Below are 93,268 nucleotides of genomic sequence, written 5' to 3'. Positions count from 1 at the left end.
CCGTATACTCTTCATAATATTGAGTAAGGATCATCAAAAAGTAGTGACTCGTCATATTTGGCAAGAGTACCTTGAGGAAGCAGATCATCTTCGTCATCACAAAGAGGTAAAAACGATATATGCGAAACGCAAAGAAACGATTGAGCGTGTATTTGCAGACGCAAAAGAAAAGCATGGTATGCGTTGGACAACGTTAAGGGGACTTAAAAAATTGTCGATGCAGGCGATGCTTACTTTCGCTGCCATGAATTTGAAGAAAATGGCCAACTGGATATGGAAAGGTCCGGAAATGGCCTAGTAGATGAGGATGAGAGAGGTCAGCATACACCCAAAAAGGTAAAAAAGTAAGAACAAAATCAAAAGGGGTTCGGAATGTGACCATTCCGAACCCCTTTTGTCTACAATCTGAACACACATGTATAAAAACATGTGTGTTGAGCTTAAAATAGCAATCAGCTTAATAAATAATAACCGGCTCGTTTTGTTCAAGATTGTCATAGACCGTTTTCATGACGCTTGGCGGTGTGTTAACGCAACCGCCTGATCCATAATGAAGGTAGGCATCACTAGCCCAATTTGTCCGCCAGTACGCATCGTGGAATCCGCAGCCGCTATTGGTAAAAGGTGCCCAATAGTTGACTTTAATAGAATAATTCGGATTACCTACTTCACTTCCTCTAAGTACGGATGGAGATTTTTTATACATAATATACCATACACCTTTTGGTGTATCTTCATTGGTATCATGTCTACCAGTGACAACGTGGGTAGTGACCTTAAGCTTTCCATCTTTATAAATCCAAATACGTTGATCTTTTATCGAAACTTCAGCATAGGTGTTGCCTATCCCATTGTTTGCTGTCGTATGATAGCCTACGCCATATGTGTTCCAACCAATTCCATAAACATTATATGCAAGAATCGACTTTTTCCCTTTTTCAAGTGCAGCTTGAATGCGTTTCGATTCTTCGACAACATTGATGGACCATCCATAGGATTCCCCTTTTACCGATATCACTTTCCCTGAATGAGTTTTAAAAGTGTAATTTTTATGTAGAGTTGATTGAGTACGATTAATTTCAGCTATTTTATTTTGAATATCACTTGGATCGATCGTAACCTTCAAATCCTTTGATATCGTTGCATTTTTAATTACATCTTGACCATTAAAGGAATATATTTTGTTCTGAACCTTATAGTCGACGTTTCGCTGCATGAGTTCCTGCAGCTTTTTCTTTTGCTCTTTTACAATCGCACTGTCCGCTTTGATAGGCTGCAAATATGCGACTTTTAAATGGATTACACTACTATATTCATGCTTACTGTAGTCCTTTAATAATGTTGCAACGTCATACTGATTACCAGCTTCGCTTTTGGAGACAATCATTTTCCCTTGCTTCAATTGGACTTGAGCGTCTTTCGGTGCTTTTAAGCTTTTATTCATCGAAACAAGCTTTTCTTCTACCTTCTGTTTCATCGTTTGGTTGCGATATTGATCCAAGTTTATTGGTAACAGCGAATAATTTTTTTCCCGTGACGAAGGAAAAAACGTTTGCTGCGTCTTTAATATTTTCTTGAGTTCCGGCAAATTTTCATCTGTAAAACCAGTCTTCGTGTTTTTTCCATTAAAAATAAGCTTATTACCAACATAGACATCATTTTTCATGACAGTTGTTTTCAATTTTTTTATTGCTTTTTCAGCTGTCAATCCACCAACTTTTGTATTATTAATCGTGATGTTTGCATTGAAATGCGTTGACTGATAATAGTAAATGCCACCTAATGCGACAATGATTACCATCACAATAATACTAATAATAATAGGTAATTTTCGCACAGCTCTTCACCTCTCACATAATTGAAATCATTGTTTAATAGATTAAAAGCCAGTAGAGCAAAGCATTTCTGACCTGGGCGAAGGGATACTTAAACAAGTTATCATATGAATCTTATGTTTAACTTAATCTCTCCTCCACTATACCAAAATCATTGAATTTTATCCAACAATTGGTAACTACCTTTACAAGGGTAAAAAGCTGTACAAAATTTCATATAACGTATTTAAACCTTATCATCTATACATCTGTGCCATTTTGTCCAGCAACACGGCAATCAAAATTCCTTCTGAATACCGAATTAAATCCATTATTAGAAACCCTTTGCCTAAAATTAATGCTCCGAGTATGGTATTACGGATTTGATTAATCCAGTCTGCCTGGTATAGCTGGCTAAACTCGATTCCGAAACTAAAAAAAATACTGAGACAAAATGCTAGGAACAAGCTCTTCCGCACAAGTAATAAACGGAAGCCGAAATAGACCATCATTGCCCAAAGCGCGTCCCCTGCGTTACGTGCAACAAATAACGGAAGAAGATAACTGAATTTCCTAGAGGCAAGACCCAATACAATGGTGATGCCGACAGCTACTAAATACACTATTCGCATATTACGGTATTGTAAGCTTGATTTGCTTTTTAATATTTTGTTAGAGATCAAACGGATCACTCTTTTTCTTAGATTTATTCAATAACCTACATTATAAAGAAATGACTTGGATTTGAGGAGAAAGAACCTTTTTTCCTATATAAAACTGAATTTATGAATTATCTCAAAATATATGCTACTCTTAAAATATCTTAGAAAGGAGTGATTTTCATGGGTATAGAAATTCCGGAAATAACGCTTCATGACGGATTGAGAATACCGGCTATTGGTTTTGGTACATATAGTCTAAAGGGAAATGAAGGTGCCAACGCGATAAAAAGCGCCATTGATTTAGGTTATAGACTCATTGATACTGCTTATAATTATGAAAATGAAGGAGCCGTCGGAGAAGCCATTAGAAGGAGTACGGTTCCAAGAAAAGATTTACTCATTACGTCAAAATTGCCCGGTCGCTACCATACATATGACAAAGCGGTCGTGACTATTCAAGAATCGTTATATCGCGCGAATCTTGATTATTATGATCTATATCTGATTCACTGGCCAAATCCCCAACAGGATCACTATGTAGAAGCTTGGCAAGCTTTAATCGACGCAAAAAAATGGGGGTTAATCCGTTCAATCGGGGTTTGCAACTTTTTACCGGAACATTTGGAACGGTTAAAAAAGGAAACTGGTGTTTTGCCAAGTATTAATCAGATAGAATTACACCCATTTTTTAACCAGGAAGAGCAAAGAAAATGGCATGAAGAGAATGATATTGCGACAGAGTCTTGGAGTCCATTAGCCCGTGCAAATGAAGTCTTAAAAAACGACACTCTGCAAAAAATTGCGGAGCATCACAACAAATCAATCTCACAAATTATTTTACGCTGGCATTACCAGCTCGGTGCCATTGCCATTCCGAAATCAGCATCTCCTGTTCGTCAGCTTGAAAATATTTCAATATTTGATTTTGCCTTAGATGCAGCAGAAATGGCGGAGATTTCAGGAATAACACGCCCTGATGGAAGAATGAGGGATCAGGATCCAGCCACTTATGAGGAATTTTAATTGGATATCAGGGACAGGTCCCTTGACCCATTAAAAAACTGTGCCCCCTTTCCCTGCATGGAAAGGGGTGGACATATTAAAATGACAAAATGTTTCTCACAACTCGTTTAGCCAGCATTTTTTGTGGAATGCAGTTCCTCCGAAATATCTACAGCATCATCATCGAATACCGCCTTTGGAAGACCTGTTCGACTTCCCCAGTAATATGTAATGATAGAAATTACGACTACTATAAGCAGATCCCAAGGATGTTTTATAGCTTCCGTGCCTCCGAAAAGTCCAAAATAGGAAATAACAATGATGGATGCATAGTAAAAGACCAGCCACATGGATGATTTGACTTGTTGTTTGAAGCTAACAGTCTTAGTAGGTACCCATTTTTTAAAGAATAAATAGATAATGAACATAACAATTTGTGAACCAAGGAGCCAGGAAATCGTTTTCCAACCGGACCAGTACACGATTAAGGTTGCAATAATAAACGAAAGGGGACCAAGAATAACCATACCCTTTAAATAAAATGGACGTGGTAAATCAGGTGCATTACGACGGAAAGATGCAGCCGCAATAGGAGCGATCGCATAGCTTAAGACGAGAGCTGCTGAAACAACACTGATTAAGGCCTCCCAAGACGGAAATGGCAATGTCCAGAAGACGGACAAAATAAAGGATAACCAAACTGCTGGACGCGGAATTCCTGATTTTTCATCAACTTTAGTAAAAATTTTAAACAAAGTTCCACTGCGGGCCCATCCGTACACTACACGTGGGGTCGTAGACATATAAATGTTTCCTGTCCCGCTGGGAGAAATAATGGCATCTGATACAATAAAGTACACGAGCCATCCAAGTCCTAATACAGCTGCTATATCCTTGAATGGAAGACTAAATTCCTTCCCAACTCCTGACCAGCCGCCTGTTAGCATATTTGTAGGAATACTTCCTAAAAAGGCTACCTGCAACAGTACATAGACGATTGTCGAGAGAACTACAGACAATATCAAAGCGATTGGAATGGTTCGCTGTGGATTTTTTGCTTCACTTGCAACCGAAACAATAGGGGTTAATCCTAAATAAGCAAAAATTACTCCTCCAGTAGAGATGGCAGATTCGATACCAAAGAAACCTGATGGTGCAAATCCATGAATAGTAAAGTTCGCTGATTTCAATTGTGTTAACAAAACAACAATGGTTAGTGCTGGAACTAAAAATTTAAAGATAGTGACAATTGTATTGGACTTCGCAAAGGTTTTTATACTCCAATAATTAAGAAGAAAGAAAATACATAATAACGCAAATTGTACAATCCAACCGGACATCGTTGGTAAGCTTGATCCCGTTTTTGTTAAACTTGGCCACCAGGCTGCCGCATATTGTCGTGCCGCCTCTACTTCAATCGCTATAAGACTTGAATAAGCAATCAAAGTAATAAACCCGATAAGATACCCCATAAGCGGACCGTGGGAATAGACAGGATAACGAACCACGCCACCAGCTCTAGGTATGGCAGCGCCAAGCTCACAATAAACTAGTCCCAATAATAGAATGGCTATTCCACCGATAACCCATGAAAGGATTCCCGAAGGTCCCGCAAGTGCTCCGACATGACTGGCGGAAAAAAGCCACCCTGAACCAAAGATCGCTCCAAACCCTATAAAAGTAAGATCTGACAGAGAAAGCTGTCGTTTAAATTTCCCTTGTGTTGACATGTTCATCGCCCCTTTAATAATGAAATGGATTGGTGATTATAAATGGCAATCAGTGGAAGATCCTTTCTATCCTCCACCATATAGTCAAACTCTAGCTTATTAAAGACAGTTATCCCGTATACTCTTCATAATATTTCAAAGTCTTGTCCATTGCAGGTGTAGCAACAAAAGCGTAAAGCCCTTGTTCATGCTATGACAAAAAATGATGCAATAAAGTGGAAGTTTAACTTTAACTTCCACTTTGGACGTCATTTGACCTAAAGCAGACAAAAATCTTCTGTCAAAAGAGAAGAAGCTTCGACACCTTCTCTATAAAATGGCTTTATTTTTGTATGACGAATAAACTTTCTAATATACCTTGTAGTTTTGCATCTTCTTCAGGTGTTAATGGCAAACGTGGTTTGCGCGAAGGTCCTCCAGCTAAGCCTTTCAAATCCATTACGCGTTTAATGATTTGCACGTACTTTCCGGACTCTTCGATAAAACGGCAAAGAGGCAGAATTTTATCGTACAACTCCCAGGCTTTCTCTAGCTCCTTGTTTTCTACTGCATCAAAAAGATTAGTAACTAATTTTGGTGCTGCATTTCCAGCTACTGATATCCATCCTGTCGCACCAACTAAGAAGGATTCTAATACTAAATCATCGGAGCCGCAGAATGTTTTGATGAAGCCCTTTCCTTGTCTGGAAATATCCCGGACTTTACGGATGTCACCGCTAGATTCTTTCACATGAGTGATATTATGAATGTCACGGCCAACGCGGAGAATTGTTTCTGTACTAATGTCCACACCCGATGTAAATGGGTTGTTATAAATCATAATGGGAAAATTAACTGCCCCTGCTACTGCTTTGAAATGTTCATAGATTTCTTCTTCCTTTGGGTGAGCATAATAAGAATTTATTAATAGGGCACCGCTTGCTCCTGCAGCTTCGGCTTGCTGTGTATATTCGATGGCTTCTTTCGTCGTTTCTGCAGCTGTGCCTACAAGCAGCGGAATACGACCTTTGATTTGAGCAACGGCCGTTTCAACAACTTTAAAACGTTCTGATTTTGATAAGCTCACAAATTCACCTGTGCTTCCATTAATAACAAGCCCAGCGACACCTTCACTGATGAAATGCTCAATATTCCTTTTTAAACCTTCCCAATCGATTTCCTCCTGACTATTCATTGGGGTAATAATGACAGGATAAGCTCCTTTAAATTCCTTAAACATGTTGATCTTCCTCCTTATTTTTAATGGTTATTTATTTTAATAGAAACCCGTCGGCAAGCGGATCACTCGGGTCTACAAAAAACTGATGAAGCCCCGTAACGAAAGCCCTTCCATTAATTTCTGTAATAATAGCTTGATAGTCTTTTATCATTGTTTTTCCTACACATTTACCACTTAATTGACTTCCAACAATGCTTTCATTTACAAATAAATCATTTTCTGCTAATCTTCCACTTTCATAAAGACTGGCCAATAGGGCAGATGTTCCTGTCCCGCACGGTGAACGATCAATTTGCTGGTCGGCAAATACAGTTACACTTCGTAAATCTGAATTTGGGCGATGAGCTTTATCTGTAAAAATCACACCGTATATTCCTGAAATTCCGTCTTCTAGTGGATGCTGTACCATAAGCTTGTCTTCAATGGCCTCTTTAATCTGTTTTGCTGTCTTTTGAATCATGGGCAATTGTTCAATATTTAATGAGAGGGAAAAATCACTAGCTGTGACAATCGCATAGAATGCTCCTCCGTATGCGACGTCAATTTGACATTCTCTATTCCCAACAGTAAGGACTAAATTTTTTTTATATACAAAAGAAGGCACATTCAAAAATGCTACTGACTGAACCTCATTATTTTCAAAATAGACCTTTGCTGTAATTAAGCCGGCAGGAGAATCTATCAAAATAGTCTCTTTTTCCGGTGATATGTGAAGTCTCCCTGTTTCAACTAAAGCCGTAACCACCGCTATAATTCCATGTCCACACATCGTACTTAAACCCTCATTATGCATAAAAAGAACACCAAACTCAGCTTTCTCACTAACGGGTGGTGTAACAATACACCCATACATTCCATGATGTCCCCGTGGTTCATACATAAGGATCTGCCGGATATGATCAAGATTTTCCGTAAAATATTGTCTCTTTTCTAACATGGTATTTCCTTTAATATCGGGAACCCCACTGATTATTATCCTTAACGGTTCTCCTGCAGTATGGGTATCGATCGTTGAAAAGTGTTGATGAAACTCCATCTTTTATCCCTCCTTCTAAACAGAGTTTTTACATTTAATGCCCCTTCATTGGCGGAATTAATAGAAATCCATCATTTAATTCATCCTTTGGCTGATAAAAAAATTGATGCATTCCCATCACCCAGGCAGAACCGGTGATTTCCGCCACAACCGCATCTAGCTCGCCAACTTTGGCAAGTTTGACAATCTTTCCTTTAAATAACGACCCGACAATACTCTCATGAACAAATTCTTGCCCTACCTCGAGCTTTTTATAGTGGAAAAGAGTTGCCATTTTAGCACATGTTCCAGTTCCGCATGGAGAACGGTCGATACCGCCAGGAGGTACAACAACAGTATTTTTTACATCTGCCTTTTTGTCAGTTGGATCGGTAAAAAACTCAACATGGGTTAAACCGTGAATAAACGGTGACTCCGGATGAATCACTTCCACAGACGCATTAATCGCATCCCGAATTTGAATCGCTGTTGATATAATCGTTGACCCATTTTCCGGAGAGAGATCAAGACCTAGTTTTCGTGCATCTGTTATCGCATAAAAATTACCGCCATATGCTATATCACATGTCACAACACCTAAACCAGTAACTTCAACCTCTACCGTTTTAAGTAAAAACGCTGGGATATTGCAAAATGTCACCTCTTTTGCCTTGCCATTTTCAACCGTTATTGCTACTTCCACAAGTCCCGCAGGTGTATCTAAAGTAAGATGGGTTTGGGGCTCCTTAATTTCTATTAATCCCGCTTCCACTAATGCCGTACAAAAACCAATTGTGTCATGCCCGCACATCGGGAGATATCCGCCGGTCTCAATATAAATCACACCAAAGTCAGCTTCAGGATGACAAGGCTCCACCATTAAAGCTCCGGACATTACTTCATGTCCACGAGGTTCATACATTAAAAAGGTGCGAATCCAATCATAATGCTCTTTCATATACAGCATCTTTTCTGCCATCGTATGACCTTTTAATGGAGGTATCCCTCTTAAAACTGTACGTGTTGGATTCCCGCCAGTATGGGTATCAATTGTGTAAAATACTTTTTCTGCTTTCAATGAACACTCACCCTTTCTATAAATCGATCATGGCGGAGCGGTTCATAAGGAATAATAGTATTTGATTGCTCACGAATTAGTTCATCTATTAATTTACCTGTAACAGCCGCTAGACTAATACCATCTCCTTCATGCCCTGCTGCAATATAATATCCCGGTACTTTTTCTACATGGGAAACAATTGGTAAATGATCCTCTGTCCACGGTCGCAATCCGGCATAGCTGCGAATTACCATCATATCAGCCATCTGCGGATAAAAACGAATCGCCCTTCTGGCAATACATCTGACCACATTCATATCGACTTTCGTATTGTAACCTGCAAACTGACGACTGCTTCCAATAAGGAAATTCTGGCTTTCCGTTGGTTCAAAAACCAACGCCACTCCATATTTTTCCGTTTCTTTATCCACTTGTCTTTTGCCGCCAAATTTCGAAATCAAATAGCCAAATTCCATCACCTTACGCAGTCCGACTGGCTGTTGCCGTGAAGCAACAATGATATGCCCTTTTCTCGGCTTTATCGGTACTTGAACTCCTACCATTTCACCAATATAAGGTGCCCACACTCCCGCTGCATTCACTACCTTTTTAGCGGTGAAAGTGCCGTTAGTCGTTTCAATCGTAAAAAACTCCCTCTTTATAATGTTTTTCACTTCTGTCTGTATAAAAATTCTTGCCCCTTGTTTTTGTGCTTTATCAAAAAGAGAGTAGGTAAGTAAATACGGATTCACCGTAGAATCTGTCGCACACTCTAGGCCACCCAATAAATCCTCCGCAAAATAGGGAGACTCTTGCCTAATATCTGAGCGGTCCAACATCCTAAATGGCAATCCTGCTTCTTTTTGACGGTCCACCCATTTCTTAGCAGCAATCATTTCATCCTCTGATTCGCATACTAAAATACTTCCCGGTGCACGGTATTCAAAAGGCAAATCCAACTCCCTGCTCAAGTCATCTACTAACTGCTGACTTTTTAAAGACATTTGGCTGTCGAAGCCTGGGTCTTTATCAATCGCCAAAATATTTCCATCACATCTTGATGACGTGCCACTTACAAGTTCCCCTTTCTCAAGGACAATGCAATCTAGGCCGGATTTCGAAACATAGTAAGCAATCGCACTTCCTATAATCCCGCCACCAATAATAATGACTTCCGCATGTTTGCTTTCCTCCATTATGTACCTCCTCCCAAGAGAGTCTGAAATTATAGATTGCAAGATTCGTGCCAATCACCACTATTATTTCCTTTAATATATTTATCTAAATTATTTGTATCTTCAGGTCATTCGTGTAAAATATTTTATATACTGTCTTAATTCTTATACAGTTTTAAAAGGAGGGATTGGGATGAATGAATTTTTACCTTCAATAACAGAATTCATTAGAAATGATTTTCTCATTTTCGAGGAGAATCAAGATATTCAACTTCTGAATAATTACGACTGTGTTATCCAACGTAAAGAAGATCACTTTTTTTACTTAACCTCACTTCAAGAATGGAAGCCATGCCTTGTAATAAAAGAGCAGGTGCTTCCAGACATCTCTAAACTTATAAAACTGTTGCATAAAGATAGCATGATTATTATTGAAAATGAGAATCAAAGTGTAGTAGGCTACATTTCACTTTACTCATTTTGTACAAAGCTTCTTTATAAATATCAACATTTAGCAGCCTATTTTCATACGATTTTACAAACCATCGACACCTCCGTAACAGCTATTGATGAAAACGAGATTGTAAAAGTTTGGACAAAACAAGCGGAAGAAATTTTTTCGTATTCACAAGAAGAAGTAATCGGGAACCCCATCACTAAATTTTTCAAATTAGAACATTTACAAATTATCGATACCTTAAGGACAGGACGAACGATATCAAAACATTAACATCAGGCACGTGAAGATTTAATTGTCCTAATAAACGCGGCACCAGTATATCTAGATAAAAAAATTATTGGAGCCGTTGTTTCCGAAACAGATATTACAAGACATGTTCGTCTAAATCAGGAATTGTTCTATATGTCAGAAAAAATGCATGATCTTGAGAAAAAATATCGTAAACTGGCACCTTCGAATGATCCTTTTCAAGCAATAAAAGGAAATAGCCGCGGTTTAGAAAAAACGATTGATCGGGCGAAAAAAGTGTGCACTACGAAGGCACCTGTTCTATTACTTGGTGAAAGCGGCGTTGGAAAGGAAGTGTTCGCAAAGGCCATCCACGAAGTGAGAGAAGGTAAAGATGCACCTTTTATCGCAATTAATTGCGGAGCCATCCCTGCCTCGTTATTTGAAAGTGAATTATTCGGCTATGAAAAAGGGGCATTTTCAGGTGCTGATTTGCGTGGAAAAAAAGGAAAAATCGAAATGGCACGCGGTGGGACTCTATTTTTAGATGAAATCGGTGAAATGCCTTTAGATCTGCAAGTGAAGTTATTAAGGGTATTACAAGAGAAACGTTTCTTCCCTATTGGAGGAACAAAGGAAGTATTAGCTGATTTTCGTATTATTGCGGCCACCAACCGAGATTTACAAGCGATGATCCATGAAAGCAAATTTCGAGAAGATTTATATTATCGCTTAAATGTCGTAAATATTAATATCCCTCCGTTACGAGAACGAAGAGAAGACGTAATCGAACTTAGTCACCACTTTTTTCATGAGTTTTCCCTTCGATATGAGCGACCTATTCATAGCATTCCTCAACAAGTTATGCAAGATTTGCTCCAGCATGATTGGCCGGGGAATGTTCGTGAGCTTCGAAATGTCGTGGAAAGATTAGTTGTCTTTTCAAGTAACGGTGAAATTAAACGGGAAGATCTTCCTTTCCATAATGATACAAGTAAACAAACAGGAATTCCTTTTCATAAAGAAAATCCCTTTTCTAACCATTACCAAGGAATACCTTTAGCAGACCAGCTTGAGCAATATGAACGGAACATTATTTTAGAAACATTAAAACAAGAAAACAATAATAAGCAAGCTACCGCGCAAACGTTAGGTGTATCACGAGCAACCTTGTATAATCGTATGAAAAAGTTGAACATTTAATCTAAAACAAAAATTCTCGAAAAATATTAACCTTTCTATATGAATCCTTTTCATTTTTGGAACAATTCTTGCATGTATATCAAAAGAATGAAAAGGAGGAATAGCGAATGGACTCATCGTTGATTATTTGCAGATGTGAAGAGGTGACTCTCGGGGAATTAACAGACACAGCTAAACAATATCATTGTTCTGCAAGGGAGCTAAAATTAAGAACAAGAGCAGGAATGGGATTTTGCGGTGGTCGTACATGTCGTTTTGCTATTGATGCCATTATGAAAGAAATAAGTGGACAAGAAAATCAAGATTCTATTCCCTTAAAATATCAGCCGCCTGTTAGACCAGTATCCTTTGGTGAATTAGGGGGCGAATGAAAAATGATGAATGAATATCGAATTATCGAGCATCCTGTACTTGGCTCTTTAACGGACCGAAAAAAAGTAACTTTCCAATTTGATGGTACAACTTATGAAGGGTATGAAGGCGAGACGATTGCTGCAGCTCTTTTGGCAAATGGGATTCGAACTCTTCGCGTCCATGAGGAAAAAGGAACCCCAAGGGGAATTTATTGCAATATTGGACATTGTTTCGAATGTCGGGTTAGTGTAAACGGTGTTCCAAGCAAGCGTGCATGTTTAACTGTAATTGAGCAAGGGATGGATATTGAAAGCGGCAAACAACTACCTTCACCTGTCAAGGAGCTTTCCAAGCATCTTGAAAAGGAAGGAGGAAAATTTCATGTTTGATGTTGTTATTATCGGAGCTGGACCTGCCGGATTATCCGCTGCTAATATTTGTCGTGAGTATCAATTGAAAGTCGTGGTTGTGGATGAATTTATCAAACCCGGTGGGCGACTTCTTGGTCAACTTCATCAAGAACCGGATGGAACCTGGTGGAATGGAATCGAGGAAGCAAAAAAGCTGTCTTCCCGTGCCGAACAACTTGGAGTTGATATTCGTTGCGGGGTTTCCGTACATGATATTAATAACCAAGATGGTATATGGTCTATTCATACAAATCAAGAAACCTTTAGAGCTGCTAATCTATTATTGGCAACTGGAGCAGCGGAAACCCCAGTACCCATCCCTGGTTGGACACTGCCGGGAGTAATGTCCATCGGTGCGGCTCAAGTCATGGCAAATGTCCATCGCGTACGAGTCGGTAAAAAAGGAGTGGTTGTAGGAATTAATGTGTTATCTGCTGCTATCACTCGCGAATTGCAGCTTGCGGGAATCGATATTGCATGTATGGCGCTCCCTGCTGTTAATCACATTACAAAAGATGCTGGGCATCCAGAAAAAGTGATGGAATCCCTTCTTCGTATCTCTCATCTTGCTCCTTCCGCTTTTATTCGTATGGGGAGTAAATTGGTAAAATCCAGTTGGATGCAGGGTCTTGCCTTGAAATTTCTTCCGAAAAAAGGGATTAAAATGTGGGATATGCCCATTCATTTGAAAAAATGCGTAACTCAAATTAATGGGAAGAATCAAGTAGAATCTGTGACCATATGTGATGTACGACCGGATGGGACCATAATAGAAGAAAGTGCTCAACAAATGGAGGTAGACTTTGTCTGTATTGCTGGAGGTCTTTACCCGCTTGTTGAACTTGCGGCTATTGCCGGCTGTCCATTTCAATTCATTCCTGAATTAGGCGGACATGTACCAGTGCATAATGAAAAAATGGAAACGATGTTAGACGGACTTTATGTTGCAGGGAACATAACAGGAATTGAGAGTGCAAAAGTGGCAATAACACAAGGAAATGTGGCCGGTTTCTCCATCGTAAACCGTGCTTTCCCAAACAATAAAGAAACCACCGAACATTTGCGTGAAGCAATTCTAAACGTACATACAACCAGAAACAACGCGAGCATTCAATTTCATCCGGGAATAACGGATGGACGCGAAAGGTTAGAAAAAGTTTATCAAGAAATTTCCTAATCAAAAACATGGGGACGATTCTTCTTTCCTTAAAGGAAACAAAAGAACCGTCCCTCTGTTTTCAGTCATATAAATGACATGCGACCCAATGATCATTCCGTACTTCTTGCCATTGCGGTCTAACTTTAGAGCATATATCCATAGCAAGTGGACACCTTGTTCTAAACCTGCACCCACTCGGCGGATCTATTGGACTCGGCAATTCCCCTTTAAGTACAATCCGCTCTCTCTTTCGTTCTGTTATTGGATCAGGATGTGAAATGGCTGATAAAAGCGCCTGTGTATATGGATGTAGTGGCTCTTTATACAATTCTTTACTTGAAGCAATCTCTACCATATTGCCAAGATACATTACACCAACTCGATCACTTATATGTTTAACCATAGATAAATCATGAGCTATGAATAGATAGGTCAATCCTCGTTCTCTCTGAAGCTTTTTCATTAAATTTACAACTTGTGCTTGTATGGAAACATCTAAGGCAGAGATTGGCTCATCGGCAATAATAAGTTCAGGATCGACAGCCAATGCCCGTGCAATTCCTATCCGTTGGCGTTGCCCCCCACTAAATTCATGTGCATAGCGATTCCCATGTTCTTCATTTAATCCAACCACTCTTAATAATTCATTCACTCGTTCTGTTCTTTCTTTGTTACTATTAAATAATCCATGAATGTCCATTCCCTCTGCGATAATGTCTTTAACCGTCATCCGTGGATTTAATGATGCATAAGGATCTTGAAAAATCATTTGCATGCTGCGTTTAAATTGTTTGATGTCTTGCTTCGATTTATTTTCATTCACCTTTTTTCCTTTAAAAACTACTTCTCCTCCAGTTGCCTTATAATAATTGATAATCGTTCTCCCAACCGTTGATTTTCCGCACCCTGATTCTCCTACAAGACCAAACGTTTCTCCTTTATAAATATCAAAGGAAATTCCATCCACTGCCTTTAAACTGACCTTTCTTCCTTCTTTAAAGTGTTTCTTTAAATCTTTTATTTCAAGTAATTTTTCTTTATTCACTTATGCTCCCTCCTGCCATGACAGTTTCAGATTGTTTGATACTTTGTGCTTCTTTAGTAAGCAGCCAACAAGCTGTTTTTTGTGTATCAGAGAGAGTCGTATATTTCGGCATTTCATCCGCACATATATTCATTGCGTGAGAGCAGCGAGCAGCAAAGGGACATCCCTTAGGTGGATCTAATAAGTCTGGAGGAGATCCAGGTATTGCCAACAGTTCTTCATCATTATCGGCATCTATTTTAGGCATAGATGATAACAATCCCCATGTATAAGGATGTTTGGATTGATAAAATATTTCATCCACTGTACCCGTTTCAACTACAATTCCACCATACATGACAACCACACGTTGTGAAGTTCTTGCCACTACCCCCAAATCATGGGTAATTAAGATGATGGACATGCCCATATCCTCTTGCAAATCTTTCATTAAATCAAGAATCTGTGCCTGAATGGTAACATCCAGTGCGGTTGTCGGCTCATCCGCTATTAACACCTTTGGATTACACGCAAGTGCAATGGCAATCATGACACGTTGACGCATCCCCCCAGAAAATTGATGGGGATACTGATTAATTCGTTTTTCTGGATTCGGAATTCCAACCAATCTTAATAATTCAATACTTTTTTCATAAGCTCTTTTTTTATTAAGTTTTTGGTGCTTGATTAATCCTTCTGAAATTTGACGCCCCACCTTCATTGTTGGATTTAACGATGTCATCGGATCCTGGAAAATCACTCCAATATCCTTACCACGAATTTTTTCCATCTCCATTTCCGATTTTTGAATGAGATCTTCTCCGTTAAAGATGATGGATCCACTCTCGAATTTTCCAGGCGGCATCGGTATCAATTGAACAATGGATTGTGATGTGACACTTTTCCCCGATCCAGATTCACCCACAATAGCCAATGTCTCTCCTTTATATAAATCAAAGCTTACTCCTCTGACGGCCTGAACTTTTCCACCATACGTTTCAAAGGATACAGCTAAGTCTCTCACTTCTAGAATTTTATCCATAATCTTCTCCCCTTTATTTTTTCAAATGAGAACTATTTACGTTCTTTGGGATCGAGTGCATCTCTCAATCCATCACCAATCGAATTAAAAGCTAACATTGTGATACAAATAAAGAAGGATGGGATAAATAATTGCCATGGATAACTCTCCATAGCTGGCAGACCCTCATTAGACATCGTTCCCCAGCTGGCTAAAGGTGCAGGTACCCCTAAACCTATGTAGCTTAAAAAGGCTTCCGTAAAAATAGCAGATGGAATGGTTAATGTTAATGTAACAAGAATCGGTCCCAATGTATTTGGAACTAAATGACGAAACAATATTCGAAAACGACTAGCACCTAACGTCTGTGCAGCCATCACATATTCCTCTGACCTTAACCTCAATACTTCTCCACGAACAATTCGCGCCATATTGACCCAACCGGTGATAGTCATTGCTAGAATAATAGTGTGCAATCCTTGAGGTAATACTACTAATAGTAAAATAACGACTAATAAGTAAGGAACTCCATATAAAATATCTGCTATACGCATGATTACTTCATCTACTTTTCCTCCAAAATATCCAGCAGCGGAACCTAATAGTACGCCTATTATTAAGTCAATAATGGCTGCAGCCAAACCAATAAATAACGAGATTCTAGCACCAAACCATACCCTGGAAAATACGTCACGACCTAATTGATCCGTTCCAAACCAATGCTGTGCTGAAGGTGGTTTATTGGCACTCATTAAATCATTGGAATAATAGTTGTGACCAGAAATAACGGATCCAAAAATCGCCATTATGGCTAATAGCGAGATGGTTATAACCCCAAAAAGGGCTAACTTATTCTTTTTAAACCTGCGCCATACATCTTTCCAATATGAAATACTAGGTCTAGCTATTTTTTCAGCTACTGCATTATCTCTTGAAAGCGGCTCATACCTTCGATTTATTTGCATGATTTTTCCTTGTTCCTGCATGATCAATTCCCTCTTCCTGATATTTTAATTCTTGGATCAATAAACCCATAAACTAAATCAAGAGTAAATACACATGCCAATAACAAAACACTATAAAAAACCGTCATCCCCATGATTAATGTGTAATCCCGATTGGTGATACTCGTTACAAACTCACTGCCTAATCCAGGAATAGCAAAGATTTTTTCAATAATAAAACTACCAGTTATGATGGAAGCTAATAGTGGTCCTATAAAAGTAACGACAGGCATAATGGCATTTCTAATCGCATGACGATAAGTCACTGCATAACTTTTCAACCCTTTTGATTTTGCTGTACGAATGTAATCTGCCTTGAGTACTTCAAGCATGCTTGTTCGCATTAAGCGCGCAATGAAGGCTAATGCGATCATGCCAAGTGAAATGGCTGGTAGGATGGAATGTGCAAAGGTATCGAAACGGGCAACAGGTAAAATCCCTAATTTCATTGAAAAGATATATTGCAGAAAGGATGCAAGTAAGAAGCTTGGTACGGAAATTCCAAGTACGGCAATCACCATCGCTGCATAATCAGCTATTTTATTATGGCGAAGCGCGGCTATGACTCCTAACAGTACTCCAATACTTACAGCAAAAAGAATGGCTTCTATTCCGAGCATAAAAGAGGTGGGAAATCCACGGTTAATAATATCGTTCACACTTTGCCCTTTATAATAAAACGAAGGGCCAAAGTCCCACTTCACTACATGTAATAAATAAGATCCATATTGTGCATACCACGGGTCATTTAAACCATAAGTTTCATTAAGCTTGGCTTCAATTTCCGGTTGCAATTTTTTCTCAGCGGCAAATGGTCCACCTGGCGCCGCTTTCATTAAGAAAAAGGTGACAGATACTATAACGAATAGTGAAACAAGAATAAAGAATACACGTTTTAGCAGGTACTTAATCAAATGAAAACACCTCCAAATAACTTATAACCCATAAAAGGCTGACCAAAAGGATGATCCTATGAAACAACGTAAAAGTTTTATACAGAAAGTTGTTCGTTAGGAAAACATCCTTTTTTTTGGTCTGCTATCTTGTCTTTAAAGATTTATCACTTAATATACGCCCACTTTAATTGAATGAAACCATTGCGAACGACAATATCATGAACATAATTTTGTTGGACATATGCACTCATATAGTAATAGATTGGTAATATTGGCATTTCATCCATTAAGATCCCTTCGGCCTGTTTTAAAAGTTCTTTGCGTTTAACCGCATCTGTCTCTGTAGTAGAGGCCTTCATGTATTTATTAAATTCCGGATTGGTCCAGTTCGTATAATTATCGCCACTTAGCACTTGATAGGTTTCTAAAATACTATAGGCATCCGCAACCGTAACACTATTTCCCAAGCGCCCAACTTGATAGTTTCCAGCTGCAAGCTTATCTAAATAAACGCCCCATTCATTATTTTCAAGTTTTACATTGACACCAAGATTCTTTTTCCACATATCTTGGATAGCTTGAGCAATTGCTGCATGTTCATCAGATGTATTATAAGACAAGGTAATGGCAGGGAAATCTTTCACACTGCTATATCCAAGTTCTTCTAAACCCTCTTGTAATAATTCTTTTGCTTTTTTAATATCATTGTCTTTAAAATATGGTTTTGCATCATCCCAAATGGTAGGAGATACATACGTCATTGCTGGTACTTCACCGGCTTTTGTTATGTTTTCAACAATAGCTTTTCGATTGATGGCATAAGTAAATGCTTTTCGAATATTGGCATTGTTGAAAGGCTTCTTTTTGGTATTAAAGGTATAATAATAAGTACCTCCCATATATTCCGCCTTCAACTCACCTTTTTGCTTAAGTGCCGGAATGGCAGTAAGAGGAAGTTTACCACTTGGATTACCTGCAAAATCTACCTCACCTTGCTGATACATCTTATATTCGGTATTTGGATCATTGATAATTGGCATATTAATCGTTTTTAATTTAACAGAATTAGCATCCCAATAACTTTCATTTTTCTTAAAGACAATCTTGTTCTTATGGTCTCATTCCGTCATTTTAAATGGTCCATTTGTTACATAATTATCGCCAGCTTCCAAAGCCCACTTAGGATTTGTTTTTGCTATCTTTTCATTAACCGGATAGAAGTAGGCGTTCGCTATTAATTTAGTAAAATAAGGTACAGGATATTTTAATTGTACTTCTAATGTTTTATCATTGATTGCCTTAATTCCCACTTGATCTAAAGAAGCCTTTCCTTTTTTCGCTTCTTCCGCATTTTTAATGATATAAAACAGGTAGGCATTAGGTGTATTTGCGTTATTGGGATCAATTTGATATTTCCATGCGTATTCAAAATCCCCCGCAGTAACTGGATCCCCATTCGTCCATTTAGCACCATCACGGATGGTAAAGGTATACTTGGTTTGGTCCTTCGATACTTGAATATCAGATGCCATTGCTAGTTCTGGTTCGCCTTTAGGATTCAATCGAGTTAAACCATCAAAAATTTGATCCAGTACAATGATAGATGTCACATTGTTTACCTCTGCAGGATTCAGTGTTGGCGGCTCGTCAAAAAGGCCAATATTTAACACTTGGTCACGTGAATGCCCGCCATTATTATTTCCTGAAACACTTTGTTTTCCTGACGATGAACATGCTGCCAGTAACATACTTGGTATGGATACTAACAATAATAAACTCACTAACCATTTTTTCATTCATTTATCCCCCCGAATTGTGGGACGTTTCTTCTGTTTACTTTAAGAAACAAAAGAAACGTCCCTCTGTTCTCCCCCGCTTTACTTTGACATCAGTTGAAAACTCTCTTCCAATTCATCCACTATGGATCCAACTTTAGCAATGGCTTTTCTTAGACTTTCAGTGGTAGACATGTCAATACCCGCCATTTTATATAAGTCGAAACCATTCATATTTCCACCTTGCTTCAATACTTCAGTCCATTGTTTCCCTGCACTTTGTCCTTCTTTTTGAATCCGTTCTGCCATGATGGTGGAAGCAGAAATACCGACGGAGTAGGTAAAAGGATAAAGACCCATATAATAATGAGGTTGGCGCATCCAAGTCAGTTTTGCCCCTTCATCCATTTCTACCGTATCACCCCAGAACTCGGACAATATGGAACCCTTTGTTTCACTTATGATGAATGTAGAAAGTGGTTGCTTGTTTTCAGCTAAATCATACAGCCTTCTTAATAACTCCGCTTCAAGCACATGGGTAACACAATTGTGGTGATAACTCATCATTAAATACATATTTAACCATCGTTTTAGTCTAGGATCATCTCGGTTTTCTTTTAAATAATTGACAACAAGTTGTTCTACCAATGTGGATGGTGCTTCAACAAATAATTGTGATTGTGTATTATTAATAAAACGTTGATTTTTCATGGATAGGGAATAGTGCAAGGTATGGCCGAGCTCATGTCCTAAAAGGAGCATGTCAAATAGGTTTCCGCCCCAAGGGTAAAATGAATATCCATGTACTCCATGAACTCCTCCTCCAAATGCAATCATTCGTCGACCTACGTTATCACCTCGATAGACCCATCTTTCGGAAAAAACACGTGCCATTTCATTTTGATATTCAGGACCTAACACTCCAACTGCATCTGTTATAATTTCTCCTGCTTCTTTATAGCTAATAGGAGGATCAAATTCCGGATCTAATGGTGCTTTTACATCTGAAAATAGTAGTTTGTCTAATCCCAATTGTTTTTTCCTTAATTTTGCATAACGTTGCATGTGCGGGGATAGTTCATTTCGAAATGTATCTAAAATATCTCCAAAAAATTGAGATGAGACACCATCCCCAGAATAGAAATTGTCCGCTAATGAAAATTGAAGTAGCATATCTTTGGCAGATTCATAGCCTCGGAGTTTTGCTAAAGAAATATTTTTATTTACTTCACTTATTAATGATTTTGCCAAGGTATGTTGATATGTTTTCAAACCGTTTGATAAGGAGCGATAAGCATTACGACGTAGGACAGTATCTGGAGAAGTTTCGATTTGAGTGAAATACATGTGTATAGAAACAGAGAATTCCTTCCCATTTCGATCTTTGACTGGCTCAAATTTCATATCAGAAGAGGTAACAGCGTGATATATTACTTCTGGTGTACGCAATGTTTCTGACATTGTCGCTAATGCCATTTCTATATCCGGAGATAGTACTTTGTCACGAACTTGATCAAAACGGTCTAGAAATCGGCTAAATTCATTTAGCCCATTCTCCTCTTTCTTCCATTGATCAATTTTGGCTATGTCGAGTTGAGATAATATGTCATTGGAGAAATTTGTTGCTACCTGTCTTCCTTTTGCCACTAGGGATAATGAACGTCCCATCATTGCCTGATTTTCAGCATCCGATTCATCCTCCGAGAATTTATACATTGCATAGCTTGATACCCGATTTAATTTTTCTTGTAATTCATCATATCGTTTCAAACTATTAAGTAAGTTTCTTGCACTAGAAAGAGTTAACGTATCATTGCCTAATAACAAATCGTCTATTTTCTTTTCAAGTGCTAAGAAAGACTGTTCCCATTCATCCACTGATGCAAATATTGGAGTGAGATCCCAAGTTTCTTCTTCTGGAACATCTTTTCTCAAAATTTGGCCCATAGATAAAACTCCCCTTTAATGTTTTTTTACTTCTTCATTCATTATCAATGCAATATATATGCCAACTTTCTATCAGAACAATAAAAAGGTATGTTTTTTCCCGCCTTTTCCTAGTCCCGTTAACCATTTATAAAAAAAGAACAAGTTTTTTAAAGTAAGATAACTTGTTCTTAGATGAAACAATAAATATAAATACTCTTTTAAACGACGCTGTAAAAGTCTGATTTGTAATAAAGGAGGAATTGGGCTACTTCTAAACAGCTATGATGAACAATAAATTAATTGTAAATTTTGTTATACATTAGTTATGTGTTTTCTAACTTTTTAGAATTTTATGTCTAATTTTATAAACAAGCAATAATGTCATCATGTTTAGACAAATATCTTTAAAACATATTGGTATGGAAATTGCACATAAATAATAGCGACAGAGAATAGTTTCAACATGTTTATTCCAATTAGATCGAGGGAGGAGAAACTTATGAAGAAATTGGAAAACCTTCGGGGAACTATTAAGAAATTAGATATTGATGGTTTAATAGTAACAAATCCATTTAATCGTCAATATTTAACGGGTTTTACGGGAACAGCCGGAATGGTTTTAATAAGTCAAACGGAAGCTAAATTTTTAACAGATTTCAGGTATAATGACCAGGCAAAAGAAGAAGTAAAAGATTATGAAGTGATTATTTGCAAAGGCTCTGAAACTTTACTAAAAAGTGTTTTTGATCAAATTAATAGAATGGACCTTTGTACGGTGGGATTTGAATCTACCGATGTTAGTTTTGATCTATACTCACAATTCGAGAAGAACTTAGAGATAAGGATGAAACCGACAAAAAGTATTATTGAAGAAATGAGAATGATTAAAACAGATGAAGAAATTCAAAAGATTAAAACAGCTGCGGAAATTACGGATAAAACATTTAAGCATATCCTAACATTTATTAAACCCGGCATAACAGAGCTCGATTTATCTCATGAAATAGAGTATTTTATGAGAAAACAAGGAGCAACTACCAATGCCTCGGCAAGGATCATTGTTGCATCTGGTTATCGTTCGGCTTACCCACATGGTGGAGCAAGTAGTAAAGTGATTGAAAATGGCGATATAATTACTTTTGATTTTGGTGCTCAATATCAAGGATATGCTTCTGATATGACAAGAACTGTTGCTGTTGGTGAACCTAATTCCAAGTTAAAAGAAATCTATCAAATTGTATACGATGCTTTAGAACTAAGCCTTAACACACTACAACCAGGTATGAGTTGCCGTGAAGGGGATGCAATTGCAAGGGATTATATTACTGCTAAGGGCTATGGAGAGTATTTTGGTCATGGAGGTGGCCATGGTATTGGATTGGAAATACATGAGGATCCATATTTCTCTAAATCTTCAAAACAAGTATTAGCACCTGGAATGGTTGTAACAGTGGAACCAGGTATATATATACCTGGACTTGGAGGTGTACGGATTGAAGATGATGTGTTAATAAAATCAGATGGAATAGAAATATTAACACATTCGCCTAAAGATCTAATCATCATTTAAAACGGTAACATAATTTGGCCGTAAACCTACACAATATAGGTTTACAGCCTTTTTTATTTTCAATAGAATCAGTGTTTTTTACTGTTTTGGGAGATTTAGATTCCCGCCTGTTCCCCAGGTTAAAAGACGCAACTTTTTATTTCAATGTAACCCAAATACTCTTCACTTCCGTATAGTTTTGCAATGCATATGACCCCATTTCTCTACCGACTCCAGACTGTTTAAACCCACCAAATGGCGAAGCAGGGTTTTCAATATTATAATCGTTAATCCAAACAGTACCAGCCTTCAATTTATTAGCTACATAATGGGCTGTTTTAATATTCTCTGTCCAAACTCCTGCCGCTAAGCCATACAAAGTATCATTTGCTCGCCGAATTACTTCCTCCACTGTATCAAATGGCAGCACGACTGCAACAGGTCCGAAAATCTCCTCACGTGCAATTACCATGTCATCTGTTACATCTGCAAAAATGGTTGGCTCTACAAAATACCCTTTGCTAAATGGCGCCTTTCCACCGGCAGTAATTCTTGCTCCTTCTGCTTTTCCTTTTTCAATATAGTTCAAAACACGTTCTTGTTGTTTTTTCGAAACAAGCGGGCCCATTTCACTCGTGGATTCGATTCCTGGTCCCAATTTTACTTGTTTAGCCATTTTAGATAGTTCTTCTACAACATAATCATAGTGTTTTCGGTGAACGAATATCCGTGAGCCAGCACTGCAATTTTGACCATGGTTATACATAATACCATTAAACGCAGCTGGAATAGCAGCAGAGAGATCCGCGTCTTCCAAAATAATATTTGGAGATTTCCCCCCAAGTTCAAGTGTCACATGTTTAATTGTATCAGCAGCTTTTCGCATAATCGATTTTCCGACGACTGTAGAACCAGTAAATGCTACTTTATCGATATCCGGATGGTTCACAATCGCTTCCCCAGCCGGATCACCAAAGCCAGGTACAAAATTCACTACCCCATCTGGAAATCCTGCTTCTTTAAACAATTGTGCTGCATAGAGTAAGGATAATGGTGTTTGCTCTGCCGGCTTCAGGACAACTGTGCATCCTACCGCAAGAGCTGCCCCAAGTTTCCACGATGCCATTTGCAATGGATAGTTCCAAGGAATGATTTGACCGGCTACCCCTACTGGTTCATGTCGGGTATAGTTTAAATAGTCTGGCGAAATAGGAATTGTTTGGCCCATCACTTTCGTTGCCCATCCCGCATAATAACGAAAATGTTCAACAGTTCCCGGAATATCATCTGATAAAGCAACATGATAAGGTTTTCCATTATCAAGTGCCTCAAGTTGTGCTAGCTCTTCCTTATGAGCATCCATTAAATCTGCTACTTTATAGATAATATGCGCCCGTTCTGCCGCACTCATTTGCGGCCATGGCCCTTCTTCAAATGCTCGACGTGCCGCCTTTACCGCAAGATCAATGTCCTCTTTTTGCGCTTCGCTTACAACCGCTAAAACCTCTTCCGTTGAAGGATTTACCGTTTCAAACGTCTTCCCACTTACTGAAGGAACAAACTTCCCATCGATAAACAAACCAATAGTCCCTTTTAAAAACTCCTCTACCCTTGGCTTTAATGCTACTTGAACAGTCAAAAAAAGCACTCTCCTTCCATTTATCTCATTTATATTTATTGCAAGAATTATGCCAAAAATAAATTATAATAATACAACACTAGTTCTTTTTTAAAGATGCAGAATATGTTTATTTTTTTGTACACTGTATAAAAAGATAGACTTTTATTAAACATATATTTTCGAAGGGAACTTCGATAATACACTAAATAGATAAATTTTCTTTACTTGATTTTACAACTTGCAATTCTTTAGGAAATTGAGTTAAAACTTTGCAGCCATTTTCCGTAATTACGACATCATCCTCAATTCGAACCCCGGTAACATCATTAATATAAATACCCGGTTCAATCGTTATAACCATTCCTGGTTTTAAAATCCCTTCATTTTGGTCGGTAATGGATGGTGCTTCGTGGATATCTATGCCTAAACCATGTCCAATTCTATGCGGAAAATAATCTCCATATCCTGCATTTGCTATTATCATACGAGATGCCACATCAAGATCTCCCATGCGCTTATTAGGTTGACATGCTTGTATCCCAGCTTCATTTGCCGCTAAAACAATCCCGTATATTTTCTTTACCTCCTCTGTCACATGGTCAAATACAACTGTTCGCGTAATATCTGAGCAATACCCTTTATATTTCACACCCAAATCAAATAAAGCTACATCCCCTCTATTTAATTTTTTCTCTCCTGGGACTCCATGTGGATTACTAGCATTTTCACCAAATAAAACGGTCGGTGCAAACGACATTTCTCGAATCCCCTGTTGCTTTAGGGAATATTCAATCTTAGCCATCACTTCTATTTCTGAAACGCCTTCTTCCAATGCCTCAATTCCGAATCTTACTGCCATATCTGCGTAAATAGCTGCCTTTTGTAAATTTTCGACTTCCTCTTGATTTTTTATCAGACGCATACTGTCCAGTTGTTCATCTAGTGATGAAAGTTGCAGGGTGGGATGAATGTCTACTAGATGTTCAATATAGGAGTAAGATATTTTGTTTTTTTCCACTGCTATCGTTTTTACTTGTTCAAGGCACTTCTTTACAAGATTCCAAACATTATCTGTATCAATATAGCTTATAATCTCGTATTTCCAGCCTGCCTCTTTCACCATTTGTACTTCCATCGCCGGAGTAACAATAAGCGGATCCCCATTTTGAAAAACAAAAATACCAATAAATCGTTCATGAGGATCATAATCAAAATCGGATAAATAAAAGATATTATGTCTTGATGTAATAAGTCCGCAGTCAATTTGCTGAGATATTAAAAATTGCTTCAGGGTTTGTAGCTTAGTGTTCATTTGTTATTCCTCCTCCACAAAAGGGAATTTATTATTTGCCATAGCGTTAACTATATCTAAAAAGACATCATTCATTTCCTCCCTTTCAAATTGAACCATTTACATAAGCTGTGAAATAGTTCTTTATATTTGGTCGAACCAAAATGAAGCTATTTCACCTCCATAATTTGTTTCAAAAACCTATCGTAGTAACATGCAATTTTAATGCCAGATTTACGATAAATAAAAATATTATTTTTTTGTAATGATAATTTCTAACAATAAAAAAACCCCGATTTCCCGAGGTTTTAAAAAGTGATAGAATATATTTCGAATAATCAGTCATACAATCTTTTCGCTTTCCATTCTATTTTGATCTAAATGAACTTCTGTAAAATGATCTGGTTTTACTTTTGCTTTGATCTTCATTGCAACCCAATAAATGAATGCTGAAATGATAATGGATTGAACTGCTGGCAACCCAAATTCGTAAACATATTGCGTTAAATACCCAACAACCGTACCGGCAACCAGCGCAATAGTAGCCATCCAATTCCAGCCCTTGTGATCGACAAATTGCTGCTTTCTAATCAGGAAAAAGTCAGCCATCATAACACCGCCAATAGCTGGATATATAAGAGCTGTTAAATATAAAAAGTCTGTAAAATAATCTAGTATACCAGCTAATGCAATAAAAATGGCAATGATTGTGCCTAATAATGTAAGCAGTGCCCTTCCTTTTCCTGAATTGATATTGAACATATTGGCCAGAGCTAGTCCCATACTATAGTTATTGACCAACTGACTAGTCCAGGTTGCAAACCATAAAACTAAAAATCCCCAGAGTGGAAAGCCTAATTTCAACATAACATTGACAATGTCCGCATCTCCAACCCCAACGGACATAATGGAGCCCACATAAAATAATGGGAAACCAACTGCTACAATGCCTAATGGAATTAGAATATTATCCTTCCATTTTGGTTTTGCATACCGGGTATAGTCGGAAGCAATTACCCATTGTGAAACATTTGCCCCAATAACTAGGCTAATTGCGGCTAAAAAAGTGATTTTTGGTTCAGGATGCCAAGAAGTGATTTTGTCAAAGCCGGTATTTCTAAGTGCATAGAAAATACATCCTACAATAAGTGCTAATCCTGCTGGAACGGCAATATAATCAGTCCACTTCATTGAGGAATATCCAATAATAGAAGGTATCGCAAATATTAATCCGGCAATTACAGTGATAACTGCCCATAATCCCCATTGTTTTTCATAATCAACTCCAAACATTGCGGAGATTGCATTTCCTGCAACAGCGGTCTGTAAAGCCCACCATCCTAGGGAAACAATAAAAATCGTTAGTCCAACAATAAAACGGGCTTGCGCTGCCCCAAAGCTTGATCTGGCAATGACGGAAGAAGATCTCCCCGTTTTTGCCCCAATATAGCCTTGAATGCTATTTCCTATCCATTGGAAAAAAATTAACCCAATTGCTAATATCCAAAAGATATTACCCATTCCATAGGATCCACTTAAAGTTGCACCAATCATTAAAACTGGGATAGTAAATTCTAGACCACCAAAAATCATGGCCGGTGTCATCCAATGCTGGCGTTGTGCTAACGGAACCGCTAATAAGGCTTCATCTTTACCAACCGACTTCATTCCTTTTGCATCTTCCATTTACATTTCCCCTTTTATTTGATGCTCGTGCCCTTTGGCACGAGCAAATGAATTATTTATGCTTCACCAATGCATAGACAATTTCACACGGTTCTTCCCCTTCATTTAATGCCCAATGTTTTTCGTTTGCAGGAATAAATGTTGCACTTCCTTTGGCTACCTTTTTCATTTCCTCATCTCCGCTTTGGGTCGTCATACATCCTTTTAAAATATAAGAATATTCGTCTTCATCATGACAGGATAATCCCTCTTTTGGTACTCGTTCCCCCGGCGGGACGGTAACATACCCCATTTTTACAACGGATTCGTTATCAATATGTTGAAATAGAATATGATTCGTTGCTTCATTGTTAAATTCTTTCGTAACCTTTGAAATTTTCATTTTCAAAATCCTCCTTTAGTTTTTTCTTTTGTTCGTTTCTTGATATTCAAAGGTGGATTCATTGACCAAAACACCGTAAACTTCTTCGGCCTGTGCTACCGTTATATAGCCGTTTTTCACATCTTCTGCCACTTTCTTTGCTGGGCGATTAAGTGGATTTCCATATCCACCGCCTGTGGCTGTCATAAGCTTGATTACATCCCCTTTTTGAAGAGGGTACCGCGGAAATACACCATATGGTCCATCCACCTCACCATTGGATTTTTCTACAAAAAATTGATTGGTGGAACCATTATGTCCTTCGTTAAAGCCCCATGGTGGATTGATATGTCGGCCATAGGTAATAGTTGCAGCTTGTCCGTCTGTCATAGCACGGTAGGAACGGATTACTCCTTTCCCTCCATTGTATTCTCCTGCACCAGCACCATCGATACGCAAGCTATATTCATCTAACATAACACCATATCTTGTTTCTGCTACTTCAACTGGTACATTATAGGTTTCTCCATCGCCAATACAAAATTGGCCGCTGGCTCCGTCTTGCCCTTCGGCAGCTCCCCACCCACCAACCGATGGTTCAACAATAAGAAATGGTTCATTTGTATCCTGATGCAAGCCGGATAATGTAACACTGCATACAGATGTTAAATGTCCCGCTGATAAACGTTCTGGTAAATACGGAGCCAATGCTTTCCATATCAAGTCAGCTCCGACAAGCATAGATTCAAAATAGTTAGAGACAGGTGCAGGACGCTCAGCCGACAAGATGGATTTTTTATCTGTAATCACTTTTAATGGGCGGAATACACCATCGTTCACATCTTGTGACGGATTGGTAATCGCAAGGAAGATGGTTCGCACAGCAGACGTTAATCCAGTCAGTGAACAGTTAATAGATCCCGGAACTTGCGGGTGACTTCCACGGAAATCACAAATAAATTCATCCTCTGTAATGGTTACCTTCACTTTTAGTTTGAAGGGGCCATTTCCCATTCCATCTGAATCAACATAATCCTCCGCTTCAAACGTTCCCTTTGGTAATTTACCAAGCTCAATTCGGGAAAGCACTTCGCCATGATTTAAATATTGCTCAATGGATGCAAGCACAACTTCCTTTCCATGTTTATCGCATAGTTCTCTCACACGTTTATCACCCGTTTTAAGTGCGGCTACTTGCGCCCACATATCTCCTAATGAAAGATCCGGAAAACGAACATTTGACTCAATAATATCGACAATGGCTTGGTTCACTTTCCCTTCTTCAAACAACTTTACACAAGGAAATTGCAAACCTTCTTGGAAGATTTCCGTGGAATCATTTGTGAAAGAACCAGGATCCTTTCCTCCTACCTCTGTCCAATGTGCTTTATTTGCTGAGAATGCCACAATTTCACCATCATGAAAAATCGGCATCACAAGACCCACATCAGAAAGATGAGAACCTCCGCCTTTGTATGGGTCATTAATAATAATAATGTCGCCAGGCTTTAGATCCTTTTCACCATATTTATTTAACGTTTCCTTTACCATAAAAGTAAGCATTCCGATAAATCCAGTTACACCATTTCCTTGCGTCAGTAAATTTCCTTTCGCATCTGTTAATCCGCTGGCATAATCTAAAACTTCATAAATAATCGGACTCATAGATGTTCTGGCTAAAGCAATGAACATTTCATCTCCAATAGCAAGTAAAGAATCTTTGACAATTTCCAATGTAAATGGATCAATTTTTTTAGTAGCTGTCTCCATTTTTATTCCACCCCCGTATCGATGATAAGATTTCCGTATTCATCTACTTGCAGTGATTGACCATCATAAATAACGGTTACTGAAGCTTTTTCTTCTACAATTGCAGGACCTTCCATTCGTTGCATTGTAGGAATACTATCTCTATCATAAATATTGGTATCTACCCAGCCTTTACCTTCAAAATATACGGGTCTTACTTCTTTTAAGGCTTCTCTCAAATCACTTGTTATAAATTTCTTTTCTAAACTTGGTTTTTGGACTTGTCCAAATGCCGTTAAGTGCATATTCACGATTTCTGTTTGAGCATTCTCAAGCTTAAACGAATAGTTTTTCTCATGTAGTTGGTGGAATCTTTCGATAATTTCGAGTATAGTTTCTTCCTTCCAATCATCATTCGGCACCGGTACTTTTACTGTATGTTCTTGGCCAAGGTATCTCATATCTAGGAATCTTGTAAATAATACAGATTCCTTTTGAACATCCTCTTGCTCAAATTGAGCATAAGCTTTACATTCTAAGTTGATCCAGTTTTGATTAAGTACACCAACATCCACTTCACTTAGGCGCTTAATTTGCGTTTGAATATAATCATGTCTTAAATCCGTCATTAACATTCCCCAGGCAGAGAACACAGGTGATGCAACTGGTACAACGACCTTCTTTACTCCTAGTTCCTTCGCAAGTGCGGCAGCATGCATGGATCCCCCTCCGCCAAAGGCTACAAGAGTAAATTCACGCGGATTGTACCCTTTACGAATGGAAATTAGTTTCAGTGCATTAAGCATATTGGAATTTGCAATACGAATAATGCCCAAAGCACCTTCTTCGGCAGACATATTAAAATGATTGGAAACTCTTGTTTGAATTGCTTCTCTTACTTTCTTCATATCTACTTCATAATCGAAATTCTTTGGTGAAAGTCTACCTGTTAATAGATTTGCATCTGTCGTAGTTGGTTCTGTACCGCCCTGTCCATATGCAACGGGACCTGGTAGAGCCCCGGCAGAGTGAGGTCCTACTTTTAATGAACCAGCTTCATCAATCCAGGCAATGGAACCTCCGCCATTTCCAATTTCTACGATGTCCACAACTGGTGTTTTGATAGGGTATCCAGCATGACGACTGTCACGCTCAATATAATAATCGGTGGATACTTTGACCTCTCCTTTTTCTATAAGCGAACATTTTGCTGTTGTACCACCGATATCAAAGGCAATAATATTCTTTTCTCCAATAATTTCTCCCAATACAGCTGCACCATAAATGCCAGCTACAGGTCCTGACTCCACCATATTGATTGGAAGTTCCTTCGCCTGTTCAAATGTCGTTGTTCCGCCATTAGACTGCATGATATAATTGTTACTTTCAGTCTGTTGCCCATTTAGCTTATCCTGGAGCTTATTAACATAAGATGTCGCAATTGGTTTTACATAGGCATTTAAAACCGTGGTATTTGTTCTCTCATATTCACGCCATTCCTTTGTTACTTCATGAGAAGCTGTAACAAATACTTCTGGCCACAGTTCTTTAATATATTGCACCGTTTCTTGTTCATGTAAAGGGTTTACATAGGAGTGAAGGTATGAAACCGCAATTGCTTGAACACCTTCGCTTTTAAAAAAGGAAATAATATCACTGATTTGATCTTTATTTAACTCTATTAATACTTCCCCTTTATAGTTCATTCTTTCTTCTACTTCCTGGCGTAAATACCTACTAACAAAGGGTTCAGGCTTTTGATAGCGTACATTAAACAAGTCAGGCCGGTTACCACGGGCTATCTCTAATACATCTCGGAATCCTTTTGTTGTAATAAGTCCTGTTTTGACTCCTTTTCTTTCTGTCAGTGCATTAATAATAACGGTTGTTCCATGAATGAAAGTTGTAATGGACTTTTGATCAATTCCGCTTTTTTCCATAACATCCATGACGCCTTGTTCAAAATAAGGGGGCGTTGTATGACTTTTCGCAACACCAAAGCGACCACTATTATCGACATACACTAAATCTGTAAACGTACCTCCAATATCTGTAGCAACTCTCATGAAACTGCTCCTCTCATTAAAAATCTATATATTTAAGACTCCAATACTAAAAAAGTACCGGAGTTAACACACTTAAAAGAACGGTTTCTTCATTTAAAGGGTTTTCCCATTGATGTTCCTTTTCTGATGGGAAATGGATCGACTCCCCTGGATTCAGCATGTATTCTTGATTATCCACTCGGATAATGAGCTTTCCTTTAACAACATAATGAAATTCTTCTCCGGGATGGCTATATAATTGAGTATCTTTTTGAAACGGTCGTAAAGTAACCAACATACTTTCCAGATTTCTTCCCGGAAAGCTGCCACTTAATTTAACATATTTGGTTGCATTTCCTTCTACTTCAAAACTCTTTTGATTTTCTAATGTCACAGTATAATTACTGCTTGATTCCTGTTGAAAAAAATAGGACATCTCAACCCCTAACGAATCGGCAATTTTTTTAAGCGATGTAATAGCAAGAGAAGATGTACCTCTTTCTACCTGAGAAAGAAATCCAACAGACAAATTGGTATTTTCACTTAATTCTTTTAAAGTGAGTCCCTGTTGTTGTCGTAATTCGCGAATTTTTGTATGAATTTCTACCATAATTTGTCCTTTCCTTTAATAAAATTTTTAGTGAAATCATAAATAATTATAGTATTACTAAAATTATTAATGTATATGTTATCATAATAGACTAAATTTTCAATACATTTTTTTAAGTAATATAATATTTTTTTTAGTATAACTAAAAATTTCTATTGTGCTTCGCTTGTTTCCACATAAAGATCCTCTTTTTTATTAACTTTTTAAAAAGCAGGTTGATATGTTGATTTTCTATTCTAAATATTGAAAAATATATGATGAATTTGATATGATTAAGGCAATAAACATTAATCTTTAAAGGAGGGAAGGAATGAACGTCTTTAATATTGATGGCAGGTTCTACCGAATTCTTGATAAAATAACCGATTTTCTTCTATTAAATTTATTATGGATTATTTTCTGTCTGCCCATTGTTACTATTTTCCCCTCTACAGCTGCAATGTTTGGAGTCGTTCGCAGTTGGGTAAGAAAAGATGAGCCTAGTATTACAAAGCATTTCTATACTCTTTTTAAAGATAATTTTAAGCAAGGTATCTTAATAGAAATAGCCTGGTTTTTCATGGCTGCCATTGTTACTTTTAATATTTTCGTGAGCTTCCATATGGGCGATACCTTGAAATACATCATATTCCCTCCACTAATTTTTATCGGGATTCTCTTTGTTTTTACTTCGATTTTTCTTTTTCCGATTATGGTTCATTATAAAACTAGCTGGCTAGGTTTGATAAAAAATGCCTTCTTCTTTTCGATTAGTCAACCTGTTACGTCCCTGTTGGGAATATTGATTATAGGCATATCAGGTGTTTTAATATTTTTTATTCCGATTTCCTTTTTTGCAATTGCTAGCTTAATAGCATATATTCTCTATTATTTATGTAATAAAGCATTCCAAAAGGTGGAAACGATTAAAAGCAAGTAGAATCTAATCTCAAAAAAACAACCTTTTATATTAAAAGGTTGTTTTCTATTTATTACTGGTCTAAACCTAGTAATGCATATTCTTCTTTATTGACGATTCTTAATCCAAAAACTCTCCTTACTCTATGACCTGGATGTGCTTTAAACGTAACCGTAACTTTTTCTTTCCCCTCAATCCTTTGTAGAGGAAGATCATAGTTCACATTATAAAATTTATCTGTTTCTACAATGCCTTCTTTTTCATCCTGCATTTTTTCTCCATCTAGTAGAATATCAAATTTACAATTGGAAATTTCATGCGCGGAAGTATATGTTATGACAAGCATTAAATCTTGCTTGATCGATTCCTTTAACAATGTGACAACATTCATATCGACAGAAAACCAACCGTCTGTACCCGCCTGTCTGAATGCTCGATTATTTACGATTCCAACACTTGTTGTTTCACCTTGAAAATGATGGTCACGCTCCGGCTGCATTTCACCAAGCTGGACAAAATCAATCGTACAGTCATTAAGAATACGCATTTTTTCACGAGCTCTTTTGTACTCTTTTTCTGCCTTTTCCCATTCTTCCTTGGTAAACAGATCCCAATAGACGGAATACATTTTGTGATGCATTCGATAAAATGGATATAATTCTACTTCTCTTGGATATCCTGTATTCACCGTGCGAAAAGTATTCGTTTTCCCCTCAACAGGCTGTACCCAATTGGATAAAGGTTGATTATTGTTAATCATGACAGGGGTATATAAATAACTTTTTGCCTCAGGATCTTGATCAGGTCCTAATTCACCCGCTAGAACAAGCGGACCGTACATAATCGCTGCCCGGTTTGGATTATCCGGCAAACACTCAAGTCGCAATGAGAAGGGAATACTAATTTCGACGTTATCGTCATTGCTCCACAAACGTTTAATTTCAATAAAATGACCTGGCGATGTTTCAATTGTTTTCTGTTTGCCGTTAATCTTGATTTGAATCCCCTGCTCCGCCCAGTTCGGATAACGGATGCACATGGTGAATTCAGCATCTTTTTCACCATTCACCCGTATCAGGATTTTATTGGATTCAGGATAATCCGTTTCTTGAGTAATCGTTACTCCTTTATCCTTCCAATTAAGGGAAGAGGCGATGTACTGACTCACGTATAACTTGTCATCATGATGATAATAAATACCGCTTCCATAGCTGGCATGGTTCTCCATACCGGTACCTACACAGCATGTGAAGTGATCAAATTTATGGTTGTAAGCTTTATAGCCTCCCATTGCTAGAGAAACGAAATAACAAACTCCACCCTCAAGGGGATCTTGAGATGCCAAAATATGATTATATAGTGCTCGTTCATAATAGTCAGCTGCTTCAACAGAACCGTTCCATTCAAAAAGATGCTTGGTCAGTTTTAACATATTATAAGTATTACATGTTTCTGTTGTATGTGGACCAAGGCGATCCGTTAACATATCGGGCTCACTAAAATACTCTCCAAAACTATTTCCGCCTGTTACATAGGAATGATGATGGACTACCCGATTCCAGAAGAACTCGGCTGTGTTTTTTCGTTTCTCATCGTCCGTTAACTCATATTGTCTCGCTAAACCAATAATCTTCGGAATTTGCGTATTGGCATGTTTCCCAGGCAAACTATCTTGCCCTTGTGATATGGGGTCTAATACAAGACGATGCCAGAAACGTTCTGCTAGGTGTAAATATTTCTCATCACCTGTATCCGCGTATAAATCGGCCAATACTTCATTCATTCCCCCATACTCGCAAATCATCAATTCTTCCATTTGTTCATCACTTAAATCTTTGAAAATACCATCAAGCCAATCTGCCAACTTACAGGCAATGCCCAAAGCCTTTTTGTTTTCCGCTAAATGATAGGCATCGCGCAATCCCGCTAACAGCTTATGAATAGTGTATAATGGAGCCCATCCGCCATTCAGGTCAAATCCCTTTGACCGTATATCCCCTGAAGCTACTTCCAAAAATAATTCTTTGCCCCGTGGAATTCCAGATACATATCCGTCTCCATGTGCATTTTGACAAATTTCTATCTCATCAACGATATAATCTACCCTTTGCTTGAAAGCTTCATCGGAAAGGGATGCATAGAGCATGGAGCATGCTGATAAATAGTGCCCAAGTGTATGACCTGAAAGACTCATTGCCTCCCAACCTTCATATTGAGGCGCTTTTATTTCGAGTCCAGCATATTCTCTAAATCTGGCTAGCAATCGATCTGGTTCCAATTGCAGTAAATAATTCTTGTTTAAATCCATTGCATGTTTAAAGGGTCCTCCTATTATGGAGACATCCTTCAAAGCAAATGGATTGGCTTTTGTTTTCACATTGGTTTTCACCGTCATGTATGAAACCCCCTATCCAATTTACTCCTTTTCTGGTATCCAAACACGCATTTGTCCTGATTCGCGATTATCCCATGCATAATACGGAATAGCGGTTATCTGATATGGCCTGCTAGTTGGTTTTTCAGTGCGATATAAACTATTTTCCCATTGATGACTATCTAATACCTCTGCATCACCCAAAATTTTTACGACCCCGCCAAGTAACGATTCATCGTAAATGGCAGTCAGATTCGCATCATTTGGCAGCATTACCCTTTGCAAATGCTCCATATTATCTGCCGATTCGATACAATACACAATAGGGCCTCTTTGAATGGCTGTGTGATGGACATTTTGCCTAACATTTGGATGAGAATAGACCTTTTCAATAGGCATGGATAAATCTAGTTCGATGATATCTCCATCCTTCCATAGCCGCTCAAGATAAACATATCCTTTATCCATATTTTGAAGGATATTAACCCTTTCATGATTTACTTTAAGTTCTGCATTCTTACACCAACCCGGAATGCGCAGTTTGAGACCAAATTTGTCTTCATGTTCCAATCCAAGTAAGAAGGTTAGGTGGCCATCCCATGGATAATTGCCCTTTTGTCCTATTTTTACTTGTTGCCCATGAATATTTATTATTGCCTCCCCTTCGATGTATTGATGAACAATAATGTCATCTGGACTTTGAGAATAAATATATCCTCCCAGTGAAGCTAGTAGTCTTGCAATATTTGGCGGACAGCATGCGCACCCAAACCATTCCTTTCGATGACGATCTCCGACACTCGCTAACGGATTGGCATAAAAGAATTTTTTCCCATCTAAAGACACTCCGCTAATGACTCCATTAAATAGAGCACGTTCTATCGCATCCGCATATTTGCTTTCACATTCCAACTGCAGCATCCTATGATTCCAAAAAACTAACCCAATAGATGCACATGTTTCCGCATAGGAAGTTTCATTTGGAAGGTCATAATCAAACGTAAAGCCTTCGTTCTTTCCTGTCGATCCAATTCCGCCTGTAATAAACATATTTTTTAAATGAAGATGTTCCCATAACCGCTCACATGCTTCTAAAAGTGAAGCGTCTCCAGTCTCTCCCGCCAATTCTGCCATTGCTGTATACATATACATTGCCCGAACGGAATGCCCCACCACTTTACTCTGTTCTCTGACCGGCTTATGAGACTGGTTATACTCTTTGAGGTTATCCATATAGCGCATTATATCTTCAAAATATCCTGTTGAATCTTTCTTTTCTAGCTCAAAATAATGAGGTTTTTGTCCCCGTTCATCAATGAAGTATTGGCTTAATTTTAAATAACGTTCTTCCCCAGTGGCATGATACAATTTGATCAAAGCCAATTCGATTTCTTGATGACCGCAGTATCCCCGTAATTTACCTTCCTCCCTCCCAAATACTGAATCAATATGATCGGCATATTTGCAAACAACCTCCAGGAGAGTTCGTTTCCTTGTTGCTTCATAGTGTGCAACACCAGCTTCTATTAAATGTCCTGCACAATATAATTCATGCGCATCCCGCAAATCTGTCCATCTCATTCCAGGTTTTACAACTGAAAAATAAATATTTAGATACCCATCTTCCTGCTGGGCCGATGCAATCAACTCAATTACTTCGTCGACTAGACGGTCTAGTTCCGGATCTGGATGGGTGGCAAGGCTGTAGCTTGCAGCTTCAATCCATTTTGCTACGTCAGAATCCCAGAAAATATGAGGTTCGTTGTCCATTCCCTGCTTCCAATCCAGCTTAAATGCATCAATCCTTCCTGTTTCCTTACATTGCTTATATTGGTGCGGAATGGTTTGCTCACGGTTAACCTTAATTCGTGGGGACCAAAAAGCATCGTTAATCACCACATTTGAAAATGAGACAGGTCTTAGTCGATTTTGATTTAAAACATGCATTATAGTTAACTCCTTTTTATAAAAAATAACTCCCTCAAGCTTAAGGCTAACCTTTAATTCCTGTTAAACTTATTCCTTCAATAAAATGGCGTTGCCCAATAAAGAAAATGATAATCGCAGGAATAACCATTACGGCAGATGCTGCCATCATGAGATTCCAATCGGAAGAGTAAGAGCCTTTCAACTGCAATAGCCCTAATGCAAGCGTGTATTTGGATTCATCATTTAAGAAAATCAAAGGTCCAAAGAAGTCATTCCATACACCCATAAAAGTAAAGAACCCAACAACTAAAATTGGCGGTTTCACCAATGGCAAAAGTATTTTCGTGAAAATTTGAAAATGATTGGCACCATCCATTAATGCAGATTCGTCCAGTTCACGAGGTATATTCATAAAAAATTGTCTCATTAGAAAGATGAAGAACCCGCCGCCGCCAAAAAAGGCTGGAACAATCAACGGCCAAAATGTATTAATTCCATCTAGCTTAGACCACATCAAAAAGGTAGGGATCAATGTGACAGCTCCCGGGAGCATCATGGTTGCAAGAATCATTCCGAACCATATATTCCTTCCCGGAAAACGAAGTCTTGCAAAGCCATATCCGCACATACAGCACGTGACAATTGTTCCAATGATGACTGGGACCATAATAAATAATGTGTTTTTCAAGTAAAGACCGAAATTAATAATGGAGAAAATATCCTTGTAATTGGACCATTGAAATTTCTCCGGTAATAGTTTAGGTGGAAATTCAAAAATCTCTGTAGAAGTCATTAAGGAACTGCGAATAAGCCAAACAAAGGGAACTAGACTTACAATAGCGCCGATTACTAAGATAATTAATGCGAATGACCTTTTCACGGTTTTTAGCTTCATGATTATTTTCCACCCCCGTAATAAACCCAGTTTTTAGATGATCGAAAGACAATTAATGTGAAAAGTAAAATAATGATAAACAGGATCCATGCCAGAGCACTTGCATAACCCATATTATTTTTCTGGAACGCCTCCCGGTAAATTAGCAGGACATAGAATAGCGTACTGTTGTTTGGCCCGCCCTCCGTCATAACATATGCTTGAGTGAAAGCTTGGAAGGACCCTATCAGGCCCATAATAAGATTGAAGAAGATAACTGGTGAGATAGAAGGCAAAGTTACATATCTGAACTTATGCCACCAATTACCGCCATCTATTTCAACAGCCTCCAGTAATTGCTTTGGAACATCCTGCAAGCCTGCTAGAAATATTAAGGCAGTACCTCCGCATCCCCAAATACTTAATAAAATTAGCGAAGGTATAACCGTATTCTCATCGTAAATCCACATCAACTTTGGCAATCCCAAAAATTGTAAAATACTATTTAATAAACCGAAGTCCGGATTAAATAACCACAGCCATAAAATATTGGATGCTACGGAAGGGACAATGACAGGCAAATAGTACATCGTTCGAAAGATGGATTGTCCTTTTACATTCATATTCATTAGAACTGCAACAATTAAAGCAGCAAGCAGCGTAAAAAAAGTACTCCCTATAGCAAAATAAAATGTGACAAATAAAGATTTCTTGAAATCAAGATCGTTTTTAAAAATATCAACGTAATTTTGAAAGCCAACCCAGTGATAACTTCCTACTACCTTATAATCTGTAAAACTGAAATAAAGACTGGCAATCATAGGACCAATTGTCCAAATAAGAAGCCCTAAAATAGCAGGCATAGCAAAAAAGTAACCCCAAAACGCTTCCTTTCTCTGCAATTTATGAAGTTTTGGCTTTTTGATATTGACAACTGTTCTTTTTAAGGTAACATTTTCAATATTCATTTTTTCACTCCTCAAACGATTATTACTTGGGAATTGATTATGTGTTATGAGGACGAATCTTCATAACACATAATCTGTTAAAAAGGAAGCTTGTTACTCATATTTGTATTTGTCTCCAAATTTCTTTTTCAATTTTGGCATAATGTCATTTACCGCTTCTTGCGCACTCTTTTTATTTGTCCAAATTAGGTCTAATGCAGGCGAAATAATTTGGCTGGCTTCTGATCGATCAGCCCAAAAATAGTTTGGATTTTTCTGCACATTATTCATTGCCCAATCGATAACAGCTGTTTTATATTCTTTTGGATGAATTTTTGTATCGGTCCACTTTTTAACAAGTTCCGGATCTTTATACCATTTTTCTTCATTAGGCATCCAAAGTCCGGCTTGGATAAGCGGCAAACTATTAGATGGATCCATAATAAATTTAAGAAACTCTTTTGTTTCGTTCCAATGCTTTTTCGTATTATCATTGTTAAATACGACAATTGGCGTACCGGCACTAGAAGTCACTGCTTTTTTCATTTTTGGCAATACACCGATACCCAACTTCAAATTCTTTTGTTTTTCCGCTTCCCCTAGCACCTGCATAGCCCATTGACCATCTACATCCATCGCTACCCTTTTGGTTAATAGAGCTGTATCTGTGTTTGGAAGCGTAGATAGGCTGGCAGGTGTTGGCATCACATGGTATACATACATTAAGTCTTGCATTCTCTGTAATGCTTCAATCGTTTCAGGTTTGTTTAATAGAATAGTCTTTCCATCCTCAGAAATAATTCCTCCATCATTGCTGAAAAGGAAGTTTTCATAGAAATAGGTAAAATTGCTAACCCCGTATGTTTTGATATTTTTCGGATCAAATCCTGGATCATCAGGGTGCTTTCCGTTCCGGTCCACTGTCAGTTTCTTGGCTACATCGACAAATTCGTCCCATGTCCATGCATCCTCTGCTTTAGCAGGAGGATATGGCATCCCCAATTCATCAAATAATTCTTTATTGTAGTAAATATTATTTACTTCATTTGCTACGCTTGAACCGGCAATCGGTCCGTCTTTTTCGTATTGAAAAATACTATATTTTAATTTGTCACCGAATTCTCCTGAATCAAATAGTGGCTTCAAATCTTTAATCGCTCCGCTTTTCACCCACGGTGAAAGGCTTCCCTCCGTAAAATAACCAACGTCAGGAAGAGTATTAGAAGAGGCCATCGTTGTCATTTTCTCTAAATAGTTTCCTTGAATTTGCTGTCCTGTCACATAAATATTTGGATGTGATTTGTTAAACGCTTTCAAAATATCTTCTATAGATTTTTTCTCAAGTGGATCTCCCCAATAAGTAAATTTTAATTGAACAACACCTTTTTTGCCGCTTCCCCCCGTTGCACTAGTTCCGCCTAGACAACCACTTAACATCCCAACAAGCAAAACAAGCACGCCTATAAGTCCTATCAATGATTTACGCTTTCTCAACATACACACCCCATTCTTATTTCCTAAATATATTAGTATATTTTTAAAAGTTGTAAGTACAACTTTGTGTTTGATCGGTGAAGTAATCCTCCACCAATCATTATTATTCAAAAATGTAATCTATTAATATACTAGCTTTAATCTTCATTATAGAAATAACATGGTGTATAAAATCGACCTTTTAAGAGTAATTTCCGAAAAAGGTATTTACTATTTTAAAATATTTATTTTTCCATAATCCAAACCAACATTTCACCAGGCTGCCGGTTGCACCACGCATAATAAGGGATTGCTTTAAGAGTAATGGATTTTGTGTCTTTTTCATAAGTCATATATAACTCATTACCCCAAGCTTGATCATCAATCCTCTCTGCTTTTGCAGTTATTACACTAATTCCACCAAGCAATTCTTCCTGGAATGTAACCTCAAGCTCAGAATCTTTTGGCAGAAGGATGTTCGGTAAATTTGCACCATTGTCTACTTCTTCCAAACAATAGACAATTGGACCTCTCTGTAAAGAAACCTTCCCTACATTTTCTCGTACTTTCGGATTCGCACGGACTCTCTCAACCGGCATAGGCAGAACAAGAACAATCTTATCCCCTTTTTTCCAAGTTCGGGTAATATATGCATACCCATTCTTTGTACAACAATCTATATCCACTAACTCATTATTCACTTTTAATGCGGCTAATTTGCACCATCCTGGAATCCGAACGGCAACCGTAAATTCACGCTCATTTTCCGGTGAAAGTGTAATTTGAACATTCCCATCCCATGGATAATTTGTTTCTTGGATAATTTGAACCTTTTGTCCCGCAATATCTAATTCTGATTCATTGCCCATGTATAAATGAACAAACAATTGATTGGAATCAACAGAGTATACATATTGTCCTATGGAAGCAATTAATCTTGCTAGATTAGGTGGGCAGCAAGCACAGCTATACCATTTTTGCCTAACAGGCTTTACATGTGTTTTATCCTGCCTTTTTTCATTCGCTTTCGGCCATACCTCCAACGGATTAACATAGAAGAATTTCTTCCCGTCCAAATCCATTCCGCTAATGGTTCCGTTATAAAGTGCCCTCTCCATGACATCCGCATATTTTCCATTCTTTTCAATCCCTAGCATTCGCTTTGCCCAGAAAACTAAGCCAATCGATGCGCATGTTTCTGTGTAGCACGTATCATTTGGCAAGTCATAATCAAATGAAAACGCTTCACCAAAATCTTGTGATCCGACACCGCCAGTAATGTACATTTGGCGATTCGTTACATTTTCCCATAATCTCTCACAGGCTTCCTTTAAAGTGTGATCCCCTGTCTCAATGGCTAAATCCGCCATCGCTGTGTACATATACATAGCCCTAACAGCATGGCCGATTGCTTCTTTCTGATCTCGAACAGGCAAATGTGCTTGGTGATAGCTATAATCTCCATATTCATCATGCCACCAAAATTCTTTATCATCATTTCTTGCTTTCTTTTCTAGGTCGAAATAATGTGGTTGCTGACCGCGCTCATCTATGAAATATTTGCTTAACTGTAAATATCGTTCATTTCCGGTTGCTTTATATAGCTTTACAAGAGCTAATTTTATTTCTTGATGACCATCATATCCTCGCAATTTATTTTCTTCTTTGCCAAACATTTCATCGATGTGATCAGCGAAACGACACATAATATCTAAAAGCTTCCGCTTGCCAGTAACCTCGAAATAAGCGACAGCAGCTTCCATCATATGGCCTGCTACATACATTTCATGTTTATCTCGAAGATTGCGCCACTTAAGTTGTGGTTCTTTTATCGTAAAATAGGTATTTAAATATCCATCATCCTGCTGTGCCCTGCCTATTAATTCAATGACCTCATCCGCTGTTTTTTCCAGTTCAGGGTCAGGATCATTCTCTAAACTATAAGCTACTGCCTCAAGCCATTTACCTACATCACTGTCCTGAAATACAAAACCAAAAAATTCACCTGATTCCTCACCAGCTGCGATTTTAAAATTTTTCATTGCATGGCTGGCAGGGGCATCTGGAATTCTATCGTTTAATGCTTCCCACTGATATGGAATCACTTCATCACGTATGATATCTATTCGTTTTCTCCAAAAATGGTCTGTTATTTTTACTCTTTTAATATTCTTGCTTAATACCTCTGTCAATTTTTGCACATCCTTCCTATTAATTCGCGATAAGAATTAGCTGCTATTCGGATTCTTATCCTACCTTTATTTTTTTACTCACCCCCTCAAACGTTTTCTCCAAAATAGAATAGTTTTTAGTAAAATAGAATTATGAAAATCAATTTTGAATAGTATGATTAATTAAAATAATATCAACAAAAAAGAATCTTGTCGGTAGTCCATTTTAAACATTAGGTGTATAAAACTGACTTTCTAAATTATTGAGATTTCGTAGAATCGCAAAGGGGGGCGAAAGTAATGGAACAATACTTGAAAACAAATGCTGACAATCCAATGGAATATATTTCTGGAGGATTATTTGTATCGAATGAACCATGGATTCATTCAAAACGTAATCTTAATAGCTACGAAATAATCATCGGAGTGAGGGAAACACTTTATATTCAGCAAGAGGAAGAAAAATTTGAAGTTTGCCCTGGCGATGTACTTCTATTACTTCCCCATCATACTCACCAGGGATATGCCCTTTGTTCTCCTGGGGTTTCCTTCTACTGGTTTCATTTTTATTGCCCTAATGAAAGCTCGATTATCGATTATAATACGATGGAGGATGAGGTGATATCTTACCGTACAAATCCCGATTCACATCGTTCCAGTACGGACATCTTCATCCCAATTTATTCAAGCCCTAAAGAAATAGAAAGGATAAATATTTTATTTAACCAACTATTAGATATTGATAATGCAAATTACTACAATAAAAGAAGTACCGATTATTTCATGACTTCCTTGCTTATTGAAATTTCGGAGCAATCCGTAACCCATTTCATTACAGAAAGAGAACATAGTAAATCGGAGAAAAACTTAGTAAATATCGTGGAATGGATTAGAATTAATGCAATGAGCAATATTTCGGTAACAGCAATTGCTCAGGAGTTCAATTATAACCAAGATTATTTGTCCCGAATATTTAAGAAAAAAAACGGGATGAATATTCAAAAATACATTCACATTCTTAAGCTGTCAAAAGCGAAGGATATGTTAACGAGTACCAATTTAAGCATTAAAGAGATTGCCAATATCGTAGGGATTTTTGATGAAAAATACTTTATGAAGCTGTTTAAAAAATACGAAAAAGTAACACCGACTGAATTTCGCAAAGCCTATTATCGTGTCCATTTAAATAATAAATAATCTCAACATAATAATTTTAGAAACTCTTGAAAGCAGAGAATTCATATGAATAAAGAAAGGAGCGTGATATCAAAACACGCTCCTCTTTCTTTACAATATAATGAGTTCTTTAGGTGATTTCGTTATTATTTCGTTACCAGATTTCGTAATAACAATATCATCTTCAATTCTTACTCCCCCGATACCAGGGAGATAGATACCAGGTTCAACCGTCAGAACCATTCCCGGTTCAATCAACTGCTCGCATTTTGGCGACATAAAGATTTCTTCATGAATATCCAGACCAATTCCATGTCCTGATCCATGTCCGTACTTATCTCCATATCCTTTTTCCGTGATATAATCCCGCGTAAAAGCATCAGCTTGTTTACCAGTAATCCCCGCTTTGATTCCTTCAAGGGCCCTTGATAACGCATCATATACAATCGTATAAATGCCTTTTAATTCCTCCTTCGGTTCACCAACAGCGATGGTTCTGGTTAAATCCGCCCTGTATCCTTTGTAATATGCACCAACATCAATAGTGACCATATCGCCTTTTTCGATTACTTTCGTGCTTGCTACACCGTGCGGCAATGCCCCGCGATAACCGGAAGCCACGATTGTATCATAGGCGGAAGATGTTGCCCCTAACTTCCGCATTTGAAATTCCAGTTCATTTGAGACATCCAGTTCCGTTATTCCGGGACGAATGAACTCTAAAATATGTGCGAATGCGGCATCTGTCATTTCCGCTGCGGTCTTAATGATTTGTATCTCGTCTTTTGTTTTAATCATACGAAGCTTTTCCACAACATCTGATACAGGTACCATTTCCGCTTTTACTTTTCCCTGATATTTGGAAAGTAAATAATAAGTAATATTTTTTTCTTCAAAACCAATTTTGCTAATCTTTAATTTTTCCGTTAGATTAGCCACCTCTTCAAAAATAGTAGCCTTTTCTAATACTTTGATGGTAAACCCTTTTGCCTGATTTTGCGCTTGCTCCACATATCGGAAATCAACCAAAAGGATTGCCTCTGTTTTGGTAATCACAACTGTCCCTGCTGAGCCTGTAAACCCAGTTAAATATCGACGGTTAACATCGCTTGTTACTAGTAGACCATCAATACCAATTTGGTCCAATGATTCTCTTAACATATTTAAATTTCCCATGATAATTCCTCCAAATGTTTAGAATTTCAATCTTCCATTGTGATTATCATCTATGTTCGTATAAGTTGTTAAATTCCATTTACCATATCAACTTGAAAATATTATGTTATCTTACCATTGCGGATTATCTGGTGAAGCACAATGCTTGTCAGGAAATTTCGCCTTATATTGAACAAGACAACCGCAATACTGACATGTTGTTCCATAGAGCAAATTCGGGCAATGATTACATTTTTCCAGTCTTTCTTGATAAATAGCATCGGTAACCAAATCGGAAAAGCTTTTTGTTTGCATTTCTAATAATGCTGCTATTTCTTTCTTAGCAACATGAACGGTTTGGGAACAGCCTTTACATAAAGATTTTTCCGGCATCTCTTCGCCTCCATTTTCCTACTCTTTTACAGAAAGCATGATGATCGACATTGGCGGGAGGCTCACTTCAATAAATTGGTCTATTAATGTAAATTCAGTAAAATTTTCAGGCTTGACCGCTTCTGGATTTTCAAACGAATTATGGGCATTGCGATAATCCGCTGTAAGGATTTCACCGGAAATCTCCGCAATTTTATTGACTCCTCGCAGCTGGATGTTTACATCTGTTTTTTCTGAAAGGCTCATATTACAAAGGCTAATATGAATTTGCCCGCTATCATTCTTCGATGCTGATACACTAACCTTTGGTAAATGAAAATCCTCCACTGCTATATTCTCAATGTCAGTCTCAAGGGATAATAATGCTGCATCCTGATGGACTTTAAACATGTCAAAAATATAATAGGTAGGTGTTTTCAGCATTTTTTCCCCTTCTGTTAAAACCATTGCCTGCAGCACATTTACCGTCTGCGCAATATTTGCCATATGTACGCGGTCACAATGTTGATGAAAAATATGAAAATGAAGTGCCGCAACAATAGCATCACGTATAGAATTTTGTTGATAAAGAAATCCTGGATTCGTTCCCGGTTCTACATCAAACCATGTGCCCCATTCATCTATGATTAAACTAACTCTTTTCTCGGGATCGTATTTATCCATAATCGTACTATGTTTTGTGATTAATTCATCCATATACAATGCCTTTTGCATCGTAATGAACCATTCTTGCTCGGAAAATTGTAAGGATGATCCTTTTCCCTTCCAAAAGTCCCCAGGTATTGTATAGTAATGTAAACTCAAACCATCCATTAACGAAGAGGCGCGTTCCATCAACGTTTCTGTCCAATTATAGTCATCAATATTTGCTCCGCCGGCTATTTTGTAAAGCCTGTTGTCCCCATAATTACGGGCATATGTTTGATAACGTCTATACAAATCTGCGTAATATTCCGGACGCATATTGCCGCCGCATCCCCAATTTTCATTGCCAACTCCAAAATATTTTAATTTCCACGGCTTTTCCCTGCCGTTTTCCTTTCTCCAGTTTGCCATCGGAGATTCACCGTCAAATGTCATATATTCCACCCATTCCGACATTTCTTGGACTGTCCCGCTCCCAACATTTCCACATATGTAAGGTTCGCATTCCAGCAATTCACATAACAACATAAACTCATGTGTACCAAAATGATTATTTTCTACTACACCGCCCCAATGCGTATTAACCATTCTCTTGCGATTTTCTCTCGGACCAATTCCATCCTTCCAATGATATTCATCGGCAAAACATCCCCCCGGCCAGCGAAGCACCGGTATTTGAAGCTGTTTTAAAGCTTCTAAAACATCATTGCGGATCCCTTTTGTATTCGGAATAATGGAATCCTCCCCGACCCATATTCCTTCATAAATACATCTCCCTAAATGTTCAGCGAATTGCCCATAAATATGCTTAGAGATTGTACCTTTTTCAATATCACTATTAATGATCACTTTATTCATTCTTTCTCTCCTTCTTCCTACTAGATTCCTTAGCGACAAAACTTCTGATAAATGTTGATGATTTCATTTTGAAATAGTGCCCTTATAAGAAAAAGAGGCTTCCAAAACCCGCACCTTTGGCAACCTCTTTCTATTAAACTTAAAAAAGTGATTATGCTGCGTTCACAAATTTCGCTTCAATAGCTCCAAGCATTTTTCGCATGGAATATAAAGTAACGAAAGCAAACAATGGAAGTGCTCCAAAAATAGCAAGACTGCTTGCAAATCTAAAAAATAGGTAAACTGCTAAAACGAAAAAGATGATCGTAAGCGATGTAATCGGCCGATTAATGGTTAAGTACAGTGAAAATTTTAATATATCCCTTATCTTCATAATGAATTTTGTATGCAAAACAAGTGAATAAACATAGCTAATAATCATGACAATGATAAGGATATAAATAAGGGGAAGTGCATAGGCAGTCTGTTTGCTAAAACCAATATAATATAAATCTCCAAACAGAATAACCGTCAGCAAAAAGTATGGCAGCCATACTTTTATGGAGGAAATGAATCCTTCTTTATATATCCTAAAATAGCTTTTTATTACGTTTCCCTTCCCACCGATAATACATTGAAAGACCGTTTCAAAAATGGCACTCAAAGTAGGACCGAACAATAAAAACGCTATTAAGTAGAATGGTAGTGTCAAAAAAGACAGTTTCACATTTAATAGAAGGAAAACAAACAGGAAACTTGTAACGATGGCACATCCCCCAATTAAAAACGCTGCCCAAACGAGATTTGTTGCTTTCATAACTAAGTTTTCTTTATTGATCATAGAAAAGCACCTCTTCTCTTAACATACATCAGCCTTTTATTCCGCCGATTGTCATACCATTGATAAAGGACTTTTGATTAAATAAGAATAGGATGATAATAGGAATAATCGACATCATGGATCCTGCAAATACAATATCGTAGTTATTACCATACGGTGTCATGGCTGTTAATAGCCCGGCAGGTATGACGAGATTTTCATCTGATCTCATTACCACCAACGGCCACAGGAAATTATTCCATACATTCATGGAAGTCATAATGGTCATTGCCCCAAATGCCGGTTTCATCATCGGCGCATAAATTTGCGTAAAGATACGAAATTCTCCGGCACCATCTATTCTGGCTGCTTCCGCATAATCACGTGGAAGACCTATCGCATATTGTCTAAAAAAGAAAACGGTAGCAGGCGGAATAATCCCAGGTAAAATAACTCCTGCAAATGAATCCATCAAACCTAAATTCGTCACTAATTTATACATAGGGATAAATAATATATCACCAGGTACCATTAACATAACAAGCACTAAACCAAAGATAAAATTCCGCCCTTTAAACGTGTACTGTGCAAGTGCATAACCAACCATTGAACTGAATAATAGAACAAGCAATGTTTGAATTACTGTAATCAGTACACTGTTTTTAAACCATGTCCAATATATTCCATCATTATTTGTAAATAATTGAAGGTAATTCTTAAAACTCATTTTTGAAAAATCCAGATGGACATTCAGACCTTGGCCAAAAATATCAGATGCCGGCTTAAAAGAGGAGACTAATAGAAACCAAAAGGGAATCAAAATAATAATTCCGATTATTGTTAGTAATATAAAGGTGACAATGGTTGTAATTTTTCTTCTGGTCTTCATCCTTAGTCCTCCTTAAACAAGCCTCTAACGGAAACTTGAATAAAATTAATGACCATTACGATAATAAACATCGCAACCCCTAATGCACATGCGTAGCCAAATTCACCTTGTCCAAAAGCGCTTTTATAAATATAGGTTAAGAAGGTAGCACCAATATTGTTTGGTGAACTAGCTCCCCAATAAACATAGCTTTCATTAAACAAAGAGAATCCAGCTAGAATGGAAATTGTTAGTACATAAGTCGTAATAGGTTTAATCATCGGCATCGTAATATTTTTAAACTTTGCCCATGTGCTTGCACCATCAATTTCGGCACATTCATAAAGCTCTTTCGGAATACTTTGTAAACCCGACAAAAAGTAAATCATATTTACTCCCATCCATCTCCATACGCAAATAACAACTAAAGCGAACATCCCTGTATGGGCACCGTCTAACCAATCAACGGGTTTGATCCCAAGGTGGCCAATCCATGAGTTAAAAACACCTGTTTTTTCTCTGCTAAAAGCAAAACGGAATACAATCCCCGCAATAACTGTTGATGTAAGAACCGGAAGAAAGAAGATGGAACGAAAAAGCGACTTGAACTTTGTCGTATCTAAATTCATAACAACCGCTAAAATTAATGGCACCGGAATCAGTATTAAAATCGTCCAGAAAGTATACCGAATAACATTCCACAGAACGGTATAGAACACCGGATCATGAATTAATTGTTTAAAGTTCTTCAGTCCAACAAATGTTGTATCATCTAACCCTTGCAGCTCTTGAAAACTCATAATAAAGGCATTAATAAACGGATACACCGTAAATACTAGAAAAATAAGGATAAATGGTAATATAAAGAGGTACGGTGCAATCTTTTGCTTATTCCACTTTTTCCTTTGGGGAACCGGAAACTTAACATTACGCTGCAAGTTTGTTTGCCCTGTGCTTGACTCCAAATCTATCCCCTCCTGTTCGTAAAAATCCTACCCACCCACCCGTTTCATCACTTCACATTACTTGTTAATTTTTTTATCTGCCGCTGCATCCGCAGCTTCAAGCGTTGATGTTACATCTGCCTGTTTATTCATGATTTTAGGTATTGCATTGGTTAATAATTGATCACTGACAAATGGGTAATCCTTATTTGTGAAACTCAACGTACCAATTTCATCTTTTAAATCGGCTAATTTTTGGAAGATATCTACCCCAAAATAATCCGTGTATTTATTTTTTGCTTTCATTTCATCTGATGTCCAAACATCGGAACGAATTGGGTCAAATCCTAGAATCGTCCATTGTTTGATAGCCCCTTCCTTGCTTGCCTTCGATTCCACGACAAATTTCTTCGCCAACTCTTTATCATGTGCTTGTTTTGTAACAACAGTAGCTGTTCCACCTAATCCTGCCGAACGATCATCCCCCTCATTAAAGATTGGAAGTGGTTCAATTTGAATTTTTCCTGAGAGATTTTTCATATATGTCACCATACGGCTCATATACCATGCAGGCATTACAACAGAAGCATAGTTTCCTTTGTTAAATGCAGAGAAATACTCTTCATTATCCTGACTGCCGCCCTCCGCCTTTTTCGCAATTCCATCCTTGTAAATCATATCTTGGAGGAGTTTTAATGCGTTTACATTTTTTTCATCAGCTAAATTTGCTTTGCCATCTTTCAGCACATCTGAGTGTTGCTGGGAAACTAATGCATTGAATACGAAACTTGCATTCGTTTCAACGGAAGTCATGTATTTGCCTGTTTTTTCTTTTACTGTCTTGCCTGCGTTTACATAGTCAGCCCATGTTTTAATTTTCGCAGGATCAATTCCTGCTTGTTTCATAATATCCATGTTATAATAAACAACCGTTGTACCGACGTGGTAATCCAAACCGTAAATTTTATTGTTATACGTATAGTTATCCACCCGTGACTTCACTAAGTCGGAAAGATACGGTTCTACATTCTTCGTCAAGTCTTCAAACGGAACTGTTTTATTCTTGGTGAAATTGGCAAATTGTCCAATTTCAATATCTGCAATATCAGGTGCACCGCTTCCAGAATTTAAAGCAACCTGCAGCTTTTGAAACATTTGATCAAACGGCAGAACATTTATTTTTAGGTCAATTTTCTCTTTCGGATTATTTTTATTCCAAGTCTCTGCTGCATCTTTCCAATAATCTGCATGCTGTTGCACAAATGTCCACATTTCAAATTTTGTCTTTCCGTCACTTGTTTTCGTGGAGCTCTTGGAACTGCATCCAGCTAATGCAAAGGATATTGAAAGTACAAGCACTAGTAACATCGCTACCACTTTACGCGGCTTTTTAAAAATACTCATGATTATCACCTCTAAATGATATGATTTCTTCCAGCTTTCATAAACAGAGCATAAATGTTTAGAACTGTTTCTTGTTAATAACCAGCCATATAAGCGCTTTCAAATTTGAAACAACTTAAAATCTAGGATTCTATTTTTTATATAAATTGCTTTGAATGAATATACTTGGCTTCATCTATCCCCTATTTGTTTTCACCCTCTTTTCAGTTAACAGAGTAGTATTCGCAACATATAGAAATCGATTTCTTAATTATTTCCAGTTTATTATATCTATTCCGTACATGTCAATGAATATTCTGAAAGTTGTGCGAACATTTTCAGGTAAATAAAATTATATATTTACTCTGTATAAACGAAAGGTTTTTTCTCCTTATTAATCCCTTGATAATCGTATATTACAGATACTTTTGTGAACTGATTACCATGTTAAAAATATATCCTTCCATTGACTTAGCAGACCATTATATCAAATGAGGTAGTTTAACTTGTACGGTTTTCGCCCTCAACTTGTATGGTATTTTGCATGTTGTGAAACATAAATAATATTACTCCTTTACAAAAAATTGTTAGATATTTAGTCTATTAAAAAACTAGGGACATTGTAGCTGCCCCTTAAATATGTGGATCACCAAAATGCGGAGTTCCATCTTCATTCCAAGAAATCATCTGTGCATGAGTATGACGGTTTGGATCCCAAAGCGGGTCGCCTTCAATCTCCTGATAATGGCGGGCATGAAAGATTAAAATATCTGTACTTCCATCTTCAGATACAGTAAAACTATTATGACCAGGGCCAAATAAACCATTTTTCTCGTTTGTTTGAAAAATAGGTTTTTCCGATTTACTCCATGATTTTATATTTAGTAGATCGCTAGACTCATCTGCTGTTAACAATCCCATGCAATAATTAGCATCTGTTGCACTCGCTGAGTATGTAAGAAAGATCTTTCCGTTTCGCTTTAGAACGGCTGCACCTTCATTAACCATAAATCCAATCTTTTCCCAATCATATTCTGGCTTTGTAATCATTACTTGTGGAGCTTCGATAGTCCAAGGATTGACCATTCTCGCAATGTAGAGGTTAGAGTTTCCTGCTATATTCGGATCTTTTTGGGCCCAAACGTAATACCTTTCCCCTTTATGTTCAAATGTAGTGGCATCGAGGGAGAAGGATTCCCAATCCGTTTTGACTTGGCCTTTTTCGGTCCAATGCCCCTCTAAAGGATTTGCTGATTTATTTTCCAGGACATACATTCGGTGGTCAAAAATCGCATCCTCTCTTGCAGCCGCAAAATAGATATACCAGTTTCCGTCAATATAATGAATTTCAGGTGCCCATATATTAGCACTCATTGGCCCATTGTTATATTTTCTCCATATTACAACGGGACTGGCTGTGCCAAGCTCCTGTATCGTTTTAGCTCTCCTGACCTCGATTCTGTCATATTCCGGAACGGATCCGGTAAAATAGTAATAACCATCTGTATGTTTATAAATAAACGGGTCTGCCCGTTGTTCCATAATGGGATTTTTATAAGCTGCTGCTTTTGACATATGTTCACTTCCTTACAAAATTTCACTGGCAAATTCGCGCCTTATTTTAACGATTTCATTCAAAAATTTTAAAGCCGTAAAACGGTCTCTTAGTTTATGTGCTTCATTTAATCCCTTTATGACAAGATCATTCTCAATTCCAAGCTGTTCAGGATGGGTTTCACCGCCCAGCTGCTCTACCCACTTGCGAAGCAAAATACTATCCGGTATTTGCTCATAAACTGCCTTGATTTCTTCTTTATGTTCCTTGATTTTTATATACAAATTCTCGTCTATTCCCTCCATTCCGTTACAAATGAATGGCAGGAACTCTGATTTATAGATTTTTGCAAGAATGGAAGCAGCAATCCCTACTTTAGCCCCATGCAGGACCGCTGCGCGTTTTTGCCGCAGGAATTCCATTTCCCAGTAATGAGAAAGATGATGTTCGCCGGCTGAGGCAGGATGTGAGTGCCCAAATAAAAGCATCGCCAGACCGGATGCAATCAGGGATTCTATTAATATTTGAATTCCTTCCTCATCACCTTTTTTTATTTTTTCTACATTTTTAACACTTGCATTTAGTGCATCTCGGGTAATTTGAGCCGCAGCTTTGCAATATGGCTCACCGCCAACAAGATGACCAAATTTCCAGTCCGCTAAAGAAGTAAATTTTGCTATCATATCTCCAAAGCCGGCTGCAATCATTTTTCTTGGTGCATTCTTCAAAACCGTCAAATCTGCAAATATAGCAATTGGTGAAGACATTTGGAAAGTTTTCTTTTCCCCTCTGACGATTAAAGGAGCACCCATTGAGGTAAAGCCATCAACAGACGGTGCAGTAGGAATGGAAATAAAGGGAATTCCCATCTTTGTACTGCAAAAACGAACAATATCGTGAATCGTTCCCGCCCCAACTGCAACCATGACATCCGTTTCTTTGGATGATTCTAACAGCACTTGGACCAATGCCCTTTCATCGGCAATAATATCTTGATTCTCGTCAGGAAGGATATAACATGTAGTAAAGGGAATATCAGCCCTTTCCAATTGATTTGCTAGCTCTTTCCCTGCTGCTTGAAAAGTGTGGTTATCAACAATGATTTTTACCTTTTGATAGTTTTTTTCTCCTATATAGCGAACCGCATCTTTTAACATTTCATTGCCGACTGTTATTTTTTCAATAGTAATCGGATGATGATTACCGCAATGACAATTTTCTGCTAGAGTGGCAATCTTCGATATGAATGATTCCAATCGAACCCCTCCTGATTAATTGATAGGAAAAATACTTTCCATCATTAAAATCGAAAGAAAAGCGAATGAATTTATTTACGCTTAGCTAAACGAATCACGTTCCAGGATAACTTCGGCAATGCAGCTGTAACCAAACCGCCATCGATTGCGGCGTTTCCATTCGAATGAGGTGCCACTGGTGTATCTTTGGCTGAATTCGTTTGTTTTAAATCGTCATTTTCGAGGACAATATGTTCGATAACCTCATAATCTTCAAAATTACGAATATCACATTCAAGATGTAAACTATCTTGTAAATGACGGTTCACTGCAAATATCGTTAATTGTTCATTTTCTTCATTATATACAGCCGTTGCTTCTAAGTATGGAACATCCGTAAAATCTTTGCTATCATATTTCGGACTTGAAATGATTGGATTTAACGAAACACCCCTGCCATAAACAGATGTGTGCATATATGGATAGAAGATCGTTTGTTTCCACGCTGGACCATTCTCTTCCGTCATAATTGGCGCAATAACATTCACTAACTGGGCGAGACAAGCAATCTTTAAACGGTCAGCGTGCTTTAACATCGTAATTAGCATACAGCCTACCAACAGGGCATCTTCAAAATTATAATGATCCTCCAGTTGTGGAGGTGCGATGCTCCACGGTTCGATTAATTTATCCGCCTCATTACTGTGATACCAAACATTCCATTCGTCAAAAGATAGATTAATGTTCTTTTTACCGCGTTTTTTTGCTTTAATATAGTCAGCAATGGAAATAACCGATCGGATAAAATCATCCATCTCAAGTGATAATGCCAAATAGTTGGCGATATCATTATCACGATTCCCGTAATATTGGTGGAGCGAAATATAATCAACATGGTCATACGTATAATCAAGAACCGTTGCTTCCCAATCTGCAAAAGTCGGCATATTACGATTAGAGCTTCCGCATGCGACAAGCTCAATAGTAGGATCCACCCACTTCATCACCTTTGCTGCTTCTTGGGCAATTCGTCCATACTCAGCAGCTGTTTTATGACCAATTTGCCAAGGTCCGTCCATTTCATTTCCTAAGCACCATGTCTTAATTTTATGCGGCTCCTTGTAACCATGGGAAATCCGTAAATCACTGTAGTAGGAACCACCGGGATGATTACAATACTCCACAAGATTCCTAGCAGCATCGATACCGCGTGTTCCGAGATTTACCGCCATATTCACTTCTGCATTTACAAGCTTTGCCCACTTCATAAATTCATTTGTTCCCATTTCATTCGTTTCTGTAGTACGCCAAGCTAAGTCTAATCTGCGAGGACGGTTTTCTACCGGTCCGACCCCATCCTCCCAGTTATACCCGGAAACAAAATTTCCTCCGGGATACCTGACTATCGGTACTTGAAGTTCTTTTACCATTTCAATAACATCTTGACGGAAGCCATTTTCATCTGCTTGCGGATGACCAGGTTCATAAATTCCGCCATAAACAGCACGCCCCAGATGTTCGATAAAGGAACCGTAAATACGATTATCAATTTCTGAAATTTTAAAGTCCTTTTCTAAAATCATTTTCGCTTTATTATTCGTCATATCCATTCTCCCCTTTTCCCAGTCGCTAAAAGCACGGTGTCACTTTATCGATATACAACATCATTCCATCGTAATTCATTTGTAAAGGCATGAGTATTTGTCTCATTATTGATTAAAACCATCTCAATTCCAGTTAACGCTGCAAAATCTCGCAATTGCTCGCTCGTTACTTTATAAGAGAAGCATGTATGATGTGCCCCGCCTGCCTGCACCCAGTTTTCAACCGCTTGACTTAACGATGGCTGTGTTTTCCACAGGACTCTTGCAACAGGCAGCTTCGGCATTTCCTTGTCCGGCTGAAGTGCATCGACCTCATTGACAACAAGACGGAAACGGTGTCCAAGGTCCACAACGGTCGCAACTATGGCTGCTCCGCTTCTGCCATCAAAAACAAAGCGTGCCGGATCCTCCTTGCCGCCGATTCCAAGCGGATGAACTTCTATTTTCGGACGAGTTGCGGCTATTGTTGGACAAATCTCGAGCATATGGGAACCAAGAACCATTTCATTTCCGGCTTCAAAATGATAGGTATAGTCTTCCATGAAAGAGGTTCCTTCATTTCCGGCAATAATTTTCATTAATCTTACCAGAGCAGCGGTTTTCCAATCCCCTTCACCGGCAAATCCATAGCCCTGTTCCATTAATCGCTGGGCAGCTAGACCTGGAAGCTGGAGCATGCCATGTAAATCTTCAAAGGTTGTGGTGAAAGCAGTGTAACCTCCCTCTGTTAAAAAGGCTTTCAATCCAAGTTCAATTCTGGCCTGATATCGAATGGATTCCCTTACCTCTCCTTCCTTCAATCCTTCAGGAGCGATTTCATAAAGCTTTTCATACTCGGCAACAAGCTTATTAACCTCTTGCTCGGTCACATCGTTCATTCGTTGCACGAGGTCGCCAATCCCATAGCCATCAACGGTCCAGCCAAATTTGATTTGCGCCTCTATTTTATCCCCTTCTGTAACGGCCACTTGGCGCATATTATCTCCGAATCTAGCAACCTTTAAATTTTTGCTTTCTGATAAAGCTACCGCAGTTCTCATCCAGCTGCCGATTCTCTCCCGTACCTCTTGGTTTTCCCAGTGACCCACAATCACCTTGCGCTTTACATTCAAACGGCTTGCTATAAATCCGTGTTCACGATCACCATGAGCGGACTGATTTAAATTCATAAAATCCATATCAATAGAATCCCATGGGATATCGCGATTAAATTGCGTATTTAAATGTAAAAGCGGTTTTTGTGCAGCGGACAAACCAGCAATCCACATTTTTGATGGGGAGAATGTATGCATCCATGTCACGACACCAGCACAATTTTCCGCAGCATTCGCTTCTAAAAAAAGCTTAAGGATCGAATCGGCATCCTTTACAACCGATTTAAATACAAGCTTATAAGGAATGGATGAGTCTTTATCTAAACCGTTAACCATTTCTCTTGCATTCTGTTCAACTGTTTTTAAAACATCTTCTCCATACAGCAATTGACTTCCTGTTACAAACCAAAATTCATATGTTTTTGTTGTTAACAACCTTGTTTCCTCCTTAGTAATCTAGTTATTTTTCTAACTCATGCGTACAAGTTACATTAATGTTAAAAACGTTTTACTACTTTTTCTGCCCGTAATAAGCATTTTCTCCATGCTTGCGAAGATAATGCTTATTTAATAAAAACTGATCAATTGGGGTAACTTGCGGATTAAGCTGAACGGTATGTATCGCCATTTTTGCTACTTCCTCTAAGACGACTGCATTATGCACCGCTTCACTCGCATTCTTTCCCCAGCAGAATGGGGCATGACCAGATACAAGAACACCCGGCATGGACAATGGTTCCATCCCGCCTGTTTCAAAGGCTTCAATAATGACCTTACCGGTTTCCAGTTCATAAGCTTTTTGAATCTCTTCCTTTGTTAATCCGCGTGTACATGGAATTTCACCATAGTAATAGTCCGCATGTGTCGTTCCGAGTGCAGGAATAGGAAGTCCCGCTTGTGCCCAGCTTGTTGCCCACGGTGAATGTGTATGAACAATTCCTCCTATATTAGGAAACTCTCGATACAGAACTAAATGTGTCGGTGTATCCGAAGAAGGTCTTAAGGAACCTTCAATAATTTGACCATCCAAATCTACTACAACCAGATCTTCAAGCTGCAATTCTTCATACTTAACACCGCTTGGTTTTATTACAACAAGCCCCTGTTCCCGGTCAATTCCACTTACGTTTCCCCATGTGAAGGTTACTAAACCATGTTTAGGCAGCATGAGGTTCGCTTCCAACACCTCTTTTTTCAAGTGCTCTAACATACGGTTTCCCCCTTATTACTTTGAGAACTTCTTGATTTTATTTGTTTTAACACTTTCATCACGTTATTTTCACCGCGGCCGAAATAGTCATAAAGACGAGCATATTCCTTATAAAGCTGATCATACACTTCAACGTTTTCTTTAATAGGTTGATAGATTGCTTCCTTGACTCCGCCCATGTCTTTGGCAGCTGCAGAAATACTTTCGTAACCGCCACGTTCGATTCCGGCAGCGACTGCACCAAACATTGCTGAACCTAATGCCGGTGTTTGTGACGAAGCGGAAATCTTTACATCCATATTTAATACGTCGGAGTATATTTGCATCATAAAGGCATTTTTCTCGGCAATGCCGCCGCATGCATATACTTCATTAATTGGCACACCATATTTACGGAATGTTTCGACAATCATTTTCGTACCAAAGGCTGTCGCTTCGATCAATGCGCGATAAATTTCTTCCGGCTTTGTAAGTAATGTTGCCCCTAATAACACACCTGTTAAATCAGCATCCACTAGAGTGGACCGGTTTCCATTCCACCAATCCAACGCAAGCAGCCCGCTTTCCCCAACTTGTAATGTACTCGCCTTATCTGTTAACAATTGATGAATACTGATCCCTAATTGATTCGCTTCCTCATAATAACTGGATGGAACACAATTTTCGGTAAACCATTCAAAATGATCCCCAACACATGATTGCCCAGCTTCATACCCCATGAACCCGGGAATAACACCATCTTCCACTACCCCGCACATACCTGGAACGACTTTTTCCTCGTCTCCTAATAAAATATGACAAGTAGAGGTTCCCATAATCATAAGTAATTTCCCCGGTTCCGTAATTCCCACCGCTGGTAATGACACATGGGCATCAACGTTCGCAACTGCAACAGCTGTTCCTGCACATAATCCGGTAAGCTTTGCTGCTTTTTCCGTTATTTCCCCTGCCTTCGAACCAATCGGTACAATGGTTGACGATAATTTTTCTTCTACAACATTTTCCAATCTTGGATCAAGTGCTTTGAAGAATTCCCTTGAAGGATATCCATCCTGCTTATGCCAAATTGCCTTATAACCAGCTGTACAACTATTTCTTTTTAATTCACCAGTTAATTGGTAAATCACCCAATCTGCGGCCTCTACCATTTGATCTGCAGCTTGATAAATTTCCGGCGCCTCATTCAAAATTTGCCATAGTTTTGGGAACATCCATTCAGAAGAGATTTTTCCACCATATCGTTGAAGGAATATTTCCCCTCTCTTTTCCGCGATTTCATTCAGCCGATTGGCCTCCTCCTGTGCAGCATGATGCTTCCAAAGCTTCACATAACTATGCGGGTTACTCGAAAATTCCGCTGTCATACATAGCGGTGTTCCATTGCAATCTATCGGGAGTACAGTACACGCTGTAAAATCAATTCCCAATCCAATAACATGATCCGGAGAAACATTCGCTTTCTTTAATACTTCTGGAATGGTACACTGCAAAACTTCTAAATAGTCTGCAGGATGTTGCAATGCCCAATCAATTCCTAATTTGGTCTTTCCATCGGGTAAAAATTCATCCATTACACCGTGAGTATATTCCTTTACAGCAGTCGCAACCTCTTTGCCTGTTCCAACTTCAACAAGAACAGCTCTGCCTGATTGCGTACCATAATCCACACCAATCGTATATTTAACCATGACATCACACCTTTCTGGAATAGAATCCTCTCAAACATTCAAATGATATTTGTTCTCGTGCTAGTTCACCTTTTAAAGAATAAGGAAGCATAAAATTTTTCCTTATGTAAAACCCGGAGCCCGGCTAGTGAATGAACAATGCGCCCGCACTTTCTTATAAAGCACTTGCCAAATAGCATTTATTCATCAATACTAGAATACGGAAGACCTTCAATGCATCGTCCCCATTTGTCCATAACTCATACAATTTAAAAAATTCCTGCTCCTTATGTAACAACAAAGATGAAAGCGTTATCTAATTACACATAAATATATTACACTTGTTCGTACATGTCAACGGAATTTATCACATAATTCGCCCAATTTGTACGAATCAAATATCTTGATTCTTTATATAAACATTGATTTATTAGTCTTTTATAAATTATTTATATTAATGAAGATTAGCATTTTATGCTGTGAATTTAGTAGTATCTTTTTAAAATGTTGTATATTATAATAATTGTACGTATAAGTAGTTACTGTTTGTTTTTTATTGGAAAGTGGTGAAAAAATGGCGCAACAAACGAAATATAATATGGTGAAAGAAAAGATAAAAAGTTGGATTCTAAATGGGGATGTAAAGCCTGGAGAAAAAATATACTCTGAAAATGAGCTCGTAAAAATGTTAGGGGTAAGCCGTCATACTGTCCGTCAAGCTATCGGCGATTTGGTTCACGAAGGATGGTTGTATAGAGAACAAGGTGCAGGAACGTTTTGTTCAAATAGATTCGAACAAAATCAACAAACAGGTACTCTGCAGCCAGCGGTAAATGGAAAAAACATAGGCATTATTACAACCTATATTTCCGATTATATTTTTCCTTCCATTATAAAGGGGATTGAATCCTACTTAACTGATATGGGATATTCTTTAACGCTGGCATGCACGGATAACGATTTGGAAAAAGAAAAACAGTGCTTGCAAAGTATGCTGAGCAGAAACATCGATGGGCTTATTGTGGAGCCGACAAAAAGCGGCAGCTTCAATCCCAACATGAATTACTATCTGGAATTGGAACAAAAAAACATCCCTTACTTAATGATTAACCAATTTTATTCGCAACTAGCTCCTCCACATATTATTGTAGATGATGAGAAGGGCGGATTTATTGCGACGGAACATTTACTTAAATTAAATCACCGGAAAATTATTGGAATTTTTAAAACAGATGATTTACAAGGTGTTTACCGGATGCAAGGATTTATCCGGGCATTTAGAGAAAATGGTATTCCGTTGTCCCCAGAAATGATTATTACCTATACAACAGAAGAACTTAATAACGGATTATTAGAAAAAATAAAAGCTTTATTAATTTCTTCCAAGAAGCCTACTGGCATTATTTGTTATAATGATCAAATTGCATTATCCGTACTGGATATTCTTAGAGAACTGAAGATGAGCGTTCCAGAAGATATCTCCATCGTCGGATATGATGATTCCTCATTGGCTGAAGCTTCGGAAGTGAAACTGACATCCATTACCCATCCAAAGATGCAAATGGGAATCGATGCTGCTAAATGGATTGTATCTGCGGTAGAACAAAATAATCCGGATGTCATGAGGCAAAAATCAATTATTTATGATCCTGAAATAGTTATTAGAAGTTCTACTTCTTCATTAAATTAGCTGTACGGTTCCTTGAATGCAAGCAGGCACAAAGTGACTATACTTTGTGCCTTTAGAATATTTCACAACTGAATTGCATAATAAAATGTATCCATAATGTGGGCTAATTATTTTTAATAGAAATCTCAAGCACCAGCAATATTCCCTTGATGCATAATCTGCTCATCATCAATAAAAACATCCGGTTTATTTACAACTCCATCAATTTGAACCCCTGCAGAGATAGTGCCGCCAAAAGTATTATTGCTTCCGAAGGCTACATGGATGGTTCCGTATACTTTTTCATCTTCCAATACTACTCCTGTAATTCTAGCTTTTTCATTTGTTCCGATTCCAAATTCAGCAAGGAAGCTGGGGCCTGACCAATTGTAATCATACCAAGCCTCTCCATCACACTACCACCATTTAATGGCCGGCTTTTAAAATAAGTAGTTTTGATAATGTGTTTAAAATCATTAGCGGACATGGAATCCGTTATTTCTATGAAATAACCCTATTTTAAGGGTTTAGTGGACACTGAGTACGCTATTTAGGGAAAAACACAGGGAAACTACTCCCTTTTTACAAAATAACGGAACCTATGTCCGCAAATAGCATAAATACACCCATTTTGGCGCAAATAACGGAACGGGTGTCCGCCAAACTCAGATGACCAATCACTAGCGGACACGAAATCCTTTATTTCTATTAAATGACAATGAGTCTCTTCAGTAAAGATATCTAATTGACCCTTTTTACCATTATAGACCCATACTAAATTTACTAGCTTTCAAAAAAAGTCACACAAAGCAAACATCCCCTCAAAAAATGACATGCAAGTACTCTCCTCGTATACTTTTTAAAAAGAATATTTTAGAAGAGTCCAATTAAAAAATTTTTTCAAAACATTGATTGGACCCAATGACAATAGCGAAGAAAACGTTTACAAATTATGATGTTTATGAGGAGGATAAATCATGTTTGATCACCGCTCCATACAATTACTAGACCAAATGATCCAATATCGTCGCACAGCAATTCCGGAATTAATGCGAAAACTGAAATTATCGCCTCGTCAATTTCACTATGATCTTGAAAAATTAAATGATGGATTGATAGACATTAAGCTTCCTCCTATCAAACTAGTGGATAATCATTTTAAAGTGGATGATTCACTTATAGAAAGGTGGCAGAAAGGAAATTTACCTATCAAAAAAAATCAATTATTTTTTCAAGAAACAGAAAGAGTTTATTTAATTTATCTGTATACGTTTATACGTAGTGAACCTGTTTCTAATATGCATTATCAATCATTATTACAAGTTAGTCGAAATACTGCATTAACAGATGTAAAGAAGGTACGTGAGTTTTGCCAATCTATGAATGTAGAATTGCTATACAATCGTACAAATGGCTACCATCTTAAGGGCACAGAAGAAGACAAACGTCGGATTGCATCTCTTTGCTTAGGATCCATTTTACAATTACCGCTCGGTCGATTAGGCATCGAGCATATTATGGCAAATTGGAAAAAGGATTTAGAGATTGAGGGTATCCGGAGAAAAATGGAGACCCTTGCGAAACAGTTTTCTGTACAGTTTGTAAACGATCGGATTGAAGAGCTTTGTTATTTGCTGGCTTTTATAAAAGAAAGACATCAAAGGCAGGCAATCGATTATCCCGAAGAAAAACGGACACTTGTTATAAAACAACCTTTATACGAAATGGGAACACAATTAGCCTATGATTTGTTTGGTGAAACAATTCAAGGTGAATCCTTGTATATAACCATTCAATTATTGTCTGCTGTCCAAGGGTCATCAAAAGAAATTCAAGATCCATTGCTCATAAAAATTGCCGATGAAATCATCGAGCATTTTGAAAGGATCACTTTAATTACGATTAATGAAAAAGCAAAGTTAAGGGATAGCCTGTATGCCCATCTTGTTCCAGCGTATTTTCGAATACAATTTGGGATTCCAATCGCGAACCCGCTTATTGACAAAATTAAAGAGGAACACAAAGAATTATTTTCCTTTGTTAAGAAAGCGTTGTTCCCATTAGAACAATCAACCCAGAAGATGATCTCCGATGAAGAGGTTGGGTACTTCACTCTTCATTTTGGTGGCCAGTTCGCTGAACGTAAAAAAGAGCCACGACAATATCGTGCCTTAATTGTGTGCCCAAATGGGATCAGCTCATCCCTAATGATGCGATCTCAATTGCAGCAAATTTTTCCGGAAATTTCATTTTCCAATCCAACATCTCTAGAACAGGCGAAGGAAATGGATCCGGATAGCTATGACATGATCTTTTCAACCGTTTATCTTGCTTCGCCGAAACCATTATATTTAATGCAACCGTTACTGAGTACGGTTGAGAAAAATTTCCTTATTCAAGCAGTAGCTACTGATTTTAGCTCATTAGATTATCGAACGGTTTCAGTCGAAGAATTAATGGAAATCATTCATCGTTATGCAGATGTGAAAGAGGAAAAAAAATTATATGAAGCCATCTCTACGAAACTATGGATCAAGAAATCAACAGAAAGGAGATATGCTCCCATGCTTTCAGAGATTCTTACAAAAGATATGATCCAATTTACGGATGAACCCCTTGATTGGAAAACAGCTATTCGAATGGCTGCCGAACCATTACAAAAAACGCAAAAAATCCAAAACACTTATATCGATGCAATGATTAAAAAAGTAACCGATATTGGAGCGTATATCTATCTTGGAAAAGGAATTGCCATCCCTCACGCGCGTCCAGAGGAAGGTGTGAATCAGCTAGGCATGTCATTTCTTCGTACAAAAACACCAGTGTTGCTACTGGATGACCAAGAGCGACCGACAGATATCTTCATTTGCTTAGCAGCAATTGATAATCACACACATTTAAAAGCGCTCTCGCAGTTAACAAAATTCTTATCAAATGATGATTCTCTGCAAGCACTGAAAGAAGTTGCTACAGCGGAAGAACTCATCCATTTAATTAAAAAAGGAGAGGAAGAATAATGAAAATTTTAGCGGTTTGTGGATCAGGGTTAGGAACAAGCTTCATGGTAGAAATGAATATTAAACAAATTTTAGATGAGTTAGGTGTTACAGGTGTGGAAGTAGAACACTCTGATTTAAGTTCCGCAACACCTGGTGATGCAGATGTATTTTTCTTAGCAAAAGACATCGCGGAAGGCGGCGCTGGTTTGGGTGAAGTAGTTGTTCTTGAAAGCATTATCGATATGGATGAACTCCGCACAAAGGTAACAGAGGTTTTACGACAAAAAAATGTCATTTAATAGAAGGGTGAGGAAAAATGAATAAAGTTTTGAGTGTTTTAGTCGACATTTTAAGAGAACCTTCCATTCTAGTAGCATTAATGGCTTTAATCGGGTTATTGGCACAAAAGAAAAAGCTTCCTGATATCATCAAAGGAACCACGAAAACCTTTGTCGGATTTCTAGTTATCGCAGCTGGGGCAGGAATCTTACAAAACGCTCTAGCTCCCTTTGGTGACATGTTTCAACATGCCTTTCATGTGAAAGGGGTTGTTCCTAACAATGAAGCAATCGTAGCGATCGCTCTTACCAAATATGGTACTAATACTGCACTTATAATGTTTTTCGGTATGATCGCGAATATCTTAATTGCTCGCTTTACCCGTTTTAAATATATTTTCTTAACAGGACATCATACCCTTTATATGGCATGTATGATTGCTGTTATTATGACGGTTGCCGGATTTACTACTGCACCTCTTATTATTCTTGGAGCTATCGCATTAGGAATCATCATGTCCCTATCTCCAGCGATGCTGCAGCCTTTTATGAGAAAGCTGACTGGCAATGATAATGTAGCGCTTGGTCATTTTGGCGGCGTTGGTTATGCGCTAAGCGGCTTAGTAGGAAAAGCGGTTGGAGGTAAAAATCCAAAATCGACAGAAGATATTAATTTTCCAAAAGGGTTGGGGTTCCTTCGTGACAGTACCGTTAGTATTGCGTTAACAATGGCCGTTATTTATATAATCGTTGCCCTTTTTGCTGGTCCATCTTACATTCAGGGACACCTTAGCAATGGCCAAAACTATATTGTATTTTCTCTTATCCAAGCAGGAACATTTGCAGCCGGCGTATTCATCATCCTATCAGGTGTACGTTTAGTACTTGCAGAAATTGTTCCGGCATTTAAAGGTATTTCAACGAAAATTGTTCCAAATGCAAAACCGGCACTGGATTGCCCAATTGTTTATCCTTTTGCACCTAATGCTGTATTAATTGGCTTCTTCTCAAGCTTCGTTGGCGGTATTGTGAGTATGCTCATCATGACATTCACAGGTGGGGTCATTATTTTACCTGGTGTCGTTCCACACTTTTTCACCGGGGCAACAGCTGGAGTACTAGGTAATGCAACCGGCGGTGTGCGCGGGTCCGTAATCGGATCCTTTGTAAATGGTATTCTCATCAGCTTTTTACCTGTTTTCTTAATGCCAGTTCTTGGAGATTTAGGATTTGCAAACTCCACCTTCTCAGATGCCGACTTTGGAGTAGCTGGTATTTTCCTTGGATCATTGGCAAATCACGGTGGAAAAGGTGCAATCATCGTTGGAATCCTGGTTGTTTTAGCGATTATGTTCCTTTTCAACTTTCGCAAAAAAGCAAAAGATATGAACTCTGATATTAAAGCATAAGAAAAGTCGTCGGCACCCCACCCGTTGGGCTGCCGATTGATTTTTTAATAAATTTCAAGGAGGACTTAGCATTGGTAACTGTAACTAACTCACTATCTGCCTTCGCAGACAAAATACGTTACTACACATTAAAAGAATTAGGTCATACTGGGTTCGGACATTATGGCGGGAGTCTTTCTATAGTAGAAGTCTTGGCTGTTTTATATGGAAAGCATATCAATAAAAATGTCCATGATCCCCATAACCCAGACCGTGATTATTTTGTGCTTTCAAAAGGTCATGGGGGTCCAGCTTTATATGCGACACTCTTCTTAAAAGGTTTTATTTCAGAAGACGTCCTCTATTCTTTAAATCAAAACGGTACTACATTGCCGTCACACCCTGATCGCAACTTAACTCCTGGGGTTGAGATGACTACAGGTTCATTAGGTCAAGGTATCTCAGTAGCGGCCGGTATTGCTTATAGTAATAAACTTGATGGACGTTCCAATTATACGTACTGTATTGTTGGGGACGGAGAGTTAAACGAAGGGGAATGTTGGGAAGCTTTTCAGTTTGCTGGACATCATCGCTTAAACCATTTAATTGTTTTTATTGATGATAACAAAAAACAATTAGATGGCCCTACAAAGGATATTATTGATCCGCTTGATTTTGTTGAAAAATTGAAATCATTTGGTTTTGCATCCTGCCGAGTGGACGGCAGCTCTACTACTGCAATAGATGAGGCAATCGAGCAAGCAAAGCTGGTTACAGACAAACCGATTGCCATCGTCCTTGATACGATAAAAGGACAAGGTGTGCCATATCTTGAGCAAAAAGCGGATAATCACCACATTCGCCCTAATGAAGAAGATAAAAAAGCGTTGCAAGAAGCCATTGAACAGTTAGAACAACGCATGAAGGATGGTGAGTAGCATGACACAAACATTACAATTGGACACATTAGAAATGAGGCAAGTATATGCAAAAACATTAAAGGAACTAGCTGCTGCAGATGATCGAGTTATTGCTTTAGAAGCTGATTTAAGCAGTTCCATGTCGACTGGTCGTTTAAAAGATGAGATTCCAAATCAATATTTAAATCTTGGAATTATGGAAGCGAACATGATGGGGGTTACTGCAGGACTTTCCCTTACAGGACGAAAACCATTCGTCCATTCCTTCGGGCAATTTGTGACACGCCGCGCTTTTGATCAAATATTTGTGTCCTTAGCCTATGCGAAATTAAATGCTGTACTTGTTGGTTCAGATGCTGGTGTTACAGCGGAACATAATGGCGGTACTCATATGACTTTTGAAGATATGGGGCTTATGCGTGAAGTTCCAAATGCAAAAGTATACGAAGTAAGTGACGCTGTTCAATTTGCATATATCCTTCGAAAAGCTTACCGTGAAGGCGGAGTTAACTACATCCGTACGATTCGAAAAAATGCCGTTCACCTATATGAAGAAGGCGAAACCTTTGAAAAAGCAAAGGTTCTTACAGAAGGAAAAGATATTACGATTGTTGCTTGTGGTATCCTTGTTGCCGAAGCACTTAAAGCAGCAGAGCAATTAAAGGAAAAAGGAATCTCCGCTACTGTTATCGATATGTTCTCAATAAAACCATTAGATGTTGAAACACTTATAGCTTCCGCTAAACAAACTGGTGCCGTTTTAACAGCTGAAAATCACAATGTGAATGGCGGATTAGGAAGTGCTGTAGCGGAAGTCTTGGGCGAAAACTATCCTGTTCCGCTTTACCGGATTGGCGTTCGTGAACAATTCGGCCAAGTAGGAAAACTGGATTATTTAAAAGAATTTTATGGATTAACCGCTTCGAATATCGTTGAACATGCTCATAAACTAGTACAACGAAAAAAATAATATAAGCCGATAAAACCAACTTTTTAATAGATTACTTTTGAGGCCATATTGGCCTCTTTTCTTTGGTGGGACAAGGGGACCAATCTTGCTAACAAATCCCATGATATAATAAACCGTGAAAAATTATTACCTATAGGAAGTGACAGAGATGACAGCTATATTTTTTGATTTAGATGACACATTGTACAATCAACTACAACCCTTTCAAAGTGCATACAATGCTGTATTCTCTCACATAACGAATATTTCAATCTTGGAATTGTTTAAAAAGAGCAGAGAGTATAGTGATAGGGTTTTTCACTTAACGGAGTCTGGAGAAATGCCTGTCGAGGAGATGCATCGAAAACGAATGATTTATGCATTTGATTGCTTTCATCATCGAATTTCTGACGAAGAAGCAATGGATTTTCAAAAGATTTATAAAGAGCATCAATATAAAATTACTTTAGCTCCGGAAATGGAAAATATCTTAAACTATCTATCAACCAAAAACATTTCTTTATATATTCTTACAAATGGTCCATCCAATCACCAACGATTAAAAATAGAAGCATTAAATCCGTTTCAGTGGATTCCAAAGAATCATATTTTCATTTCAAGTGAAGTAGGATATGCCAAGCCTCAAATAGAATTATTTGAGCATGTTAATGCACAAACCAAAACAACTGCATCTACCTCCTTCATAATTGGAGATTCATATGAAAATGATATTATTGGTGCGAATAATGCAGACTGGAACTCCATTTGGCTCAATACAAAACAAAGAAAGATGCCTTTAAATCAAAGACATCCAAATTATGAAGTAACCTCTTATCAGAAATTAGAGGAAATAATAAAGAATATTTTCTAAAAGGAAATATGGGGACATGTTCCTCGTCCCATTTTCATTGTTCGTAAACGAAATGAACGGGGATATGATCCCCGTCCAACTTGGAAAAGGACATGTCCCCTAATTGCAAATCATGGATGCGAAGTCTCTAGGGTAGTAAGTGAGCATTTCCATGCCATTTTCCGTAACGAGTACAGTATCGGAATGTCTGAATCCGCCTAATCCTCTTACGTAAATACCTGGTTCAACAGTAAATACCATTCCTGGCTGCATAATCGTTTCTTCTCCAAGATCGAAGAATGGGGCTTCATGGCCTAATAAACCAATATTGTGACCTGTATGGTGTTGGACAAGGTGCTGTACCCCCGCTTCTTTAAAATACTTTTGAACCTCTTGTTCCACATGTGAGCATGGAATTCCAGGACGGATGGATCTAAAAGCAACATCTTGCGCCTCGTACATTATATTAAAATATTTTTCTTGCTCCTTGCTTGCTTCTTGCACAAACATCGTGCGCTCAAGCTCGCTATGATATCCCCACACAGTAGCTGCTGCTCCCGTTACAAGAGTATCTCCTTTTTTCAACACAATATTTTGTGTCACCGCATGCGGGAAAGCTGACATTGGACCAACTTGACCACGAAAAACGGCAAATGCAGTGCTTCCATGAGGTTTATAATCTTTTCCGAGCGTTTCAATCATTGCCATTGTTGCTTCAGAGGATGCTCTACTGGTTATTTCAATTTCGCTTAGCCCTGGCTTGGAGTATTTTTGAAGCAGACGATGAGCGAGATTTCCCCAACGACAGGATTCTTTAATTAGCTCCACTTCATTAGGAGATTTAATAAAACGCATTTCTTCCACAATACCCTTAACGGAAACAAATTCTTTTGCACTTAAGAAATCACTCACAACTGGTCCCCTATATCCACTTGGAGAACCATAACCTATCGCATCATAGCCAACCGTTTTTCCTTCAAAGCCCGCATTATATAATGCATCTTTGAAGTATTCCATTGGATGTCGAAGTCCAGGATATTCTGGATAAGAATGAACAACATTAACATTTGCAAATTCTTCTGCATGCTCATGCTCCAGTGCAGGAACTAATAAGTGGGTTTGCTTATTCGGGTCGATAAAAAATCCAATTGGCCTTTCTGTCGGATGAAAATGAAACCCTGTTAGATAAAAAATATCTGTTACACTAAACAACACAGCACAATCAATCTGTTTATCTTGTAAAATTCCAAAAAACTTTTCCTGTCTTTCTAAAATTTCCTCTTTTGGTATAGCTAGTAACATATTCAACACTCCTTCTTTTATTTTGTATATAAATGACAAGCCACAGTGTGACCATCATCAAACGAAATAACAGGGGGTTTTTCCCTTTTGCAAATCTCCATACAGGAAGCACACCGTGGATGAAAAGTACAGCCACTTGGCGGATTCGCAGGACTTGGAACATCCCCCGATAAAACGATTCTTTCTTTCTTTTCATCTGGATGATTAATTGGAACTGCTGATATAAGTGCTTTTGTATAGGGATGTTTCGGATCTGTAAAAAGCTGCTCCGTTTCTGCTAGCTCTACTATCTTTCCTAGATACATGACAGCTACCCTATCGGTTATATGCCTTACTACACCAAGATCGTGAGAAATGAATATATAAGTGAGATGGAATTTTTTTTGCAACTGTAATAATAGATTAATAACTTGCGATTGAACGGAAACATCCAAGGCGGATACCGGTTCATCCGCTACTATTAATTCCGGGTTTAATATAACCGCTTTTGCAATTCCAATTCTTTGTCTTTGTCCACCGGAAAATTCATGTGGATAACGCTCTAAATGATAGGAGGACAAGCCAACTATTTCTAATATCTCAACTGCCTTTTCCAGTCTCTCTTTCTTTGAATATAGATTATGGACTCTTAAAGGTTCCGTTAATATTTGCTTAATCGTCTTTTTTGGATTAAGAGAGGCATACGGATCTTGGAACACCATTTGCATTTTCCGTCTTAATTTTCGCATTTTTTCATACGGCAAAAGATTGATATCGTTTCCCTCAAAAAGAATTTGCCCCTCTGTAGGTTGATCCAGCCTTAATATTGTTCTGCCTGTTGTGGATTTGCCACATCCGCTTTCTCCTACAATCCCAAATGTTTCCCCCTTATGAACGCGAAAGGAAATGTCATCAACAGCCTTTACCTTGATATTTTCCTTAAACCATCCTTGATGGATGTCATAAAACTTTTTTAAACCCTTTACTTCTAAAATCGCCTCATTTGACATGTGACATCACCTCTTGCGTTTCTGCCTCATATAACCAACAACGACAGGATTGGTTGTTAAGTTTTAAAAGCGGTGGTCTTTCGGTTCTACACTTATCAAAGACATGTGGGCATCTTGTGGAAAAAGCACACCCTTTTGGGATTTCATCCGGTCTTGGGACATTCCCCTTGATAGAATATAGACTTTGTTTTCTTTCGTTCATTTTTGGTAATGAAGCCAAAAGACCCTGTGAATAAGGATGCTTCGGATCATTAAAAAGCGTACGAACATCTGTATTTTCGACAATCTGACCAGCGTACATGACAATGACTCTGTCGCAAGTTTCTGCAATGACTCCAAGATCATGAGTTATTAACAACATTGCCATCTGATTCTCACGTTTGATTTTCTTCATTAAATCTAATATTTGGGCTTGTATAGTAACATCCAAGGCAGTTGTCGGTTCATCCGCAATTAATAGCTTGGGCTTGCAAAGCATAGCCAATGAAATCATTACTCTTTGGCGCATTCCGCCGGAAAGCTGATGTGGATATTCGTCTATTATTTCCTCCGATCTAGGGATACCCACGAGTTTTAGCATTTCGATAATTCTTTGACGGATTTCCTTTTTGCCAAGCTTTGTATGCTGTCTAAGCGGCTCACTAAGCTGTTCGCCGATGGTGAAAACCGGATTCAGAGATGTCATTGGCTCTTGAAAAATCATTGCAATATCATTGCCTCTTAATTTCCTCATTTCACGATCATTTAAGTGGGAGATTTTTTTTCCTTCCAGCAATATTTCGCCTTCTGCTATGTAACCTGTTGGAGAAGGAAGCAACCCCATAACGGCCAATGATGTCACACTTTTTCCACAGCCCGATTCTCCTACAATCCCCAGTGTTTCCCCTTCATTAACCTGAAAATCAACACCGCTGACTGGTTGAACAATACCCATAGAAGTTTTAAATTGAACTTGCAAATTTTTCACTTCAAGAATCTTGTTATTCACTGCTCCTCCCTCTTTTTGCATCACGAATCCCCCTTCATTTCCGGATCAAGTTCGTCTCGAAGCCAATCGCCAAATAAATTTACCCCTAACGTAGTAATGACAATGGCAAGTCCCGGGAATGTAATGAGCCACCATGAATTAAAGATATAATCCTTCCCTTCATTCAACATATTTCCCCATGCAGGCTGTGGCGGTTGAACCCCAAATCCCAGGAAACTGACCGATGCTTCAGCAATAATAAAGGAAGCTACTTGTAAGGAAGATAAGACAATGATTGGTGTGAAAAGGTTTGGCAGAATATGCTTCACAATGATTTCCCACCTTGGCACCCCCGTTGCCACACATGAAAGAATAAACTCCTTTTCTCTTAGTGCTAGCACTTCACTTCTAACAACACGGGCAAAAATGACCCAACCACCGATAACTAGCGAAATAATAATATTTTTCAATCCTGCTCCAAGAACAGCGTTGACCACTAATACTAGTAAAATAAAAGGAAAACTAAGTTGAACATCCACAATTCTCATTAAAATAACATCGATCCATCCGCGAAAATAACCGGAAATAATCCCAATTATGCTTCCTATTAAACCGGAAAGAAATACTGTAGTGACTCCAATAAGTAAGGAGATTTTTGTTCCGGCAATAATTCGTGACAGAATATCACGACCAAGCTGATCTGTTCCCAGTATATGATCCTTCGTCATAGGAGGCAGAAGTTTGTCCCCAAAACTTGCCTTTAAAGGATCAAATGGAGCAATCCAACTACCGGCAACACCAAGGACTAGTAAAAAAATAATTATAATAAATCCCGCTAATCCTGTTTTGCTTTTCCTAAGTTGCTTAAAAAAATGTCTTACTTTCGATCTCTTTTTTACGGAAGGCAATATGACAGCAGGGTTCACTTCATTTTCCAAGATTATTTTCGACATTCCACCACCTCCTATTTCACACGAATTTGCGGATTTACATAGGCATAAGCTATGTCGGCAATAAAATTAATAACAGAATAAATGACAGCGATTAAGAAGACCCCCGCCAGAACTATTGGAAAATCACGGTTTAGCAATGATTGCATGAGTAATCTTCCTACTCCGGGCCATGAGAACACTACCTCTGTAATAACGGCTCCGCCAAGCAAAACCCCTAAGTCCAATGCTACCAATGTAATGATTGGGATTAACGAGTTTTTTAAAGCATATCTAAAAAGAACGCGCATCATCGGAACACCTGATGCTTTTGCCGTTCGAATATAGTCCTTCTTTAACACATCGAGCATGGTGGAACGAGTAAACCTGGCAAACCGCGCAACGCTATAGGCAGCCAATGTTATTGTTGGTAGAATCATATGAAAAATGGTTCCGCCGCCGCCGGACGGCAGCAAATGCAAGACTGCGGCAAAAAAGAAGATTAATAGCAGACCCAGCCAAAAGCTTGGGATTGCTTGACCTAATACGGTAAGCCCTACCCCTATTCGGTCATAAAAGGTATTCCTTTTATATGCGGATAGAATTCCAATAGGTATTGCGATTAATATCGATAAACCTAATGCTGAAAATGCTAATTGAAAGGTTGCTGGCACCCTATCTAATACAACGGATAAGGCATCTTCATGACTCCGAAGTGATTCTCCAAAGTCCCCTTTAACAGCTTTAAAAAGGAAATCTCCATATTGGACATAAAGAGGGCGGTCAAATCCTAACATTTCACGATATTGAGCAATTTGATCTTTTGGTGCATCTGGAGGAAGGAAAAGAGTAGCCGGATCTCCTGACAGTCTAAGCAAGAAAAATACCGCCGTTAACGCAAGAAAGATGACAATAATCATTTGCATGGTGCGTTTTATAATAAATTCAAACATATATGTGGAATCCTCCATTTCTGACTTGCAAAAATGATAATGTTAAGGAAGGGATGACCCTTCCTTATATATTTCTCACTTCCAACTCATATCAAAAACTTGCATACTTTCGTCCACTTTTGGTTTGAAATTTAGATTTTTATTCACAGCATAAAGATCGGCTTGTTGCCATAATGGAACCCATGCTGCCTTATCCACCAATAATTGTTGAATTTCGCCAAATGCTTGCTTTCTTTTATCTTGATCAAAAATCGGAATGGCATTTTGAATAGCTTTTTCCACTTCCGGATCATAAAAGCCACTGTATGGAGCATCCTTCATAAAAAGATTTTGAATCGTTGACTGTGCATCAAATGCAGGTCCCCATCCTAAAATAAACATGTCCCCTGCCTTGCGTTGTTGAATTTTAGTCAAATGGTTGCCCCACTCATTCACCTGCACTTTTACATCGATACCAATTCTTTTTAGTTGTGCAGCAATAGCTTGTGCTACTTGTGAATCCATTGGATATCGCCCATTCGGTGTATCAAGTGTTAGTTTTAAATCTTTTGGACTATATCCTGCCTCCTTCAAAAGCTCCTTTGCCTTTTCAGGATTGTATCCATAGTCTTTCGTTTCCACATAATCGGCATTAATTTTCGATAATGGACCTGTCATCTTTGTCCCATTACCATTTAGAACTGTTTTTAATAGTTCATCCACGTTTACAGCATAATTAATCGCTTGACGAACCTTTTGATTTTGTAAAGGCCCTTTATGAAGGGTATTTAATGCCAAATAATTTACACGAGATGAACCGATGCTCTCCACTTTTGAGTTCTGGTTATTCTTTACATTCTCAACGGAATCGACCGGTATGTTCTTAAATAGATCGATTTCTCCACTTAAAAAAGCGGAAAGCCTGCTGCTGAATTCTGGAATATAACGGAAAGTAGCTTCCTTAATAGAAGGTTTTCCTTTCCAATAATCATCATTTGCAACCAATGTTAGGTGGTCGTCACGAACCCATTCTTTTACTTTATATGGACCTGTTCCAACTGGATGTTTGGCTGCCTCTTCCAATCCAAGCTTCTTCACATTGCCAGGATCCATAATGAGCAAGTCATCGGCAATTCTAGCAATCATCGTTGGAAAAGGTTTGGAGGTAATAATTTGTACTTTATCATCAGCGATTACTTTTACTTCTTTCACGTCAGCCCATCTAGATAAGTAAGTGGAATTGTTTTTCTTATCAAGGATATAATCGATATTAAATTTCACAGCCTCTGCATTAAATGGGTCACCGTTTTGGAACTTTACCCCTTTTTTGAGGGTAATTTCCCATGTATATTCATCGATATTTTTCCATTCTGTTGCTAAAGCGGGCTCGAAGCCACCTGTTTCCGGATTTCTTTTAATCAAAGGGTCGTAAATATTTCTAATTTGTACATCGGTAATATAGTTCACATCCGTATTAGCTAATAATGTTGCCGCATCCGCTTCTATACCAATAACAACATTATCTTTCTTGCTGCTCTTCCCGCTGCTGTTGTTAGATTTTTCATTTCCGGCCGTACCTGCAGTACAAGCTGCTGTGAAGATTACTAACAACATTAAAATCGACAATAACGCTTTTTTACGCACAAAAAATCCCCCTTTATAATTAAAAGTTCTTTCTTCTGTCCTTCTGTGATGATTTATAAAATATTCACCATTAAATTAGTGAATAGACACACCATTACATATGAAAAGAGAAGCTTATAATTATGGTGAGCTCTAGGGGGTTGGCCTCTGTTATTCTATTGTCTAAATCTCATTCTCATAGTCTTTTAAAATACTTTCTATCTTTATCATGGATTGAACCAGCTCATCCAGTTTTTCAGCGGGAATTTTATTTATCATATTACGGGTGATTTCATTAGAGGAGTTTATCAATGTATCTAATTCTTTCAATCCATAATCTGTAATATGTAAGTAAGAAATTCTTTTATCCTCTTGTGATATCTGTTTTGTTATTAGCTTACCTTCATCAAAACGTTTTAATATTCTACTAAGGTATCCTTTATCTAGTTTGAAATAATCCCTTAAATACACAGCAGTGCAATCCTCTTTGATACTGATCTCATACAAGATTTGTGCCTCTATGGATGAATACTTCGTTTGATCCGTGTACTGGTTATTAACCCCGATAATTCTTGTATAAAACCGATTAAAATGTCTAATTTTCTCTGTATAGTCACCTAATTGCAAATAATCACCCTTTTCTAAATTTACTTAATTATAAGTCCATCAGTTGCCTTTGTCAACCTTTTTTACATTATATTTTTTTATATAAAAGTTAGAGGAAAATTATCGTGGAACTGAAATATATATAACAAATAGATTTATTTAAAGGAGCTGTGAGAGCATGGATACGAGTAAAAGAATAATAGAATTAAAATCGTTTATGGAGAAAAACAATGTTAAGGCAAGCATTATTATCAACTTTGAAAATCAATATTATATGAGCGGATTCAAAGCAATCACATATTCACGTCCGGTGGTACTAGTTGTTGAAATGGAGCAAACAAGTTTAATCGTTCCCGCCTTAGAAGAAAATCATGCCTTTAGTGAAGCACAGGCTGACAGACTTTATGTGTATTATGAACATCCAGAAAAAAGCGATAAGGGAACTTCTTATTTAGACCATGTAAAAACATTGTTGTCAAAATATCCTGTTGGAACAAAAATTGGAGTGGAGTTTCATTCATTATCCATAAAAGTTGCCCATCTTTTAGAAGATTTGAGATTAGAGTTGTTTGATATTGGAGAAAAAATGGCGATTATGCGTTATATCAAAGATTCACAAGAAATAGAACTGATTAAAGAATCGGGAAGACTAGTAAGTCTAGCGCTGAGCGAATCCTTAAAACATACAAAACCCGGCATTACGGAAATGGAATTAGATCAATATGGCAATCAAACTTTATTCGAGGAAACTTCCAGCAAACATCCTGATGCAACCCTTGAATTCTTTGCCATGTCCCCTTCCGGTATCGAAAGAAGCGTCATGCCACATGTTTTCTCCAATACAAGAAAACTTGAGAGCCACGACATTATCATTCATAGCCGTCAAGTGGGGCTAAATGGATATCGTGCCGAATGTGAAAGAACTTTTTTCGTAGGGCAACCAACTGAGCAACAAAAAACAGCCTTTCAAGCAGCACTAGAAGCACAGCTGACCGCATTAGAAGTCATTAAAGCTGGAATATCTGCCAAAGAAGTAGATAATGCTGCTCGCAAAGTTTTCCAAGAAGCTGGATTAGAAGAATACAGCATTCACCGAACCGGGCACGGGATTGGAATTGGCTTGCATGAAGAACCATCCCTGCGATTTGATAATGATTTAATCTTACAAGAAGGAATGGTTTTCACCATTGAACCAGGCATCTACATACCCGGTGTTGGTGGTTTCCGCCATTCGGATACAGTGATTTTGACAGATAAGGGTACAGAGCTTATAACAGAATACCCTAGAGAAATGAGGGATTTGATATTTTAAGTTTTCTTCAAAAATATTGAAAAAGCACGAATAGAAAAAACCTACTTGGAAACTATATCACCGAGGTGATATAAATGAAAAAAGCAACTATACTATTCCTTTTTATCTTTTTAATCGGTAATGCTTCCCTAGTTTCAGCGGAAATTCCTCATCAAAAGGATATAAACGAAATTCAAGAAATGAATCCAAATGTTTTTATCCACATAGTTACCCCTGAAGTAACTAAGGCGGTTAAAAAGGAGCATGGGGAACAGGCAACATGGACGCCTGATGGGATTGCAAAATTATCAGTGCATAATGACCATACAACGAAACCATCCAAGCGCTGGTATGTAGTAAAAATGAAGATATTAGTTCAAGCACCTGATACTAAAGAAAAACATGCTGACTTGGTAACTTCGAAAATCATCACAGATGCCGATTTAATAAAAATGAAACAAATTCAGAAGGTTGATGCTTTTGTTACAGTGCTAGAGTATCATCATGATGTAAAAGAATGAAAAATGAGGGTGACTCAAAAGGTCTTTAAATAACGACTTTTTGAATCACCCTCTTTCAGCTTCAATTAATCATTCCATTTACAACCACTATAATGTATCATAATATTATATTACATTATAACTTTACGAGGTATATTAGATGAAATTAAATAATTCCAGTTCTCTTCCTTTATATTATCAACTTAAACAAAATATAAAAGAAGCCATTGACAGTAATGAATATAAACCGGGCAAAAAGATTCCAAACGAGACAGAGTTATGCGAACACTATGGGGTTAGCAGAATTACCGTAAGGAGAGCGCTTCAGGATTTAGTTGACGAAGGTCTCTTGGAGCGGAAACAAGGAAAAGGAACTTTTGTCAGTGCTACAAAAATAACACGAGAACTTATCACTGTAGATGGATTTACTGATTATATTAAAAGAATCGGTAAAAATCCTTCTACGCGAATCATCCTAAGCAAGGAAGTGCCTGCTTCAAAGGAAGAGGCTGAAAAATTAAAGGTACAAGAAGGTGCTCCATTATTGAGGCTAGTCCGAGTAATGGGGATTGAGGAACAACCGCTTGTCATCGATGTTGCTCATTATTCGTTGGAAAGATTCCCGGATTTACCTAGTTACGTGTATAAATATAAATCAACTTATGATGTTCTGAAAAATATTTACGGTGTAGTCAATGGCTCCAGTGAGAAAATTTTAACGGTTAGCTTTGCAACAATGGAAGAGGCAAATTATTTGGAATGTGAGTCCGGGGAACCGTTGTTTAACATCGACAAAGTCTTATGGGATAACAATGGAGTCCCTATTCATATATCAAACTATAAAATTCCAACAGCACGAGCAGCCTTTTCGATTACTACTTAATTCCATGAAAAAAAGCGGGGATCACCCGCTTTTTTTTTTTTTGTAAATCTTACTTTGAAAGTAATTTACTATCCAATTTCTTTCCGAAGCCAAATGCACCATTTACTTCACAGGTTAAAGAAGCCCTATAAGCTGCAAATTGTAATGCATCCTGAATGTTATGATTCTCCAAATATCTTGTTAAAAATCCTGCGATAAAAGAATCTCCTGCACCTAAAGTATCAATAACATTTGCTTTGACTATTCCTTGTTCGTAAATTTCGCCTTTATATGACATCATGACACCACTTGAACCCCTTGTAACCACTGCATATGGAGTTCCTAAAGAATGTATTTCCTGGAACAACTCTTTGATTTCTATTTCTGTTAGATGACTTCCTGATAAAAAAGCAAAGGTTAGATGTGGACAAACTTGTTTTAAGATTTCATGATCAAAGTGATTGGAGAAATCAAAAGATAATTGGATAGATTTTTTTAATGTTTCCAGATCATTTTCTAAGCTACTATAAATACTTGTGTGCAAAACATCATATTGCTTAATAAGTTGATAATCTTCATCCGTTAACCGAATTTTTAATAACGATTGAATACCACCTTTGTTAGAACCAACAAAGATTCGATCGCCATCCTCATTTAAATCTACATAAGCTTTTCCACTTTCTCCGCAGGCTCTTCGAATTCGACTGATATCCACTTCATTTTTTTCCAATGAATCAATAATATGATCCCCGACATCGTCATTGCCAATAATTCCAATAAATGCAGTTTGCTTTGCACCGCTATGTTTTGCTAATACTGCCACATTTAGTGCGTTCCCCCCTGGAAACATTTCATTGCGTTCCTTATATATATCTACAACATTATCGCCAATTGCAATTAATCTCAATGTTTTCCACTCCTTTTAGCCTTTTACACTACCAGATGTAAGTCCGCGCACAAAGAACTTTTGCATGCACAGGAACAATATAATAATTGGAATCGCTGATATCATTAATCCTGCTAATAGTACACCCCAGTTCGTTTGCAATGCATCTCGAAATTGCATTAGTCCAGCTGGAATCGTTTTCAAAGATTCCGAATCAACAAAGATTAAGGCAAACAAAAACTCATTCCAGGTAAAGTATGCTGTCAGAATAGTTGCTGTAACCATAATAGGAAAATTTAAAGGAACGAATATTTTCGTAAAAATTTTCCATGTACCACATCCGTCTAATAGAGCCGATTCCTCCAAATCTCTTGGAACTTCAAGGAAAGCAGATCTTATTAATAAGACGGTAATAGGAATTCGATAAGCCACATAGGGTAAAATCATCGCAAAATATGTATCATGAATTCCTAGTGCTTGAATTAATTTATATAGAGGAATAAGGCTAACCTGTGGAGAGAGCATCATTCCACCAATGCAAAAGATTAATAGTAAATGCTTGCCCTTAAATGCAAATCGGGATAATCCATAGGCACCTAATGCACTGATAGATACTGTTAATAAACAAGTAGAAACGGTAACGATCACACTGTTTATAAAATAACTAGATATTCCAGTATTCCATGCTTCTACATAGTTGGAAAACAGCCATTTATCCGGTAAAGCCCAACTATTCCCAAAAATCTCATCCGTAGATTTAAAGGAATTAATCACCATCCAAAAAAGAGGATAGGCAATAATAATAAAATATATCATTAATATAATATAAACTGGCGAGGCTTGCAGAATGGTTTTTCGATTGTTTTTATAGCGTCGGTTTAACGATATTGTTTGATGCTTTACAACTTGTTCATTAGCCTCCATTTTAACCATCCTTTCCAGTCCTGAATAATTTCATTTGGATAATAGATATCATTAATGTCAGGATTAAAATAACCGTCGCAATCGTGGATGCATACCCCATCTTGTCCTCAAAAAAGGCGGAATGATATAGCAGCGTTCCCAAAACATCGCTTGAATTTCCAGGTCCTCCACCTGTTAAAATATAGGGCTCATTAAATACTGTGAATGCACCAGTTAAAGTTATCAAGGTAGTAACAAAGAACATTTCTTTGACTTGTGGGACGGTGATACTAAAGAACTTCCTGATTCCTCCCGCACCATCGATATCGGCAGCTTCATATAATTCTTTTGGTATCCCTTGAATAGCAACGATAAAAAGCATCATAATATAGCCAATACTTTGCCACTGCGAAACGGCAATGACAGCATAAATAGCTGTTTCCGATTCACCTAACCATGCCCGCGTCCAATCCTCTAACCCTATTAAACTTAAAAATTTGTTTACTATTCCAATTTGCGGATCGTATATAAAGGTAAAAAGCAATGCAATAACAGTAATAGAGATAACAACTGGCAGAAAAAACACGGTGCGAAAAAAGCCTGATAATAATCTTGTTATTGGTGCCTCCAGTATCGCTGCTAGTATAAGTCCGCCAAACACTTGGCATACAACTGAAATAACAGCATAAAGTACATTATTTTTTAATGCTATATAAAACACCTTATCATGAAACAGATCGATGAAATTTTGCAACCCAACAAATGTTTTACTCGGTGAAAATGCTGAAAAGTCAAAGAAGCTATAGCGTAAATTTTCCACAATAGGATAATAAACAAAAACTAATAGGAAAAGTAAGCAGGGTGCTAAATAAAGATACGGGGTTATTTTCCTCTTTAAATTAAGCATTTCCCTTCACCTCGATTTTGAAAAAAGGTGGACTCAGGCATCCACCTATTCATATTATTATTTTGCTGCCGATTGTTTTACCTCTTTAGCGGCTTTTTGAACGTCCTTCATTACCTCTTCTGGTGTTTTTTTACCGTCTAACATAAGCTGTGCTCCTTTTAAATAAGCATCCACAATCTTTATATCCAAATCAGTATCCAACCAGAGCGCTGTTCGATCCGCATTCACAATTTGGTCAACTGCTTTCTGCTGAAGCGGTGATGAATTTTGATCAGTAAGAGTACCTTTTGTAGCGCTATATTCATTCACTTCTTTCACTTGTTGGATTCCTTTTTCTTTAGAGGTTAAAAATTTTATAAATTCCATTGCTTCTTTAGGATATTTTGTTTTAGAGGAAATCATAATTCCCTCTGGGGCACCGGTAATAACATTGGGATCTCCTTTGCCGCCTTCAATTTCCGGCAATTTAAATACTCCTAAATCATCCTTAAGCGCTGGTTCCACCATGCCGATTTCGGCATATTGCATGTAGCATATAGCTGCTTTTCCACTTTTAAAAAGCTGTCTAGCATACTCATGGTCTACCGCATTTACCCCTTTATTAAAATATGGCTCTAATTCTTTGAATTTCTTAAGTGCCTCTACATAACCAGGATTCGAGAAATCACCTTCAGGGTTCTTCGGATCATAATCAACCTTAATAATCTCTTGCGGTACGAGGCGTTGATTTAAAGTTCCAATATAATGCGAAATGGTCCAAGGTGCCTTACTTCCAAATGCAATTGGTGTAATATTCGCGTCTTTTATTTTTTGGAGGTCGTCCATAAATTCGGTCCAAGTCTTTGGTTCTTCCAAGTTTAATTGTTTAAATATCTTTTTATTATAGAAGAATGATTTTCCATCCATTGACCATGGAACTCCATAGGTTTTGCCGTCTAAGGTGAAGGGGATAAATTGAGATTGGATAATTTGGTCAGACCATCCTGTATCTTCTTTAATCATATCCGTTAAATCTAAGGCTTTTCCCGCTCGGGCAAAATTATAGGCAAATTCACCGCTCCAGGAGAAGAAAATGTCAGGAGGATTGCTAGATCCTAATACAACACGAATCTTTTCTTTATAGGAATCATTCAACACAGCTTCCGTCTTGATCTTAATATTAGGATGCTGCTTTTCAAATTCTTTAACAGCTTTCTCAAAGAAAGCCTTTTTGGGCTGTGTTGGCCAGCGATGAAAGAAATTGAGCTGGATTACCTTCCCATCCTTTGAAGATGATGTGGAAGAAGAACATCCAACTAATACGGAGATACATAAAACAAATACAGTAAAGACAGTAAATATTTTCTTCATTCTTTCTCCCCCTATTTCACCTATTAAAGACTAGCGGAAAAGTGGTCTCCCACTTTTCCGAAAAAATGAAAGATTAATATTCTACTTTCCACATATAGCGACGTAAGGATAAAGGATGATTCCGAATTTCAGCCAACTTATCGGCATACTGGCGCAATACATAATTAAGTACTAACGGTGCAATATATCCTTTTACCTCATCATCAATATCCGATAGATCATATTCTTTTGCATCAAGTACCGTTAATTTTTCTCCATATTTCTTGGAGAAAGATAAAGCTCGCTCTTCAAGATGACGTGTTTCATCGAGACCGAGCAAGATGATAAATGGAGTTTCTTTATCCAAAATTTCAAATGGTCCGTGGAAATATTCACCAGCATGAATAGCATGGGAATGAATCCATTGCATTTCCATTAAAATACAGATAGCAAAGGAATACGCAACACCATAATTTGCCCCGCTTGCCATTGTATAAATAATTTTTTCATCTTTATGCTTTTCTGCAAATTGGGTTGCAGCAGCTGCTGTTTGCTCTGCAGCTTTATGGTAAGTAGCTTGCAGCTTTTCAAGATTTTTCTCTATTAGCTCATATTTTTCGTTACCTTCTAGCAAGTTCAAAACACCAAAGACAAGCTGGTACATAACAGAATAATTAGTAGCAAAAGCATCTGCCTCTTTGCCCCATTCATACTTCAAATAAACATCAGATTCCTTCGCTAATGGAGATTCTGGCTCATTTGTTAATGAAATTGCCAGAGCTCCTTTGGAACGGGCAAATTTTGCTGACTCTACTGTTTCAGGAGTTGTACCAGAATGAGAGCAAAGAATAACAAGAGAGTTTTTGCCGAGTTTAACAGGATTACGGTAGATAAATTCATTGGAACTATAAAGATATGAATCTACCCCTTTTGCTTCACGATCCATCACATATTTACTTGGATACATGAGTGCTGAAGATCCACCACATGCTACAAAGAAAACATTTTTAATATCTCTTTTATTAACCTCTGCCAATGCTGCTTTTATTTGCGATTTTACACCTACGTTAATTTCCGTCGTCATAAAACATCCTCCTTATTTTTTATGTAGAAAGGTCTATTACAAAGAGAACCTCCCTTCTGAAATAACGTTATGCAATTTAATATAACATTATATATCGTTATATTAAATTCTATCTTACGACCACATTATAAGGTTGTCAATATATTTTTCTGATAATTTAAATTAAAAGGAATAGACAAAATAATCGGTTGAGAGGGTTGTTTTTTCGACATACACAAATTTTAAATCATCATCTAGCTAAACCTCTCTTTTTTATGTTAAAATAAGATAAATATTCGTACTATGGTTAGAGATTAAGAGAGACCATACAATGTTCTGGAGTTTACTCCAAAATATTTGTATTGGTCTCTTTTTATTTTTTCCTTCCACACATAAGTATATAAAGATGGAGAATTAAGGAGAGGAATCTGCATGAGCGTACAATTTTCAGGAAGTACAAGAGCAAACATTTTAGAGGCGATGTCACAAAAACAATATGATGTATTGATTATCGGTGGAGGCATTACTGGTGCAGGAATTGCTTTGGATGCAGTTACACGTGGGCTGAAGGTTGCTCTTGTGGAGATGCAGGATTTTGCGGGCGGCACCTCAAGTAGATCCACTAAATTAGTACACGGAGGACTCCGTTATTTAAAGCAATTCGAAATTAATGTCGTGGCAGAAGTTGGCAGAGAAAGGGAAATCGTTTATCGAAATGGTCCACATGTTACCACACCAGAATGGATGCTGCTCCCCATTCATGAGGGCGGGACTTTTGGACGTTTCACTACCTCCATTGGTCTGCGTGTTTATGATTTTTTAGCAAGAGTAAAAAAAGAAGAAAGGCGCACGATGCTAAGTGCTTCAGATACACTTGAGAAAGAACCTTTAATTAAACAAGATGGATTAAAAGGAGGCGGTTATTACGTGGAATATCGCACCGATGATGCTCGCTTAACCATTGAAGTGTTAAAAGCAGCAGGAGAAGCAGGAGCTGACATCATTAATTACACAAAGGCGGAAACATTTTTATATGATTCTGCTAGAAAGGTAAACGGATTAATGGTGAAAGATACACTTTCCGACCAGTGCTACACCATTCAGGGAAAGAAAATCGTCAATGCTGCCGGCCCATGGGTGGATGATATCCGCGGAAAGGATTTTTCTAAAAATAACAAGCAGCTTCGCTTAACAAAAGGTGTTCATATTGTCATTGACCAAAGTATCTTTCCTTTAAAACAATCTGTCTATTTTGATACTCCTGATAAACGGATGGTATTCGCTATCCCACGAGACGGAAAGACATATGTCGGCACTACTGACACCTTCTATGATCAGGATATTCAGCATCCAAGGATGACTGCAGCTGATCGGGAATACCTAGTTAATGCCATTCACTATATGTTCCCGAATGTTGCTATTTCCGAAGACGATGTGGAATCGAGCTGGGCAGGTGTTAGGCCGCTTATTTATGAAGAAGGCAAGGATCCTTCCGAAATTTCGAGAAAGGATGAAATATGGGAATCCGAAAGCGGTCTGATTACGATTGCTGGCGGTAAATTAACAGGATATCGAAAAATGGCAGAAAATGTCGTTGATCTCATTGCCAATCGATTGGCTGCAACAGATGAAATGACCTTTAAGCCTTGTCAAACCATTCATTATCCTATTTCAGGAGGAAACATCGGTCATTATGAGGATTTTGTTAATAAAAAATCCAAAGAAGCCCTGCAATATGGTTTAACTGAAGTGGAAGGGAACAAGTTGGCAAAGAAATATGGAGCGAATGTTGATCACTTATTTCAATATGCAATGGAAACGGACGGCCGCTTGCCTCCTTTTGTCTATGCCCAATTAATCTATAGCATCGAACACGAAATGGTTGTGAAACCAGTTGACTTTTTTATCAGAAGAACCGGCAGCCTTTACTTCGACATCCATTGGGTACACGAATGGAAGAATCAGGTGGTGGAAGTAATGCAAGAACGGATGAATTGGACCGTTGAAGAAGCGGAACTTATGAAAAAGGAATTGGAGCAGGAATTGCACTATGCGGTATCTCCGCAAGATTGAAGCTCAGATCCCCTGATTCCAACTTTTTTGAAAAAATAAGATTGGATCGGTGAGATTTGGGGCAGTACACACCTAGGACTAAATACCTAATTAGGGCGGTTTATGCCCATTTTCGGGCCATTGCTTTTGAGTTTCGGGCTGTTTCTTAAGGGTTTCAGTCCGTTCATTACACGTTTCGGACCATTGCTCGCAAGTGAAGGTCGGTTTAGTAAATCTGTGGGACAAAGGGTCCGGTCCCCTGTCCCACAAATTTAACGATGGAAGGAGGAAATTTCATTTCGATTGTCGAAACAGGAATATATACCCGAACTGACAAGGAGATGCATCTGATGAATATAGTCGATCTAGTTCAGTCACAAGTAATCGCCTCTATTAAAAATGAAGAGGATATCGATAAGGCGATTACAAGCAATTCTAATATTGTATTTCTTTTAACAGGTAATCTGCTAAATATGACAGACCATCTGAACAGATTAAAGAAGGCAAAAAAGCAGATATTTATTCATATTGATTTTATAGAAGGCCTTTCCAATACAAAGAGTGCCATCAAATATATAGCGCAATGCTGGAAACCGACCGGGATCATTACAACGAAAAATTCCTTAATTAAATACGCAAAAGAGGAAAAGCTGATGACGATTCAGCGTATATTTTTAATTGATAAAACTGCGATACAAAAAGGGATTGATATGTGCAAAACATGCAATCCCGATGCGATTGAAGTGTTGCCGGGATTAATGCCAAGCATCATTGACCAGCTTACTACACGAATAAATCTGCCAATCATTGCCGGTGGATTAATTAGCTCAAAAGAGGAAATTTTACAAGGATTAGAAGCAGGAGCTCTAGCGATTTCTTCTGGGGACCCTGCTCTATGGAATTTGGATATTTAGAAAAAGCGAACCATCTTGCATAAGGAGATGGTTCGTTTTTTTATCCGCTAATTTCCGTTCGATAAATCTTATTAATTTGAGATACTCCGTCATAAATAGCGGAAGTGCTTTTACGATAGCTTACTCTAACCTTTAATTCTAGCAAATAAGTTTGGTCTTCCAATTCTTTAATATGGACATGATCCATCGTCATCTCTTTTTCCTGTAATGCTTTAATAACGTCTTTAATATCTTCCCGATTCTTTAAGATGAGTTTTAACAAAATTTCCTTAGAATGAAGCTTTTTAAAACCGATTAATTTAATGAGACTAGGAATTAATTCCACACTGATCATTAATAAAACGACGCCGGCAATCGCTTCAATATAAAATCCGGCACCTGTTGCAATGCCGATACCAGCAGCTCCCCAAACCATTGCGGCAGTTGTAAGGCCAGAAATGGTATCGTCCTCTTTCCTAAGGATCACTCCTGCTCCCAAAAATCCGATTCCGGAAACAATTTGTGCGGCCAATCGAAGGGGATCCATTTGAATCTTCATCACATCAGATGAAGGAAAGGAGTAAGCAGCTTGAATGGAGACAATCGTTAATAAACAACTAACGATGGATATAACTAAACTTGTTTTTAACCCTAATGGTTTTCTTTTCAATTCCCGTTCAAGGCCAATGGCCAGACCAAGAATAGCAGATATCAGAAGCTTGATAAGCATTTCTAAATCAAAGTGTTCCAAAACTACCTGCATCTCCATCCCCCTTTATCATTAAATAGGACTTGATACAATTTCTTGTAAATGCGGAATATCCTTTATGCTCTCTAGGATATAAGTCGGTTTCATTGCTGAAGCTTTCACCATATCAATTGTGGTAATCCCTGTTAAAACCAAAATAGTATTTAATCCATTTTCCTTACCCATTCGAATATCCGTTTCTAAACGGTCCCCTATCATAAAGCATTGTTCTGGGTTTAATTGTAAAATCTCATTGACTACCATTTCCGCCGCAAGTTTAGAAGGCTTCCCCATGATAAGATCAATGGCTACTCCTGTTGCCCCTTCTAATGCACCAATCATGGAGGCGCAATCAGGAAGCTGGCCACCTGCAACAGGACATGTACGGTCAGGATTAGTTGCCACTATAACCGCATTATTCTTTACCCATGCTTGATATGCATTATTCAATTTTTCATAGGTAAATGCACGGTCCCAACCAAGGACAATATAAGTTGCCTCATTTGAATCCATGGTAATTCGGATGCCTTCCTCTTTTAATTCCTCCAATAATGCCTTTTCCCCAATCACATATGCAGCATCAGAGCTAATCATATGCTGCTTTAAATACTTTGCTGTAATAAAATTGGAATTTACTATATCATCGATTGTTGCCTCAATTCCAAGGTCATTTAATTTTTTTACATAATCCTGGCGTGTCGAGATGGACTTGTTGGTAAAAAAAACGACCTTATGTCCGTTCTCACGTAAATACCGAATCGTCTCGATACTCCCTTCAATGATATGATTATCCAAGTACACCGTTCCATCTAAATCAAAGATAAAGCCTTTTGTCACTCTAATACCTCCAATAAAAAATAAAATCCTCGAGCTTAATTAGGCCTAAAAAGTTAGGCCTGTAAAAAGCTTGAGGATTTCTCTTAAGTCTCTTTCCTATCGCTATTCTTTTTTATACATTTACCTTTGCAATGTGGTTTAAGATATCCTGTAAAGAATATTTATAAGGATTAATTTCATAAACGACTGGCCCTGAAAAATCAATATTTTTTAAATAATCGTGTAAACCTTTAGAAAGATTATTTCCTTCACCTGGAAGCTGATGGAGATCCGCCTTCCCGTCATTGTCTGATAAATGAACAGCACCTAAAGAACTGCCCAGTTTCCCAATCGTCTCTTCCATATCATTCCCCATAACTGCCAAGTGTCCGATATCCAAGCAGGCTTTTATGTTGGCGAATTGGATTAAATCCAACCATTCCTCTACATTCGATGCAATGTGGTGACAGTAGTTTAATTTGTCCGGGATGAGGTTTTCCAATAATAAGTCTATTCCATACTGCTTTGCCTTTTCATCCAGCTGCAGCAATCGTTTTTTTACACGAACTAGCGTTTCATCCCGTTCCTCTGAGGACCAGGCATATCCGCCATGGAAGGTTGCATGCTGTCCCCCATATTCAGCTAGTGTTTCTAACCATTCTGTGAAAACATTCAACGTTCTTTCATATACAACAGAATCGGGAGTTGCCAAATTTAAATCATGAAACGGAAGATGGATTCCAATTTTTAATTCCATTTGTTTTGCATAATCTAAATATTCCTTCGATCGATATTGCTCTGCCCATATTTCAATGCCATCAAAACCGGCATTTTTAATAGCCTGAAAATCACTTAATGTACCTTCTTGACCTATCGACCAAAGACTAAGCCATTTTTCCATGATTGCCTCCTATGTTTGCCTTGTTGTTCAGTGCTGATGTTACATCTTGATTTAGTTCCTCTAAATTTTTACCTTTCGTTTCAGGTGCTAAAATGGCTGAGATAATCAAGCCTGCTAACCCAGCAACGGCAAAGAGCCATAATGCTTTGCTATTTCCCCAAGCTGCTACAAGCTGCGGAAATACTAATATACCTAAAATAGAACCAATCCTGCTTACACCAGTTGCCAAACCGGATGCACTTGCGCGAATACCTGTAGGGAATAACTCTGTTGGATACACAAAGTTCAGTATTCCTCCACCCATATTCGCGAATAAAACAGCAAGACTGAATAAAATAACTAGAAATGCCATCGTCGGGCTAGGGTTAAGCGCTAAAATAATTAGGGCGATCGATAATCCTGTAAAAGAAGTAATAATAAGCGGTCTTCTTCCGATTTTCTCTACAATATTCATACCGATAATGGCTCCCAATAGTCCCAGCACACTAACTGTACCGGAGCCGATATACGCCATCATTTGTGACCCATGAGTAAATGGTTTTAGAATAGTTGGTGAATACATGGAGATACCGTAATATGCAACCGCGTAACAGAACCAAAACCCGCAAACGAAGAATGTACGACGGAATAAAGTTTTGGAAAAGAGATCCCCTATTTTTTGCTTTTTATCCGTATTTGGTTTGATAACAACCTTTTTACCAGTAATTTTAAACATAATTTCTTCCGCTTCCTTCTCACGGCCTCTAGAGGCAAGCCACCTCGGAGATTCAGGAAGTGTTACCCTAAAATAGAAAACAATAAGTGCAAATACAGCTCCTACTAATAACATATATCTCCACGCGCTTGGTCCAAGCGGTTCCAATATAATTCCGAAAATATAAGCAACAACGGCCCCTACAAACCACATTGCTCCTAAAGAGGTACTATGCTTACCACGGCTTTTCGTTGAACTAAATTCGGAAACGAGGGTTGCTGAAATCGGATAATCTGCTCCAATTCCGATTCCCAGTAAGAAACGGAATAGTATAAGCTGCCATGGTGCTTGAGCAAAAGCGGTAAGGGCTGCAAACACAACAAAGGCTAATAAATCAATGACATACATCGCTTTGCGGCCAAACTTATCCGTCAAATTTCCAAGCCATAACGCTCCAATCAAAGAACCGATAACGGCAGATGATGTAATCAACCCTTGCAGTCCTGGCCCGATATCCCACTGATTCAAAATTAAGGGCATCGCAACAGCAATAACCGTTAAATCAAAGCCATCCAGAAAAGTACCCGCAGCAGATAATAACGTTATCTTTCGCTGAAAGCGCTTTAACTGCGGTGAATCCAAATGCTCAAAACTCATCAAAATCCCCCCTGAATTTTCATTTATAGTACAAGAATAAGATAATACTAAGGTGTTAATGTGGTATTAATAGATTGTTAAAGGTTTATTAATGTTCGATTCATAAAGAGAGATCACATGATAGTAAGATTTCCCCTTCCCCACTTATGAGTAATCAAATAGCATGAAGAAACAACAAAAGCCATAGTCAAAAAAACACATGAAACATGTTTTTCCTGACTATGGCATCTCTTCATCTCCGGCCATAAAATTACTCAAAATTATAGTTTGATAAATTATTTATATAATATTTAAATTAGTCTGTCAACTATTTTTGTGAGACAGAGTTTGGGAGCTGTCTACTCATTTCCTTTCTTCTTTTTCCATATCTCTATCATCTTTCATTAAAGTTTTCATATCTATCTTTAGCATGCGATCTCTTGGATATGTGCCGGTGTAACGATATTTGTTGGCTCCGGATTCGAATGAGACATAGAGGTCGCTTTTGACCAGAACTGCACCTTCATTCATTGGGATAGACACTATACTTTCCCTTGGCTTAGTTGTCTGTCCATCAAGGAACCAGAGTGGAACTTCTTTTTCACCTATTTTCACATGCGTATGGGGCTCTTCTTTTAGCGGAGCTTCATAACGATAAAGTACGCTATCATTAGCTCTTCCATAAGAAGTAACTAAAGATATTCCCTTCTTCTGAACAATTGCCCCTTGAACCTTCCCAATCGTGGATAAAACATAATCAGGAGTTGCCGGCATACCAGACTCTTTATTCCATTGATCACTGGAAAGCATGTCTAAATTGCTCTTCAGCTTATACCCTACCATCCACGCATATTGCATTTCCCCAGCTCGATTCACCAAATGGTGGGATGGATCAGTTGGATAACTGTTTGGTTCGTAAAATTCACCGACCCACAGAATTCCATTATCATCATCATATACATCGTAAGCAGCTTCTACTGGAACCGGAATTTGATTAGTAAACTGCAGTTCATCGTTATTTTGAGCTGACACTAAATCACTTATATTTAATGTAAATAAGTAATTCTCAGATGAAATCCAAACATGGTCTTTACTAACTGCTACTCCACCTGCGTGTCCTGTGTATGGCGTACCATCTTCGTTATATAACTCAACAGATTTAATCAATTTTTCCGTTGTTGCATCAATCACACATAATGTCCCTGGTCTGCCATCATCCAGATAATTAATGGTAAGCAGCCAATTCTTTTTCTTATAGTATCCCAGCCCTTGCGGAACAAGATCCTGAACTAATCCGGGAATGACCGGCCCATCCTTGCTTATATCCCACAAGCCTTGATATTTAGGATCACGATCGTTCGAAGATCTTTCTTCCTGTGTAATTATTTGATGCTCTGGTGTAACCGTTATTGGTGAGGATTTTTCGGATTCATTCCCCGATGTATCAACCGCAGTCACTTGCAGCGTAACATCCCGATTCCCAATAAGAGAGTAAAGTGTAAAATCATGTTTGGATGGAGATACCGAGAACTCCAGTGCCCCATTTTTATACACATTATAACGGTAGAGGTCTGTTTCTGGATTCTGATCCCATGTTAATGATACTTCCCCGTTTCCTGCATTTGCTTTAATATTTGCTGGTACTTTGGGTGCGATTTCATCTTGTTTTGGTCTTGGTGGTGCCTGATTAGGATCTATCCAGCCTGGTGTTGGCTTTTGATTACCGGAAAGAATTTTCATCTGTGTGCTGCCATCCTGTGGATAGGTGAATGTAATAGATTTATTCAAGAAAACGTCATTGCCCGTATACTTTGCCCGAATGACTTCCTTACCATTAGGATCAAAAACAGACACGGTCTGCGTATTGCTATTAACCAGCCCACCAATATTATCTAAGGTCTTTAATTTGCTTTCATCTACATATTTACTTTGGTAAGATGCGAAGTAATTATGATTGAAAGCTTCTAAGGTAATAGGCTGAATTTCTTGCCTTCTCGTCCAAAAAAGCTTCGTATCCCACGGTGCAATTTTAGTGGAGGTTTCCAATTCTACATTCCATGATCCGGATTGTATATGGTATCCTTTTAAGTCTATCTCTTGACTACTGTTATTATAGATTTCGACATACTCAAACGCATCATAACCTGCATAATTATCTGTATCTGGCACCACCTCTGTAATCAGCAAATTAGGAACAGAGGTAATCTCGGTTGCATTTGATTTAGAAGTATGGAAAATGAATACATTTCCCATTGTCAAAACAAAAGAAGTAACAAAAATGAACCACTTGTAAGACCTTGCTTTCCCCATTCTTTATCCTCCCCTATTCGAAACATGGGAACGTTTCTTGCGTTTCTATGAAACAGGAGAAACGTCCTCGTGTTTCTCTTAATCACAAATAATTGTAAAGCAGCATCATTTAGGATAAAAGAAACACAAAACCCTATGAATCCTAAAATGTACTACAAAAATGTAATACAGATTAATCATCATAGGGTTCTCTTAGCATCTCTACCCAAAAGATAAAATCCGCGCTTATAATTATCTGATTATTTTTAATGGTACAAGGCTGTTTAAGAGTTAGCAAGGGGCTTTTTGCATGGGGCTAGGGACGGATGGTCAAGTTCTTCGTCCCAAACTTATCAAAAAAAATGTGGCATCACTTCATCTAGGAGTAAATACCTAATTCATGCTGTTTATGCTAATTTTCGGGCTATTGCTTTAGAGTTTCGGTCCGTTCCTTTTTAGCCCCCTTAATCATTTAGACACGATAATACCTTAGGTTTACACTTAATGTATAACATACAAAATGATTCATAGGGAGGTGAAGACCCATGCCTGGAAAGAAAATTGATGTAATTGAAGATGTAAAAAAGAAATATGTTCGGCTTGCGTTAGAAACGGGTAACCATTCTTCTATTGCCCGAAAGGCGGGAATATCAAGAGATACCTTTAGAAGGTGGATGAATGAATATAAAGATGAAATGCTTGATCTAATGGAAAATGAGGGTACAACCATATTATCTGATAACCCCACTAAAGGCGAACTACTAGAAAAGTATGAACAAGCGATGAAATTGCT

Annotated in this window: 76 protein-coding genes and 3 pseudogenes; 22 read left to right on the top strand and 57 right to left on the bottom strand. The window is 38.0% G+C overall.

Going from position 1 to position 93,268, the window contains the following annotated elements:
* Positions 1–298: transposase (locus AN964_RS04725; RefSeq protein ID WP_152982413.1), on the top strand; the 298-nt coding region annotated here is incomplete at its 5' end.
* A 159-nt stretch (positions 299–457) separates the two neighbouring features.
* Here the strand turns inward: AN964_RS04725 and AN964_RS04720 are convergent.
* The gene (locus AN964_RS04720) at positions 458–1,801 is read right to left on the bottom strand and encodes a L,D-transpeptidase family protein (RefSeq protein ID WP_083489422.1); all 1,344 of its coding nucleotides are present in this window, start codon (positions 1,799–1,801) and stop codon (positions 458–460) included.
* 270 nt (positions 1,802–2,071) lie between these two features.
* Positions 2,072–2,446 carry a ribosomal maturation YjgA family protein gene (locus AN964_RS04715; RefSeq protein WP_055741140.1) on the bottom strand — a complete coding sequence of 125 codons (375 nt, stop codon included), beginning with the start codon at positions 2,444–2,446 and terminating at the stop codon, positions 2,072–2,074.
* Between the two features lie 210 nt (positions 2,447–2,656).
* Here AN964_RS04715 and AN964_RS04710 point away from each other — a divergent pair, with 210 nt between their 5' ends.
* A complete protein-coding gene (locus AN964_RS04710; RefSeq protein WP_055738595.1) occupies positions 2,657–3,499 on the top strand; it encodes an aldo/keto reductase in 843 nt (280 codons plus the stop codon).
* Positions 3,500–3,606: 107 nt separating this feature from the next.
* Here the strand turns inward: AN964_RS04710 and AN964_RS04705 are convergent, their stop codons facing one another.
* From AN964_RS04705 to AN964_RS04685, 5 genes are all read right to left on the bottom strand, one after another.
* Entirely contained in the window at positions 3,607–5,208 is a 1,602-nt protein-coding gene (locus AN964_RS04705) for an APC family permease (RefSeq protein WP_055738594.1), read from the bottom strand.
* Positions 5,209–5,530: 322 nt separating this feature from the next.
* Positions 5,531–6,427: a 4-hydroxy-tetrahydrodipicolinate synthase gene (dapA, locus tag AN964_RS04700; RefSeq protein ID WP_055738593.1), complete on the bottom strand. Its 897-nt coding sequence runs from the start codon at positions 6,425–6,427 to the stop codon at positions 5,531–5,533.
* A gap of 31 nt (positions 6,428–6,458) precedes the next feature.
* Positions 6,459–7,463 (bottom strand): proline racemase family protein, encoded by a 1,005-nt coding sequence (locus tag AN964_RS04695; RefSeq protein WP_055738592.1) that lies wholly within the window; start codon positions 7,461–7,463, stop codon positions 6,459–6,461.
* 34 nt (positions 7,464–7,497) lie between these two features.
* Positions 7,498–8,520: a proline racemase family protein gene (locus AN964_RS04690; RefSeq protein WP_055738591.1), complete on the bottom strand. Its 1,023-nt coding sequence runs from the start codon at positions 8,518–8,520 to the stop codon at positions 7,498–7,500.
* The gene (locus AN964_RS04685; protein WP_055738590.1) at positions 8,517–9,698 is read right to left on the bottom strand and encodes an NAD(P)/FAD-dependent oxidoreductase; all 1,182 of its coding nucleotides are present in this window, start codon (positions 9,696–9,698) and stop codon (positions 8,517–8,519) included. Before AN964_RS04685 ends, AN964_RS04690 begins: the two co-directional genes overlap by 4 nt.
* Before the next feature lie 172 nt (positions 9,699–9,870).
* On the opposite strand from AN964_RS04685, the pseudogene AN964_RS27595 reads away from it, so the two are divergent.
* From AN964_RS27595 to AN964_RS04665, 4 genes and pseudogenes are all read left to right on the top strand, one after another.
* A pseudogene (locus tag AN964_RS27595) lies at positions 9,871–11,568 on the top strand (sigma-54 interaction domain-containing protein).
* Between the two features lie 107 nt (positions 11,569–11,675).
* Entirely contained in the window at positions 11,676–11,939 is a 264-nt protein-coding gene (locus tag AN964_RS04675; RefSeq protein WP_055738589.1) for a (2Fe-2S)-binding protein, read from the top strand.
* A gap of 6 nt (positions 11,940–11,945) precedes the next feature.
* The gene (locus AN964_RS04670; RefSeq protein WP_055741139.1) at positions 11,946–12,311 is read left to right on the top strand and encodes a (2Fe-2S)-binding protein; all 366 of its coding nucleotides are present in this window, start codon (positions 11,946–11,948) and stop codon (positions 12,309–12,311) included.
* Positions 12,304–13,509 carry an NAD(P)/FAD-dependent oxidoreductase gene (locus tag AN964_RS04665; protein ID WP_055738588.1) on the top strand — a complete coding sequence of 402 codons (1,206 nt, stop codon included), beginning with the start codon at positions 12,304–12,306 and terminating at the stop codon, positions 13,507–13,509. The genes AN964_RS04670 and AN964_RS04665 overlap by 8 nt, the downstream gene beginning before the upstream one ends.
* A gap of 61 nt (positions 13,510–13,570) precedes the next feature.
* On the opposite strand, the gene AN964_RS04660 is transcribed toward AN964_RS04665, so the two are convergent.
* The 6 genes and pseudogenes from AN964_RS04660 to AN964_RS04635 form a co-directional block, all read right to left on the bottom strand.
* A complete protein-coding gene (locus AN964_RS04660) occupies positions 13,571–14,536 on the bottom strand; it encodes an ABC transporter ATP-binding protein (protein WP_055738587.1) in 966 nt (321 codons plus the stop codon).
* Positions 14,529–15,557: an ABC transporter ATP-binding protein gene (locus AN964_RS04655; RefSeq protein WP_055738586.1), complete on the bottom strand. Its 1,029-nt coding sequence runs from the start codon at positions 15,555–15,557 to the stop codon at positions 14,529–14,531. Before AN964_RS04655 ends, AN964_RS04660 begins: the two co-directional genes overlap by 8 nt.
* A gap of 32 nt (positions 15,558–15,589) precedes the next feature.
* Positions 15,590–16,522, bottom strand: coding sequence for an ABC transporter permease (locus AN964_RS04650; RefSeq protein WP_152982352.1), 933 nt, complete (start codon positions 16,520–16,522; stop codon positions 15,590–15,592).
* A gap of 2 nt (positions 16,523–16,524) precedes the next feature.
* Positions 16,525–17,454: an ABC transporter permease gene (locus AN964_RS04645; RefSeq protein WP_055738585.1), complete on the bottom strand. Its 930-nt coding sequence runs from the start codon at positions 17,452–17,454 to the stop codon at positions 16,525–16,527.
* A 146-nt stretch (positions 17,455–17,600) separates the two neighbouring features.
* Positions 17,601–19,232, bottom strand: a pseudogene (locus AN964_RS04640) (peptide ABC transporter substrate-binding protein).
* An 81-nt stretch (positions 19,233–19,313) separates the two neighbouring features.
* Positions 19,314–21,158, bottom strand: a complete 1,845-nt coding sequence (locus AN964_RS04635; RefSeq protein WP_055738584.1) for a M3 family oligoendopeptidase — start codon at positions 21,156–21,158, stop codon at positions 19,314–19,316.
* A 481-nt stretch (positions 21,159–21,639) separates the two neighbouring features.
* Here AN964_RS04635 and AN964_RS04630 point away from each other — a divergent pair, with 481 nt between their 5' ends.
* Positions 21,640–22,710 (top strand): M24 family metallopeptidase, encoded by a 1,071-nt coding sequence (locus AN964_RS04630; RefSeq protein ID WP_055738583.1) that lies wholly within the window; start codon positions 21,640–21,642, stop codon positions 22,708–22,710.
* Positions 22,711–22,846: 136 nt separating this feature from the next.
* Here the strand turns inward: AN964_RS04630 and AN964_RS04625 are convergent, their stop codons facing one another.
* The 7 genes from AN964_RS04625 to AN964_RS04595 form a co-directional block, all read right to left on the bottom strand.
* Positions 22,847–24,328, bottom strand: coding sequence for an aldehyde dehydrogenase family protein (locus AN964_RS04625; protein ID WP_055738582.1), 1,482 nt, complete (start codon positions 24,326–24,328; stop codon positions 22,847–22,849).
* Between the two features lie 184 nt (positions 24,329–24,512).
* On the bottom strand, positions 24,513–25,622 hold the full coding sequence (locus AN964_RS04620; protein WP_055738581.1) for a M24 family metallopeptidase: 1,110 nt from the start codon (positions 25,620–25,622) through the stop codon (positions 24,513–24,515).
* Between the two features lie 321 nt (positions 25,623–25,943).
* Positions 25,944–27,287 (bottom strand): purine-cytosine permease family protein, encoded by a 1,344-nt coding sequence (locus AN964_RS04615; RefSeq protein WP_055738580.1) that lies wholly within the window; start codon positions 27,285–27,287, stop codon positions 25,944–25,946.
* A gap of 52 nt (positions 27,288–27,339) precedes the next feature.
* Positions 27,340–27,669 carry a cupin domain-containing protein gene (locus AN964_RS04610; protein ID WP_055738579.1) on the bottom strand — a complete coding sequence of 110 codons (330 nt, stop codon included), beginning with the start codon at positions 27,667–27,669 and terminating at the stop codon, positions 27,340–27,342.
* Between the two features lie 15 nt (positions 27,670–27,684).
* Positions 27,685–29,418 carry a hydantoinase B/oxoprolinase family protein gene (locus AN964_RS04605; protein WP_055738578.1) on the bottom strand — a complete coding sequence of 578 codons (1,734 nt, stop codon included), beginning with the start codon at positions 29,416–29,418 and terminating at the stop codon, positions 27,685–27,687.
* Positions 29,419–29,420: 2 nt separating this feature from the next.
* On the bottom strand, positions 29,421–31,463 hold the full coding sequence (locus tag AN964_RS04600; RefSeq protein WP_055738577.1) for a hydantoinase/oxoprolinase family protein: 2,043 nt from the start codon (positions 31,461–31,463) through the stop codon (positions 29,421–29,423).
* A gap of 46 nt (positions 31,464–31,509) precedes the next feature.
* Positions 31,510–32,052 carry a helix-turn-helix domain-containing protein gene (locus AN964_RS04595; RefSeq protein ID WP_055738576.1) on the bottom strand — a complete coding sequence of 181 codons (543 nt, stop codon included), beginning with the start codon at positions 32,050–32,052 and terminating at the stop codon, positions 31,510–31,512.
* A gap of 310 nt (positions 32,053–32,362) precedes the next feature.
* Here AN964_RS04595 and AN964_RS04590 point away from each other — a divergent pair, with 310 nt between their 5' ends.
* On the top strand, positions 32,363–32,971 hold the full coding sequence (locus tag AN964_RS04590) for a YesL family protein (RefSeq protein WP_055738575.1): 609 nt from the start codon (positions 32,363–32,365) through the stop codon (positions 32,969–32,971).
* A gap of 52 nt (positions 32,972–33,023) precedes the next feature.
* On the opposite strand, the gene AN964_RS04585 is transcribed toward AN964_RS04590, so the two are convergent.
* The 6 genes from AN964_RS04585 to AN964_RS04560 all read right to left on the bottom strand — a co-directional run bounded on the left by AN964_RS04585 (position 33,024) and on the right by AN964_RS04560 (position 42,739).
* Entirely contained in the window at positions 33,024–35,345 is a 2,322-nt protein-coding gene (locus AN964_RS04585) for a glycoside hydrolase family 127 protein (protein ID WP_083489222.1), read from the bottom strand.
* 21 nt (positions 35,346–35,366) lie between these two features.
* Entirely contained in the window at positions 35,367–37,271 is a 1,905-nt protein-coding gene (locus tag AN964_RS04580) for a glycoside hydrolase family 127 protein (protein WP_055738574.1), read from the bottom strand.
* A 46-nt stretch (positions 37,272–37,317) separates the two neighbouring features.
* Positions 37,318–38,148, bottom strand: coding sequence for a carbohydrate ABC transporter permease (locus AN964_RS04575; RefSeq protein WP_055738573.1), 831 nt, complete (start codon positions 38,146–38,148; stop codon positions 37,318–37,320).
* A 2-nt stretch (positions 38,149–38,150) separates the two neighbouring features.
* The gene (locus tag AN964_RS04570) at positions 38,151–38,990 is read right to left on the bottom strand and encodes a carbohydrate ABC transporter permease (protein ID WP_055741136.1); all 840 of its coding nucleotides are present in this window, start codon (positions 38,988–38,990) and stop codon (positions 38,151–38,153) included.
* Between the two features lie 198 nt (positions 38,991–39,188).
* Positions 39,189–40,568 carry an ABC transporter substrate-binding protein gene (locus tag AN964_RS04565; protein WP_055738572.1) on the bottom strand — a complete coding sequence of 460 codons (1,380 nt, stop codon included), beginning with the start codon at positions 40,566–40,568 and terminating at the stop codon, positions 39,189–39,191.
* 224 nt (positions 40,569–40,792) lie between these two features.
* The gene (locus tag AN964_RS04560; RefSeq protein WP_083489219.1) at positions 40,793–42,739 is read right to left on the bottom strand and encodes a glycoside hydrolase family 127 protein; all 1,947 of its coding nucleotides are present in this window, start codon (positions 42,737–42,739) and stop codon (positions 40,793–40,795) included.
* Positions 42,740–43,018: 279 nt separating this feature from the next.
* Between AN964_RS04560 and AN964_RS04555 the strand changes: the two genes are divergently transcribed.
* Positions 43,019–43,915, top strand: a complete 897-nt coding sequence (locus tag AN964_RS04555) for an AraC family transcriptional regulator (RefSeq protein ID WP_055738571.1) — start codon at positions 43,019–43,021, stop codon at positions 43,913–43,915.
* A 90-nt stretch (positions 43,916–44,005) separates the two neighbouring features.
* Here AN964_RS04555 and AN964_RS04550 read toward each other — a convergent pair whose 3' ends face one another.
* From AN964_RS04550 to araB, 13 genes are all read right to left on the bottom strand, one after another.
* Positions 44,006–45,070 (bottom strand): M24 family metallopeptidase, encoded by a 1,065-nt coding sequence (locus tag AN964_RS04550; protein ID WP_055738570.1) that lies wholly within the window; start codon positions 45,068–45,070, stop codon positions 44,006–44,008.
* A gap of 111 nt (positions 45,071–45,181) precedes the next feature.
* On the bottom strand, positions 45,182–45,442 hold the full coding sequence (locus AN964_RS04545) for a hypothetical protein (RefSeq protein WP_055738569.1): 261 nt from the start codon (positions 45,440–45,442) through the stop codon (positions 45,182–45,184).
* An 18-nt stretch (positions 45,443–45,460) separates the two neighbouring features.
* Positions 45,461–46,945 (bottom strand): alpha-N-arabinofuranosidase, encoded by a 1,485-nt coding sequence (locus AN964_RS04540; protein WP_055738568.1) that lies wholly within the window; start codon positions 46,943–46,945, stop codon positions 45,461–45,463.
* A 151-nt stretch (positions 46,946–47,096) separates the two neighbouring features.
* A complete protein-coding gene (locus AN964_RS04535; RefSeq protein WP_055738567.1) occupies positions 47,097–47,765 on the bottom strand; it encodes a YesL family protein in 669 nt (222 codons plus the stop codon).
* 28 nt (positions 47,766–47,793) lie between these two features.
* Positions 47,794–48,633 carry a carbohydrate ABC transporter permease gene (locus AN964_RS04530; protein WP_055738566.1) on the bottom strand — a complete coding sequence of 280 codons (840 nt, stop codon included), beginning with the start codon at positions 48,631–48,633 and terminating at the stop codon, positions 47,794–47,796.
* A gap of 2 nt (positions 48,634–48,635) precedes the next feature.
* On the bottom strand, positions 48,636–49,577 hold the full coding sequence (locus tag AN964_RS04525) for a carbohydrate ABC transporter permease (protein WP_235950680.1): 942 nt from the start codon (positions 49,575–49,577) through the stop codon (positions 48,636–48,638).
* A gap of 57 nt (positions 49,578–49,634) precedes the next feature.
* A complete protein-coding gene (locus AN964_RS04520; RefSeq protein ID WP_055738565.1) occupies positions 49,635–50,960 on the bottom strand; it encodes an ABC transporter substrate-binding protein in 1,326 nt (441 codons plus the stop codon).
* Between the two features lie 612 nt (positions 50,961–51,572).
* Positions 51,573–52,514 (bottom strand): glycoside hydrolase family 43 protein, encoded by a 942-nt coding sequence (locus AN964_RS04515; RefSeq protein WP_055738564.1) that lies wholly within the window; start codon positions 52,512–52,514, stop codon positions 51,573–51,575.
* A gap of 12 nt (positions 52,515–52,526) precedes the next feature.
* Complete coding sequence (locus AN964_RS04510) at positions 52,527–53,750, bottom strand: sn-glycerol-1-phosphate dehydrogenase (protein WP_055738563.1); 1,224 nt, start codon at positions 53,748–53,750, stop codon at positions 52,527–52,529.
* 71 nt (positions 53,751–53,821) lie between these two features.
* Entirely contained in the window at positions 53,822–55,333 is a 1,512-nt protein-coding gene (gene arfA, locus AN964_RS04505; RefSeq protein WP_055738562.1) for an arabinosylfuranosidase ArfA, read from the bottom strand.
* Positions 55,334–55,377: 44 nt separating this feature from the next.
* The gene (araA, locus tag AN964_RS04500; RefSeq protein WP_055738561.1) at positions 55,378–56,862 is read right to left on the bottom strand and encodes an L-arabinose isomerase; all 1,485 of its coding nucleotides are present in this window, start codon (positions 56,860–56,862) and stop codon (positions 55,378–55,380) included.
* 76 nt (positions 56,863–56,938) lie between these two features.
* On the bottom strand, positions 56,939–57,637 hold the full coding sequence (gene araD, locus AN964_RS04495) for an L-ribulose-5-phosphate 4-epimerase (RefSeq protein ID WP_055738560.1): 699 nt from the start codon (positions 57,635–57,637) through the stop codon (positions 56,939–56,941).
* Positions 57,631–59,325 (bottom strand): ribulokinase, encoded by a 1,695-nt coding sequence (gene araB / locus AN964_RS04490; RefSeq protein WP_055738559.1) that lies wholly within the window; start codon positions 59,323–59,325, stop codon positions 57,631–57,633. The genes araD and araB overlap by 7 nt, the downstream gene beginning before the upstream one ends.
* A gap of 553 nt (positions 59,326–59,878) precedes the next feature.
* Between araB and AN964_RS04485 the strand changes: the two genes are divergently transcribed.
* Entirely contained in the window at positions 59,879–60,994 is a 1,116-nt protein-coding gene (locus AN964_RS04485) for a GntR family transcriptional regulator (RefSeq protein ID WP_055738558.1), read from the top strand.
* A 125-nt stretch (positions 60,995–61,119) separates the two neighbouring features.
* On the opposite strand, the pseudogene AN964_RS25325 reads toward AN964_RS04485, so the two are convergent.
* Positions 61,120–61,341, bottom strand: a pseudogene (locus AN964_RS25325) (aminopeptidase); the annotation flags it as partial.
* 609 nt (positions 61,342–61,950) lie between these two features.
* Here AN964_RS25325 and AN964_RS04480 point away from each other — a divergent pair.
* From AN964_RS04480 to AN964_RS04455, 6 genes are all read left to right on the top strand, one after another.
* Positions 61,951–63,990 (top strand): BglG family transcription antiterminator, encoded by a 2,040-nt coding sequence (locus AN964_RS04480; protein WP_055738557.1) that lies wholly within the window; start codon positions 61,951–61,953, stop codon positions 63,988–63,990.
* On the top strand, positions 63,990–64,271 hold the full coding sequence (locus tag AN964_RS04475; protein WP_055738556.1) for a PTS sugar transporter subunit IIB: 282 nt from the start codon (positions 63,990–63,992) through the stop codon (positions 64,269–64,271). The genes AN964_RS04480 and AN964_RS04475 overlap by 1 nt, the downstream gene beginning before the upstream one ends.
* Positions 64,272–64,288: 17 nt before the next feature.
* Positions 64,289–65,659 (top strand): PTS ascorbate transporter subunit IIC, encoded by a 1,371-nt coding sequence (gene ulaA / locus AN964_RS04470; protein ID WP_055738555.1) that lies wholly within the window; start codon positions 64,289–64,291, stop codon positions 65,657–65,659.
* Entirely contained in the window at positions 65,656–66,576 is a 921-nt protein-coding gene (locus AN964_RS04465) for a transketolase (RefSeq protein ID WP_367591766.1), read from the top strand. The genes ulaA and AN964_RS04465 overlap by 4 nt, the downstream gene beginning before the upstream one ends.
* Position 66,577: 1 nt before the next feature.
* Complete coding sequence (locus tag AN964_RS04460) at positions 66,578–67,528, top strand: transketolase family protein (protein WP_235950682.1); 951 nt, start codon at positions 66,578–66,580, stop codon at positions 67,526–67,528.
* 148 nt (positions 67,529–67,676) lie between these two features.
* Entirely contained in the window at positions 67,677–68,378 is a 702-nt protein-coding gene (locus tag AN964_RS04455; RefSeq protein WP_055738552.1) for an HAD family hydrolase, read from the top strand.
* Positions 68,379–68,477: 99 nt separating this feature from the next.
* Here AN964_RS04455 and AN964_RS04450 read toward each other — a convergent pair whose 3' ends face one another.
* The 7 genes from AN964_RS04450 to AN964_RS04420 all read right to left on the bottom strand — a co-directional run bounded on the left by AN964_RS04450 (position 68,478) and on the right by AN964_RS04420 (position 75,726).
* Positions 68,478–69,659: a M24 family metallopeptidase gene (locus AN964_RS04450; protein ID WP_055738551.1), complete on the bottom strand. Its 1,182-nt coding sequence runs from the start codon at positions 69,657–69,659 to the stop codon at positions 68,478–68,480.
* 17 nt (positions 69,660–69,676) lie between these two features.
* Positions 69,677–70,648, bottom strand: coding sequence for an ABC transporter ATP-binding protein (locus AN964_RS04445; RefSeq protein WP_055738550.1), 972 nt, complete (start codon positions 70,646–70,648; stop codon positions 69,677–69,679).
* Entirely contained in the window at positions 70,638–71,657 is a 1,020-nt protein-coding gene (locus AN964_RS04440) for an ABC transporter ATP-binding protein (protein ID WP_183101974.1), read from the bottom strand. Before AN964_RS04440 ends, AN964_RS04445 begins: the two co-directional genes overlap by 11 nt.
* Entirely contained in the window at positions 71,657–72,568 is a 912-nt protein-coding gene (locus tag AN964_RS04435; protein ID WP_055738549.1) for an ABC transporter permease, read from the bottom strand. Before AN964_RS04435 ends, AN964_RS04440 begins: the two co-directional genes overlap by 1 nt.
* Before the next feature lie 11 nt (positions 72,569–72,579).
* On the bottom strand, positions 72,580–73,497 hold the full coding sequence (locus AN964_RS04430) for an ABC transporter permease (protein ID WP_055738548.1): 918 nt from the start codon (positions 73,495–73,497) through the stop codon (positions 72,580–72,582).
* Between the two features lie 75 nt (positions 73,498–73,572).
* The gene (locus AN964_RS04425) at positions 73,573–75,120 is read right to left on the bottom strand and encodes an ABC transporter substrate-binding protein (RefSeq protein ID WP_055738547.1); all 1,548 of its coding nucleotides are present in this window, start codon (positions 75,118–75,120) and stop codon (positions 73,573–73,575) included.
* Between the two features lie 162 nt (positions 75,121–75,282).
* Positions 75,283–75,726: a MarR family winged helix-turn-helix transcriptional regulator gene (locus tag AN964_RS04420; protein ID WP_055738546.1), complete on the bottom strand. Its 444-nt coding sequence runs from the start codon at positions 75,724–75,726 to the stop codon at positions 75,283–75,285.
* A gap of 157 nt (positions 75,727–75,883) precedes the next feature.
* On the opposite strand from AN964_RS04420, the gene AN964_RS04415 reads away from it, so the two are divergent.
* From AN964_RS04415 to AN964_RS04405, 3 genes are all read left to right on the top strand, one after another.
* Positions 75,884–77,017: a M24 family metallopeptidase gene (locus tag AN964_RS04415; RefSeq protein WP_055738545.1), complete on the top strand. Its 1,134-nt coding sequence runs from the start codon at positions 75,884–75,886 to the stop codon at positions 77,015–77,017.
* Between the two features lie 74 nt (positions 77,018–77,091).
* Positions 77,092–77,517 carry a hypothetical protein gene (locus AN964_RS04410; RefSeq protein WP_055738544.1) on the top strand — a complete coding sequence of 142 codons (426 nt, stop codon included), beginning with the start codon at positions 77,092–77,094 and terminating at the stop codon, positions 77,515–77,517.
* Positions 77,518–77,656: 139 nt separating this feature from the next.
* Positions 77,657–78,379, top strand: coding sequence for a UTRA domain-containing protein (locus AN964_RS04405; protein ID WP_055738543.1), 723 nt, complete (start codon positions 77,657–77,659; stop codon positions 78,377–78,379).
* A 49-nt stretch (positions 78,380–78,428) separates the two neighbouring features.
* Here AN964_RS04405 and AN964_RS04400 read toward each other — a convergent pair whose 3' ends face one another.
* The 5 genes from AN964_RS04400 to AN964_RS04380 form a co-directional block, all read right to left on the bottom strand.
* Complete coding sequence (locus AN964_RS04400) at positions 78,429–79,265, bottom strand: PfkB family carbohydrate kinase (protein WP_055738542.1); 837 nt, start codon at positions 79,263–79,265, stop codon at positions 78,429–78,431.
* A gap of 15 nt (positions 79,266–79,280) precedes the next feature.
* The gene (locus AN964_RS04395) at positions 79,281–80,168 is read right to left on the bottom strand and encodes a carbohydrate ABC transporter permease (protein WP_152982350.1); all 888 of its coding nucleotides are present in this window, start codon (positions 80,166–80,168) and stop codon (positions 79,281–79,283) included.
* 1 nt (position 80,169) lies between these two features.
* Positions 80,170–81,054 carry a carbohydrate ABC transporter permease gene (locus AN964_RS04390; RefSeq protein WP_055738540.1) on the bottom strand — a complete coding sequence of 295 codons (885 nt, stop codon included), beginning with the start codon at positions 81,052–81,054 and terminating at the stop codon, positions 80,170–80,172.
* Between the two features lie 57 nt (positions 81,055–81,111).
* On the bottom strand, positions 81,112–82,404 hold the full coding sequence (locus AN964_RS04385; RefSeq protein WP_055738539.1) for an ABC transporter substrate-binding protein: 1,293 nt from the start codon (positions 82,402–82,404) through the stop codon (positions 81,112–81,114).
* 73 nt (positions 82,405–82,477) lie between these two features.
* Entirely contained in the window at positions 82,478–83,467 is a 990-nt protein-coding gene (locus AN964_RS04380) for an SIS domain-containing protein (protein WP_055738538.1), read from the bottom strand.
* Positions 83,468–83,878: 411 nt separating this feature from the next.
* Between AN964_RS04380 and AN964_RS04375 the strand changes: the two genes are divergently transcribed.
* Entirely contained in the window at positions 83,879–85,519 is a 1,641-nt protein-coding gene (locus tag AN964_RS04375; protein ID WP_055738537.1) for a glycerol-3-phosphate dehydrogenase/oxidase, read from the top strand.
* Positions 85,520–85,848: 329 nt separating this feature from the next.
* Positions 85,849–86,412: a glycerol-3-phosphate responsive antiterminator gene (locus AN964_RS04370; protein ID WP_055738536.1), complete on the top strand. Its 564-nt coding sequence runs from the start codon at positions 85,849–85,851 to the stop codon at positions 86,410–86,412.
* Between the two features lie 40 nt (positions 86,413–86,452).
* On the opposite strand, the gene AN964_RS04365 is transcribed toward AN964_RS04370, so the two are convergent.
* The 5 genes from AN964_RS04365 to AN964_RS04345 all read right to left on the bottom strand — a co-directional run bounded on the left by AN964_RS04365 (position 86,453) and on the right by AN964_RS04345 (position 92,496).
* Positions 86,453–87,142: an MgtC/SapB family protein gene (locus tag AN964_RS04365; protein ID WP_152982412.1), complete on the bottom strand. Its 690-nt coding sequence runs from the start codon at positions 87,140–87,142 to the stop codon at positions 86,453–86,455.
* Positions 87,143–87,172: 30 nt separating this feature from the next.
* Positions 87,173–87,976 (bottom strand): HAD-IIA family hydrolase, encoded by an 804-nt coding sequence (locus AN964_RS04360; RefSeq protein WP_055738534.1) that lies wholly within the window; start codon positions 87,974–87,976, stop codon positions 87,173–87,175.
* A gap of 112 nt (positions 87,977–88,088) precedes the next feature.
* Positions 88,089–88,856, bottom strand: coding sequence for a sugar phosphate isomerase/epimerase family protein (locus AN964_RS04355; protein ID WP_055738533.1), 768 nt, complete (start codon positions 88,854–88,856; stop codon positions 88,089–88,091).
* Positions 88,840–90,207: an MFS transporter gene (locus tag AN964_RS04350; RefSeq protein WP_055738532.1), complete on the bottom strand. Its 1,368-nt coding sequence runs from the start codon at positions 90,205–90,207 to the stop codon at positions 88,840–88,842. The genes AN964_RS04355 and AN964_RS04350 overlap by 17 nt, the downstream gene beginning before the upstream one ends.
* Positions 90,208–90,549: 342 nt before the next feature.
* Positions 90,550–92,496, bottom strand: a complete 1,947-nt coding sequence (locus AN964_RS04345; RefSeq protein WP_055738531.1) for a lamin tail domain-containing protein — start codon at positions 92,494–92,496, stop codon at positions 90,550–90,552.
* A gap of 524 nt (positions 92,497–93,020) precedes the next feature.
* Between AN964_RS04345 and AN964_RS26630 the strand changes: the two genes are divergently transcribed.
* The coding region (locus AN964_RS26630; protein WP_055738530.1) for a helix-turn-helix domain-containing protein at positions 93,021–93,268 on the top strand (248 nt) is incomplete at its 3' end.

This window comes from Heyndrickxia shackletonii, from assembly GCF_001420715.1.
Taxonomy (GTDB): Bacteria; Bacillota; Bacilli; order Bacillales; family Bacillaceae_C; genus Margalitia; species Margalitia shackletonii.
The sequence above is the reverse complement of the archived record's forward strand: the minus strand, read 5'-3'. Positions and strand labels throughout refer to the sequence as shown.

Bases quoted from the DNA above. Each gene is read 5' to 3' on its own strand.
- AN964_RS04720 (WP_083489422.1), bottom strand. From the start codon at position 1,801: ATGGTAATCATTGTCGCATTAGGTGGCATTTACTATTATCAGTCAACG.
- AN964_RS04715 (WP_055741140.1), bottom strand. From the start codon at position 2,446: ATGCGAATAGTGTATTTAGTAGCTGTCGGCATCACCATTGTATTGGGT.
- AN964_RS04710 (WP_055738595.1), top strand. From the start codon at position 2,657: ATGGGTATAGAAATTCCGGAAATAACGCTTCATGACGGATTGAGAATA.
- AN964_RS04705 (WP_055738594.1), bottom strand. From the start codon at position 5,208: ATGTCAACACAAGGGAAATTTAAACGACAGCTTTCTCTGTCAGATCTT.
- dapA (WP_055738593.1), bottom strand. From the start codon at position 6,427: ATGTTTAAGGAATTTAAAGGAGCTTATCCTGTCATTATTACCCCAATG.
- AN964_RS04695 (WP_055738592.1), bottom strand. From the start codon at position 7,463: ATGGAGTTTCATCAACACTTTTCAACGATCGATACCCATACTGCAGGA.
- AN964_RS04685 (WP_055738590.1), bottom strand. From the start codon at position 9,698: ATGGAGGAAAGCAAACATGCGGAAGTCATTATTATTGGTGGCGGGATT.
- AN964_RS04675 (WP_055738589.1), top strand. From the start codon at position 11,676: ATGGACTCATCGTTGATTATTTGCAGATGTGAAGAGGTGACTCTCGGG.
- AN964_RS04670 (WP_055741139.1), top strand. From the start codon at position 11,946: ATGAATGAATATCGAATTATCGAGCATCCTGTACTTGGCTCTTTAACG.
- AN964_RS04665 (WP_055738588.1), top strand. From the start codon at position 12,304: ATGTTTGATGTTGTTATTATCGGAGCTGGACCTGCCGGATTATCCGCT.
- AN964_RS04655 (WP_055738586.1), bottom strand. From the start codon at position 15,557: ATGGATAAAATTCTAGAAGTGAGAGACTTAGCTGTATCCTTTGAAACG.
- AN964_RS04650 (WP_152982352.1), bottom strand. From the start codon at position 16,522: ATGCAGGAACAAGGAAAAATCATGCAAATAAATCGAAGGTATGAGCCG.
- AN964_RS04635 (WP_055738584.1), bottom strand. From the start codon at position 21,158: ATGGGCCAAATTTTGAGAAAAGATGTTCCAGAAGAAGAAACTTGGGAT.
- AN964_RS04630 (WP_055738583.1), top strand. From the start codon at position 21,640: ATGAAGAAATTGGAAAACCTTCGGGGAACTATTAAGAAATTAGATATT.
- AN964_RS04620 (WP_055738581.1), bottom strand. From the start codon at position 25,622: ATGAACACTAAGCTACAAACCCTGAAGCAATTTTTAATATCTCAGCAA.
- AN964_RS04615 (WP_055738580.1), bottom strand. From the start codon at position 27,287: ATGGAAGATGCAAAAGGAATGAAGTCGGTTGGTAAAGATGAAGCCTTA.
- AN964_RS04610 (WP_055738579.1), bottom strand. From the start codon at position 27,669: ATGAAAATTTCAAAGGTTACGAAAGAATTTAACAATGAAGCAACGAAT.
- AN964_RS04605 (WP_055738578.1), bottom strand. From the start codon at position 29,418: ATGGAGACAGCTACTAAAAAAATTGATCCATTTACATTGGAAATTGTC.
- AN964_RS04600 (WP_055738577.1), bottom strand. From the start codon at position 31,463: ATGAGAGTTGCTACAGATATTGGAGGTACGTTTACAGATTTAGTGTAT.
- AN964_RS04595 (WP_055738576.1), bottom strand. From the start codon at position 32,052: ATGGTAGAAATTCATACAAAAATTCGCGAATTACGACAACAACAGGGA.
- AN964_RS04590 (WP_055738575.1), top strand. From the start codon at position 32,363: ATGAACGTCTTTAATATTGATGGCAGGTTCTACCGAATTCTTGATAAA.
- AN964_RS04585 (WP_083489222.1), bottom strand. From the start codon at position 35,345: ATGACGGTGAAAACCAATGTGAAAACAAAAGCCAATCCATTTGCTTTG.
- AN964_RS04580 (WP_055738574.1), bottom strand. From the start codon at position 37,271: ATGCATGTTTTAAATCAAAATCGACTAAGACCTGTCTCATTTTCAAAT.
- AN964_RS04575 (WP_055738573.1), bottom strand. From the start codon at position 38,148: ATGAAGCTAAAAACCGTGAAAAGGTCATTCGCATTAATTATCTTAGTA.
- AN964_RS04570 (WP_055741136.1), bottom strand. From the start codon at position 38,990: ATGCCTGCTATTTTAGGGCTTCTTATTTGGACAATTGGTCCTATGATT.
- AN964_RS04555 (WP_055738571.1), top strand. From the start codon at position 43,019: ATGGAACAATACTTGAAAACAAATGCTGACAATCCAATGGAATATATT.
- AN964_RS04550 (WP_055738570.1), bottom strand. From the start codon at position 45,070: ATGGGAAATTTAAATATGTTAAGAGAATCATTGGACCAAATTGGTATT.
- AN964_RS04545 (WP_055738569.1), bottom strand. From the start codon at position 45,442: ATGCCGGAAAAATCTTTATGTAAAGGCTGTTCCCAAACCGTTCATGTT.
- AN964_RS04540 (WP_055738568.1), bottom strand. From the start codon at position 46,945: ATGAATAAAGTGATCATTAATAGTGATATTGAAAAAGGTACAATCTCT.
- AN964_RS04535 (WP_055738567.1), bottom strand. From the start codon at position 47,765: ATGATCAATAAAGAAAACTTAGTTATGAAAGCAACAAATCTCGTTTGG.
- AN964_RS04530 (WP_055738566.1), bottom strand. From the start codon at position 48,633: ATGAAGACCAGAAGAAAAATTACAACCATTGTCACCTTTATATTACTA.
- AN964_RS04520 (WP_055738565.1), bottom strand. From the start codon at position 50,960: ATGAGTATTTTTAAAAAGCCGCGTAAAGTGGTAGCGATGTTACTAGTG.
- AN964_RS04515 (WP_055738564.1), bottom strand. From the start codon at position 52,514: ATGTCAAAAGCAGCAGCTTATAAAAATCCCATTATGGAACAACGGGCA.
- arfA (WP_055738562.1), bottom strand. From the start codon at position 55,333: ATGACGAATAATAAAGCGAAAATGATTTTAGAAAAGGACTTTAAAATT.
- araD (WP_055738560.1), bottom strand. From the start codon at position 57,637: ATGTTAGAGCACTTGAAAAAAGAGGTGTTGGAAGCGAACCTCATGCTG.
- araB (WP_055738559.1), bottom strand. From the start codon at position 59,325: ATGGTTAAATATACGATTGGTGTGGATTATGGTACGCAATCAGGCAGA.
- AN964_RS04485 (WP_055738558.1), top strand. From the start codon at position 59,879: ATGGCGCAACAAACGAAATATAATATGGTGAAAGAAAAGATAAAAAGT.
- AN964_RS04480 (WP_055738557.1), top strand. From the start codon at position 61,951: ATGTTTGATCACCGCTCCATACAATTACTAGACCAAATGATCCAATAT.
- AN964_RS04475 (WP_055738556.1), top strand. From the start codon at position 63,990: ATGAAAATTTTAGCGGTTTGTGGATCAGGGTTAGGAACAAGCTTCATG.
- ulaA (WP_055738555.1), top strand. From the start codon at position 64,289: ATGAATAAAGTTTTGAGTGTTTTAGTCGACATTTTAAGAGAACCTTCC.
- AN964_RS04460 (WP_235950682.1), top strand. From the start codon at position 66,578: ATGACACAAACATTACAATTGGACACATTAGAAATGAGGCAAGTATAT.
- AN964_RS04455 (WP_055738552.1), top strand. From the start codon at position 67,677: ATGACAGCTATATTTTTTGATTTAGATGACACATTGTACAATCAACTA.
- AN964_RS04450 (WP_055738551.1), bottom strand. From the start codon at position 69,659: ATGTTACTAGCTATACCAAAAGAGGAAATTTTAGAAAGACAGGAAAAG.
- AN964_RS04445 (WP_055738550.1), bottom strand. From the start codon at position 70,648: ATGTCAAATGAGGCGATTTTAGAAGTAAAGGGTTTAAAAAAGTTTTAT.
- AN964_RS04440 (WP_183101974.1), bottom strand. From the start codon at position 71,657: ATGCAAAAAGAGGGAGGAGCAGTGAATAACAAGATTCTTGAAGTGAAA.
- AN964_RS04435 (WP_055738549.1), bottom strand. From the start codon at position 72,568: ATGTCGAAAATAATCTTGGAAAATGAAGTGAACCCTGCTGTCATATTG.
- AN964_RS04430 (WP_055738548.1), bottom strand. From the start codon at position 73,497: ATGTTTGAATTTATTATAAAACGCACCATGCAAATGATTATTGTCATC.
- AN964_RS04415 (WP_055738545.1), top strand. From the start codon at position 75,884: ATGGATACGAGTAAAAGAATAATAGAATTAAAATCGTTTATGGAGAAA.
- AN964_RS04410 (WP_055738544.1), top strand. From the start codon at position 77,092: ATGAAAAAAGCAACTATACTATTCCTTTTTATCTTTTTAATCGGTAAT.
- AN964_RS04405 (WP_055738543.1), top strand. From the start codon at position 77,657: ATGAAATTAAATAATTCCAGTTCTCTTCCTTTATATTATCAACTTAAA.
- AN964_RS04395 (WP_152982350.1), bottom strand. From the start codon at position 80,168: ATGGAGGCTAATGAACAAGTTGTAAAGCATCAAACAATATCGTTAAAC.
- AN964_RS04390 (WP_055738540.1), bottom strand. From the start codon at position 81,054: ATGCTTAATTTAAAGAGGAAAATAACCCCGTATCTTTATTTAGCACCC.
- AN964_RS04385 (WP_055738539.1), bottom strand. From the start codon at position 82,404: ATGAAGAAAATATTTACTGTCTTTACTGTATTTGTTTTATGTATCTCC.
- AN964_RS04380 (WP_055738538.1), bottom strand. From the start codon at position 83,467: ATGACGACGGAAATTAACGTAGGTGTAAAATCGCAAATAAAAGCAGCA.
- AN964_RS04375 (WP_055738537.1), top strand. From the start codon at position 83,879: ATGAGCGTACAATTTTCAGGAAGTACAAGAGCAAACATTTTAGAGGCG.
- AN964_RS04370 (WP_055738536.1), top strand. From the start codon at position 85,849: ATGAATATAGTCGATCTAGTTCAGTCACAAGTAATCGCCTCTATTAAA.
- AN964_RS04355 (WP_055738533.1), bottom strand. From the start codon at position 88,856: ATGGAAAAATGGCTTAGTCTTTGGTCGATAGGTCAAGAAGGTACATTA.
- AN964_RS04350 (WP_055738532.1), bottom strand. From the start codon at position 90,207: ATGAGTTTTGAGCATTTGGATTCACCGCAGTTAAAGCGCTTTCAGCGA.
- AN964_RS04345 (WP_055738531.1), bottom strand. From the start codon at position 92,496: ATGGGGAAAGCAAGGTCTTACAAGTGGTTCATTTTTGTTACTTCTTTT.